At 61.9% G+C, this 98,437-nt stretch carries 85 protein-coding genes and 1 pseudogene; 48 read left to right on the plus strand and 38 right to left on the minus strand.

The genetic code is table 11. The features are described from left to right. The first annotated feature begins 530 nt into the window (after positions 1-530). Both ACILSO_RS28440 and ACILSO_RS28445 read left to right on the plus strand, forming a co-directional pair. Positions 531-689, plus strand: a complete 159-nt coding sequence (locus ACILSO_RS28440) for a DUF3309 domain-containing protein (protein ID WP_395740878.1) — start codon at positions 531-533, stop codon at positions 687-689. A 44-nt stretch (positions 690-733) separates the two neighbouring features. Next, positions 734-1,798 (plus strand): DNA topoisomerase IB, encoded by a 1,065-nt coding sequence (locus ACILSO_RS28445; protein WP_395740879.1) that lies wholly within the window; start codon positions 734-736, stop codon positions 1,796-1,798. Positions 1,799-1,870: 72 nt separating this feature from the next. On the opposite strand, the gene ACILSO_RS28450 is transcribed toward ACILSO_RS28445, so the two are convergent. Next, complete coding sequence (locus ACILSO_RS28450; protein WP_395740880.1) at positions 1,871-3,031, minus strand: putative zinc-binding metallopeptidase; 1,161 nt, start codon at positions 3,029-3,031, stop codon at positions 1,871-1,873. A gap of 167 nt (positions 3,032-3,198) precedes the next feature. Beyond that, positions 3,199-3,582: a hypothetical protein gene (locus ACILSO_RS28455; protein ID WP_395740881.1), complete on the minus strand. Its 384-nt coding sequence runs from the start codon at positions 3,580-3,582 to the stop codon at positions 3,199-3,201. A 153-nt stretch (positions 3,583-3,735) separates the two neighbouring features. On the opposite strand from ACILSO_RS28455, the gene ACILSO_RS28460 reads away from it, so the two are divergent. The 3 genes from ACILSO_RS28460 to ACILSO_RS28470 all read left to right on the plus strand — a co-directional run bounded on the left by ACILSO_RS28460 (position 3,736) and on the right by ACILSO_RS28470 (position 5,423). Next, the gene (locus ACILSO_RS28460; RefSeq protein WP_395740882.1) at positions 3,736-4,686 is read left to right on the plus strand and encodes a YihY/virulence factor BrkB family protein; all 951 of its coding nucleotides are present in this window, start codon (positions 3,736-3,738) and stop codon (positions 4,684-4,686) included. 141 nt (positions 4,687-4,827) lie between these two features. Then, complete coding sequence (locus tag ACILSO_RS28465) at positions 4,828-5,046, plus strand: CsbD family protein (RefSeq protein ID WP_395740962.1); 219 nt, start codon at positions 4,828-4,830, stop codon at positions 5,044-5,046. A gap of 173 nt (positions 5,047-5,219) precedes the next feature. Further along, a complete protein-coding gene (locus tag ACILSO_RS28470; RefSeq protein WP_395740883.1) occupies positions 5,220-5,423 on the plus strand; it encodes a CsbD family protein in 204 nt (67 codons plus the stop codon). A gap of 29 nt (positions 5,424-5,452) precedes the next feature. Here the strand turns inward: ACILSO_RS28470 and ACILSO_RS28475 are convergent, their stop codons facing one another. Continuing rightward, a complete protein-coding gene (locus ACILSO_RS28475) occupies positions 5,453-5,893 on the minus strand; it encodes a CBS domain-containing protein (protein ID WP_395740884.1) in 441 nt (146 codons plus the stop codon). 222 nt (positions 5,894-6,115) lie between these two features. Between ACILSO_RS28475 and ACILSO_RS28480 the strand changes: the two genes are divergently transcribed. After that, a complete protein-coding gene (locus ACILSO_RS28480; RefSeq protein WP_395740885.1) occupies positions 6,116-6,322 on the plus strand; it encodes a CsbD family protein in 207 nt (68 codons plus the stop codon). Here the strand turns inward: ACILSO_RS28480 and ACILSO_RS28485 are convergent, their stop codons facing one another. Then, complete coding sequence (locus ACILSO_RS28485) at positions 6,323-6,448, minus strand: hypothetical protein (protein ID WP_395740886.1); 126 nt, start codon at positions 6,446-6,448, stop codon at positions 6,323-6,325. Between the two features lie 166 nt (positions 6,449-6,614). On the opposite strand from ACILSO_RS28485, the gene ACILSO_RS28490 reads away from it, so the two are divergent. The 3 genes from ACILSO_RS28490 to ACILSO_RS28500 all read left to right on the plus strand — a co-directional run bounded on the left by ACILSO_RS28490 (position 6,615) and on the right by ACILSO_RS28500 (position 9,613). Then, positions 6,615-7,094 (plus strand): DUF892 family protein, encoded by a 480-nt coding sequence (locus ACILSO_RS28490; RefSeq protein WP_395740887.1) that lies wholly within the window; start codon positions 6,615-6,617, stop codon positions 7,092-7,094. A 96-nt stretch (positions 7,095-7,190) separates the two neighbouring features. Further along, complete coding sequence (locus tag ACILSO_RS28495; RefSeq protein ID WP_395740888.1) at positions 7,191-7,655, plus strand: hypothetical protein; 465 nt, start codon at positions 7,191-7,193, stop codon at positions 7,653-7,655. Between the two features lie 131 nt (positions 7,656-7,786). Beyond that, positions 7,787-9,613, plus strand: a complete 1,827-nt coding sequence (locus ACILSO_RS28500; RefSeq protein WP_395740889.1) for a glycoside hydrolase family 15 protein — start codon at positions 7,787-7,789, stop codon at positions 9,611-9,613. 1,100 nt (positions 9,614-10,713) lie between these two features. Here ACILSO_RS28500 and ACILSO_RS28505 read toward each other — a convergent pair. Both ACILSO_RS28505 and ACILSO_RS28510 read right to left on the minus strand, forming a co-directional pair. Continuing rightward, the gene (locus ACILSO_RS28505) at positions 10,714-12,030 is read right to left on the minus strand and encodes an Nramp family divalent metal transporter (protein WP_395740890.1); all 1,317 of its coding nucleotides are present in this window, start codon (positions 12,028-12,030) and stop codon (positions 10,714-10,716) included. A gap of 233 nt (positions 12,031-12,263) precedes the next feature. Then, positions 12,264-12,911 (minus strand): sigma-70 family RNA polymerase sigma factor, encoded by a 648-nt coding sequence (locus tag ACILSO_RS28510; protein ID WP_395740891.1) that lies wholly within the window; start codon positions 12,909-12,911, stop codon positions 12,264-12,266. A gap of 264 nt (positions 12,912-13,175) precedes the next feature. Between ACILSO_RS28510 and ACILSO_RS28515 the strand changes: the two genes are divergently transcribed. Then, the gene (locus ACILSO_RS28515) at positions 13,176-14,054 is read left to right on the plus strand and encodes an SDR family oxidoreductase (protein WP_395740892.1); all 879 of its coding nucleotides are present in this window, start codon (positions 13,176-13,178) and stop codon (positions 14,052-14,054) included. Positions 14,055-14,235: 181 nt separating this feature from the next. Here ACILSO_RS28515 and ACILSO_RS28520 read toward each other — a convergent pair whose 3' ends face one another. After that, the gene (locus ACILSO_RS28520; RefSeq protein WP_395740893.1) at positions 14,236-14,922 is read right to left on the minus strand and encodes a hypothetical protein; all 687 of its coding nucleotides are present in this window, start codon (positions 14,920-14,922) and stop codon (positions 14,236-14,238) included. 380 nt (positions 14,923-15,302) lie between these two features. Further along, on the minus strand, positions 15,303-15,644 hold the full coding sequence (locus ACILSO_RS28525) for a hypothetical protein (protein ID WP_395740894.1): 342 nt from the start codon (positions 15,642-15,644) through the stop codon (positions 15,303-15,305). 251 nt (positions 15,645-15,895) lie between these two features. Between ACILSO_RS28525 and ACILSO_RS28530 the strand changes: the two genes are divergently transcribed. Next, a complete protein-coding gene (locus ACILSO_RS28530) occupies positions 15,896-17,416 on the plus strand; it encodes a hypothetical protein (RefSeq protein WP_395740895.1) in 1,521 nt (506 codons plus the stop codon). A gap of 476 nt (positions 17,417-17,892) precedes the next feature. Here ACILSO_RS28530 and ACILSO_RS28535 read toward each other — a convergent pair whose 3' ends face one another. The 7 genes from ACILSO_RS28535 to ACILSO_RS28565 all read right to left on the minus strand — a co-directional run bounded on the left by ACILSO_RS28535 (position 17,893) and on the right by ACILSO_RS28565 (position 24,425). Beyond that, on the minus strand, positions 17,893-19,551 hold the full coding sequence (locus ACILSO_RS28535; RefSeq protein WP_395740896.1) for an ABC1 kinase family protein: 1,659 nt from the start codon (positions 19,549-19,551) through the stop codon (positions 17,893-17,895). A gap of 186 nt (positions 19,552-19,737) precedes the next feature. Next, positions 19,738-20,979 (minus strand): phosphatidylserine/phosphatidylglycerophosphate/cardiolipin synthase family protein, encoded by a 1,242-nt coding sequence (locus tag ACILSO_RS28540; protein ID WP_395740897.1) that lies wholly within the window; start codon positions 20,977-20,979, stop codon positions 19,738-19,740. An 8-nt stretch (positions 20,980-20,987) separates the two neighbouring features. Further along, positions 20,988-22,811 carry an AI-2E family transporter gene (locus ACILSO_RS28545; RefSeq protein WP_395740898.1) on the minus strand — a complete coding sequence of 608 codons (1,824 nt, stop codon included), beginning with the start codon at positions 22,809-22,811 and terminating at the stop codon, positions 20,988-20,990. Positions 22,812-22,929: 118 nt separating this feature from the next. Continuing rightward, positions 22,930-23,139 carry a DUF3185 domain-containing protein gene (locus tag ACILSO_RS28550; RefSeq protein WP_395740899.1) on the minus strand — a complete coding sequence of 70 codons (210 nt, stop codon included), beginning with the start codon at positions 23,137-23,139 and terminating at the stop codon, positions 22,930-22,932. A 158-nt stretch (positions 23,140-23,297) separates the two neighbouring features. Continuing rightward, positions 23,298-23,441, minus strand: a complete 144-nt coding sequence (locus ACILSO_RS28555; RefSeq protein ID WP_395740900.1) for an entericidin A/B family lipoprotein — start codon at positions 23,439-23,441, stop codon at positions 23,298-23,300. A gap of 61 nt (positions 23,442-23,502) precedes the next feature. Beyond that, a complete protein-coding gene (locus tag ACILSO_RS28560) occupies positions 23,503-23,805 on the minus strand; it encodes a hypothetical protein (RefSeq protein WP_395740901.1) in 303 nt (100 codons plus the stop codon). A gap of 272 nt (positions 23,806-24,077) precedes the next feature. Then, positions 24,078-24,425 carry a hypothetical protein gene (locus ACILSO_RS28565; protein WP_395740902.1) on the minus strand — a complete coding sequence of 116 codons (348 nt, stop codon included), beginning with the start codon at positions 24,423-24,425 and terminating at the stop codon, positions 24,078-24,080. Positions 24,426-24,604: 179 nt separating this feature from the next. On the opposite strand from ACILSO_RS28565, the gene ACILSO_RS28570 reads away from it, so the two are divergent. Beyond that, on the plus strand, positions 24,605-24,772 hold the full coding sequence (locus tag ACILSO_RS28570) for a DUF1328 domain-containing protein (protein ID WP_395740903.1): 168 nt from the start codon (positions 24,605-24,607) through the stop codon (positions 24,770-24,772). Between the two features lie 150 nt (positions 24,773-24,922). On the opposite strand, the gene ACILSO_RS28575 is transcribed toward ACILSO_RS28570, so the two are convergent. Both ACILSO_RS28575 and ACILSO_RS28580 read right to left on the minus strand, forming a co-directional pair. Next, positions 24,923-26,425, minus strand: coding sequence for a phenylacetate--CoA ligase family protein (locus tag ACILSO_RS28575; protein WP_395740904.1), 1,503 nt, complete (start codon positions 26,423-26,425; stop codon positions 24,923-24,925). A gap of 108 nt (positions 26,426-26,533) precedes the next feature. Next, the gene (locus ACILSO_RS28580; RefSeq protein ID WP_395740905.1) at positions 26,534-26,914 is read right to left on the minus strand and encodes a peptidase inhibitor family I36 protein; all 381 of its coding nucleotides are present in this window, start codon (positions 26,912-26,914) and stop codon (positions 26,534-26,536) included. Between the two features lie 143 nt (positions 26,915-27,057). Here ACILSO_RS28580 and ACILSO_RS28585 point away from each other — a divergent pair, with 143 nt between their 5' ends. From ACILSO_RS28585 to ACILSO_RS28595, 3 genes are read left to right on the plus strand one after another with little or no spacing between them, the layout of a single operon-like run. Then, on the plus strand, positions 27,058-27,513 hold the full coding sequence (locus tag ACILSO_RS28585) for a DUF6496 domain-containing protein (protein WP_395740906.1): 456 nt from the start codon (positions 27,058-27,060) through the stop codon (positions 27,511-27,513). A 22-nt stretch (positions 27,514-27,535) separates the two neighbouring features. Then, complete coding sequence (locus ACILSO_RS28590) at positions 27,536-27,826, plus strand: hypothetical protein (RefSeq protein WP_395740907.1); 291 nt, start codon at positions 27,536-27,538, stop codon at positions 27,824-27,826. Next, on the plus strand, positions 27,823-28,185 hold the full coding sequence (locus ACILSO_RS28595) for a hypothetical protein (protein ID WP_395740908.1): 363 nt from the start codon (positions 27,823-27,825) through the stop codon (positions 28,183-28,185). Before ACILSO_RS28590 ends, ACILSO_RS28595 begins: the two co-directional genes overlap by 4 nt. 269 nt (positions 28,186-28,454) lie before the next feature. On the opposite strand, the gene ACILSO_RS28600 is transcribed toward ACILSO_RS28595, so the two are convergent. Next, positions 28,455-28,685 (minus strand): glycine zipper 2TM domain-containing protein, encoded by a 231-nt coding sequence (locus ACILSO_RS28600; protein ID WP_395740909.1) that lies wholly within the window; start codon positions 28,683-28,685, stop codon positions 28,455-28,457. A gap of 200 nt (positions 28,686-28,885) precedes the next feature. Here ACILSO_RS28600 and ACILSO_RS28605 point away from each other — a divergent pair, with 200 nt between their 5' ends. The 5 genes from ACILSO_RS28605 (at position 28,886) to ACILSO_RS28625 (ending at position 33,792) form a co-directional block, all read left to right on the plus strand. Continuing rightward, positions 28,886-29,179 carry a hypothetical protein gene (locus ACILSO_RS28605; protein ID WP_395740910.1) on the plus strand — a complete coding sequence of 98 codons (294 nt, stop codon included), beginning with the start codon at positions 28,886-28,888 and terminating at the stop codon, positions 29,177-29,179. A gap of 92 nt (positions 29,180-29,271) precedes the next feature. Next, positions 29,272-30,564, plus strand: coding sequence for an amidase (locus tag ACILSO_RS28610; RefSeq protein WP_395740911.1), 1,293 nt, complete (start codon positions 29,272-29,274; stop codon positions 30,562-30,564). 7 nt (positions 30,565-30,571) lie between these two features. Then, complete coding sequence (locus tag ACILSO_RS28615; RefSeq protein ID WP_395740912.1) at positions 30,572-31,345, plus strand: tetratricopeptide repeat protein; 774 nt, start codon at positions 30,572-30,574, stop codon at positions 31,343-31,345. Positions 31,346-31,581: 236 nt separating this feature from the next. Then, positions 31,582-31,947, plus strand: a complete 366-nt coding sequence (locus ACILSO_RS28620) for a four-helix bundle copper-binding protein (RefSeq protein ID WP_395740913.1) — start codon at positions 31,582-31,584, stop codon at positions 31,945-31,947. A gap of 1,353 nt (positions 31,948-33,300) precedes the next feature. After that, positions 33,301-33,792 carry a cupredoxin domain-containing protein gene (locus tag ACILSO_RS28625; RefSeq protein ID WP_395740914.1) on the plus strand — a complete coding sequence of 164 codons (492 nt, stop codon included), beginning with the start codon at positions 33,301-33,303 and terminating at the stop codon, positions 33,790-33,792. A gap of 652 nt (positions 33,793-34,444) precedes the next feature. Here ACILSO_RS28625 and ACILSO_RS28630 read toward each other — a convergent pair. From ACILSO_RS28630 to asnB, 6 genes are all read right to left on the minus strand, one after another. After that, a complete protein-coding gene (locus ACILSO_RS28630) occupies positions 34,445-36,742 on the minus strand; it encodes an ATP-binding protein (RefSeq protein ID WP_395740915.1) in 2,298 nt (765 codons plus the stop codon). After that, positions 36,739-37,776 carry a SpoIIE family protein phosphatase gene (locus tag ACILSO_RS28635; protein ID WP_395740916.1) on the minus strand — a complete coding sequence of 346 codons (1,038 nt, stop codon included), beginning with the start codon at positions 37,774-37,776 and terminating at the stop codon, positions 36,739-36,741. Before ACILSO_RS28635 ends, ACILSO_RS28630 begins: the two co-directional genes overlap by 4 nt. Further along, positions 37,767-38,171, minus strand: a complete 405-nt coding sequence (locus ACILSO_RS28640) for an anti-sigma regulatory factor (RefSeq protein WP_395740917.1) — start codon at positions 38,169-38,171, stop codon at positions 37,767-37,769. Before ACILSO_RS28640 ends, ACILSO_RS28635 begins: the two co-directional genes overlap by 10 nt. 20 nt (positions 38,172-38,191) lie before the next feature. Further along, complete coding sequence (locus tag ACILSO_RS28645; RefSeq protein ID WP_395740918.1) at positions 38,192-38,545, minus strand: STAS domain-containing protein; 354 nt, start codon at positions 38,543-38,545, stop codon at positions 38,192-38,194. Between the two features lie 69 nt (positions 38,546-38,614). Beyond that, the gene (locus tag ACILSO_RS28650; protein WP_395740919.1) at positions 38,615-39,478 is read right to left on the minus strand and encodes an STAS domain-containing protein; all 864 of its coding nucleotides are present in this window, start codon (positions 39,476-39,478) and stop codon (positions 38,615-38,617) included. A gap of 283 nt (positions 39,479-39,761) precedes the next feature. Continuing rightward, complete coding sequence (gene asnB / locus ACILSO_RS28655; protein ID WP_395740920.1) at positions 39,762-41,741, minus strand: asparagine synthase (glutamine-hydrolyzing); 1,980 nt, start codon at positions 41,739-41,741, stop codon at positions 39,762-39,764. Positions 41,742-42,000: 259 nt separating this feature from the next. Between asnB and ACILSO_RS28660 the strand changes: the two genes are divergently transcribed. From ACILSO_RS28660 to ACILSO_RS28690, 7 genes are all read left to right on the plus strand, one after another. Continuing rightward, positions 42,001-49,722 (plus strand): SDR family NAD(P)-dependent oxidoreductase, encoded by a 7,722-nt coding sequence (locus ACILSO_RS28660; protein ID WP_395740921.1) that lies wholly within the window; start codon positions 42,001-42,003, stop codon positions 49,720-49,722. Further along, the gene (locus ACILSO_RS28665; RefSeq protein WP_395740922.1) at positions 49,689-51,047 is read left to right on the plus strand and encodes a condensation domain-containing protein; all 1,359 of its coding nucleotides are present in this window, start codon (positions 49,689-49,691) and stop codon (positions 51,045-51,047) included. The genes ACILSO_RS28660 and ACILSO_RS28665 overlap by 34 nt, the downstream gene beginning before the upstream one ends. Beyond that, a complete protein-coding gene (locus ACILSO_RS28670) occupies positions 51,047-52,012 on the plus strand; it encodes a fatty acid desaturase family protein (RefSeq protein WP_395740923.1) in 966 nt (321 codons plus the stop codon). Before ACILSO_RS28665 ends, ACILSO_RS28670 begins: the two co-directional genes overlap by 1 nt. 18 nt (positions 52,013-52,030) lie before the next feature. Further along, positions 52,031-52,747, plus strand: coding sequence for an ABC transporter ATP-binding protein (locus ACILSO_RS28675; RefSeq protein ID WP_395740924.1), 717 nt, complete (start codon positions 52,031-52,033; stop codon positions 52,745-52,747). A gap of 12 nt (positions 52,748-52,759) precedes the next feature. After that, a complete protein-coding gene (locus tag ACILSO_RS28680; protein WP_395740925.1) occupies positions 52,760-53,875 on the plus strand; it encodes an ABC transporter permease in 1,116 nt (371 codons plus the stop codon). A 39-nt stretch (positions 53,876-53,914) separates the two neighbouring features. Continuing rightward, positions 53,915-54,673 (plus strand): outer membrane lipoprotein-sorting protein, encoded by a 759-nt coding sequence (locus tag ACILSO_RS28685; protein WP_395740926.1) that lies wholly within the window; start codon positions 53,915-53,917, stop codon positions 54,671-54,673. Positions 54,674-54,747: 74 nt separating this feature from the next. Further along, the gene (locus ACILSO_RS28690) at positions 54,748-55,047 is read left to right on the plus strand and encodes a hypothetical protein (RefSeq protein WP_395740927.1); all 300 of its coding nucleotides are present in this window, start codon (positions 54,748-54,750) and stop codon (positions 55,045-55,047) included. Positions 55,048-55,143: 96 nt separating this feature from the next. Here ACILSO_RS28690 and ACILSO_RS28695 read toward each other — a convergent pair whose 3' ends face one another. The 4 genes from ACILSO_RS28695 to ACILSO_RS28710 are packed head-to-tail and all read right to left on the minus strand — an operon-like array spanning position 55,144 to position 58,448. Then, entirely contained in the window at positions 55,144-55,908 is a 765-nt protein-coding gene (locus ACILSO_RS28695; RefSeq protein WP_395740928.1) for an ABC transporter ATP-binding protein, read from the minus strand. Beyond that, positions 55,893-56,567, minus strand: a complete 675-nt coding sequence (gene modB, locus ACILSO_RS28700) for a molybdate ABC transporter permease subunit (protein WP_395740929.1) — start codon at positions 56,565-56,567, stop codon at positions 55,893-55,895. Before modB ends, ACILSO_RS28695 begins: the two co-directional genes overlap by 16 nt. Before the next feature lies 1 nt (position 56,568). Further along, complete coding sequence (gene modA / locus ACILSO_RS28705) at positions 56,569-57,369, minus strand: molybdate ABC transporter substrate-binding protein (protein ID WP_395740930.1); 801 nt, start codon at positions 57,367-57,369, stop codon at positions 56,569-56,571. Between the two features lie 17 nt (positions 57,370-57,386). Continuing rightward, positions 57,387-58,448, minus strand: coding sequence for a substrate-binding domain-containing protein (locus tag ACILSO_RS28710; protein WP_395740931.1), 1,062 nt, complete (start codon positions 58,446-58,448; stop codon positions 57,387-57,389). Positions 58,449-58,485: 37 nt separating this feature from the next. Between ACILSO_RS28710 and ACILSO_RS28715 the strand changes: the two genes are divergently transcribed. From ACILSO_RS28715 to ACILSO_RS28730, 4 genes are all read left to right on the plus strand, one after another. Continuing rightward, entirely contained in the window at positions 58,486-59,847 is a 1,362-nt protein-coding gene (locus ACILSO_RS28715) for an alginate export family protein (RefSeq protein WP_395740932.1), read from the plus strand. Positions 59,848-60,051: 204 nt separating this feature from the next. After that, the gene (locus tag ACILSO_RS28720) at positions 60,052-60,546 is read left to right on the plus strand and encodes a hypothetical protein (RefSeq protein ID WP_395740933.1); all 495 of its coding nucleotides are present in this window, start codon (positions 60,052-60,054) and stop codon (positions 60,544-60,546) included. Between the two features lie 108 nt (positions 60,547-60,654). Continuing rightward, positions 60,655-60,906: a hypothetical protein gene (locus tag ACILSO_RS28725; RefSeq protein WP_395740934.1), complete on the plus strand. Its 252-nt coding sequence runs from the start codon at positions 60,655-60,657 to the stop codon at positions 60,904-60,906. Continuing rightward, on the plus strand, positions 60,903-61,934 hold the full coding sequence (locus ACILSO_RS28730; protein WP_395740935.1) for a YihY/virulence factor BrkB family protein: 1,032 nt from the start codon (positions 60,903-60,905) through the stop codon (positions 61,932-61,934). The genes ACILSO_RS28725 and ACILSO_RS28730 overlap by 4 nt, the downstream gene beginning before the upstream one ends. 633 nt (positions 61,935-62,567) lie before the next feature. Here ACILSO_RS28730 and ACILSO_RS28735 read toward each other — a convergent pair. Continuing rightward, entirely contained in the window at positions 62,568-63,092 is a 525-nt protein-coding gene (locus tag ACILSO_RS28735; RefSeq protein WP_395740936.1) for a DUF4142 domain-containing protein, read from the minus strand. A 536-nt stretch (positions 63,093-63,628) separates the two neighbouring features. Between ACILSO_RS28735 and ACILSO_RS28740 the strand changes: the two genes are divergently transcribed. Then, positions 63,629-65,731: a hypothetical protein gene (locus ACILSO_RS28740; protein ID WP_395740937.1), complete on the plus strand. Its 2,103-nt coding sequence runs from the start codon at positions 63,629-63,631 to the stop codon at positions 65,729-65,731. 37 nt (positions 65,732-65,768) lie between these two features. Here ACILSO_RS28740 and ACILSO_RS28745 read toward each other — a convergent pair whose 3' ends face one another. The 5 genes from ACILSO_RS28745 to glgX form a co-directional block, all read right to left on the minus strand. Beyond that, positions 65,769-66,491, minus strand: coding sequence for a response regulator (locus ACILSO_RS28745; protein WP_395740938.1), 723 nt, complete (start codon positions 66,489-66,491; stop codon positions 65,769-65,771). Positions 66,492-67,266: 775 nt separating this feature from the next. Beyond that, positions 67,267-67,509 carry a hypothetical protein gene (locus ACILSO_RS28750; RefSeq protein ID WP_395740939.1) on the minus strand — a complete coding sequence of 81 codons (243 nt, stop codon included), beginning with the start codon at positions 67,507-67,509 and terminating at the stop codon, positions 67,267-67,269. 35 nt (positions 67,510-67,544) lie between these two features. After that, positions 67,545-67,889 (minus strand): DUF2934 domain-containing protein, encoded by a 345-nt coding sequence (locus tag ACILSO_RS28755; RefSeq protein WP_395740940.1) that lies wholly within the window; start codon positions 67,887-67,889, stop codon positions 67,545-67,547. Positions 67,890-68,137: 248 nt separating this feature from the next. Beyond that, positions 68,138-68,644: a ferritin-like domain-containing protein gene (locus ACILSO_RS28760; RefSeq protein WP_395740941.1), complete on the minus strand. Its 507-nt coding sequence runs from the start codon at positions 68,642-68,644 to the stop codon at positions 68,138-68,140. Positions 68,645-68,918: 274 nt separating this feature from the next. Beyond that, positions 68,919-71,051, minus strand: coding sequence for a glycogen debranching protein GlgX (gene glgX, locus ACILSO_RS28765; RefSeq protein WP_395740942.1), 2,133 nt, complete (start codon positions 71,049-71,051; stop codon positions 68,919-68,921). 237 nt (positions 71,052-71,288) lie between these two features. On the opposite strand from glgX, the gene ACILSO_RS28770 reads away from it, so the two are divergent. The 5 genes from ACILSO_RS28770 (at position 71,289) to treY (ending at position 78,069) form a co-directional block, all read left to right on the plus strand. Then, positions 71,289-71,918, plus strand: a complete 630-nt coding sequence (locus ACILSO_RS28770) for an SOS response-associated peptidase (protein ID WP_395740943.1) — start codon at positions 71,289-71,291, stop codon at positions 71,916-71,918. Between the two features lie 194 nt (positions 71,919-72,112). Beyond that, entirely contained in the window at positions 72,113-73,705 is a 1,593-nt protein-coding gene (locus tag ACILSO_RS28775; protein ID WP_395740944.1) for a response regulator, read from the plus strand. A 5-nt stretch (positions 73,706-73,710) separates the two neighbouring features. Next, positions 73,711-74,022, plus strand: coding sequence for a hypothetical protein (locus tag ACILSO_RS28780; RefSeq protein ID WP_395740945.1), 312 nt, complete (start codon positions 73,711-73,713; stop codon positions 74,020-74,022). Between the two features lie 48 nt (positions 74,023-74,070). Further along, positions 74,071-74,526, plus strand: coding sequence for a universal stress protein (locus ACILSO_RS28785; protein ID WP_395740946.1), 456 nt, complete (start codon positions 74,071-74,073; stop codon positions 74,524-74,526). A 759-nt stretch (positions 74,527-75,285) separates the two neighbouring features. Next, entirely contained in the window at positions 75,286-78,069 is a 2,784-nt protein-coding gene (treY, locus tag ACILSO_RS28790) for a malto-oligosyltrehalose synthase (RefSeq protein WP_395740947.1), read from the plus strand. 428 nt (positions 78,070-78,497) lie between these two features. Here treY and ACILSO_RS28795 read toward each other — a convergent pair whose 3' ends face one another. From ACILSO_RS28795 to ACILSO_RS28810, 4 genes are all read right to left on the minus strand, one after another. After that, positions 78,498-80,576 carry an amylo-alpha-1,6-glucosidase gene (locus tag ACILSO_RS28795; protein ID WP_395740948.1) on the minus strand — a complete coding sequence of 693 codons (2,079 nt, stop codon included), beginning with the start codon at positions 80,574-80,576 and terminating at the stop codon, positions 78,498-78,500. Further along, positions 80,573-82,465, minus strand: a complete 1,893-nt coding sequence (treZ, locus tag ACILSO_RS28800) for a malto-oligosyltrehalose trehalohydrolase (RefSeq protein WP_395740949.1) — start codon at positions 82,463-82,465, stop codon at positions 80,573-80,575. Before treZ ends, ACILSO_RS28795 begins: the two co-directional genes overlap by 4 nt. A gap of 108 nt (positions 82,466-82,573) precedes the next feature. Further along, positions 82,574-82,903: a YqjD family protein gene (locus ACILSO_RS28805; protein WP_395740950.1), complete on the minus strand. Its 330-nt coding sequence runs from the start codon at positions 82,901-82,903 to the stop codon at positions 82,574-82,576. Between the two features lie 169 nt (positions 82,904-83,072). After that, positions 83,073-84,173, minus strand: coding sequence for a response regulator (locus ACILSO_RS28810; protein ID WP_395740951.1), 1,101 nt, complete (start codon positions 84,171-84,173; stop codon positions 83,073-83,075). Positions 84,174-84,374: 201 nt separating this feature from the next. On the opposite strand from ACILSO_RS28810, the gene ACILSO_RS28815 reads away from it, so the two are divergent. From ACILSO_RS28815 to ACILSO_RS28865, 11 genes and pseudogenes are all read left to right on the plus strand, one after another. Beyond that, complete coding sequence (locus tag ACILSO_RS28815; RefSeq protein WP_395740952.1) at positions 84,375-84,914, plus strand: RrF2 family transcriptional regulator; 540 nt, start codon at positions 84,375-84,377, stop codon at positions 84,912-84,914. A gap of 372 nt (positions 84,915-85,286) precedes the next feature. Continuing rightward, positions 85,287-85,475, plus strand: coding sequence for a YezD family protein (locus tag ACILSO_RS28820; protein WP_395740953.1), 189 nt, complete (start codon positions 85,287-85,289; stop codon positions 85,473-85,475). Between the two features lie 50 nt (positions 85,476-85,525). Next, entirely contained in the window at positions 85,526-86,488 is a 963-nt protein-coding gene (gene cysK, locus ACILSO_RS28825; RefSeq protein ID WP_395740954.1) for a cysteine synthase A, read from the plus strand. Between the two features lie 6 nt (positions 86,489-86,494). Then, positions 86,495-87,271, plus strand: a complete 777-nt coding sequence (locus tag ACILSO_RS28830) for a succinylglutamate desuccinylase/aspartoacylase family protein (protein ID WP_395740955.1) — start codon at positions 86,495-86,497, stop codon at positions 87,269-87,271. Between the two features lie 70 nt (positions 87,272-87,341). Further along, positions 87,342-88,310, plus strand: coding sequence for a CNNM domain-containing protein (locus ACILSO_RS28835; protein ID WP_395740956.1), 969 nt, complete (start codon positions 87,342-87,344; stop codon positions 88,308-88,310). A gap of 402 nt (positions 88,311-88,712) precedes the next feature. Further along, complete coding sequence (locus tag ACILSO_RS28840) at positions 88,713-92,939, plus strand: beta strand repeat-containing protein (RefSeq protein WP_395740957.1); 4,227 nt, start codon at positions 88,713-88,715, stop codon at positions 92,937-92,939. A gap of 105 nt (positions 92,940-93,044) precedes the next feature. Then, positions 93,045-94,496, plus strand: coding sequence for an alginate export family protein (locus ACILSO_RS28845; RefSeq protein ID WP_395740958.1), 1,452 nt, complete (start codon positions 93,045-93,047; stop codon positions 94,494-94,496). Positions 94,497-94,551: 55 nt separating this feature from the next. Beyond that, complete coding sequence (locus ACILSO_RS28850) at positions 94,552-95,541, plus strand: sulfate ABC transporter substrate-binding protein (protein WP_395740959.1); 990 nt, start codon at positions 94,552-94,554, stop codon at positions 95,539-95,541. A gap of 101 nt (positions 95,542-95,642) precedes the next feature. Next, complete coding sequence (gene cysT, locus ACILSO_RS28855; RefSeq protein ID WP_395740960.1) at positions 95,643-96,467, plus strand: sulfate ABC transporter permease subunit CysT; 825 nt, start codon at positions 95,643-95,645, stop codon at positions 96,465-96,467. Between the two features lie 170 nt (positions 96,468-96,637). Beyond that, the gene (gene cysW / locus ACILSO_RS28860; protein ID WP_395740961.1) at positions 96,638-97,498 is read left to right on the plus strand and encodes a sulfate ABC transporter permease subunit CysW; all 861 of its coding nucleotides are present in this window, start codon (positions 96,638-96,640) and stop codon (positions 97,496-97,498) included. Then, positions 97,495-98,211: pseudogene (locus tag ACILSO_RS28865) on the plus strand (sulfate/molybdate ABC transporter ATP-binding protein); the annotation flags it as partial. The gene cysW and the pseudogene ACILSO_RS28865, both read left to right, overlap by 4 nt. Positions 98,212-98,437: the final 226 nt, after the last annotated feature.

Raw genomic sequence — 98,437 nt, forward strand, 5'->3', positions numbered from 1 at the left:
GCGCAATCTCATCGCGGCTGCCTTCGCCTTTGTCATAAGAACTCAGGATGCGTTCACGCAAATCAAGGGAGAGTGTGGCCATGTGCCTTCATAGCATGTCATCGCCACAATGGCTATATAATTATTTAAAATGCTCTAGAAGACCTCCGACTCCGTCAGTCGATCGCTCACTCATCAATCGAGCATCCAAATCACAGTACGACAGACACTCTTGTCTGTCGCTCAACGCTCCCCCATCCCCCAGACCCACACTCTATCTCCACCGCCCTCCGTGAGACTCGCCCAATCAACAAACACTCCATCCGCCTCCAGCAACCCACCGCCGTATGGTAGTACCGGCTTCAGCCGGAATCCGGTCACCCAGGATCCAGCCATCCCCTTGTGGCAACCTACTCCCACGCACACCACCCGTGCGCCCACAGCCAGCCGTCTTGCGTCCGCAAAAAAACGCATCATCACCGGACAAAAGCTGCTCATCACCTTGAAAAATAAAGCCCCTCTACAACCGCCCGCCAACCTTCCGGCGATGTATGGGCATGAACACTCTACTGCTCATCATCCTGGTACTTCTCATCATCGGCGCACTTCCTGCATGGCCTTACAGCTCCGGCTGGGGTTATGGTCCCAGTGGCGGCCTCGGCACCATCCTTGTCATCCTCGTCGTCCTTGCCCTCATGGGGCGGATATGATCGGGAGATGGCACTGATACCAATGCCCTGCTGAAGCGCGTGCCATGAAAAAAGCCATCGCCGCTCCAGCCCTTGCCGCAGCCCCCCTCACGTCAGCGCGTCAGGCGGGGCTGCGCTATGTACTCGATGACCAGCCGGGCATCACCCGCCGTCGCAAAGGCGGTGGTTTCGTCTACAAACTGCCAAAAGGGCAGCCGCTGCGCAATGCGCAGACCCTTCGCCGAATTCGCAGCCTCGTCATCCCTCCGGCGTGGACGGACGTCTGGATCTGCCCCCTCTCAAACGGCCACATCCAGGCCACCGGTCGTGACGCACGCCGCCGCAAGCAATACCGCTACCATCCCCGCTGGATGGCCGTTCGCGACGCCTCCAAATACGAGCGCATGCTCGCCTTCGGCGCCGTGCTTCCCCGCATACGTCGTCGCGTCGCCGCAGATCTGCGCAGCCACGGTCTCACCCGCCAGAAGGTCATGGCCACCATCGTGCGCCTGCTTGAGACGACCCTCATCCGCGTGGGAAATGACGAGTACGCCCAGCAAAACGGCAGCTACGGCCTCACTACCCTGCAAAACAATCACGCCAGGGTCAAAGGCTCCCAGATCACCTTTTCCTTCAAAGGAAAGAGCGGCATGTTTCACGAGATCGGCCTGCGCGATCCCCGCCTCGCCAGGCTCGTTCGCCGCTGCCAGGAACTACCAGGACAGCATCTCTTCGGTTATCTCGATGACAACGGCGCGGTCCATCAGGTCACTTCCGACGACGTAAACGCCTACCTCCGCGAGATTGCCGGAGAAGAATTCTCCGCCAAAGACTTTCGCACCTGGGCCGGCACCGTCCTCGCAGCCACCGCCTTGCGCGAACTCGCCACCTTCGCTTCTGCGACAGAGGCCCGGCGCAACATCACCCAGGCCGTCAAAGCCGTGGCCAAAATGCTTGGCAATACCGCCGCCGTCTGCCGCCGCTGTTACATCCATCCCGTCATTCTGGATCTCTACGCCGCAGGACAGACCATTCCCCCCCGTCGCCTCCCCCCGGCACCTCATCCCCCCGCCCGGCTCAGCGCAGACGAAATCGCCGTCATGTCCCTGCTTCGTTCAAAAAAGCCTTGAGTGATGCGATCCGCAGCACGCGCCCCTCTCTAGCGTCCGTGCTGCTTGCCTCTGCAGGCGCGAGTTTGCCCCCTACGCCGCCGCGGCTTCCTGCCTCTGCGACTTGCCGGCCTGCACTGGCAGCGGCGGAGGTTGGGCAGGCAGGGGCGGTGGCTGCGCCCGCACTGTGTTTTTCTCCGCGGCCCGTTGCTCGACGGGCAGGCGCCAGGTTTCAGCGTGAGTATGGACCATCTTGTTCACAAACAGAATCTTCTGCGCCGTTTGCAGGGAAAAGACAAAAGGATACATCGTGGCATGCCCCAGGCTCGCCGCCAGTTCGTTCATCGCCGGCGAGAGCTTGGCCCAGTCATTCAGCGTGGTCAGAAAGCTCGCGTCCATCTTCGGCGCATCCGCCAGCACTTCTTCCGGGCGGAACGGAGTGAAGGGGATGGGCACGCTCTTGCTCACCCAGCCAAACGCCTTGGCCGTCTCCGTCCCGTCCACAATGTGCAGATACTGCGCCCACGTTTCCGCCCAGTCCTCCCACGGGTGGGAGGTGGCATAGCCCGTGATGTGCGTCGTCGCCCACGTCGTCCCCGGCCCGTTCGCGTAGTATTTGGAAAGCGCCGCGCTGTAGTCCTCACGCTCGTCGCCAAACAAGGTCCGGAACTCCGCCAGCAGCACGTCGTCCTCGCCGCGGTGCTTGAAAAAGCGGTCCCAGTAGTAGTGTCCCAGCTCATGCCGGAAATGTCCCACCAGCGTGCGATACGGCTCGCCCAGCTGATGCCGCTGCCGCTCGCGGTACAAATCGTCCGCCTCATTCAGATTCAGCGTGATCATCCCGTCGTCATGCCCTGTCATCACGCAGAGGTTCGGTATCGGCGTCAGAAAATCAAAGCTCAGCCCCTCCGGGTTTTGCAGCTTGTTCTCCGGCGTCAGGCCCAGCCGCGCCAGGGTGTAAATCGCCCGGCGCTTGGCCGTCTCCATCTTTTGCCATGCCTCCTGGTTCCCTGCTACTTTGAGATCCGGCACCATGTGGTTGAGCGTGCACGAGGCGCAGTACTCCGGCCCGTTGGCTGGCACCAGCCAGTTGCACACGCCAAACTCCCGCCAGTTGCGGCACTGCGCCATGTCATCCGCCAGCGGCTTCATGGCATTGGCCGCCACGTCATAGCCCACCGTGCTGCCGCACTTCAGGCACTGGTTGTTTTCAAAAAAGAGCGTGTTGCCGCAGGTGCAGCTGAAATGAATCATGGAGAAAAAAGGTGAAAGGGTTCGCAGGGGCATCGAAGTCCGCCGCCCCTCCGGACTTGTCCTCTTTCTTCCGTCCATTCCCCACGCTTCCCCATTTTCGCAGTGTCCTCATGTCGAGCATCAGGCCGCTCCCCGGTCATGCCTTCAGCACCACTCTTGCCTCCGCATCACTGGTGCAGTCGCCTCTCCAGCTCTGCAGTCACCCGAATGTCATGATCCGCCTCCTCCAGCCCGTTCCCGATCAGCTGCTCGGCAATGTTATCCACCTCTTCGTCCGATGACGCCGTGTTCACCAGATGTCCCGTTTGCAGCGGTGGCTCATCCCACGCCGTCAGCGAGTTGACCTTCGAGTCATATCTCGGCGTATTCAGCGTCGTCCCACCTCCCGCCAGCTCCGCCGCCGCTTGCGCCAGATCGCCATCAGATATTTTCTCGCGCCCGTCGCTCAGGGCCAGTTCGGCGGCGCGTTGTTCCACTTCCACCTGGCTGCCCTGCCCGAGGCAGGGCGCCGCAGCCCGCAGCCGCGTGGGTAAGATTGTCTCTGCGCTCATGATCCGTCCTCCTTTAATCGAGTTCGCAGCAAACCCGCTCTCAGATGCCCCCATTTCCTGTCCGCGTCCCCCTGATCTCCCGATCAGCCTTTTTCCTGTCCGCGTTCCGACGCCCGCTCACCGATTCATCGTGTGAAGAAATCACTCCGATAAATGAAAGCCTTCATCGCCCTGCTCAAACAATCGTTTGCTTCGTGGAATGCGCACAACGCCCCCAAGATGGCCGCCGCGCTCGCCTATTACGCCACGTTTTCCATGGCGCCCCTGCTAGTCCTGATCGTCGGCATCGCAGGCTGGGTCGTGGAACAGGATGATGCGCGCACCGCCATCATCGCGCAGCTCTCCACCCTCATGGGGAAGGAGGGCGGCACAATCGCAGAAGCCATCCTCACCCAGTCGGCAAAGCAGGCGGCCGGCATCTGGGCCACCATCATCGGCTTCGTCGTCCTGCTCGTTGGCGCCTCCGGCGTATTTGCGGAGCTTCAGCAGTCTCTGAACGCCATCTGGGAGGTTCCCCCGCGCGAGTTCCCCTGGCGCGCTCTCATTCGTGGCCGCCTCCTTTCCTTCGCCATGGTCTTCGCTCTCGGATTTCTCATGCTCATTTCCCTCGTCCTTTCCGCGGGCATCGCCGCCATGAGCGCCCGCATGGAACTTTGGGCTCCTGGCTTCGGCATGATCTGGGAGAGTGCCAATTCCCTCGTTTCATTCCTCGTCATCACACTCCTCTTCGCTGCCATCTACCGTTACCTCCCGGACGTGCGCATCGCCTGGTATGATGTGTGGACCGGGGCCGCGCTCACCGCGCTGCTCTTCGTGCTGGGAAAATATCTCCTCGGCATCTACATCGGTCATACCGCCTTTGCCTCAGCCTACGGTGCGGTCGGCTCTCTCGTCATCATCCTCGCCTGGATCTTCTACTCCTCCCTCATCTTTTTCTTTGGCGCCGAGTTCACCTGCGCCTTTGCCCGCAGGCACGGCAGCCACTGCTCGCGCCCCGCTCTTCATTCCACATCCGGGCAGCCCTCTCCTTCCAGAGACGGAGCTTCACCCGATTCCCCCCGCACCGCATTCTTAGACGCCCGCACGCATGCTCACGTGCGATGAACAGTTGAAACAGGGAAAACATCCTCCCTCCTCATCATGAAAACATCCTTCAAAACCCTCCTCATCGTTCCCATCCTTTCTCTCGGCCTCGGACTCGTCTCATGCGACAAAAACAAGGCGCGTCAGGAAAACAGCGAGAAAATGGAAAAGGCCCGCGAAGCCGCCACCGACTCCCCCGGCACTCTCAAGGTCAAGGGCAACTGGAATGAAATGAAAGGCAAGCTGAAGCAAAAATTTGCCAACCTCACCGACGACGACGTCCTCTATGAAAAAGGCAAGGAAGACGAACTCTACGGCCGCCTGCAGAAGCGTCTCGGCAAGACCCGTGCGGAGGTGGACAGCATCCTGAACGATCTCTAGACCCTCCATCCTTCCTCTGCCACGGGCAGGGAGCCTCACCGGTTCCCTGCCCTTTTTCATGCCTCGAAATGGCACCATATCCATTCAGCCACATCCGCCCGCGCCTGCACATTCGATTTCCTGCCCGATACGCGCTGCCGCAGCAGCCTCAATCCCCCCAACCACCGACCACTATGAACGCCATGACCGCGCAGGGAGACTGGAACATCCTCAAGGGAAAACTCAAGCAGACCTGGGCGCGCATCACCCACAACACCTTGAAAAAGGTCGAGGGCAAGACCGATGAACTTATCGGCCGCATTCAGAAGCGAACTGGGGCTTCACGCCAGGTCATTGAAAAAGCCATGCGCGAGTGCGATGCCGAGCACCTCGTCTGATCGAGCGGCCGCCACACTCAGCGGCGCACTCAGTCGTCTCCGTCATTCTTCTCGACGGTCTGCATTCTGGCCTTGATCTGCTGGCGGCTGAGAATGCCGATGATCCGCATCTCGCGGTCCACCACGGGCAGATGGTCCACCCCGCGTTCATTCATCATTCGTTCGGCAGCACCGAGGTCCTCGTCCTCGTAGCAGAAGGCCACGCTTTGACTCATGATCTGGCCCACCTTCCATGCCTTCGGGTCATGCCCCATGCCGCCCATCTTCCAGTCAGGGTTCTCCTGCGTGACCATGCCCACCAGCTTGCTGTCTTCTGCCACCGGCCATTTGCTCGCCTCATGCTGGCGCATGCACTCTCCGGCTGTTTCCACGCTGTCCTCCGGGTGCAGTGCATCCGCTTCGTTTTCGGTGATTTCCTTCAGCGGAGTCTCCTCGGCCGGTTTCGCATTGCGTTTCTTTTTGTCTTCCATGTTCAGGCTTGTTGAAATTCATCCATGCATCGCAGAAAAAGCCCGGAAGGCCGTATCGCATTCCACTTCGCCCATCCCATCTGCTGCCTTCTTCAGCCATCATGAGGGTGTCTCCCTTACATCCACATCCGTCTGCGGGAGCGATGCCACATACGGAAGGAATCATTCGCTGTCATTTCATGACCACGCAGTTCCACCGAAAAACACAACCCCCATACCATTATGAACACAACCACCATGAAAGGCGACTGGAACATCATCAAAGGCCGGCTCAAACAAAAGTGGGCCAAGCTCACCGACGACGACCTCGCCAATGTTGACGGCAAGACCGACGAACTCATCGGCCGCATCCAGAAGCGCACTGGAGAAACCCGCGATGCTGTGGAAAAAGCCCTTCGCGAAAGCGAAAAAGAAGACTGCAACTGCTAGTCACGTCTCTTGATTCATCGCTGGCGCGATGATCTGGCGGCATCCCCGCCGCCACGTCATCCGCCAGCTCTCCCGCAAGTCTTCTTCCTGCACCATCTCCCGCCCGCGAATGTTGAGCTGGCGCATGAGGAAGAACCACTCTCGTCGCGGTTGCCGGCCACATTCGGCACCTCCTCCGGTAAAGGACACGCTGCCCTGCGTGATCGCAGGTGTTTCCGCATCCAAATGCCATGTTCCAGCCGTGTCCTCCACTCCGCCATTTTTCACCTCGCACAAAGCTCGCCACCCAATCATGAAAACACCCGACCAGTTTCTCGCTTGGCTGCGTGAAGCCCACGCCATGGAAAAAACCATGGAGCAGGCCCTCACACGGCAGATCAACAATCCGGAAGCCCCAGAAAGTCTCCGCGAAAAAGCGCAGGCCCATTGCATCGAAACCCAGCGTCACGCAGACGCCATGGTCGCTTGTCTGAAAAGCCTCGGCGCAGACACCACCACCGTGGACGACTCCCTCACCAGCGGGCTGGAGCTCCTGCGCGGCGCAGGCGCGTCCTTTGCCAGCGAGGACCGCATCAAGGCCCTCCTCACCATCTATGCCGCCGAGCACTTCGAGATCGCTCACTACACCGCCATGCGCACCGCCGCTCTGCGTCTCGGCATGAATGAGATCGTCCTCACCTTTGACCAGATCATCCTCGAAGAAACGCGCATGGTGCAGTGGCTGGAGCTCCATCTTCCGCAGATCATTCATGCCTACCTCGAGAAGCCCTGAGCTTCCCCGCACCTCCCGAGCCCCCCGCAAGGACACTCCCTGAGGCCCCCGCATTTGCCACGCACGATTACTCAGTGGGACAACCCCCATATCACCATGAAAATCAAAGCTCTTATTCCCACCCTCGCACTGGTGCTCTTTGCAGGCATGGCATCCGCCCAGAGCGATCCCTCCGTCGGCGGTTCCTTCGGCACGGCCTACAAGGAAAACAGTGGCACGGTCGCCCAGCGCCAGCCGCTCAGCACCACCGATTCCACCACCTCCACGCCCGCGCACACCAGTTTCTGGGGCAGGCTGATGGGTAAAAAATCCAGCGCCATGCAGGCCGACTCCACCACCCCGGTCCGCAGTCACAACTGGTTCCACCGCCAGACCACGCCAAACAACAAACCTGCCTCCACGCATCGCTGGTTAGGCATGAAACACTCCAGCAGCAGCAGCATGCAGGGCACCGCCCCCATGAGCAGCCGCTCCAAAATGATGAACAACAACACCGCGGCCACCAAGCCCCGAGGCTGGCATATCCCCTTCTTCAGCAGCAGACAGCCCGCTCATTCCTGAGCCCCTTCTGCCACAGCAATAGCAAACCCAAACCCCCGCGCGATCGATGGATCGCGCGGGCTTTTTTTTGCCCGTATTCCCCACCCATCGCCGCGTGAGATGCGGATGCGTACCACCGCCTGCTTCTCTCCATGCGAACTTGCAGAGCCATGCAGATCGAAGACTATGGTTTTCTCAGCGATACCGAGACCGCCGCTCTCGTCAGCCGTGACGGCTCCATCGACTGGCTCTGCATGCCGCGCTTCGACTCCGGCGCCTTTTTTGCCAGACTGCTCGGCACGGAGGAGAACGGCTATTGGAAAATCGCACCCACCGGCGAGATTCTCAAATCCACCCGCCGTTACCGCGGAGACACCCTCATCCTTGAAACGGAATTCGAAACCGCCACCGGCTGCGTTCGTCTCACAGACTGCATGCCGCTGCGGGATGAATTTCCCGACATCGTCCGCACCGTCGTCGGCGTACGCGGCACCGTGGAGATGGAAACCACCCTCGTGCTCCGTTTTGACTACGGCCGCCTCGTCCCCTGGGTGCAGCGTCTGGACGGTGGCATCACCGCCATGGCCGGCCCGGACGCAGTCATTGTTCGCAGCGATGTCCCTCTCCATGGCGAAGATCTCTCCACCGTCGCTCGTTTCACCGTGAAAGAAGGCGAATCAAAGGCCTTTGTTCTCACCTGGTATCCCTCTCATAAATCCCCGCCTGCAGCGGAAAATTCCGCCGAAAGCCTGCGCCGCACCGAAGAGTTCTGGAGCGAGTGGTCCTCCCACGCACGCCCCGGCCCGGAATGGCGGGACGCTGTGCTGCGCTCACTCCTCGTTCTCAAAGGTCTCACCTACGCCCCCACCGGCGGCATCATCGCAGCCGCCACCACCTCCCTTCCTGAGCAACCCGGCGGCACCCGCAACTGGGACTACCGCTACTGCTGGCTGCGAGACGCCACCTTCACCCTCTACTCGCTGCTGGATGCCGGCTACACGGAAGAAGCCCGCGCCTGGCGCGCATGGCTCCTCCGCGCCGTCGCCGGCAGCCCTTCCCAGATCCAGACTCTCTACGGCGCCGCAGGGGAGAGATGCCCCGTGGAATACGAGCTTCCCTATCTGGCAGGATATGCTGGTTCACAGCCCGTCCGGGTGGGAAATGCTGCCTCCTTGCAGTTTCAGCTCGATGTCTATGGCGAAGTCCTGGACGTCATGCACCAGGCCCGCCGCCTCGGCATGGAGCTCGATCCCGCCGCCTGGCAGCTCGAACGCCTGCTCGTAAAATTCGTCGCCGGACACTGGCAGGAGCCGGACATGGGCATCTGGGAAGTCCGCGGCCCGCCCCGCCATTTCACTCATTCCAAAGTCCTCGCCTGGGTCGCCATGGACCGCGCCGTACAGGCCTGCGAAAAATTCGGCCTCCCGGGAGATGCCGGTGAATGGCGCCGCGTCCGCGACCGCATCCATGCAGAGATCTGCTCCCGTGCCTTCAATCAAAAAATCGGCTTCTTCGTCCAGTCTTTCGACAGCAGCAGGCTCGACGCCAGCCTGCTCATGCTCCCCCTCGTCGGCTTTCTTCCCGCCACCGATCCCCGCGTCCAGTCCACCATCACCGCTATTGAAAAGCACCTCATGGCAGACGGCTTCATCCTCCGCTATCATACCGACACCGAAGTGGATGGCCTCCCCCAGGGGGAGGGAGCCTTCCTGCCGTGCTCATTCTGGTTTGTGGACTGCCTCAATCTCAGCGGCCGCTATGAAGAAGCCCGCGAAATGTTTGAGCGCCTCCTCACCCTCCGCAACGATCTCGGCCTCCTCTCCGAAGAGTACGATCCCCGCACCCGCCGCCTCCTCGGCAACTTCCCTCAGGCCTTCTCCCACGTCGCCCTCCTCAACTCCGCCTCCAATCTCAGCAAGCACCACGGCCCCGCCAAAGACCGCTCCACCTGCACCAAAAACCATTCCTCCTCCGGTTAAAGCCACCACCCCGCCCCGCCGATCCCCTCTATACCATCTGTTGGTATCTCATAATTGGCAGACTCCATCCGTAACCACGCCGAATCAGGATCGCTCCATATCGAACATAAATAATGGCGCCAGCCAGCCAAGGCTCGATCCCTCGCTCCCGCAAACAGCCAAGATCTGAGCCCGTGGTAAAGCGACCCTCGGCGAGCGAAAACCACCAGTTTCGGCCTTGATAAATTCCACCTCGAGGGCGCATGCCGACGGCATGCAAGAGAGGTGGCATCCATCAAAGTGCCTGCGTAATTGATGCCCCAGACAGATGAAAACGAATCTGTTCAACGAGGACACAAAGATAAAAGCCGCAGCTCAGACGCAGACGCGCCAGCGTCTTGGAGTGCTCCAGTCCTCTGGAGCTTTGCGCGGACCACGAGACTTCCGAAAGCGCCGGAGGTCCGGCGCATTGACTCGCTCTGCTCGCCCTTCGGGCAACCTTCGCTTGTCCACCTCCGCTCCAGTTCCAAAACGCTCCGCGCTCGGGGCTGCGGTGCTGCTCACGACGCCGTCCCTGCAGATCTGTTTTCAACAGATCGTGGTATTAGGCAGTATCGTTCCAATTCAAAGTCCCTCATGCGTTCAGGGCAAGAGCGCCATGGTTGCGAGCATGAATCAGAGGCAGAGCGGTCCCCCCAATTTGCCTTTCAGAGAGAATAAGGGCGGCGCACCTTTTTGCATCGCCCTCGGCGCCATAGCCCTCATCTATTGAGACTTGCGCAATAGACTGACACCTTCGAAAAAACCATCCAACTCAACTAACCCTGCTTTCGGTGTCCGCGTTTTCGAAGAAAGATCACCTCTGCCTTGAAGGCCAACGGCCTTCCGTAATTCAGCCCAGGGATGCCGAGCGATAGCGAGTGCTTCCCTGGGTCCGCCAGCCCCCCCCGGAAAGCAAACCCACCGCTTCCTTCCCCCACCGCGCGCACCAGCAGCGCCCTCCCGCCCCTCCGCCACAGACCCGCGTACCGCTGCTCCATCGCCCTCCGCCCCCCCCCAGCGTCCACACCCATACCATCCGCGCCCCAGCATCCAGCATCCAGCATCCAGCATCCTTCACCCTACTCCCCCCACGTCCAAAACAGCCCCACCGTCGCCGCAGCCATCAGCGCCGTCGCCAGCCATCCCGTCACGAGCAGATAACGTGACAGCGTAAACTGCCCCATCACCTTGCGGTTCATCGTCATCAGCATCATCACCACCATCAGCGGCACCGCCGTCACCCCGTTGATCACCGCCGTCCAGATCAGCGCCTTGATCGGGTCCATCGGCGTGAAGTTCAGCGCCAGCCCCAGCAGAGTCGCGATCGCGATCACCGCGTAAAATCCCTTCGCCTCCTTTGCTTTCCGCTCCAGACCGATCGGCCACCGCAGGGCTTCCCCCACCGCGTACGCCGCGGATCCCGCCAGCACCGGCAGCGCCAGCATCCCCGTGCCCACGATTCCCACCGCAAACAAGAAAAACGCCAGCGGCCCCGCCACCGGGCGCAGCGCCTCCGCCGCCTGCGCCGCCGTTTCGATCTCCGTCTTCCCGTTCTGGTGCAGCGTCGCCGCCGTCGTCAGAATGATGAAAAAGGCCACGATATTAGAAAATGCCATGCCCAAATACGTGTCCCACACGATCCTCTTCGTCTCCTTCGGCGCCTGCTCCGGCGCCTGCTTCAGCGGCTTCACCTCCTTCTTGCTGTTCACCTCCTCCACCTCCCCCGCCGCCTGCCAGAAAAACAGATACGGGCTGATCGTCGTCCCCAGCACTGCGATGAACATCGTCAGGCTTTTGCCATCCATCGCCAGGTTCGGCACAAACGTCCCCGCCATCGCCTCCCCCCAGTCGATCTTCACCATGAAAACCGTCGCCACATACGCAAACAGCGACAGGCACAGCCACCGCAGGATCTTCGCATAGCGGCTGTAGGGAATCCGTATCTGCAGCACCACAGACACCCCCGCCAGCACCACCACGTACAGCAGCGCCGGCCCGCCGATCAGCAGCTTCACCGCCGCACCCATCGCGCTCAGGTCCGCCGCCAGATTGATCGTGTTGGCCACCAGCAGCAAAAACACCATCGGGTGCAGCAGCCACACCGAATAATGCCGCCGGATGTTTCCCGCGATCCCCTGCCCCGTCACACGCCCGATCCTTGCGCTGATCTCCTGGATGCTCGTCATCAGCGGATAGACAAACAGCATCGTCCACAGCATCCCATAGCCATACTGCGCGCCCGCCTGCGAATACGTGGCGATCCCGCTCGGATCATCATCCGAAGCCCCCGTGACCAGCCCCGGCCCCAGCATTTTCAGAAATCGCCTCGGTGGCGGCTCATCACGCGGCGTGCCCGGTTTGCGGATGATCTGTGCCAGGTTCTTTTTGCGTCTCATGTCCTGTCCATCGCGACTCGCGTTCAGCGCGGTTCCCTGTTCGTAAAACTTGTTACAGAGTTCCCTTCTCCATCCCGCATCCGGTTATAAAAAGAGGGGGCGTGCAGTCTTTTCAGACCCACGCCCCCGGTCAGCAATCTCGCTCTCGGTGCGGTTGAACGAATTCGCTGACAATGGTTTCTTCGCCTGTCCTCATCCCGCTGGATGCATGGCCCGGCATTTTTTTATCAACATCAGGCCGCCTGCAGCGTGTGGATGGCGCTCCTGGTGCGGAAAGTCTGGCGCAGCTTCTTCAGGCCCAGTTCCATGCGTGTCTTCACCGTGCCCAGCGGCGTGTGCGTGGCCTCGGCCACCTCCCGCTGGCTCATTCCCTGCAGAAACGCCAGCACGATCACCTCCTGCTGCGCTTCCGGCAGCAGCGTCAGATGTTCGCCGATCACCCGTCCGAGGTCCGCCTGCTCGCAGTCGCTGGCAGAGTCATGCGTAAAGGTGGCGTTCACCTGAAGGGAGTTTTCCATGCGGTCCTTCGCACGGCTGTAAGCCATCGAGCGGCGCAGGTGGTCGATCGCCCGGCGCTTGCCCAGGGTCATCAGCCATGCCAGCGGCCGGCCCTTGGCGGGTGAATAGTGGTCCGCCTGGCGCCACAGCTCCAGGAAGCAGTCCTGCAGCACGTCTTCGGCAGCCGCATCGTCATTGACGGTCCGCATGATGGCGCTCTTCAGCAGACGGCGGTAGCGGTTCATCAGCGTTTCCAGCGCCACCGCATTCTGCTGCTGGATGGCGGCCATGAGTTCTTCGTCCGGTGGCTGCTGCGCATCAGTCTCGGTGCTGGTGGTCGCTGCCATGGACAGGGATGAGGAGGAGGTGGTGTGAGTTTTCATGATGGGAAACTCATACAAAAACCCGACATCCTCACAACCCGACCACGCCCTGTACGCCCCCTCAGAGTATGCCTGATGCCCCCTTTCAGGGGGTGCAGGTTTCCTGCACCCACCAGTCAGACCACGCAGGGCCACCCGCCGCCTTTTACGAAGGAAAAGCACCCTGACTCCCCTTTCAGCACCCCGCCCGACTCACTCTTCACGTCCGCGGCGGCTCAAGGGTCCGAACATTGCAGTTGCTCCCCCTTCCATCCACCTGACACCATGAAAACCCTTGCCGATCCTCGCGATCTCTATCCCAGGCCTCCCTATGCCAGCAGCACCCAGCCCTCGCCCGGCAGCGAGAAGGACATGCTCCCCGTCGCGGATCATGGAGAGACCAGCTACGTCGGCAGCGATCTCTTGAAAGGCCGCCGCGCTTTGATCACCGGCGCAGACAGCGGCATCGGTCGCGCTGTCGCCATCGCATTCGCACGTGAAGGCGCAGACGTCGCCATCTCCTACCTCTCCGAACATGACGATGCCCACGTCACCGCCCAGCTCGTGAAGGACGCCGGCCGCAAGGCCGTGCTCCTGCCGGGAGACCTCAACTCCAAGGAAGCCTGCGATGAAATGTCCGCCGCCGCCCTGCGTGGTCTCGGCGGCGTCGACATCCTCGTCAACAACGCCGCCTTCCAGCGCACCCACCAGTCCCTCGCAGAAGTCGAAGACGCAGAATGGATGCGCACCTATGAAGTCAATGTCTTCGCCATGGTGCGTCTCTGCCGGTCACTCCTGCCTCAGATGGTCCCCGGCTCCTCCATCATCAACACCGCCTCCATCCAGGCCTTCGATCCCAGCCCCAATCTCCTCGCATACGCATCCACCAAGGCCGCCATCGTCAGCTTCACCCGCTCCATGGCCCATCTGGCCATTCAGCAGGGTGTGAGGGTCAATGCCGTGGCCCCAGGTCCAGTGTGGACCCCGCTCATCCCTTCCACCATGACCCGCGAAAAAGTGAAAATGTTTGGCGCACACACCGCCTTCGGCCGCGCCGCCCAGCCAGCTGAGATATCCCCCATCTTCGTCTTCCTCGCAGGCCCTCACGCCACCTACGTCACCGGAGAAGTCTACGGCGCCACCGGCGGCCAGATGCCCCTGTAAATCCCGCCCTCCGCATCCCCCAGCCTCGAAGCAAGCCAACTCCCGTATTGTAGTACCGGCTTTAGCCGGCTCCGGAGGACCTCCGCAAGACCCCAGCCTTACAGCAATCCCCCCAAACCCGGCAGGCCGCCCAGCCCGCCGGCGCATCGCCAAGCCGGCCGGGCAGGATCCCGCACCACGCTCACCGTTTCACTGTGCGTGTCTCCTCCGTCGTCGTGGTCGTCGTCGTCCGCGTCTTCACACCCGTCGGCACGCCCGATCCATTTGGCCCCAGCACCTCGATCTTCGTGGCTACCATGGCATTGCCTGCTCTGGCATAAAATACCCTCACAGGATCGCCCGGAGCCAGCACCTTGACGGCCTTGCCACGCATGTCCACCACCTTGGTGGCGGTGTCCTGGATGTAGCGCACCGGCGCGGCTGGTGCATCCGGCATTTGAATCACCAGCGCATCCGGTCCTATCTCCGTCAGCACCCCATCAGAAAAGAGCGTTCCGCTTACCACGACCTTCGTCGCCAGCAGGGCGCTCCCCACCTGGGTATAATACACCGTGATCGGCGTCTGCGTCGTCAGGCTGCTTGGAGCGATCGCCTGCCCGCTCTTGTCCATGAATTCGGTGTCCGAGTTCAGCAGATACACGGTCTGGCTGCCCAGGTCATTGACCAAGGTCAGGTTGCCGCTGTCCATCGCGCTGATGTTTCCCGTCGCATGCGGGTCCACGCGCACGGTCACCACGGATTCAGTGGCTTCAGCACGCACCGGCGGCACCACCGGCGGAGGAACGGTTTGCGCCAGGCAGGAGAAGGTCAGCGCACACAGCGGCGCAGCTACGGTGAAGAGGTGGGATGTAGGGTGTTTGAGTTTCATAAAAAGCAGCCGGGGGTTTTGAACGGCCTTCTATAAATTCGTTCCCCACATCGCCCTCGGTCCCATCAAACCACCTGTTTGTCCCGCTCCTGCAGCGCTCCTTTTTCCCACCTCCGTCATCTCGCCCTCCTCACATCCGCGCCTTCACACTTCATCTCCGAAGCTGTAAAAAAAAAGTGGGCGTGCGGCCCGTTAGAACCCACGCCCTTGATCACTGCGATTGCTCTCGTACTTGTCTTGAAGTCGGGGTCAAATCAGTGGTCAGATTTCTTTCGCCAATGCTCGTGCCGGCGGATGCCTGGCTCTTGGTGCTCTTCGCATTTCATCGGCGGTCGGACAGTTCCCTGCTGATGTCTCAGTCAGGGCCTCGCTTTATGGTTTTAATCTTGGTCAACCACCACGCGGCTCACCACGCGGGCATTGCCATCCATGTCGTAATAGACATGCACTGGAGTTCCCACTTTCACGCGGGTCGGCACCTCGGTGGCGGAGATCACCTGTCCGTTTTTCGTTTCATACACCACCTTGTTGCCGTAGCGGTAGGTCACAGGTCCCGTGGTTTCCTTCACCACAAAGGTCGTGTCCGGCGTGTATTGGGAGATGACGCCGCTTCCATACGTCACTTCTCTCGTCGTCGTGGTCGTTGTGGTCGTGGCCTGCTGGGCGTTTACCGCGGCTGCGCTCAGAAAGGCGCAGGCAAGAATCAGGTTCGTTGTTTTCATAGAGTTGGTGTTGGTTTGTGTTTAGGTTCTCACATGCCATCAAAGGCTGGTGGCTGCTTGGGGGGATTTCGCATCGCCTTGCAGTCGCAGACGGGATCAAATCCCTGCCTGATGCCCGCATCGGAGCTTTGGAGTTCAGAGAACACCATGAGCCTCCCCCCTTCCATCCTGCCAAAATCGTCTCCCTGACCCTGCTGGCAGTCTTGACCCCGAGGGCTGCCTGACCACGCCTTTGCGTATTTCCACGTACCATGAAACCTTCACATCTATCCCTCCTATGCATCGCACTCTTCTCTCTGGCAGGAGCTGCGACCGCTCAAAACACCGTCCCCCGACCCAGAGAAGTAGCTCCTTCCACAAACGACTCGGGTGTGGTGCCTGATGGCATAGTCTACTATCGTGGACACAGCTACTTGATCGTCAACGGCCGCGCCGCCCAGATCAATCAGGCACTCGTTCCCGACGGCCAGGTCCTTACTGAAGACGGCGGTCTCATTCCGCAGCCACCGCAGTACGTCATTGCCTCCACCAATCCCGGACCGGTGAAGGATGGCATCATTTTTTCTCGCGGCCAGGCCTACCTCGTCCGCAAAGGACTCGCCACCCGCATCAATCAGGCCCTCATCCCCGACGGCCAGGTGCTCACACGGGACGGCAGACTTCTCCCTCTTCCTTCCGACTTCAGCGGCTTCGTCCTTGAGCGCACCTCCTCGGGCGCCACCCCGCAGTCACCATCCACCGAAGCCGGCCAGCAGTCCCTTCCAGCGCAGTCAGGCGTGCCAGCCACGGCACCCGGCGGCTTTCGCGGCTCTTCAAGCATGCCCGCAGGCACCACTCCCACCGCACGCCCTGCCGGAACAGGCACAGCCGTGAACATCACCGGCCAGATACCGGCCGGCGCCCGCGCCGCCGTCAATAGTGGCGTAAGCAGCGGCGGTGGCGGAGACACCACCGTTGTCAGCACAGATGGAGTCATTATCGCCTCACCTGGCGGCCGTCGCTTCGCAGCAAACGGCACCCTCCTTCCCGCCGGCGGCGCCGCAGTCAGCGCAAACGGCGGCGCCACCAATACAAATGACAGCACCCTCGTCACTCAGGCAGGTGTCCGCGTCAATCCCACCGGTCCCGCAGCCCTGATGGACTCCAACGGCGGCGTTCGGGTCAATGCCACCGGTGCCGCGCTTAATCCTACTGCAGCCACCACCGGCGGCGCTGTCCAAAACGGCACCACCTCAGGAACAGTCGGCACCAACCTCAACGGCACCGTTAACACCCAAACCGGCACAACCACCAACGGCACAACCGCAGCCCCAACTACCAATGGTACCACCAGTGGCACAACCGTAGCCCCAACCACCAACGGCACCACCAGTGGCACAACCGTAGCTCGAACCACCAACGGTACCACTAGCGGCACAACCGTAGCCCCAACCACCAATGGTGTCACCAGCGGCACAACCGTGGCTCCGACCACCAACGGCACCACAACCGCCAACACGGCCGGCGGCGTCCCCGCGACGACCGCCGGCGGAACCTCCGCCAACACCGCAGGCGGAGCCCCGGCCACCACCGCAGGCGGTGTCCCCGCAAACAACGCGGGCGGTGTCCCCGCAAACAACGCTGGGGGCGCATCAGCCACCACCGGCGGCGGACCCACCACGACCACTGGGAGCTCCGCTGGTAGTGCCACCGGCGGCAGCACTTCAGGCGGAGCCACAAGCGGCGGCACCTCGGGCGGAGCCACCTCAGGCGGCGCCGGACCAGGCCGTTAAAAAGGAAACCCGCTCGTCCCAACAGATTTCCCCAGAAGGCGGCTGCCCCCAGCCGCCTTTTTCATGCCCCTCTTCTCCGATAAGAAACACTGTCCCCCGAAGGCATGCCTCCACAACGTTCGTCGGCCGTGTTTAGCGAATGGCTATCTCCACAGCCCCAACTCCCCCTTCGCCGAACAGTACGACAGACACTCTTGTCTGTCGATCAGCGCTCCCTCATCCCCCCAGGCCCACAGCCCATCAAGACCTGCCTAATGGACTGAGATTCTCGCATTAAAGGCCCACGTCCTTCCGCATTTTCGCCCAAGCTCAGCCAGCTTGTCCTCCCCAGCTCAAAGAGCAAAGCATGAGCGCTTTCTTCGCACACCGCGTTCCCAGCAGCGTCCCCACACCATTCGCACCGCCGCAACACGCAAAGCACGCGACGAACAACCCACACCCCTCCACCCGCAACATCCCAAGCGCCACTCGCTCCCCTACCGCTGCGTGCGATCGCTTCTCACAATCTGCCACGCCAGCGTCAGCCCGCCTCCCGCAGCCAGGAAAAAGAACAGCATCGCCACCCCCGGATAACCAAAGATCCGAAACGACGTTTCCACCCGCATCAGCAGCGCCGCACCCACAATCAACGACGCCAGTATCAGCCCCAGCGTGATCCGGTTGGCGATCTTCTGCAGCGTCGTGATCACCAGATTTTCGTTAAAAGTCTCCACCTTCACCTTCAGCCTGTTCGTCGCCACGAGGTCCATCAGCATGTTCATCCGCGCCGGCAGACGCTCCAGAAACTCCTTCGCCTCCATCATCAGCCCAAACAGATTCCCCGAGGAAAAACTCTTCAGCGCCTGCTCATGCAGAATCTTCGCCGCATTGCGCCGCACCGACTCATTCGGGTCAAACTTCGGCGAAAGCGTGCGCCCCACCAGGTCCAGGTTCAGCAGCGTTTTCCCCAGCAGCGTAAACTCCGGCGGCACACGCAGGTGGCAGTCCCCCGCGACCCTCTGCACCTCCAGCACCACACGCCCCACCTGCAGATCGTTCAGGTTCGCCGTGCGCTGCTGGCTCACAATGTCGGCGATCTTCCGTTTGAAAGTCAGCGCATCATAGTCCTCGTCCGGCTGCCCCATTTTTTCCGCCACCGCCGCCGCCTGGTCCCCGTTCCCCTCGCTGATGCCCAGCAGCAGCTTCAGCAGCAGGTCCTGCATGTTTCTCCCCACCCGCCCCACCATGCCCAGGTCCAGCAGCGCGATGCGATGGTCCTCCGTCAGAAAAATATTCCCCGGATGTGGATCCGCATGAAACACCCCCACTACCAGAATCTGGTGCAAATAAGCCTGAAATAATTCCTCCGCCAGCGCATCTCCGTCGATCTCCACGCGGATCAGCGGGCTGTACTTCGTGATCTTCTGCCCCGTCACATGCTCCATCGTCAGCACCCGCCCCGAGGAGTAGTCCTCCACCGGCGCAGGCACCAGGATCTTTTTGAAAGCGCCCAGATGCTCCCGCATCAGCTGCAGGTTCATCGCCTCCAGCCGGTAGTCCAGCTCCCGCAGCAGAGACTTCCTCAGCTCCTCCACGATCTGCACCAGCCCATAGCGGCGCCCCATTTCCGTATGCTGCTCCAGAAAGGCCGCCAGCTCCGTCATCGCATCCAGGTCCTCCGCCACGTTCTGCCGCGCATCCGGCCGCTGCACTTTCACCACCACCTGCTGCCCGCTGCGCAGCACCGCACGGTGCACCTGTCCCAGCGATGCCGCCGCGATCGGCACTTCATCAAACTCCGCAAATGCCTTCGAAATCCTAGCCCCCACCTCCATCGCCACGATTGCCTGCACCTGGTCAAATGAAAACGGCTCCACATGGTCCTGCAGCCGCGACAGCGCGTCCATGTATCCCTGCGGCACCATGTCAGACCGCGTGGACAGCAGCTGCGCCAGCTTGATGTACGTCGGCCCCAGCTTCTCCACATCGTTTGCCAGCTCACGCGCCTCCATCGGCATCGGCGGCGGCGGCGCAAAAGGCAGCGGATCATCGATCACCGGCGCGTTCTTCACCAGGTCTCCATGACCGTACTTGTAAAACAGCATCAGCAGGTCGCGATAGCGCTTCAAATTGGCAGGCTTGAGGGAGAGGCTCATGGGTAGATAGGGATTATGGATGACGTTCCCATCATGCTATCGGATCAGCGCGCCGTTTCGGCTTGGCAATCTCATGCCATCAATCATCGAGCCAGGGCCTGCTGGACCGCAGACCATCGCCTCAAGCCAGAAGCAGACCGTCACTGCCCAGAGACAGGCCTCTTTTTCACACACCGCACCGCAGTCTCAGCCCGCCACCTCGCTTCGTCTGCGCACATCCCTGGTTTTTCCTCCGCCACGCTGCGACGCGCTTTCCCTCTTCTGCACAAAAAGCTGCGCCAGCCCCAGGTCCAGCCGCGTGAAAATCAGGCGCGCCACTTTTTGCTTCAGCTTCTGCCACCAGCTCGCCGCCTTCTTCCACGAGAGCGGGTGCACCCTCACGCTCTGCTTGAGGTCTCTCTCAAAGGTCATCCGCGCCTGCTGCGCCAGCTCCGCGCTGCGTATCCTCAGCATGATTTCAAAATTGATGCCCAGGCTGCGCGGATCCAGATTGGACGACCCGATGTACACAATGTCATCCACCACCAGCACCTTCGCGTGCAGCACCTGCGGCTGGTATTCATGGATCTCCGCGCCACGCCGCTGAAAGCGCGAGTACAGCGCCCGCGCAGCCACCTGGAGCAGCGGCACATCGCTCTTGCCCGGCAGTACCATTCGGAAATGCCGCGCCACCTTCGCCGCGTGCAGCAGCATTCGCTTAAACTTCCCCACCGGCAGAAAATACGCCATCGTGATGAAGACCTCCCTCGCATGCCTCAGGTCCCCCTTCAGCGCCCGCTGCAGCACTCCCTGGTTCAGCCCCGGTCGCGTCAGCAGCAGAGACACCTCCTCCCCTTCCCGCATCCACCCGCTGCGGCTCTTCCTCCGCACCCGCCAGATCTGATTTCCTGCGATCTCCTCCTGCGCTTCAAAGGCCTCGATCAGATGTCTCACCACCGGCCCCCGCACCGAGACGCCTCCATCCCGCCACCCCGTGTTCACGCCGTCGCCGTCATACTCCGGAGCGATGTTGCACCCGCCCATGAAGGCCTCTTCGTCATCCACCACCAGCAGCTTTCGGTGATCTCGGAACGACCAGAACTTCCAGCGCACCGGGTTAAACCACACCAACTTCCCGCCCAGCTTCGTCATCTCGGCAAAATAATTCCTCGGCAGCCCCCAGCAGCCCACGTCATCCAGCATCACGGTCACTTTCACCCCACGCCTCGCCGCCTCCGTCAGCGCATCTCGAAACTTCTCTCCCACGCCAGCCGCGCGAAAAATAAAGCGCTCCAGCAGAATCCGGCTCCTTGCCGACTCAATAGCCGCCAGCTCCGCCTCCAGAAACTTCTCCCCCGTGTCATGCCAGCCAAAGACGTGCCCGTCCGGCGTGCTAATTTTCGGCTGTGTCTCAGCGTCCATGGCCATCGAAACGAACGGCTTCGGCATTTCTCATCTTACTCCACCAGTCGCGCCAGTATCTCCCGCGCCTCTTTGAGGGAATACGCCACCCAGGTGGCTCCAGCCTCACGCAGCGGCTTCGGATCTCCTGCGTCCTGTCCCGGCAGAGTCCAGTGGCATACCAAAATCTTCATCTCAGGGAGCCTGCTGCGCAGCCTCCGGCACAGCGTTTTCGCATCCAGCTGCGCCCGCAGCGGCAGCGCGCTGATGCACACCACCGCCGGCTTCTTCGCCTCCACTTCGTTCACAAGTTCACCGATCAGCCGCGGCTCCGCCACCACCTCCATCGCCAGTCCCTCCGGCAGCACCAGCGCCAGCATTTCCAGCGCCTGCGCATCCGGCTCCCCATGCAGCGCACGTCCGTAAATGTTCACCACAGGTGCACCGCCGCTCTTCACTGGCTCGGCCTGCGGCTGCTCCTCCTTTTCCTCTTCAGCCTCCTCTTTTAGCAGCACCGCGGCGCTGCGCATCCCCACGTAGATCTCCTCCGCCTCCTCCACATCCAGCTTGCCCAGCACCTCCTCGCGCCTTGTCAGCGCCAGCGCGGGCAGGGTTATCCCCTCCAGCGTGCCCTCCAGCCCGTCCTTCTTCAGAGACTGCTCCAGCAGGTCCTGCGCCGCGTCTTCATTCCCCGCCAGCTGGTACTGATAGTAGCTCAGGTGAGGCTGCGGCAGCGGATTCTCCCCCATCAGGATGTCCACCCACTCAAACGACGGCGCATGCTTGCAGAACACCACAAAGCACACCGTCAGCGGCGTCGCCAGCACCAGCCCCACCCCGCCCCAGATCCACGTCCAGAAGGCGATCGCCAGCAGCAGCGCAAAATCCGAAATCCCCACGCTGTGCCCGTACAGCAGCGGCTCCACCAGCATGTTCGTCAGCAGTTCCAGCGTCACGATGAATGCGATCACCACCAGCGTCTGCGACCACCCGTCAGACATCGCCAGGCTCAGCCCCACCAGCAGCGCAGCCACCATCCACGCCCCCACATAAGGAATGAAGCGGGAGATCGCCGCCAGCACTCCCCACAACAGCACATACGGCAGCCCGATCACATGCAGCCCCAGGCTTAGCACCATTCCATACGTCGCATTCACAGAGCCCTGCATCAGCAGGTAGCGGCTGATCCTGTTCCCGGACTCATCCATCGCCTTCGTCGTCAGCGTCAGCCTGCTATATCCTACCAGCCTCGCCACCCGCTGGCCGATGTCGTTCAGCCGCAGCAGCATGAACACCACAAACAAGATCACCACCGTCGCCATCCCCAGCGCCTCCGCCAGAGTGGACACCGCCATGTTCAAAATCTTCACCATCAGTGACTCCCCGCTCGCCGCCGGCGCGGGTGCTGGCGCTGGAGGAGGAGCAGGCGCGCTGGGAGGTGTGGCCGGCGCGTCTTGCAGGGGCACCGCTTCTTCAGCAGGTGTCGCATCCCTGTTCCCGCCCCCGCTCATGTCTCCCACCATCTGGCGCAGCCGCTGAATCTCACGATTGTTCCCCAGCTTCTTAAACGAATCCACATGCCGCTGGATGTTCTGCTGATGGTTCGGCAGGTCTTTCGCCAGGCTCGCCAGTTCCCCGCCCAGCAGCCATCCCACCATCGCCAGCGTGGAAAAGCATATGACCGTCACCACCCCCACGCTCGGCCCCCGCGGCAGCCCCCACCGGCACAGCCGCTTCACCATCGGATTCAGCAGAAACGTAAACAAGCTCGCCAGCGCCAGCGGGACCAGAACCTCCCGCCCCAGATACAGTGTGGCGATCACCAGCAGCGCGCTCAAAAATCTCAAAAAATGCGTCAGCGTGCGGTTGAAGGTATCCATGGCGTTGGTCGGTCAGTAAGTAGGCTGGCCGGCATGTCACAGCATGCCGGCCAGTATGAATCTTCGTCTGCGCCTTCGCCGGATGAGTTGCTTTCCATCGGCAGGCGCGTCCATCCTTCTATCGCTTTTTGGAAGTCACCAGCATCACAATGCCGCCGATCAGCGCAATCCCTCCCAGCACGGGCGGCAGCGGCACCGTATGTGTCTTTTCCGCAGTCACCTGGATCGGGCCCAGATCCACCGCTTTCTCCTTCGTCGTGTACGTAAATCCTTGATACGTCAGCGCTACGATGCCCAGCGCGATCAGAATAATGGCAAGTCCTTTCATAATTTTGCAGATGTGTGTTGAGATGGTAATTCGTGTGATGCCCCCTTCAGCCGGGGAGCTCGGGAGAGGTGGTCTCGCCCCAAAGAAAAGAGCGTTGTGAAAAGCCCTCTCAGGCTTTCTCAGCAACGCTCTCCTTGATCAAAGACCGTCGTACTTTATTAGCGGCTGGCGCGCTCGATGTGGCCGCCGACGTGTTCGACGTCCTGGCCAAAGCCACGGACTGTGCGGCAGCTCGTGCCAGCAAGAGCCCAGACGACCGACGCCAGAACAAAAAAGACCGTGCGTGTGGAGGATGTTTTCATAGGTGTGTAGTAGTGTGTTGTTGGGTTGGGAAATCACCGGCATCATGCCGGCACTGCGCCGTTATTTCTTCTCGGCGTCGATCTTGGCCTTGGCGGCTGCGGCATCGGCCTCCGCCTTCTTCTTCTCTGCGTCCAGCTGCGCCTGGTCGGCAGCCTGCTTGGCTTCAATGTTGGCCTTTTCGACCTTGGCATCGATGTCCGCCTGCTTCTTCGCTTCCTTGGCGGCAGCGTCCACCGCATCCTTCTGGTGGTCGATCGCTGTCTTGGTCGCATCCGTCTGCGCGTCGACGGCTTGTTTCTGCTTGTTGCAGCTGACGTTCATCAGTGAACCAGCGGTGAGAATGACGATGAGGATGTGTTTCATAGGTTGCTTGGTTGGTTGAAAGTTTATCGAAGGTCATCCCCGGATCGGATGGGTTTTTCTACAACTCTTTATTCTCCCTCCCATTCAGGCATTCCCCTACCATCAGGGCATTCCCTCATGCTATCTTCTGGTAGGCCTCTTCTTTGCATCCCATTCAGCCAGCCTCCGCCCGACGGTATTCGAGAGCCATCCGTTTAAGTCCTGTGCTGCACTCGCAGCCCCACCGCATAATCGAAAGAAAAGGCACGCTGCATTTTCCACAAACTCTCTATTCACTTGATCACCTTCGAAAGCGCCTTCGTCACCGCCAGCGGCACAGTCAGACTCTTCTTCTCGGCAGGAATCACATGGTTGATCACTTCCTCGATCCATTGCCTTGATGCCTTCACCACACCAATCTCCACCTGTGTCGGTCCCGCCACCTTGTAGGGCATCGTCATCTCGATCGGCGTCTCCTCGCCATGCAGTTCCAGCACCACAAAGATCTCCTCAGTGGTGCTGTCCAGCTTCAGTTCCTCGATCCTTCCGAACCGCTTGAGGCCATAATGGTTCGCGACCCACTTTGCCACCCCCTCCAGGGCCGCATCCTTCATTCGGTTGGCAAAAGCTTTGAAAGGCATGTCATGAATTCGTTTCCCCTCCTCATGTCTGGCCGCATGCCTTTCCATCATTCCTAAAATGTCTTCGTCACCACCGCATACCCGCCACTCCGCGCCTGCTCCGCTGATTTTCCGCAAGGTCATACGCTCATCCCCGCCTCCGGCTGCGATCTCAAGTACAACAAACAAAAGGAGTCATTATGTTATCTTGGGCAGTTACCTTCCTCATCATCGCACTCATCGCGGGCATCCTCGGCTTCGGCGGCATCGCCGGCACTGCCTCGGGCATCGCGCAGGTGCTCTTCACGCTCTTCCTCATCCTCTTCCTCATCTCCCTGGTGATGGGTCGGCGCGTGCCAAGGGTCTGAGTCCCTCGCTTCGGACGGGCGTGGCGAAAGCCCGCCCGTCCATCGAAGCATTAAGATAAATATGCCACAACGAAGGCAGCTGGAGAAAAATCGTTGTTAGGTTGGAGGCAAGGGTGGCTGGCATAAACTCCAGCCACATTTTTTATACCCTCACACCGTTGCCGCAGCTTGCGCGAAATCTTCCGCCACATCGCGCAGGCCCCCATCCAGATCTTCCGGTATCCCCACACGGCTGATCATGCGCCGAAACTTCGCAGTGTGCGCATCCGTCATCAGGCGCGGCACGCTCTCCATCCGGATGTCCAGTTCGTCCCGCAATCCCACCAGCGCCAGGCGCTCTTCAAGTTTCTTCCGCGCCGCCATCAGGTCTGGCACTGCCCCCGGGATCGCCTCGAGCCGCACCACGATGCTGTTCCTCTCCACCTGCTCCGCCTGCCACTCCCGCACCTCCCGCCGGTAGTCAAACGCATGCTGAAAGGGATACGCCGTCAGTGGTCGAAAGCCCGTGCCTGTGCGCACCCAGAAAAAATCTGCCGCGCGTCCCACGATCTTTTCGATCCTCGGCATGCGGTTCCCGCACTCGCACGGTTCCTTGGCCATCACCAGCCGGTCACCGATCTCATAACGGATGAACGGCTGCACCGTGTTGGCCAGATTCGTCAGCAGCACCTTGTGGCCCAGCTCTCCCGGCGGCACCGGGTTGTAATGTTCGTCCACCACCTCCAGGATCGCCCAGTCCGCATTCACATGCGCACCCGGGCCGGACTGGCAACCGTTTGTCAAAAACATGCACTCGCCCGCCGCATAGTTGTCCATCACCGGCACGCGAAAGGCCTCGCCGATCCTCCTTCGCGCGGGCACCGTCAGCGTTTCACTCCACGTCACCACCTGCCTCAGTTTGGGCAGCCGGAGTTGATCGATCTTTAGAGACAGCAGATCCAGCGTCGTCGGTGTCGAGCTCAGCACATTCGGACTGAAGTCATTGATCTTGCTCACAAGGTCCGGATCCGTTGCCGGCACAAACAAAAATTTCATGAACGCATGCATGTACTGCGGCAGGCGCTTCCACACCCACGCAGACGGGAAAAATCCCTGCTGATTGATCACCACCGCCAGCCGCGTAGGCTCGCACAGAATGCACAGCGCATCGATCAAGCCCATGAATCCCCCGCGGTGCCCATGGTGCCCCCGCGTCATTTGAAAGGCAAACAGCAGGTCCAGCACCCGCTGATTTTGCACAATCAGTGTCGGCTGCCCCTGGCTTCCTGACGTGTGCGAGACGCTGTATTTCCCAAGAAACGGCACAGGCACATTCCGGCTGTCCTCAATGAACTCCTCCACTCCGGCACGTGAGATCGCGGGATCCGTCACCACCTGGTCAAAGTGTGCCATCATCTCCGCCTTCGTCGTCACCGGAAACTCCGCCAGCTCCGCCTTCCTCACATCCAGATGCCGGAACTTTTCCCGGTAGTAGGCGGACCGCACGCTCACCGTCTGCAGCAGATCCCGCAGCCGCTTTTGCTGGGCAAGAAGAACCTTCCTCGGGTCGGCGCGCGTCGCCCGGAATTGCGCCCCCGTCCAGTAGGAGCGCTCGATGCATCGCAATAGATTTCCACCGTGCGAGCTTTGCGGCGGAGGCAGCGTGTCTTTCATGGCTTGGGCAGATTGCGTTGCGCCGCGCACATGTCAGAGCATGGGCGCGGCGCTCAAGTTTGGGCGATGCGACATCTGTTAGCGCAGACGTCGTTCGATTGGAAGCTTTCAATAAGGCGGACGGTCGAAGATCTTGATCGACTCTGCCTGATCATTCATGTCGCCCAGGTTTCCAGTCGTCGTGTTCGGACCGATCACCATGCTCTTGTCACGGAAATCTTTGTCTTTATACAGCACGATCCAGCATCCCGGACCTGTCTGCACACTGCCGATCGTGTTGTCCCAGTCACGGCCCTGCAGCATTTTCAGGCTCGAGTACGAAGACGGTCCCGTCAGCTGCAGCACACCGCCGCGGAAGCCAGGATGTTCATAGACGTTCGCGTAGCAGTTCGGATTGTAATACGCCGGGGAGGTGTTTGGCAGATGACCGGCGCAGCTCGTGAGCGCCAGACCGATGGTGGCAATGAGGGCAAAAGATGGGAGTTTCATTGGGGTAGTGGGGTTAGGTTTCCTTCACCCTCCAATCGGCTGACTCCTTCCCCGTGGATGGGAAAATCCTTCCCCGCACGCCTTCTCCTTCACTCGCGCAGAATTCATCCGTCCGCTCCTCTCTCGAACTGCGAAACACAGGCATGCCACGGAAACGCGCCATCGACCGAGCACATCGCGACCAGCGGGAAGGAAAATCCGCCTCCACTCAGGCCGGTGAGTTCGTGCGCGAAGAGATCGAGCTCATCCGCAAAGGCGCCCATGGCGTGCGCAATACCCGTCAGGCCATCGCCATCGGTCTTTCCAAAGCCCGTCGCGCAGGTGTGCCGCTGCCACCTCCTAAATCCGGCCGCGTCTCCGAAAAAACACGCCGCAAGGCCGTGCTCGATTCCGCCAAAGGCCGCTCTCCCCGCACCAAGCCCGTCTCACGCAAGCGCTCCCGCGCCACGCTCGAGGCCCTCCGCCGCGAAAGCACCGCGCCCGTGTCAAAAGACGCACTCGCAGAACAAACCCGCGCCGCCGCCCGCCGCCGCGCACCGGCGGAGAAAGCCGCTGCCGCCCGGAAGGCCGTCCGCACCCGCTCCGCACGCTCTCATTGATACCACATTCCACCATAAACCCATGAATACAGAAGCCACCATCAAACCCGCCGAAGACTTTGTTCATCGCCTCGTCAACGACGCCGAGAACATCGCACGCAATGATCCCGCCAAGGCCATGGCCGCCGCGCTGGGCATCGGCATGTTTCTTCACATCGTCCCCACCCGTTTCCTCGTCGCCAGTGTCACAGCCGTCACCCTCACGGTGCTGCGCCCCGCCCTGCTCACCCTCGGCGTGGTGAAAGCTTTTGAACTCTGCTCCGCCAATCCCGAGACCCCCGCTCCAGTCAATCCTCAAATCTCCGTCCTATGAACGATCCCTCCACCGTCCCTCCCACCGATGAAGAAACGCCCGCCTCACAAGGCACGCGCATCCTCAGCAACATGGAATCCTTGATCCGGCGCCACCCCGTCGCCGCCGCCCTGACCACCCTCGGTTTCGGCTGCGCCGTCGGCATAGTCGCCCGCGATCTTCTCACCCCGCAGCCCACACCCAGGGACCGCGCGATGCAGCTCCTGGAGGAAATCCAGAGCCGTCTCACCGAATTCGCCGAACCGGCCTACGACCGCGCCAGCCACCTCGCGGACGACGGCGTCAGCGCTGTCAAACGCGGCCTCCACGCCGTCAGCCACTCCAGCCTCGCCAGCCGCCTCAGCAATCTCTTCTCGTAGCCTCCACCTCCGCTGCCAGAAACCCCAAATCCAAAAACGGCGCTGATCCTTCAGCGCCGTTTTTTTGTCTCTTCGTGTCATTCCAATAACACCGACCCATCCCCGCATTGTAGTACCGGCTTTAGCCGGCTCCGGAACCATCCTTCCCGCGCACCACCCTCCCATCACCAAAAATCCCCCCCCGCCACAGCAAAGCAATTCCCTCCTCAAGAGACGGCTCCAAACCGTCCCTTCCCCTTGCCTTCCCGTGCACATACCACAAAGCACCATCAATGGTAATACCGGTAGTGCCTGCGGTCACGTGCTCCGCCGATCATGTTCCCGGCCAGTGCCCCCAGGCCCGCGCCCACGGCCACCCCACCCAGGTCTCGGCCGATCAATCCTCCCGCCACCCCGCCGCCTACGGCGCCGATGACAGTGCCCCGCCGTGCAGCCGGTCCGTTGCTGCAGGAGGAAAAGGTGAGTGAAGTACACATCAGAGTGATCACGAGCGTTTTCATGGAGTTGGGTTTGGGTTGAAGGTTTGCGTGCTTGTTATGCGGATGTTCCGCATAAGGCACATCGCCCCTTCGCCATCGGGCGGCTGTATGGTGCCACCCTCAGGCCCCGTCTCTCTCCAGACCGTCCCGTTGTGTGCAAACGATGCAGCCGCCCGTGCTCCCAGCGCCGAATCTAAGGCACATTTCAAATCATCCCCCTCATGAAAACATCGCTGCTTCCGCTCATTCTTGCCGCCTTCGCCCTGTGCTTTTCCTCCTGCGTGGGTCCTGTTTATCCCGTCGGTGGTGTCGGCGTCGGCGTGGGTCCGGGCTACTACTCCACATTGCCCCCGGCCTACCGCGGCCCCTACTACCATCACAACAACCGCTACTACTACGGCGGTCGTTACGAGCCCGGCCGCTTCCTTTACAATGGCCACCCCTACACCGGACGTTATTACCATGGCGGTCACTACCTCTACGGCGGCCGCCACTACGGACACATCCATCCTTGATCGTTCGTCCTGCTGCAGCCGGCGCTGAGAGCTTCCAGCTTCCTTCACCTCATCACTCCGCCTGAGCATCGCACCTCCCTTTCTCTCCTTCGATGAAAATGCACCCTCGCTTCACCCTTCCCTGGTTTCTTTCATGCACCCTGCTCGCACTCTTCATCACTGGCTGCGCCGTGGAGGCTCGGCGTGAAAGGCACGCCCGGCAGCATGCCTTCATCAATTACCGTCCCCTCCTCACCCAGGACACCGGCCGCCTCCGTCTCGCCGTCAAAGACAACATCGACGTCAAAGGCTACGTCACTACCGCAGGCTCCGCCTTTCTCGCGCGCACCAGCCGCCCCGCCGAGCGCGATGCCCCCTTGCTCGCGCTCGCGCGTGCCCGCAATGTCGCCATCGTCGGCAAGACCAACCTCACCGAATTCGCCGTCACCGTCTCCGGTGCAAACACCCACTTCGGCACACCACGCAATCGCTTTGATGGCAGGCACGAAGTCATTCCTGGCGGCTCCTCCAGCGGTTCCGCCGTGGCGGTCAAAACGGGCATGGCAGACGTCGCTTTCGGCACAGACACCGCCGGCTCCATCCGCGTGCCCGCTGCCTGCTGCGGCGTCTATGGCCTGAAGACGACGTTCGGCCTCGTCCCCATCCAGGGCGTGTTCCCCATCTCCCCCAGAAACCTCGATACCGTCGGGCCTCTCGCGAGAGACATCCCCCATCTCGTCAAAGGCATGGACCTCCTTCAGCGCGGCTTCGCCTCACGCTATTCCCGCGCCGTCGCCGCAAAGCCCTCCGCACGCCAGATTAAAATCGGCCGCCTCTACCTCGATGGCACGGACCCCGCCATCGACAAAGCCATCGATGCCACCCTCGCCGCCAAAAGATTCCAGGTCGTGCAGCTTCCCGAGTCCTTCAAGAAACAGTGGGAGCAGGCCCAGAAAGACGGCAAGGTCATCGCCGCGGCCGATGCCTGGCTCAGCGACCGCCAGTACAGCGGCCAGAAGGGCGTCAGCGTCCTCACCAAGGCCGTCTTCGCTCTCGGCGAGGTCGAGTACCACACCAGTTACGCCGCAGCTCTCGCACGCCGTGCCCAGTGGCAGCGCACCCTGCGCGATGTCTTGAAGCGCGTGGACTTCATCGCCGTTCCCACCCTGCAAAGCCTCCCGCCCAAATTCCCCTTCTGGGGTTCCAGCGTCGTCTTCGAGCTGCGCGTCTTCAGCATCCAAAACACCGTCGGTGTCAACTACGCGGGCAATCCCGCCCTCGCCGTTCCCATCAACCTCCCCGCCTACAAGAAAACCGTTCCTGTGACCAGCCTTCAGCTCGTCGGCCGTCCTTTGGGCGAAGCCGAACTCCTCAATGCAGGCCGCATCTTGGAATCCAACTCATGACCACGCCATGCATCTCCCCGCCTTCCTCCGCTTACTCTGTGTTGCCATCACGCTCCTGGCCCCGCTCTGCACAGCCTCCGCCCAGACTGCGGATCAGCTCATCGCCAAGGGAGATGTGTATGACGCCACCTTCGAGGCCAACCGCGCCCTGAACTATTATCTGCAGGCCGAAAAACTCGACCCCGAAAACGTCCCCCTCCTTCTTCGCATCGCGCGTCAGTATCGTTATCTCCTCTCCTCCGCCAGATCGAACGAAGAAAAGCTCCGCTACGGCAACACCTCCCTCGGCTACGGCCTCCGCGCCGCCAAGCTCGCGCCTTCCAATTCCGAAGCCCAGCTCTCCCCCGCCATCACCTATGGCAAGATGCTTCCGTTTCAAAGCAGCAAGATTCAGGTGGAGGTCACCCCGCTCATCAAAGCCGCCGCCGACAAGGCCATCCGGCTCGATCCCAAAAACGACACCGCCTGGCACGTCCTCGGCCGCTGGCATCAGGTCCTCGCCAATGTCGGCGCACTCAAGCGCGCCCTCGGCGGAATCATTTACGGCAAGCTCCCCGTCACCACCAACGAAGCCGCCGTCAAATGCTTCGTGCAGGCCATCGCCATCAATCCCCGCCGCCTGCGCCATTACATCGAGCTCGGCCACACCTACGCCCAGATGGGCAATACCACCGAAGCCCGCCGCTACCTCGAAAAAGGCCTCGCCATGCCCGACAAAGAACATGACGACCCCGAGGTCAAAGCCAAAGGCCGCGACACCCTCTCCAAGCTCCCTCCTTAAAGCTGCCATCCCGCGAAGCCCCTCACCTACCACCGATTCGCTTCGCCCACTCCCCTGCTCGCCTCCTTCGACTGCTTCTCCCTGCTCGGCTCAGCGTTCGTCATCCTCATTCGTCATTCCTCCCGCCCCCATCCCATCCGAAGCAACGCTGCCCTGACAACCGTCAACCACCCTCAACTCCGCATCCGGACTCCGAAATCATAAATCATAAATCATAAATCTCCCCCTCCACCGCCATGATCAATCAAACCGCAGACATTGCCATGGAGCAGTGCATCAAGCACTGCCTCGACTGCCATCACCTCTGCCTGGAGACAGCCATGCACCACTGCCTTCAAACCGGCGGCAAGCACACCGACCCCGTCCACTTCCGCCTCATGCTCAACTGCGCGGAAATGTGCCAGACCAGCGCCAACTTCATGCTCAGCAGCTCAGACCTCCATCATCTCACCTGCGGCGTTTGCGCCGAGATCTGCACCCGCTGCGCAGACAGCTGCGCCGAGATCGGCGAGATGGACGCCTGCGTCCAGGCCTGCCGCACCTGCGCCGAATCCTGCCGCCGCATGTCAGCCCTGAATGCCATCACCCAGGCCGTCGTCTGAACCCGTTGTCCCACGCACGCAGCCACCGAATCCACTCGCCAAGAACCCTGGCGAATTGAAGAAAGCCAAAGATAAAAACAAGTCCTCAGCCGGTCACAGCCTCGCCCCCCAAAGGAAGCAGATCATCAGCAAGTCATAGCGTTGACTCCCGTAGCAACCAGATTCATCAGCCCGGTCAGAGCATTAGCTCCCGAAGGCATTAGAGCCACCAGCCCGGTCACAGCATTAGCTCCCGGAGGGAGCAGAGAAATTAGCCGGTGGTGAAGGGAGCGAAGCGACCGGGAACCACCGGAAAGACGCAAACCTTGCGCTCAAGATCAAGACCGCATGCCGGAGGTATGCGAGAGCCATCCTCCAACACCTCAGACCCACTAGCGGTTATCCTGCCGCCAATCACTTCGACTTCGCACACGAACAACCTAGCTGACATCTTGTTATCCCAGACTCGAACCGCATTGCCGCTCAGCGGTTCCAACACTTGGTTGACGAACTACGTACGCTTCCCAGGAGCTTTGGAGAAATCCACAGCGATAATATCAGCTCTCCACCAAGGAATCATCAAAATAGTCCAAGGCGGCCAATGATAGCTTATTGAGACTTGCGCAATAGACTGACACCTCTGCCTTGAAGGCCAACGGCCTTCCGCACCATAGCCCAGGGTTGCCGAGCCTTGGCGAGGCTACCCTGGGTCAGCCCGCACCATCTGGGAAGCAAACCCAGCGCCTTCTTTTCACACCGCGACCTCCAGCAGCGCCTGCTTCGCCATTCCGCCACGCAGTCGCTGCGTCACCGCATCACCCCCCTCACACAAACACCGACCGTGTCAGCTTATTGCGCAAGCCTCAACAAATCCCGCATGAAAGTTCATTCGAACTCACAACACCTTGGGCGAATAATTGAAAACAGGTCGGTAAAAAATGAAAGGGTTTGACATGTCAGCTCGCAGGCCCGCAATGCCCAGCGCCGTGGGCCAAAGGCCCGCAGGACTCAGCCCAGGGCGCAAGCCCTGGGTTTAAGGCACGCGGTCATCCCCCTCAAGGTCGCGCTCTGAAGGAGCGCGGGAAAGCCTGCGCAAGGACCTGCACCGGAAGGCCCCGTTTTGAATAGAGCGCAGTATAGCGCATCTTCACCGCCTTCTCGAAAGCCTTCGCCACGACCTCAACCGCAGCTTCAACATCAGCCGCGGAACATTAAAGAATCGCTCAAGATCCCGCAACCTTCATCACTTCATCATTCCAGTTCCCCATCGCTCCCCCCTGTCCAACTGCCCACACACCTCCCTAGCCTCTCCTCAGGCCACTGCCCGATGCCCCGCATGCACGCAGCCGTTTCTTTACTTCCGATCTACGGGTCATGAAACACACCACACTTATCCTTCTCGCTTTCGCCACAGCCATCTCCTTCTCTGCCGCGGAAGATAAAACCCCAGCCACCACCACCGGCGAAAAACCCAAGAGCCTCCTCAAAAAGACCGAGGACGCCACCGCCGCCGCCGGCCACGCCCTTGTCAACGGCACCAAAAAAGCCGGCCGCGCCATCAAAGACGCCGTCACCCCTGACTCCGACGCGCAGAAAGTCGAGGTCACCATCAATGACAGCGATATCTCCGTCCCCAAAAAGCTCGGTGCAGGCAAGACCGCCTTCATGGTGAAAAACACCGGCAAAGAAAAGCACAACTTCCACATCATGGGCAAAGGCGTGGACGAAAAATTCTACATGGACATCGCTGCCAATGACACCAAGGTCATGCACGTCCAGTTGAAACCCGGCACCTACCAGGTCACCTGCCCCAACAAGGAAAAGCAGGGCGGTGACTCGATGAAGCACACCCTGACCGTCGAATAAGCGTCAGGCCCGGTTTGCTCCGGCCAATGCGCTTCGGTTCAGTGCCCGCACGGGAGGTCATGGCAGGTCGCCATGACCTCCCTTTTTGTTTCCCCATACCACAACCCACCACGTTCTAGCCGTCTCACCACCCAGTCCCGCAGCCCTGCCAAACTATCCCCTCTCGAAACCTCCCAGCCTCCAGCCCCGCAAAACAAAACCATCAAAGCCCAGGCCTCCGAATCCTCAACACCCCGCCCCAACTTATACCACGATCCGTTGAAAACAGGTCTGCAGGGACGGCGTGGTGAGCAACAGCGCAGCCGCGAGCGCGGAGCGTTTTGGAACCGGAGCGTAGCGGAGGTAGACAACCGAAGGTTGCCCGAAGGGCGAACAGAGCCGCGTGTCCTCCGTAGCTCGAAGAGCGAAGGAGGAAGTCTACGCGAGGCGACCCAGGGTCTTCCCGCAACATCCGGAAAGCAAACCCATAACTTCCTTCCCCCACCGCGCTCACCAGCAGCGTCCTCCCGCCACTCCGCCGCATATCCGCGCACCGCACGCTCCACGGCGCCCGTTCACTCTCCACACCCATTCCATTCGCGTCACTCCATCGCGCACTCATCAATAGAGGTCCCGCATACCTTTCCTCGCACATACCACAAATAAAAAAGCTTCAGCGAGCACGCTCCGCCTTCATCAGGCCCCGCACCGCCTCCGTCAGCACCTGAAAATCCACCGGCTTGGTCAGGTGCGTCGCAAAACCCGCCTCCTTGGTCTGCGTCATGTCAGACTCCATTCCATACCCGCTCAGCGCGATCGCTGGCACGTCGCTGAACTGCCGGATCTCCTTCAGCAGATCCACCCCTGAGCCGTCCGGCAGTCCCAGGTCACTGATGATCACATCATACGTGCCCTCCTTCGCCAGCGTCACCGCCTCCGCGCAGCTGCTCGCCATGGTCACCTCATAGCCGCGCCGCAGCAGCAGCCGGTTCAGGCTCCACAAAGTGTCCGCGTGATCGTCGATCAGCAGCACCCGTCCCGTCGTCAGCGGCTGCTGCATCGAGCCTGCCGCACCTGCACCGGCACCCGCGTCCTCCACCTCCGTTGCAGCCGCCAGCGGCACGCGCACCAGAAGAGTGGAGCCCTGATCACGGCCGGGGCTTTGCGCCTCCACCGTGCCGCCGTGTTTGAGCACAAATGTCTTCACGATCGCCAGTCCCAGCCCCAGGCCCCCAAAGCTCGTCAAACCCTGCACGCTTCCCTGCTCAAACGCGCTGAAAATGCTCCCCAGCATCTCCGCCTCGATCCCCCGTCCGTTGTCCTTCATCGTGATCAGCAGCGTGTCCTCATTCTCCACGCTCGTCGTCACCTCGATGCTGCCTCCCGGCGGCGTGAATTTGATCGCGTTTTTCAAAATGTTCCACAGCACCTGCTGCAGCCGCGCAGGATCTCCCTCCACCACGCTTCTCTTCGCGTTCAGGTTCACCCGCAGCCGGTGGCCGCGCTGCTCCACATCCGCCCGGCAGATCTCGATCACATTTCGCACCATCGCATGCATGTCCACCGGCTCCGTGGCAAAGCTCAGGTTCCCTTTGATGATCCGGTGGAAGTCCAGCAAATCGTCGATCAGCCGCGTCTCCAGCTGGATGTTTCGCAGCACCACCGCGATGTCCTCCCGGAACACCTCCGGCAGCGCCGGGTTTTCATGCAGCCCGGAGATGATGCTCAGCACCGGGTTCAGCGGCGTCCGCAGCTCATGGCTGATCATCGCCAGAAACTTGTCCTTCGCCTCGCTCGCCGCCTTCACGCTGTCAAACAGCCGCGCATTGTCGATCGCTATCGTCGCCTGCGCGGAGATGCTCACCACGATGCGCTCGCTCCTCTCCGTAAAGATGCCCGGCTCCTCGCTGCCGAAAATCAGCACGCCCAGCATCTTCCCGTCCGCGTCCTTCAGCTCCACCGCCAGGCAGCTCCGCAGCGCATAGCGCGGCGCCAGCGCCTCGGCAAACTGCGTCATGCAGTTCCTTCCCTCCTCCAGCGCAAAGTCCGGGATGTGCACCATCCCCTTCTCCCCCAGGCCCTCGCCAAAAAAATCCGCCGCCTGCGTTTCAGGCAGCTGTTCCAGCACTTCCGCGCGCCGCCCTGCGTTCGCATACCGCTCCCATCGTGTCGTCTCCGTGCCGCACAGGTAGCAGGTGCTGATCTCCGCGCTGGTCAGTTCCGTCGTCGCGGTGATCAGTGCGTGCATCACCGCCGGCAGGTCCATCTTCGAGGCCAGCAGCAGCCCCACGCGGTGCAGCGTGTCCAGCTCATCATACAGCGCCAGCACGCCCGCGTTCGTCTCCTCCAGCTCCTTGTTCATCCGCGTCAGGTCATCCTGCCGGTGGCTGATCTCCTCCATCACCGCCAGCAGTTCCTTGTTCTGCTGCTGCACCTCGGACATCACGCTCGCCGGCTTCGCCTCCTCTTCCGGCACCATCGTGGCCGCCAGCGCCCGCAGTTCCTGCGGCGTTTTGCGCGGCAGGTTGGGCGCCAGGTTCTTGCGCAGCGTCACCCGGCTTCCCGTGGCGGAGGTGTCTATCTCCACCTCGTCCATCAGCCGCCGTGCTCCCAGGATGCCCAGCCCCAGCCCCGTCGCACTCTTGTAGTTCCCGCTCAGCACCACTCCCAGATTTCCGATGCCCGGCCCCTGGTCCTGCACGTCGATCACCAGCGTCTGCCGCCGCAGGTTGTGCCTCAGTCTGCCGCTCGTGTCCGTTTCCACGGAAAACACCGCCTTGCCTCCTCCCGCATACTGGTACGCATTCCTCACGATCTCCGAGACCGAGGTCGCTATCCGTACCTGCGTCTGCGTGTCAAATCCCAGCGTCGAAGCCAGATGCCGCGCCTGCTGCCGGCACGTCACGATGTCCGGCTCCGTCCGGATCGGCACGGTCGTCAGCAGGATGGTTTCCATGTCTTCGGTGTTCATGGCGTTGTGAATCCCAGAGTGGCCACCGTCGCATCATCCGTCGTCCGCGCATGATCTCGAAACAAAATCCCGCTCACAAGGCTCGGGTGCCGGTGAGACACGCCCGCATACCGGTCCAGCCGCCAGTGGTTTTTGATGCCGTCACTCGTCATCACCAGCAGCGCTCCCGGCTCCCACGCGTAGCTGAATTCCTGAATGCGCGAGCGCACCGCCCCCAGCGTCCCGTTCATGGACACCAGGTGCGTGCTCTCCGCCCTTCCCGGCGGTAAAATGTATCCCGCGATGTTTCCCACCCCCGCGTAGCGCACCCTGCCCTGCGCCGCGTCCACATCCGCCACGGCCACCGCCGCGCCGCGTGTCGCCTTCAGCGCGTCATGGATCTTCTCCAGCAGCATCGTCAGCTCCTCCTGCGGTTCCTTCATGAAGACCTGCACCGCTGCCTGGGAGGCTTCCGCCGCACTCGGCCCATGGCCCAGTCCGTCCGCCACCAGCACCCGCACGCGCCCGTTTCCCAGGTCCACCTGCGCTGCCGAGTCCCCGCAGATGTCCTCTCCTTTCACCGGCACATTCACCAGGCCAAACAGATGCTTCGCCCGCTGCGGCACCGGATGGCACGTCACAATGCACAGCAGCGCCGTGCCCACCCCAGGCTGGGAGTGCACTTCAAAAAATTCCGAGGCCCGCTTCACCACCCCGAGCCCGATGCCCGCCGTCCCTGCCGTGGAGTAGCCATCCCTCAGGCATTCGTTGAAATTCGCGTTCCCCGGCCCGCGGTCCAGGCTCAGCACCTCCACCGCCTCCGTCCCGCGCCCCTCCGCCAGCCGCAAGACCAGGCAGCCTCCGTGCGTGGTATGAAGCACCAGGTTCCCCGCCAGTTCCGTGATCGCCAGCGCCAGCTGCCCCTGCAGCTCCTTGCTGCATCCGGCCTGCTCCGCCCAGATCACCGACTGCCGGCGCGCTTCGCCCGCCTGGGATCTCTCGACCACGGAAAAATACGCGGAACGCCGCATCGTTGCCGGATAGATCAGCGCCATTTGGTGGTGGTGATTCGCGTACCCTCTCCCACGACAGAGTGGATGTCAAAGTCGCTCACCAGGCGCTTCGCTCCGCCCAGTCCCAGGCCCATGCCTTTCCCGCTCGTAAAGCCGTCCCTCAGAGCCTGCTCCACGTCCGGTATGCCCGGCCCGCGGTCTTCAAACACCACCCGCAGCCCCGTGCGCACGCCCTCCTGCAGCTGCTCCAGCCGCACCTCCCCGCCTCCGCCATAGATGAGAAGATTGCGCGCCAGCTCGCTCGCCGCCGTCACCATCTTCGTCTGCTCCACCAGGGAAAACTTCAGCTCCACCGCCCACTTGCGCACGTTTTGCCGCACGTAGACGATGTCGTTCTCCGTCGTCACTGGCTGCACTTCGCTTTTTAAAATGGGCATGGCTGGTCGGTGGGCTGGGTTCAGTCTCGTTGCAGCAGTTCCATGCCTTTGGCCACATTCAGCGCGGTCAGAATGCCCGGCAGCGACAGCCCCAGCTCCACCAGCGTTATCGCCACCGCCGGCTGCATGCCCACCACCACCGTCTTCGCATCCAGCACCCGGGACATCGAGGAGATGTTCCCCAGCACGCGGCCGATAAATGAGTCCACCATCTCCAGGCTTGAAATGTCGATCAGCACTCCCCGTGCTCCCGTTTCGCTGATCTTCGTCGTCAGGTCATCCTGCAGCTGCAGCGCCAGACGGTCATGCATGTCCACCTGGATCGTCACCAGCAAAAAGTTGCTCATGTGCAAAATAGGAATGCGGTCCTGCATCGGCGGTTCTCCTTGTTTGAGTGAGTGGGATTAAAATTTCAAAATCTGCGGCGTGCTTCTCCCGTCGTTTCAGGCCTTTGCTCCGCCCTCCTTCACCACCCGGTGCCCCGTGCGCAGCAGCGCCGACTTCAGCGCCTCCGCCATCGTCGCCTTCGTTGTCACCGCGCTCAGGTCGATCGCCAGGTGCACCATCGTCTGCGCGATCTGCGGCCGGATGCCGCTGATGATGCAGTCCGCACCCATCAGCCGCGCCGCCGCCACCGTCTTCAGCAGGTGCTGCGCCACCAGCGTGTCCACCGTCGGCACCCCCGTGATGTCGATGATCGCTATCTCCGATCCCGTCTCCACGATCCTCTGCAGCAGCGACTCCATCACCACGCTCGTGCGTGCGCTGTCCAGCGTGCCGATCAGCGGCAGCGCCACAATGCCGTCCCACATCTTCACCACCGGCGTGGAGAGCTCCAGCAGCTCCTCCTGTTGCCGCCGGATCACCTCTTCACGCGAGGCCTGGTACACCTCCGTGGTATAAAGTCCCAGCTTGTCCAGCAACGATGAAATGCCCATCGACTCGTCGATCACCGCCTCCGGCTCGCCTTTCAGGTTTGTACGCACTTGCAGCAGCAGCGGTTCCTTCAGCGAGAAGATGAACGTTGCCGTCTCCGAAGGCGAAAAGCCCATCCGCTCACGCTGCCGCGTCAGGTCCCCCAGCAGTTCCAGCGTCGGCGCCCAGGCCGCCGTCTTGATGTCAGCAGACTCTCCGCTCTGCACACTGCGCTGCAGCTGGTCCAGAAAACTCTCCGACTGCTTGCGCAACTCTCCGTCTTTGATCAGGTCCGCCCGCGCTCCGCTGCTCGCCAGCTGCTGCCTGAGCCACTCCTCCAGGATCTGGGGCTTGGATTTCTTCAGGAGTTCAGGAAGGCGTGTGGTGCTCATAATCAAAAAGGTGAAGTGAAACGAACGGTTTCCCCCAGTAAAAAGAGATCGGCACTCTTTGTAAAGAATGCTTTTGTATGTCACTCCTCACCCTGATGCCGGCAAAACCCCTTTGCCCTTTCACATTCAGCCTCCGACATCCTCAAAAATGAGGACGCCAGTACCCTAAAATCATCCAGCCCTGCGCAAGATCTTGCGTGAAGCCGCAAATGCTTCAGTCCGCACACCTGTCTATCACATTTCTCCACCAGTCTCTTCTTTGGTGGTTTCCCTGATGCCACGTTCAGGCTGCCATCAGCAGCGCATCCGGCCTCACCACCTCAGTCGGCAGTTCTGCAAGCGCTCCCTCGATAAACGTATGATGCCACAACTGCGTGGCCACCACCGCCGCCAGCCCCATCTCTACGGAAAGCCGCGGCACCGAACCCGGCCGCATTTCACGGAAGGCCTTGCGCCAGTGCCACACGGCATCCGCATCAAAGTAGCCCGTGCGCCGCAGCGACTCCTCGCTCAGCAGCTCCCGCACAAACTGCGGCTCCGGATCCAGGTGAAAGCTGTCCAGCGGCGCGCGGAAGATCACCTTGCGCCGGTTGTAAATCTCCGGCGGCAGCCAGCGCTCCGCCAGCAGCCGCAGCAGGTGCTTGTCGCGGAAGCCCTTCAGCTTCCAGCGCGGGTCCAGCCTGGAGGTGAAGTTGAAGACCTCCTCATCCAGGAAAGGATAGCGCACCTCCACGGAGGAGTTCATCGCCACTCGGTCCCCCTTCGCCTGCAGCAGATGCCCTGCCAGCGTCACCCGCGCCCCCACCCACAGGCTGCGGTTGATGGGAGACCACTTCTTGGCGCGCTCCACATTCATCCCCAGCTCAGACCACGGCCGCGCATCTCCCACCGCCTGCTGCATCTTGTTGGAGTAAAAGCGCAGCTTGGACAGGCCCAGCACGCCATAGGAGTCGATCCACGCATTCGGCCCGCCCACGGTGTCCTCCACCCGCTGCCGAAACTCCGCCGGATACTGCGGCACCTTGTTCAGCCGCAGGTACGCGCGTCGTGCCATGTCGCTCAGCCTCACGCCCGGCAGCGCGTCCATGAGGCCAAAAATCTTCGCCACCTTGTACCACGGGTAGCCCGCCAGCCACTCGTCAGCGCCCTCCCCCGTCAGCACCACCTTCTGCCCGCAGGAGTGAACCTTCCGCGCCAGCATCATCAGCGCCGCGCAGGAGGTGTCTATCACCGGCGCCTCCGCCGCATGGATCAGCTCCGGGTAGCTTGCCAGCGCATCGTCTGCGCGAAATTCCTGCACGATCGGCGGCTTCGTGCCGATGTGTTTCGCGGACACATTCGCCGCGCTCAGTTCATCCAGCGCGGGATCGTCCACGCGGATCGTGTACGTGTTGATCGCCGGTCCCTTCAGCTTCGTGGCCATGGCCACGATCATGCTGGAGTCCAGTCCGCCCGAAAGATAAGCCCCCACCGGCACATCCGCGCGCAGGCGCTTTTCCACCGCCTGCAGCATCAGGCGCTCAAATTCGTCCACCAGCTTCGTCGCATCGCGCTCCGGGTTCTCCTGGCCCGCGTCCGGAAAATCCATCTCCCAGTACGGCCGCACCCGGATCTCCGCATCACGCCCCGGTGTCACCTGCAGAAAGTTCCCCGGCGGCAGCATCTGGATGCCCTCAAAGCACGTCACCGGCCCCGGCATGGCTGCAAAGGTGAAGATGTGGTCGATCCCCCGCAGGTCCGGCTTCGCCTTCACCATACCAGAAGCTAACAGTCCTTTGATCTCGGAGGCAAACAGCAGCCAGTCCCCCTGCCGCGTCCAGTACAGCGGGCTGATGCCAAAACGGTCCCGCCCCAGGTTCAGCTGCCGCCGCTTCATGTCATAAACGGCGATCGCAAACTGACCGCGCAGTTTCTCCCACATGCCCTCCGCGTGGTCCTCCCACATGTGCGGGATGATCTCCGTGTCGCAGTGCGTGTGCAGCTGATGCCCGCGCGCCGCCAGCTTCACCCGCTGCTCCTGATGGTCAAACAGCTCCCCGTTGAAAACCACGTGCGCGCTCTGGTCTTCATTCGTCATCGGCTGCTGCCCGTCCGCCAGGCCCACAATGCTCAGCCTTCGCGATGCCATGGCCACTCCTGGCCGGATGAAAAAGCCTTCTTCATCAGGGCCACGATGATGCAGCGCACGCGACATGCGCTGAATGACGCCTTCCGGTACGGGCCGCTGCCCTTTGAGATCCAATGCTCCTGCGATGCCACACATGCCCTCATTACGGATTCCACCTCGCGCGCGGCCTCAAGAAATCTTCCGTCCTGACCTGCAGACCCGGTTTTCTCCTGAATTGCCTGTTAAGGTTATCAGAGAAACCACCACCCCCTTATGGAAATAGATGAACATCAGGGCGCCTGATGGCCGCATGAGGCAAAAACCTCACTTTTTTTGCCCAATCGTCAGTCCGTGAAGGCCAAGCCCCTGGGCAGTTCCGAATAGGCCGCTGAGCACAGCTTAACACACTTAATATATGGATACATCCCCAAACGAAGGAATCGCAATCATCGGCATGGGCTGCCGTTTTCCCGGCGGCGCAAATGATGCGGAGTCATTTTGGAAAATTCTCATCGATGGCCGCGATGCCGTGTCTGATGTGCCTGCCGACCGCTGGAACGTCGAGCGCTTCTACGACGCCGAGTCCGGCATCCTGGGGAAGTCCATCGCCAAGCGCGGCGGCTTTGTGGATGGCATTGACCAGTTCGATCCTCAGTTCTTCGGCATCTCCCCGCGCGAGGCCCCGTATGTGGATCCTCAGCAGCGTCTTCTCCTTGAGACCGCCTGGGAGGCCATTGAAGACGCAGGCCTCGTTTTGAATCTGGAGAAGGGCACCGACATCGGCGTCTTCGTCGGCATTTCGCACAATGACTACCAGGGCCTGCAGCACACCTCCACGGACCGCTCCGGCATCAGCCCCCACACGCCCACCGGCACCGCCCACAGCATCGCCGCCAACCGCATCTCCTACTGCCTCAATCTCCACGGCCCCAGCATCGCCGTGGACACCGCCTGCTCCTCCGCGCTCACCGCTGTGCACATGGCCTGCGAGCACATCCTCTCCGGCCGCTGCAAAACAGCCATGGCCGGTGGTGTCACCGTCATGATCAATCCGGACGGCTTCATCGGCTTCTCCCAGGCCGGCATGCTGTCTCCTGATGGGAAATGCCAGGCCTTTGACGCCGGAGCCAATGGCTTCGTCCGCGGTGAAGGCGCCGGCATGGTCCTCCTCAAGCGCCTTTCGGACGCGATCGCAGACGGCGATCCCATCCAGGGCGTCATCATCGGCACCGCCGTCAATCAGGACGGCCACACCAACGGCATCTCCCTGCCCAGCGGCGAGGCCCAGGCCCGCCTTGTGTGCGATGCCTGCGACAACGCCCAGATCGATCCCTGGGACATCGGCTACGTCGAGGCCCACGGCACCGGCACCGCAGTCGGAGATCCCATCGAGGCCATCGCCCTTGCGGATGCGCTCTGTGCCGACCGCACCGAGGAAAACGCCCTCGTCATCGGCTCCTGCAAAACGAACCTCGGCCACCTCGAGACGGCCGCAGGCATCGCCGGACTCATGAAAGGCGCCCTCGTGCTCAAGCACGGCCAGGTGCCCCCGAGCATTCACTACAAGACTCCCAGCCCGCACATTGACTTTGAGGGCTTGAAGCTCCGCGTGCCCACCGCCACCGAACCTCTCGCCGGTAAAACCGGTGAGCGCATGGTCGGTGTGAACTCCTTCGGCTTCGGCGGCGCCAATGCGCACGTCATTCTCAAGGAGCCGCCGCCACCGCCGCAGCGCGCCATCCTGAGCGCCGCCACGGACCGCTCCTGGCCGCTCGTGCTCTCCGCCCGTTCGGAAGCCTCCCTGCGTGCCAATGCCTGGCGTCTCAGCACCTGGCTGGACGACCATTCCAATCTCAATGGCAGTTCACCGCTGCTGCCGGACCTCACCTACATGCTCGGTGCCCGGCGCAATCACCACTCCTACCGCCTCACGCTCAATGCGCGCACCATGGCGGAGGCCATCCAGGAGCTGCATGCCTTCTCCTCCGGCCAGGCCGGGCCGAAGATCCGCACCGCCTTCACTCCGCGCCCGGAGCATCCGCCGCGCGTCGTGTACGTCATGAGCGGCCAGGGGCCGCAGTGGTGGGGCATGGGCCGCGAGCTCATGCAGCACGAGCCCGTCTTCCGTCAGATGATCGAGGCCTGTGACGCCGCCATGAAGCCCTGGGCGCGTTTCTCGCTCCTTGCCGAGCTCGCCCGCTCGGAAGCGGAATCCCAGATGGAGCGCACCGAGATCTCGCAGGCCGCCATCTTCGCCATGCAGATGGGTCTTGCCGCGCTCTGGCAGTCCTGGGGCGTCAAGCCCTCCGCCGTCATCGGCCACAGCGTGGGAGAAGTCGCCGCCGCTTGCGTGGCCGGCATCCTCACACTCAAGGAGGCCGCCAAGGTCATCGTCTTCCGCGGTCGTTTCATGGACGACTGCGCCTCGCAGGACGGCACCATGCTCGCCGTCGGCATGGCTCCGGATGAAGCCCGTGCCGCCATTGCGCGCCATGGCCGCTCCGTCAGCATCGCCGCCTTCAATGGCCCGCGTTCGCTCACGCTTTCCGGTCCGCGCGTGGAATTGCAGGCCATTGCTTCCGAACTCGAGTCGCAGGGCGTCTTCGCCCGCTTCCTCAAGGTCAGCCATCCTTTCCATCATGCCTTCATGCAGCCGGCGGCAGATTCGCTCAAGGCCGTGCTTGGAGACCTGCAGCCCCAGCCTGCCACCATTCCTTTCTTCAGCACCGTCACCGGCACGCAGTTGAAGGGAGAGCTCTGCACCGCAGACCACTGGTCTCATGGCGTGCGCCAGCCGGTGGAGTTTGCCGCCGCGGTCTCCGCCGTGGCCGCCTTCGGCGCGGATGTCTGGCTGGAGCTCGGCGCTCATCCCGCCCTCGTGCGCTCCATTCAGGAGTGCCTTGCCGACCAGCCTGCAAAACAGTCCGTCGTCGCCTCCGTGCGCCGTGAGCGCGAGCACGACTCGATCCTGGACACCGCCATGGATCTCCACCTCGCCGGCGTCGCGCTCGAGTTCACCGGCATGACGATCTCCCGCCGCATCCTCACCCTGCCCACCTACGCCTGGGACAAGAGCCGCTGGTGGCATGAAGCCCCCGAACTCCGCGAAGGCCGCCTCGCCTCCGGCGGGCGTGGTCTGCTGGATGTGCGCACCGTCCGCGCCAATCCCACCTGGATCACACGCCTCGACAACCGCCACATGGCCTTCCTCAAGGACCATCGTGTGGAAAACATGGTCATCTTCCCTGCCGCAGGCTTTGTGGAGATGATCATGGAGGCGGGCGTCCAGCTTTTCGAAGGCAGGCCCTTCGCCGTGGAGGATTTTGAAATCCGCAAGCCGCTCATCGTGCCGGATCCCCCCTCAGGTCTCCTGATGGAACTGTCCTATGACCCCAACGAGCGCAGCTTTGTCATCCAGAGCCGTTTTGACAATGCCGCCTCCTGGTCCGTCCACGTCGTCGGCTTCATGCGCAGCGAGCGCACCGAGTCCGCCTTCGCTGCCACAACATGCCACGCCGTGCCAGGATCTGCTCTGCCAAAGGTGGAAGTCTCCTCCTTCTACGAACACATGAGCGACATGGGCCTGCGCTACGGCCAGGAATTCCGCCCCATCCGCGAGCTGAATGCCGGCGGGGGCACCTCCACCGGCCGCGTTTCCCTCTCCGAGGCCATCGCCAGTCGTTCGCCCGACTACCCGCTGCACCCCGTGCTTTTTGACGGCGCGCTGCAGGTCTTCTCCGCCGGTGCCGCCACCGTGGAGGGCCGCACTGCAGGCATGCGCCTGCCCGTGCGCTTCGCCCGCATTCTCTTCCTCCGCTCCCCCGGCGCCTCCACCTTCGTGCGTGGCGGTGTCAAGGTGGCCAATGACGAGCTCGTGGAAGGAGACATCGAACTCTACGACGACTCCGGCAGGCCCTGCGTCCGCATCGATGGCTTCCGCGCCATCAGCGTGGAAGGCGCACGCCGCGCCAGCAAGACCGGCAAAGGCCGCGATCTGGTCTACAGCGTGGCATGGGAGCGCACCCCGGCGCAGACCAAGCCCTCGCCGCTGGCCCCCGTGCCGCTCAGCCGCCTCCATGCCGCAGCCCAGCGCGCGCTCGATGCCGCCCTGGACATGCGCGGCCGCGAAAACCTGCAAAACGCCAGCGCCGCCGTGGATGAACTCACCGCCGCCCACGTGGCCGCCGCCCTGCGCGACATGGGTGCGGACGATGTCTTCACTGCGAAGTCCCTCGGCGTCGCCGAACCCATGCGCCCGGCCTTTCACCAGCTTCTCGCGGACTTGGTTCAGCGTGATCTTGTGACGAGAAAGGACGACGGCTACCTGCCCACTCCCGCCTTCATCGCCGCCGCCGACTCCAGCGAGAAGCTGTTCCGCACCACCCTGGACGAGCACCCCGGTCATCTGCCGGACGTGCTGCTCAGCGAAGTCGCCAGCGCCGAGCTCGGCCCCATTCTCCGCGGGGAGAAGGATGCCGTGCAGGTGCTCTTCACCGGTGCCAATTCGGATCTGCTGGACCAGTTCTACGGAGACGGCCTCTTCTCCAGCACCTGGCTGGCCGCCATCGCCAGCGCTGTGACCGAAGCCGCACGCCAGCTTCCGGAAGGACGCGGTCTGCGCATTTTGGAAATCGGGGCCGGCACCGGCGGTCTCGCCGCGCAGCTTCTTCCGCTGCTGGAGCGCCAGGCACACACCTACGTCTTCAGCGATGTCTCCGCCGGCTTCTTCCCTCATGCCAAGCAGAAGCTCGCCGCCTTCCCCGAAGTCGAGTACAAGATCTTCGACCTCGAAAAATCCGGCGCGGAGCAGGATCTCGAACCCGGCTCGTTTGACCTCATCCTCGGTTCCAATGTCGTGCACGCCGTGAGCGATGTGCGCAGCGCCCTGCGGAATGTTCACGAACTGCTCAGCCCCGGCGGCAGCCTCCTGTTTGTGGAGGTGGCCACGCCGCACCTGTGGCTGAACGCCGTCTTCGGCCTCACCAGCGGCTGGTGGCGCTTCACGGACCGCGACCTGCGTCCGCACCATCCTCTGCTCCTGCGTCCGCAGTGGGAAAGCCTGCTGCAGGAGGCGGGCTTCAGCGAGACGGCCTCCCTCCCCGGCCTGCTGCGCAAAGGCGGCGGTGAAAGCCTTATCGGCATCCTCGCCCGCAAGGAATGGATCGCACCCAAGATCTCCGAGCCGCTGGCGCTCGATGCTCCCGCGGAAAAATCCTGGCTCGTCTTCGCCGACCGCTCCGGTCTGGGCGATCAGCTTGCCGGAGAATTGGAGAAACAAGGCGCACGCTGCCGCATCGCGTATCGCGGCAGCTCCTTTGACACGGACTCCACCGATGTCTTCATGGTCCGCGCCGAAGCACCGGAAGACTGGAAGCGCCTGCTGGAGGAATGCAGCGAGCAGCCTCCTGAGCGCTTCGTCTACCTCTGGAGCCTCGACGATACCGAGCCCGGCACGGATGAAGGCGCCGCCATGCTCGGCACGGACGGCCTCTTCCACCTGGCCAAGGCCCTGGAGGAATGGAACCCCGCGGTGAAACGCCACATTGATCTGGTGACACGCGCCGCCCAGGCCGTCGGCTCCCAGACCGAGTCTGTCACCGTGGCGCAGTCCGCCGTCATCGGCCTCATGCGCGTGGTGGCCAATGAGCACCCGCAGTTCATCTGCCGCAGCATCGATCTGCCGGATGCGGAGACCATGGCAGACCTTGGCATGATCTGGCATGAACTGCTGCAGAAAGACCCGGAACGCGAAGTCGCCTTCCGCGGAGACGGCCGCTACGTGCGCCGCGTCAGCCGCGGGCTCTCCTCCCGTGAGGAACTGCTCTCCCCGGACGTGCCGCTGCGCATCGAGTCCCGCGAGCGCGGCCTGCTGGACTCCCTGCGCCTCAGCCCCTTCAAGCTCCCCGCCTGCGGCGATGGCGAGGTCTTGATCGAGGTCAAGGCCGCCGGCATGAACTTCCGCGACGTGCTCAAGGCCCTCGCGCTCTATCCTGCCGAAACGGCGGACGCGCGCATCTTTGGCGATGAAGTGGCCGGCATCGTCCGCGCCGTAGGTCGCGACGTCACTCATGTGAAGCCCGGAGACTCGGTGTTCGGTCTGGCCGTGTTTGGCCTGGCCACCCATTCCCTGGCTCGCGGTGGCGATGTGCGGGTCATGCCCGCCGGTCTGTCCTATGAAGCCGCCGCCACTCTGCCCGTGGTCTTCATGACCTCCTGGCACGCGCTGCACACCGTCGCGCACCTCAGCGAAGGAGAGCGCATCCTGGTGCATGCAGGCGCTGGCGGCGTCGGCATGGCCGCCATCCAGATCGCCCATCATCTCGGCGCGGAGGTCATCGCCTCCGCCGGCAGCCCCGGCAAACGGGCGCTGCTCAAGACCCTCGGCGTGCGCCACGTCATCGACTCACGGCGCGCGGACTTCACCGAGGCCGTCATGGAGATCACCGGTGGCAAAGGCGTGGACGTGGTGCTGAACTCCCTCGCCGCGGAGGCCATTCCCATGGGCCTCGCCTGCCTGGCGCAGTTCGGCCGCTTCATCGAGATTGGCAAACGGGACATCTACCAGAACTCCCGCATCCCTCTCTGGCCGCTGCGCAAGAACGCCTCCTTCCATGTGGTGGCCATGGACGCCATCTTCAGCGGAGATGAAGCAGGCACGAGCAAGATCTTGAAGACCGTGGCAACGCTGGTCGATCAAGGCGCGCTTCACGCCCTGCCCTTCCGCTCCTTCCCAGCCTGCCGCATTGATGCCGCCTTCCGCCTCATGGCTCAGGGCAGGCACACCGGCAAGGTCATCGTCTCCTTCCCCACCCCCTTCGTGCCCCGCCGTGGCGAGCCGCTGGTGTCTGGCTTCGAAGTGAAGACGGACGGTGCCTACCTGATCACCGGCGCCTTTGGTGGCTTCGGCAAAGTCCTGGCCACCTGGCTGGCCGACTGCGGCGCACGCCATCTCGTGCTCACCAGCCGCAAAGGCGCCAGCACGCCCGAGGCTGCCGCCTTTGTGAAGGACCTGGAGGCACGTGGAGTGGAAGTCCAGGTGGTGGCGGCCGATGTCGGCTCCGCCGCGGATGTGAAACGCCTCTTCAAGGACATCAAGGAGTCCGGACAGAAGCTGCATGGCGTCTTCCATCTGGCGATGGTGATCGATGACGCGCCCATGGCATCACTCAACCGCGAGCGCATGCACAGCGTCATGGCGCCAAAGGCCTACGGGGCCTGGCTGCTGCATGAGGCCACGGCCGAGCTGCCGCTGGACTGCTTCGTCATGTTCTCCTCGGTCTCCAGCATCTTTGGCAATCCGGCGCAGGCCAACTACGCCGCCGCCAATGCCTTCCAGGACGCGCTGGCGCATCATCGTCAGGCCCTCGGCCTGCCTGCGCTGGTCGTGAACTGGGGCGCCCTGGGTGGCGAAGGCTACGTGGCGCGCAATGAACGCGTCGCCGAGTTCCTCGCCCGTCAGGGCACCACGGCGCTCTCTCCCCGCGAAGTCGTCGGCCTGCTGGAGACCTTCCTCGCGGCCGGTGTCACGCAGGCGATGGCGCTGCGCGTGGACTGGGCCAAGTGGCGGCAGTCCTTCCGCAGCAGCCAGGAAAGCCCGCTCCTGGAGCGCGTCTTTGCCGCAGGGGTGGAAGGCACCGAAACCACCGGTGGCAAGAGCGACTGGCGCCGCAAAATCGAGTCCGCCGCTCCCGAGGAGCGCACCGGCATCGTCGGCCAGGCCGTGCGGGATGTGGTCGGAGGTGTCTTGAGGGTGAAACCCGAAACGCTGCGCGATGACCAGCCGCTGACGGATCTGGGCCTCGACTCGCTGATGGCCGTGGAGATCGAAAACTCGATCGAAAGCGCCATCGGCGTGGCCCTGCCGCCCGCGAGCCTCATGCGGGCGCGAACCATCGGCCAGATCGTCACCTTGATCGCCGAGCACGTGGGAGGCACCGCCGCAGCACCGGCGGCACCGGCACCTGTGCCGCAGGCGGAACCCGCCTCGGCGGAGGAAGTGGACCTGGAGGCTCTCTCTGATGAAGAGATCGACCGCCTCCTGGAAGACGAGTCCGCCCATGAAGACCTCGCAGCAAACTGGAACACCGACACTGAAATCATCCCATGTCACAAGTCCAAGATACTCGAACGCGCCTGAAGCAATGGCTGGAGAGCGGGGAGGCCCGCCTCCAGCCGCTGACACTCCCCCAGCGTGAGCTGTGGGAGGCGGCACCGGTGCCCGCTGGCGATCCCTCCAACCACATCTGCGCCTTCATCAATGTCCGCGGCCCCATCTCCCAGCAGGGGTGCGAGGCGGCGGTGCAGAAGGTGGCGGACCGCCAGGAGGCGTTTCGGATCTCCTTTCTGCCCGGCAAGGAGCAGCCGGTGCAGTTGATCCGCCGCAGCAGCCGGCAGGTGCTGCACTTTCAGGAACTGACGGACAAGCAGCAGCATCCGGAAGCACTGGAGGAACTGGCGCAGCCGGTCTTCCGCACACCGTTTGACATGGTGGGCGGGCCGCTCGTCCGCTCCGTGGTCTTCCGCCGCTCGGCGGAGGATCATGTGCTGGTCGTGGCCATCCACCACGCCATCGCCGATGGCTGGACCCTGGGCGTCTTTGTGCAGGACCTGTTTGCAGCGTATCTGCTCGGGCTGAAGGGCGGCACGGCGCTGCCGCCGGTGCCCCTGTCCTATGCGGACTGGGGCGCGCAGGAGCGTGCCTTCTGGCAGCCCGCCCTTCTGGCAGAACGTGGTATGTTTTGGAAAAAGGCGCTGGAGGGAATCACGCCGCTGTGGCAGTCCCCCGCCGGACTCACGGACGCTTCACGCACGCGGCTGCGCTGGGTTTCCTCCGTGCCTGCCCCGCTCGTGCGCACCGTGCGGGAGATCGCCAGGCGCAACGGCGCCACGCTCTTCAGCACCATGCTGGCGGCGTTTCAGGTGACACTGTCCAAATGGACCGGCAAGGAGGACATCCTGGTGGGAACTCCGGTGGCAAACCGTGGCAAGCCCGCCGTGCGCGAGTCCATGGGCTACTGCGCCGGCATCGTGCCGCTGCGCGGGCGCATCGATCCCGACCGCACCTTTGCCGAACGCGTGCGCACGGTGCATGAGAGCACGGTGGACGCCTTTGCCAATGCCATGCCCTTTGCGGAGCTGGTGAAGGCGCTCGGAGTTCCGGTGACTCCGGGCTGCAATCCGGTGTTTCAGGTGCGTTTTGCGCTGCAAAACCACCCGGTGCCGGATATTTCCGTGAACGGCATGTCCCTGCAGCTGCGCATGCGCTCCACGGGCACCTGCCGCTTTGACGTGGCCTGCGAGCTCACCGAGGAGGGCGAATCTCTGGAGGTGGTGTGGCTCTACCGGCCCGACCTCTTCACCGCGGAGGACATCCAGGCCCTGCACCGCCTGTATCTTGGCCTGCTCATGAGCGTGTGCAACACGCCTGAGATTCTGACCGCAGCCCTCATGACCACCCTGTGATGAGCACCCTGCCCAAGAGCGCCAGCCAGATGGAACCGCACGAGCCGCACTGGATCAGCCGTTCGGCCTTCCAGATCGTGGTCATCCTGTTTTTCATGACGGAGGGCGTGATGATATGGCTGCTGCAGCGTCATGCCTCTCCATGGCTCCTGATTCCATGCGTGCTGGTGGCCGCGCACCTGATGCATGGCGCGGCGGTGGGTTTTCATGAGGCGACTCATGGCCTGCTGCGCAAGAACCGGAAGCTGAACGAATTTGACGGCGTGCTGCTGGGAACCATGAGCTTTTTGAGCTTCAGCCTGTACCGTGCCGCGCACCAGCTGCACCATATGCACCTGGCTTCCGAACGTGACGAGGAGCTGTGGCCGTTTGTGCATCCGGACGTGCCGCGGTGGAAGCGCATTCTGGCGGCGGTGGTGGAGCTGACGTTTGGGCTGGGCTTCCTGCCGTTTTTGTTCATGCGCATCTTCCTGCGCAAAGGCTCGCCCATTCGCAGCAAGAAGGTGCGTCTGCGCATCTGGAAGGAGCTGGCGCTGATCGTGGTGGTGTGGACGGCAATTTTGAGCGCCACGGCGCATTGGGACGCATGGCGCTACCTTTTGTGGCTCTATGCCGCGCCGGCGTGGCTGGCGGCCAACCTGCAAAGCTGGCGCAAATACATCGAGCACGTGGGCCTCGAAGGCAGCACGGTGAACGGTTCCACGCGCAGCATCGTGGCACGCGGCTGGGCGGGCAGGCTCGTCTCCTTCACCCTGCTGCATGAGCCGTTTCACGGGCTGCACCATCTGCATGCGGGACTCCCGCATGCCCACCTGCCGCCGCTGGCGGCGGACCTGGAGCCGAAGGCGGAGGGAGAGCGCCCCCCCTTCCCCAGCTACTCACACGCCCTGGTGCACCTGGCTCGCAGCCTCGCGGATCCGCGTGTGGGTGCGCAATGGCGCCGCGCGCAGCATGCAGGCTCCTGATTTTTCCACTCCTTTCCCATGAATGCCTCCACAAGCCTCTCCAAACCTGCAGCCCGCAGAGACTGCGTCTTTGCAGCGGCCGGACTGAAGAAGGAATATGATGAAGGTCAGGTGCAGGCGCTGCGTGGTGTGGATTTCCAGATCATGCAGGGGGAGTTTGTCGCCATCATCGGGCCGAGCGGCTGCGGCAAGTCCACGCTGCTGCAGATGCTGGGGGCGCTGGACCTGCCAAGCTCTGGTAGTTTGTATTATCGGGACGAGTCGGTGCCGGATCTCAAGGATCCCTCAGGTTACCGGGCGCAACAGATTGCGTTTATTTTCCAGGCTTTTCATCTGCTGCCCACCTTCACGGCTCTGGAGAACGTGCAGATGCCGATGCTGGAGGCGAAGTGGAGCCGGGAGGAGCGGGTGGACCGGGCGCGGCAGCTGCTGAAGTCGGTGGGAATGGAGCACCGGATGGGCCACTTTCCCTCCAAGCTTTCCGGCGGGGAAAGGCAGCGGGTGGCAATCGCGCGCAGCCTGGCGAACCGTGCGCCCGTGCTGCTGGCCGACGAGCCGACGGGGAACCTGGACAGCGAGAACGCGCAGCTGATTCTGGAACTGCTGGTGCGGCTGCACCAGGAGCAGAGCATGACGGTGGTAATGGTGACCCACGACCTGGAAATCGCGCAGAAAGCATCGCGGATTATTGCGATGAAAGACGGCAGAATTGTGTCGGATTCCGCAAAAAATTAAGACAAGTTAACCATGAGTTTTTTAACCATCATCATGCGCGGATTGTGGCGGAGGCCGGTCCGGACGGGACTGACCTTGATCGGCATTGCCATCGGCATCGCGGCGGTGGTGGCGCTGGTGGGGATCTCGCGAGGGTTTGAAAAGAGCTGGGGTGCGGGCGCGAAGGAGCGGGGCATCGACATTGTGGTGAGCACGCTGAGCAGCGGGCTGACGCCGAAGCCTTTCAGCAGCGAGGTGCGGGACCGCATCGCGAAGATGCCGGAGGTGGCAATGACGTGCTCGGTGTTTGTGGACCTGACGAGTGTGGAGAGCGCGTCGATGATGATGGTGTCCGCACGGGAATGGGGCGGCTTTTCATGGAACAATCTCAAACTGCTTTCCGGACGCATGCCAAAGGATGCGATGGAGCCCGCTGTCGTTCTTGGCCAGACGGCAGCGGAGTCTTTGAAGAAGAAGATCGGGGATCCGCTGCAACTTGAGACGAAGGAGCTCACGGTGGTGGGGATCTTTGACGGCGGGGCGCTGGTGGAAAATGGCTCGGTGGTGCTTTCGCTTCCGCTGTTTCAGGAGATCACGGGAAACGAGGGGAAGCTGAACATCCTGGATGTGCGGGCGGCGCAGAGGCTGGATGAGGCGGGAATGCGGGCGCTGTGCGAGAAGATCAACGCGACCGCGCCGGAGGCGAAGGCGGTGATCGCAAGCGAGCACATCAAGGACAGCGAGGCTTCGAAGTTTATCCGCGCGATGAGCTGGGGGACTTCCCTGCTGGCGGTGGTGGTGGGAGTGCTGGGGGTGATGAACACAATGCTGATGACGACGTTTGAGCGGAAGCAGGAGATGTGCATTCTGCTGGCCATCGGATGGAAGCGGGGGCGCATCCGGCGGATGATTTTATGGGAATCTGCGCTGCTGGGATTTCTGGGTGGCGTGGTGGGCGTGGTGATCGGCGTGGCGGGTGCGAAGATGACGGAGCAGATGCCGTCTGTGCACGGTCTGCTGGAGCCGGACCTGAGCCTGCAGCTGGTGGTGACGTCCGTGGCCATCTCGATCGTGGTGGGCGTGGTGAGCGGGCTGTACCCGGCGTGGCGGAGCTCGCGGCTGACGCCGAGCCTGGCGCTGCAGGGGTGATCTCATTTTTTAAAACAACACACTTCTTATCAATTTTTTATGAAAACGATTCTCTTACTTTTGGCGGGCGCTCTTGTGGTATGTGATACCAGAGCGCAGGAGGGCGCCGGGGAGCTGGCGGCGCGGATGAATGCGTTGCAGCAGGACGGGAGCTCGGTGATCCGGCTGAAGATGGATCTGCCACAGGGGACGCTGCAGGTGCAGATCAAGCAGCGGCGGACCGCAGGAGTGACGGAGGCGGTGTACCAGGTGCTGTGGCCGAAGGAACGCGCGGGGGAGGCGGTGCTGCTGAAGAAGAGCGGGAAGCAGGGTGCTAGCGGGGCGGTGTTTGCGCCGCCGGACACGCTGCGGACGCTGGATGCGGCGCAGATGAAGGGCACGGTGTTTGGCAGCGACCTGGCGTATGCGGATGTGGTGGAGAATTTCTTTGCGTGGGAGAACCAGGCGATCGTGGGAACGGAAAATGTGGGGAGGACGAGCTGCCAGATTCTGGAGTCGAAACCGGGCAAGGGTGACCGCTCGATCTACTCGTCTGTGAAGACGTGGGTGGATACCCGGAGGCTTGTGCCGATGAAGGTGGAGAAGTATGTGAGCGGGGGGCAGCTGGCGCGAAGGATCGACACGACGCGGGTGGTGACGCAGGACGGGCGTGCGCTGCCGGCAAACCTGACGGTGCACGATGTGCTGAAGGGAACGGCAACGGAGCTGGACGGGTCCAACATCAAGCGTGGCATGTCCTTTGAGGAGGGCACGTTTTCGCCGGCGGGGCTGAAGAGCGGAATGGCTAAGCCCGAATGAGGACCGACGCGCGAATGATGAAATGACCGGGTGATGGTGCTGAGAACGGTGAACAATTTATTACGCCACTTGTTATGGTCCACTTCATTCAACTGGTGCTGCCTTTGTGTCCGAACGATCAGCAGCCCACGCCGGACAAAACGCTGCATGCGATTGTCAAGGCGGAACTGACCCGGCACTTTGGGCGATGCGATGCGCATACACGCACGCCTGCGGACGGCCGCTGGACGGAGGGCGGGCAAGGGAGGCATCAGGATCTGGTGATCTATGAGGTGATGTCGAGATTGATCGATGATCAGTGGTGGGAATGGTACCAGGAGGTGCTGGAGAAGAGATTTCGGAGAGTGCAGGTGATTGTGAGAACGCTGCCGTAGCAGTAGCTGATGGGTGGTGGACGCCCTGACTTTTGCAACGCGAAACTGACACGCAAATATAGACATGATGAACCCGACAAGTCTCGGGCAGCAATCTCAAATCAAGACAGTTGCTGAGGCCGGATTCTCCTGCCGCTGTAGTCCCAGGGCCCGTGCCACCTCAGCGTTTGCAGGTTTGGCAAAGACATCCGCCGCACTTCCTGACTGCTGCACCTGACCGCCATGCATGACGACGAGCTGATCACCCAGCAATCTCGCTTCGGCGCGGTCATGGGTGACGAGGATCACGGGCAGATCCAGGCTGCGAAGCTGCTGGCACAGGTCGTCACGCAAATCCTCACGCAAGGCCGTGTCCAGGGCTGAAAGCGGTTCGTCAAGCAGGAGCAAACGCGGACGACGTACGATGGCGCGGGCCAGGGCCACACGCTGCTGCTGGCCACCGGAAAGCTCACGCGGCAGCATTTTTCCGAGACCGGCGATGTCGTAGCGCAGCATGATCTCCTCCACCCGCGAATGGCGCTCACTCTTCGGCAGTGCGGCGAGGGCATAGCCGATATTTGCGGCCACGTCGAGGTGCGGAAACAACGCGTAGTCTTGAAACACAAACCCGATGCCGCGCTGCTGCGGTGTGAGACACACTCCGGCCTTCGCATCGAGCCACGTTTCGTCGCCAAATCGAATCTCACCCTTCTCGGGGCGCTCCAGACCAGCGAGACAGCGAAGCACCGTGGTCTTTCCGCATCCCGAGGGCCCGAAGAGCACGGTCACGCTGTGCGCATCGCATCGCAGGCTGGCGCTGCCGTGAATAACCGCGCCGCCTGGATAATGCTTGATGAAATCGGCGGTCAGCGTCCCGGCCATGGGTGGAGAATTCGACGTTGAAGAGCGTAGGTGAGCGAAAGCACGGCAAACGAGAAGAGCAGCATGGCCAGCGCGGTTTGATTCGCGGCGGCATAGTTCAGAGCCTCCACTTCATCATAGATGGAAACGGAGATCGTGCGCGTCACGCCTGGCAGATTGCCGCCGACCATGAGCACCACGCCAAACTCCCCCATCGTGTGCGCAAAACTCAGCACCACGCCCGCCAGCACCCCCGGCCACGCCAGCGGCAGCACCACGCGGCGGAAGGTGCCCAAGCGTCCAACACCCAGGCACCACGACGCCTCGACCATCCGACGGTCCACCGTCGCAAAGGCGCTCAAGAACGGCTGAACGGCAAACGGCAGGCTGTAGAGCACCGATGCGATGAGCAGCCCCTGAAATGAAAACGGCAGGCGCTGACCGAATACGCTCTCATAGAAACGTCCCACCGGACTGTGCGGGCCGATGGCCATCAGCACATAGAAGCCGAGCACCGTCGGTGGCAGCACCAGCGGCAGCGCCACGACGGCCTCCAGCAAAAAACGCCAGCGCCAGCGCGTGTTCACCAGCCACCACGCCAGCGGCAGGCCGAGCGCGCTGAGAATGCAGGTCGTGCAGGCAGAGAGCCGCAGACTCAGGGTGACAGCCTGCCAGTCCATGTCACTTCGCAGGCAGCTTGAATCCGTGACGCTGCAAAACCTTGCCGCCCGCCTCGCCGAGCACGAAATCGCGGAACGTGCGGGCCGCATCAGCGTTCGGCGTGCGTTTCAGGATGACCATGCCCTGCTCGATGGCAGGAAACGCATCTGCAGGCACCTCCCACCAGCGGCCTTTGTCCTTCATCTTGTCAGACACCGCATGCGAGAGCGCCAGGAAACCGATGTCCGCCGCGCCGCTCTCCGTAAATTGCGCCGTCTGCGAGATGTTCTCCCCCAGCACGAGCTTCGGCTCTGCCTGCTCATAGACCTTGAGCGATTTCATTGCCGCGACCGCCGCCACGCCATACGGAGCCAGCTTTGGATTCGCGATGGCGATCTTCTTCACCGCAGGATCGTTCAGGGCAGCGATGCCAAGCTTCTCCACATCGAGTGGCGAGGACTTCGGCACCCATAGGACGAGTCCGCCGATGGCATACGGCGACACCTTTCCATCCAGCGCCAGTCCTGCTTTCGCCAGTTTGTCCGCGTACTCCATGTCAGCGGCAAGGAACACATCAAAGGGGGCTTCATTCTGGATCTGCGCGACGAACTTGCCCGAGGAGCCATACGTCGCCTTCACCGTCACCTCGGGATGCGCCGAGCTGAACTCCTTCAGAACATCCTCCATCGCAAACTGCACGCTGGATGCCACCGCGATGGTCAGCGTGCTGGTTTCCGTCTTGCCTGCGGGGGACGAGGCAGGGCGGCACGCACTGAAAATGCAGGCGCAGGTGAGGAGCAAAGCGGCGTGGCGTCGTTTCATCAGAGCTGGGTTGGAAATCAAACCGAGAGCATTTCGCCCGTGTGGCTCGCGTCATAGCCCGGCAGTTCGTCGATCAGACGGCGATGCGCCCGGCTGCGCAGCAGACGAATGAGCGCCTGCACTCGCGGATCACGCTCCATCGCGGCGGGAAAGCACAGATCGAGCGATTCATTGCGCACGGGAAGAAACCGCAGCCCTGCATCCTCGGCGCACAGGCGCACACAGACGCCCGCCTCCGCCCACCCGCCGCGCACGGCTTCCACGACGGCCTGATGACTCAGCATCACCCGCTTTGATTCACGCGGCTTCTCCAGCAGATTGTCCAAGCACTCGCGTGCCGCAGATCCAGGCTCGCGCATCGCCCACTGGCGCACCTGCCTGGCGCACACCGACACGCTGCGTGTGTGATCATCGGCCGGCAGCACGATGCCTTCCTGCCAGTCCGCGCTGCGCAGCAGGCGATAACCGCCGCCGAGATTCGTACGCACCGTCTCCGCATTGCGCTCCGGTTGTTCCACCGTCGAACGATGCAGCGCCGCGACATGCACCACACCACGCTTCAAAAGCTCCAGCGCCGCACCACCACCACGCGGGAATGCCAGCAGACGGAACCCCGATGCCGCCGCGTATTCCGCCGCCAGCAGTCCCGCCGCCGGGTCACATCCGGCCAGCACGAGCGTTTGCGCCGCATCCCAGTCGCCGCGCTCATGCAGCACCTTGTCACGACAGATGCCGTCATGCGACCATGCGCTGCCCTGCAGCGTCTCCACGGGGTACAGCCACTTCTTCCCGCCCACCTCCGCCTCCCAGTAGCGATTCGTGTCAAAACGCGGCTCCCAGGCCCACGCGGAGCCTTCGCCATGCTTCGCCCCGCCTGAGCCAAACAATTCCTCCACGCTGCACTCCAGCGCCTTCGCCACCGCCAGCGCCGCCGTGACTGAAGGCGTCAGCCGCCCCGCCTCAATGGCGCTCACCGAACTGCGTGGGATGCCCGAGGCTTCCGCCAGCTCATCCTGCGACCAGCCGCGGGCTTTCCGGCGTTCCGCCACAGGATGCGTCTGTGAAATTGTTTTTGACATGATCCTGTCTTTTTATGACAGGATGCTAGTGATGTCAATGCCTCCCTCCCTTCGTGCCTTCCTGGCATCCCTCTCGCTGCTGCTATTTGCTTTCGCAGCCCCGGCAGCCGAAACCGCCTTCAAGCCCGTCATCACGCGCAGCACGGCGGCCAATCGCATCGCGGAGAAGCCTGAGTATGCGCATGCGTTCAGCAATGACGTGGACTGGCTGGAGGTCGGCTTTGAATCACGCACGCGTTATGAGGTGCGCGGCAATGACTACACTTCAGCCCTGCTCTCTGATGACGCGCTCGTCACTCGCAACCTGCTCTACCTCGGCGTGAAGAAGGCGCTCGATCCGCTGCGCCTCGTGTTCGAGTTGCAGGACTCGCGCCGCTTCTTCAGCGATTTATCCGCCAATTCGAATGTGTCCGACACTCTGGAACCGTTGCAGGCTTATGCGCAGCTGTATTTCGAAAACGCAGCCGGCGACGCACCTCTGAGCCTCAGCTTTGGCCGCATGGCCTTCGACTGGGCCGACCGCCGCCTCATCTCACGCAATCGCAACCGCAACACGATCAGCGCCTTCGATGGCATCCGCCTGCGCATCGGCAGTGAAAATGCGCCGTGGGAGATCGATGCCATCGCCGTGCGTCCCGTGACGCGCAGCATACAGAATCTCGACCAGTCCACCGATGACCTCATGCTCTACGGCCTCGCCGCTTACTGGCGTGGCTGGTCGCCGCATGTCGTGCTGGAGCCCTACTGGCTCTGGCTGGATCAACGCGAGGCCGGCACCATGGCCCAGCGGAGAAATCTGCACACGCTCGGCCTGCATGCTTTCGGCCAGTGGGGCAAGGCGAACGCGTGGGACTACGATCTGAGCCTCGCCGGACAATGGGGATATTCAGGCGGACTCGCACAACGCGCCTACGCAGGCCATGCCGAGGCCGGTTACACCTGGAGCACCGCATGGAAGCCACGTCTCGGCCTCTGGCTCAACTACGCCTCCGGCGACAGCAGCGCCACCGACAAGAGCAACCAGCGCTTCGACCCGCTATATGGCGCGACGTATTCGTTCTACGGCTTCAGCAGCTACTTCAGCTGGCAGAACATCATCAATCCCGCGCTGCGCCTCAGCTTCCAGCCTGTGAAGACGCTCAAGTGCGAGATCATCCATCGCGGCATCTGGCTCGCCTCCTCGACCGACTCGTGGGTGAAAGCCGGACGCCGTGATGCCACCGGCAGCAGCGGCAGCTACGTCGGCCAGGAGCTCGATCTGCGCTTCGTCTGGCAGCTCAGTTCATTCTTCGACATCGACTTCGCCTACGCGCACTTCTTCCCCGGCACCTTCGTCAAAAACACTGGCGCAGCACCTCCCGGGAACTTCATGCAGGTCGCGGGAACGCTGAGGTTTTGACGTGAGACAGGCTGCTGTGGCTGGCTCGGCGAAGAGAGCGCTGCGTGCTTGTTCGGTTTTTTTGATGGCCTGGAAAGCGAGAGTGTTCGCGGATGCGCCTGCCGGCCCCAGGTTTTTATCCTGCTGGTGGATGAGGGGGGCATAAGAGGGGCGATGCGGGAGGGGAGTACACGGCCAGGAGGGGGGCGGGAGACGATTTGATGGATGATGAAACCGAAACTTACTTTCTCACATCGGGCGGATCTGATTGATCTGGCATCGTTTGATGACACCAAGGCGGTGGAGCCGTGCTGCATGCATTTGATTGACCATGGCATCGACACGGAGGTCTATGATGAAAGCGACCTGCAGTCGTTCGTGTTTTTTAACAAGCCGCGGGCGAATGTGAAGCTGCAGGTGAAGGAGGAGGACTATGCGGAGGCGGTGGAGCATCTGATCGAATTTGAGCAGCAGCACCCGGAGATGGCGTCGTCGATCTATTCGTGCCCTGAATGCGGATCGTTTGCGGTGGAGTATCCGCAGTTTTCGCGGAAATTCATGACTCCGCTGCTGCTGGAATGGATGAGCCACCTGGGGCTGTTCAAGAAGCAGTGCTACTGCCGCAAGTGCCACGCGATGTGGCTGCCGACCCAGCGGCATGAGATCAATCCACGCCATCTGCGGGCGCACGCGGACATCCTGGTGCCGCCTCCGGCATGATGGCGGATTTTGGCGTGGCTGCCATGGGCGTCGAGTCAATGGCGGTCGCAGGTGATTCGAGCGACGAAATGAACCAAGACGAGAAGCAACCTTCAACCTGATCTAGCAATGAAACTTCGCGTGACCCCCAACTACCGCCGCAGCACCGAGATGGAGGCTGAGGCCATGATCAATGAAGGCGGAGCGATCCGCCAGCCCAGCATGCGGGAAGCGGACCGGGCGCTGGCCCATCTGCGTGCGCCGGGTGTGCGGCCGTTCTGGGTGAAGTATCTGCCGAGCCCGGTGACGGTGTTCTTTGCAAGCTTTGCCACGAGCCTGGTGGTGGCGCTGCTGATCAACCGGCCGCATGAGAAGGCATGACGGGAGGAAAGACCAGCGGGAATGAAGCGACGGCGACGGATGCTGCGTCCGCGTGGGTGGAACGATGGCTGGAGCGGAAGGGGCGGCTGAAGTGGCCGCTGCGGATTTCGGAGGCGTTTTTTGTGAAGCACCGGCTTCTGGGCTGGCTGCGACGGGTGTGGCGGATGTTCTGGGCGGCGGGAATGAAGTTTTTGGCGATCGACGGGGACCAGCAGGCCGCGGCGTTTGCGTATTACGCGTTTTTCGCGCTGTTTCCGCTGATCCTGCTGTTTGTGACGGTGGGCTCGCAGATCTGGGACCATGACACGGTGGTGAGGTATCTGATCGAGAACCTGGGGCAGTACACGCCGTTTAACAGTGCGGACCGGAGCAAGGTGGATGCGGCGATCCATGGGATCGTGGATGTGCGCGGGGGTGTGAGCGCGCTGGCGATGGTGGGGCTGACGTGGAGCGCCTCGCGGTTTTTTCATACGATGGTGCGGGGTGTGAACCGGGCGTGGGACACGATCGAGTACCCGTGGTGGCAGCTGCCGCTGCACAGCCTGATGATGCTGCTGCTGGTGGCGAGCGCGCTGTTTCTGGGGGTGCTGGTGCCGCTGGTGGTGGGCTACGTGCGCCGCACGGTGGTGCTGCAGGACGCGACGGTGGGAGTGACGTTTGAGGTGATCCTGCTGCTGGTGCCGACGCTGCTGCTGTTTTACGGGCTGAGCATGCTGTACAAGTTTTCGCCGAGGCGGCGGACGGTGTTTCGGGAGGTGGCGTTTCCGGCGTTTCTGACGACGATCCTGCTGCAGGTGTGCCGGCAGCTGTTTGAACGGTATGTGTATGAACTGAGCAACTTTAACACGGTGTACGGGGCGTTTGCGGTGGTGGTGGTGCTGCTGATGTGGATCTACCTTTCAGGGGTGATCATTATTTACGGGGGATGTTTGTGCGCGGCGCAGGCGCGAGTGTTTGGGGGCGGGAGGCGGTATGCGATGGCGCATGTGCGTGCGGGGGGCGGGGCGCGCGGGGAGAGGCGGAGGTGAGATGGGAGATGGGTGGGGACACCGGGAGGGATGGAGTATGGGGGGACGCGTGGCTGCGGCGGTGGGGCGTGAAGACGCTGCTGGTGAACGCGGTGTGGAAAGAAGGCGATGGGTTTGCTTCCATGGGTGCGCTTGCAAAACCCAGGGGAGCACTCGCTATCGCTCGGCACCCCTGGGCTCAAGTACGGAAAGCCGTTGGCCTTCGATGCGGGATCGCCAGGCTGTTGGGCAGGTGTTCCTAGGCTGGGGGGCTGGGAGATGAGGGAGCGTTGATCGACAGACAGGTGTGTCTTTCGTACTTTCTGCTGGCTGGGCTGTTGGAGTCGTGATTTGGGATGAGGTGAGACTGCTGATGCTGAATGCTGGTGCCGCACGTGCTGGCTGGGGTGGAGCTGACGGGACGCGAGCGGGTGGTTGGGGCGGCCCCTCACCCGGCCTCTCCCCAGAGGGAGGGTTGTGTTTTTTTGGAGGGGTTTCGATGGGGAGAGGAGGGATTAGGATGTTCCCTCTCCTGGGATGGCTTAATGGCAGGATGTGGTGGTTTGTGCTGTGCGGGAGAAAAAAGAAAACCCGTCCGGGGGTCGGACGGGTTTTCGGGGGTTTTAAAGTGAGAGTGAGATGTCGGCGGGGAGATTATTTGCCGGCGAGCTCTTTGACCTTGTCGAGGTGGGCGCGGAGGGTGGGGAGGGTCTTGGTGGCCCAGGCCTTCACATCGGCGTCTTCGGCGTTTTTCTCGGCGTCTTCGAAGTTGGAGATGCAGTCTTTGTGGTCTTTTTCAAGCTGCTTGAGGAAGGCCTTGTCGAAGTCTTTGCCGCTGACCTTTTCGAGGTCTTCGAAGGCTTTGGCGGCCTTGGGGGTGATGACGGCGGAAAGCTGCACTTTCTTGGACTCGGCGAGGGCGGTGAGCTCGGCGTTGGCCTTGGTATGATCGGTGACGAGCATGGTGGCGAGGTCCTTGACGTCGGTGCGTTCGGCCTTCTGGGTGCCGAGGGTGGCGATCTTGACTTCAGCCATGCCATCGGCGCCGGCCATCTTGACGAATTTTTCATCGGAGGCCTTGAGGGCGGAGGTGGAGTCAGCGGCGCTGACGAGGGATGTCAGGTTTCCGACTGCGGCGAAGGCGAGCAGAAGGGCGAAGGTGAAGGGGTTTGATTTCATGGTAGGTGTATGGGTTGTTTTTTGGTGGAGGGGTTCGTGTGATTGATTGATGAACGAACTCCTCTCCGACTTGCATCGGCGTGAGTGATGCGGGTGGATGTGCGCATGGCACGAGGGGGGAATGGCGTGCGTAAGTGAAGAGAAGTCGGTTTCACTGGGGAAAAGTGATGAAAATGAGAGCGCTACCAAGAGATGCCTGAGGGGTGCCTGATGGGGCGATCAGGGATAGAGTGGATGGTGCGAGCGCGGCCTTTTCGAAGGGTTTTCCTTTTTTGATGAGCGGTGGACGGAGAGGGTATGTCTTCTTCACGCGCCCCTGCACGTGTTGGCGAGGTGGGACTTGAAGGAATTTGTGGGACGAGGGAGGGCCGGAGCAAGGAGCGCGGAATGACTGACAAGAGACAACTACTTATAAGCATCTGTAACCGCGTTATTCGTGCGATCATTCCAATGACTCGGTCCCACATGCTCTGCGGAAGTATTTCCTTTCGATCTCTATGAAGACGCGGCTGTTTCCTCGACTTGCCAGTGGCGCCATGCGTTACCTGCTTGGCGTTGGCGGCATGGCCGTGGTGCTCGGATGCCCGATGTGTCTTGCAAGCATCGAGCCGGGACAGATAACGGCGATACAGGAGAAAGAGAAAAAGTCTGAAATCCCGGTGGAACCTCCTGGGTTTCGCTACGGGGTGCTGCGCGCGTGGGTGGCCCAGGGGGGTGGAGCGGAGCACGGGTCTCAGATCCGGAGCGAACGAATGGGCGTGGGGGACGTGCTGGTGGTGGAGGTGAAGAACTTCAACGGCTGGCTGATCGACCGTGTGGACAATCTGCATGCGGTGGACGCGCAGTTCATGAAAGGGGCGAGCGGTGCGCTGCAGGCCATCATCCGCAACGGGCGGCTGAAGCTGGCGCTGGACGCGCGCCAGGTGGCGAACGCGGCGCAGCAAGGGAAGCTGGATGAAGCACAGATTGAGGAGTTCATCGACGGGGGTGTGCTGACGGCGGAAGACGAGACGAAGATTCACGAGCTGAGGAAGGAGCCTCCAGCGCAGGGTCTCGCGCGCCACCCGCTGAGCGGGAAGCGCCCGGAGCTGGCGGCGGAAGATGTGGTGGAGGAAGTACTGAAGCTGCCGAGCTTTCAGGGGCTGGGGAGCAGCCTGCAAGGCGAGGCGAAGACGACGCCGGAGAAGACGGCGGTGCTGATCCAGGAGGCGCCAAAAGTTTTCAACGAGCTGATGCGGAAAAAAGCGTCTGAACTGAAGCTGCTGATCAATGACCTGGTGCTGACCGGTGCGACACCCACAAACGCGGAGGTGGAGGTGACGAACCGACGCGCAGGTAAAACTGCCAACGATGACTACTTATGGTACTTCTTTTCCTTGGAGGAGAACGAGTTCAACACGGATGTCTGGCAGCAGCTGAGAAAGCGCATCCTGCTGGAGGAGAGCATCAAGCTGACCCTGAACTGCCCCTTTGACGGACGGCCGTACCCGCTGGAGACGGCGATCGAGTATGTACCTCAGGGCGGCAAGATCCAAGAAGGCCATTATGAAATGCGGCTGGTGATCATCAGCCCGGGAAAACTGAGAACAGCGGTGCTGATCATGATTGTGTGCCTGGGGATCTTTTACATGGGTGCGGGGCGGACGGACCTGATCCGGGACACGCTGGGAAATCTGCGTCCGGACGGCATCCTGCCCTACAGCCTGGCACGTGCTCAGATGGCGTTCTGGTTTATCCTGGTAGTGGGTTCGTTTCTGTTTCTGTACATTTCATTGAGCAAGATTCCCAAACTGAATGACACGTGCCTGTGGCTCATCGGCATCGGCGCGGGAACGGCGCTCGGGGCGGCGGTGATCACGGAGGACCGCAGCAGGACAGGAGGCGGGAGCCAGGCATGGCCGCGGGCGCGGAATGAGGGGGAGAAACGCCACGAGTTCATCGCGCGACTGAGGGCGGAGGTGGTCAGACTGCGGAAAGTGAGGGATGCGGACAAGACCAGCCTGGAGAACGAGATCATGGCCCTGGAAGAGCTGATCAGCACCACGAAACAGGAGCTGAATCAGGCGAAGGACCACGAGCGGCCGAGGCTGGTCCAAGCGATGGCGGATGTGGAGGGAAAGATCCGAGCCAAGGAGGTGAAGCTGGCAACGGCCGCCGAGGGCGAGAGAAAGGCCATTGAGGATCAAATTGACGCCGAAAAGAGGGAGCGCTCCGAGATGGTGAAAGAGCTGGCGGCTGCCGACGAAAAGATCGAGGGGCTGCGTTCTGCTCTGAGCCGCTTGAAGGCAGAAGCCACGCGGCTGAGCACGAGTCTGGCGCTGGCGCGAATCGGAACGAGTCCGGAGAGTCTGGCGGAGCTGGAAAGATTGGAGGCGCAGCTGGCCAAATGCGGGCTGCAGAGCAGGAACGCGGTGATGAGGGTTCTGGATGACTGGATGACGGAGGATGACCATTACAGCTTTCACCGCTACCAGATGCTGATCTGGACGCTGGTGCTGGGGGTGGTTTTCATCCTGAATGTGAGCGTGACGCGCGCGCTGCCGGTTTTTGATGCGACGCTGCTGGCCCTGCTGGGGATTTCCAATGGCACCTACCTGGGCTTCAGACTGCCAGCGGTGATGAAGAAGCAGTGCGCCTGAGGGGGTGGAAAGAGGCGCGGGGTGGCGCGCCGGAGTATCAGAGATTGGCTTCGCGATTGACCCATTCGACGGCGGCGCGGACGAGCTCCGGGGCGGTCTTGAGGTGGAGCTTCTCTTTGATGTGGGCGCGGTGGGTTTCGACGGTTTTGACGCTGAGGAAGAGGCTGCGGGCGATCTCGCGGGTGCCGCGGCCTTCGCCGACAGCACGGAAGATTTCGAGTTCGCGGTCGCTGAGCTGCTCGACGGAGGAGGTGCCGGGCTCGGCGATGCGGCCGGTGAGAAAGGTATTGAGAAGGCGGCCGCCGATGGCTTCGGAGAGGTAGAGGCCGCCGCCGAGGACGCGACGGATGGCCTCGATGACTTTGTCCGAGGAGGCGGCTTTCATGACGTAACCCCGTGCGCCGGCACGGAGGGCGCGCTCGGCATAGGTGGACTCCTCATGCATGGAGATCATGAGGGCGGGAAGCTGAGGATGCACGGCACGGATGGACTTCATGAGCTCGATGCCGTTGGTGCCCTGAATGGAGATGTCCAGGGTGACGATGTCGGGGCGGAGTTCGTCGACGGCGCTGAGGGCCTGGGCGGCGGAGCAGATCTCTCCGCAGACTTCGAGATCGGGCTCGTGATTGATGAGCTGGATGATGCCGTTGCGGAAAATGGGGTGGTCATCCACGATGAGGACCCGGCGTTTTTTCGGCGCGGCTGCGGGTGCCGGCGAGGCGGGTTTTTGGGCAGAGGCTTTGGAAGATGCTTTCGCCATGATAGGCAGAGTGGAGGCTAAAAGCAGACAGGATGCAAGGTGGCAATGCTCAATTTGGGCGGGGATATTTTGCCGGGGTGCGGGGCGGCTGGGCTGCGGGGGACGGGTGCTGGTGTGGAGACGCAAATGGGCGGGAGCGGAGGGTTTGAGATTGGGGGTATGTTTGGGGGGTGTTGTCGCGAAGGACGCTTCACGATGGCTAAAGCCGGTGCGACAATACGGCGCTGGCTTGCTTGGAAGGTGGGGTGTTTACGAAGGCTCTCCCGCGCTCCTTCAGAGCGCGACCTTGAGAGGGATGGTCACGCACCTAAACCCAGGGCTTGCGCCTTGGGCTGAGTCCGGCGGGCCTTTGGGCATACCGCGAGAACTTGCGGGTCCTTGGCAGAGAGCAAGGTGCTTGCGCGTCTTCGGCCTAGCGGAGGTCTTTTGTGGGCCGGTCAGATGGTCACGGTCGCTGTTATTTCACCTAACCGTTTTCAACTGCTCGTGGTTCGAGCTCGGGTCATCTGCCGATTTCTTGAAGAGGGCGACTGTGGCGGCGGTCCCCTTCCCTGGCTGCAGGGAGGGGAGCTGGAAAGGGGAAGGCCGGTCTGAGCGGGGCTTTTGCTGGCGATGCGTGACCTTCAACGGAGTGGCATTGGGTGCCTGGAGATGTGCCGGGAAGAAGGGCACTCCGTTGAGGGCGGTTGTTCGCAGCGATGTTGTGGGGGTGCAGCCAAAAAAGATTGGTTGCAGGGCAGCTGGCAGGGTGCGCGAGAAACGCGCGGATGAGGGGTCAGGCCATGACTGCGGTGAGACCGATGGCGCTTTCACGCGGGCCGGACCAGTCGAGACGATGACCGACGATGCATGGCGGGAGGTCGTTGGCCTGGTAGAGGGATTTGAGCCCGCAGAGGACGCCGAGGCTGACGCGGCCGTCCGCGAGAGACTGGGAGTTTAGCAGGCATTGGGCGCACATTGCGGTGCCTTTCCAAGGGCAGGCCCAGGAGCAGGGTTTAAGCGCATGGCTGGTGGACATGGTGGTGGTTGGGGGGGTGGGTGGTGGAGGAGGGGCTAAGCGATGAAAGCGGCGGGTTCGTTGCGGGTGATTTCCTTTTCTGCCTGGGACCAGTTGTGCTCGTGGGTGCCGTCCGGGCAGCCCTGCTGCTGCCAGATGTGGTAGGCGCGCGCGGCGATCTGATCCTGCAATGAAGGAACGAGGGAGTCGGTGGCGATGGAGTTGGAAGCGATGGAACTGGTGCCGTTGGAGTGGGCACCGTTGGAGTGGGCACCGTTGGAGCTGGCACCGTTGGAGGTCTGCGCGGGGGTGCTGTTCAGGGGGGGCGCAACGGCTGGTTTTTTGCTGCTGGCGGGGGCCTTTTTGGCGGGCGCGGTTTTGGTTGGGGATTGTGTTTTCATGGGGGATAACAGGGGGTGATTGTGCGCGTCTTATTCAATCTCAGCAATCAGGAGGGGTCCTGCTTGTGAGGTCAGGCAAACCCTGATGGCGATGCCATGGTAAAAGATGCATCTCGATAGGGGCATTTGAAGTAGCGGGCTGCGGGGCGATGCGCGGAGGCAGTGTTTTTAAAAGAAAAAAAGGGCGTGAGAGCGGTGATGCTCTCACGCCCCGTGGGGGGCTTCAGGTTTGGGGGGAAAGGATTTATTTACTCGACGTCGACGAGCTCGGCGGCTTCCACGTTGATGGTGGTTTCGGCGAGTTCGGTGAGCTTTTCGTCGGTGGCGCGCTCTTCATCGAGGGTCTCGGTGAGGATGCGGACGGTGTCGCCGTAGCCGAGGCACTCGGCGAGGGCGCGGGCGGTGCCGTAACCGGCGATCTCGTAATGCTCGACACGCTGGGCCGCGCCAATGAGGGCGGCATCGCGGACGACGTCTTCGGCGTCTTCGCTGATGAGTTCGCTGCCTTCCTCGATGAGGCCTTCCATGGCTTTGCAGCGATGGCCGGTGAGCTTGCAGCCGAGGATTTCGGCGATTTCTTCGAGGCGGGTGACGTGGTTTTTGGTCTCCTCGAGGTGCTCTTCAAAGCCGGCGCGAAGGTCTTCGTTGGTGGCGGCTGCGGCCATCTTGGGAAGGGCTTTGACGAGCTGATTTTCGGCGCTGTAGAGGTCTTTGAGTTCGTGAACGAGGAGGTCCTGGAGCGTTTCAAGTTTCATGGTGTGGCGGGTGGTTTGTGTGAGCGCGAAGGTTTCGACTCGTGGGAGGGGGATGGCTGTCAGGGCGGTGGATGATTCGGCGGATGAGGGGCCTTAGGGGGTGAGCCTGAGAGGTGCTGGATGACGGGAGCGCAGGGTGATGGCGCTGGGTTTATCGGGGGCGCGATTGTTTGAGGATCGTGGAGGACGTTCGAAAGCGCCGGAGGGCCGGCGCACTCCAGGAAGCTGGCGCGATTTTTTTTGCTCCTGTGCCTTTTGTTTTCGGCGGCAGCGGTCAGGCGATGCGGCGGAGGAGTAGGAAGGAGCGCTCGGTGAGGGTGAGCTTGGTTTCGGCAGGATGCTCGGTGGGAGTGTCGAGGAAGCCGGTCTCGAGGTTGGTGTCGAGGATGAGGGACCAGCGGCTGGCGATGTGGTTGGGGAGGACGAAGTCCACGGGCAAGTGGGAGGCATTGAGGAGCATGAGGAAGGTGTCGTCATGCATGGGTGCGCCGTGCCAGTCGCGGACGTCGTGGGAGTCTCCCCAGAGGAGGACGCCCAGGGTTTTGACGAAGTGGGTGCCCCACTCTTCGTCGCTCATTTCCTGGCCGGCGGGATTGAGCCACATGATGTCTTTGACGCCTGCGCCGCGGACTTTGCGACCGTAGAAAAACTTGGGGCGGCGGAAGGTGGGATGCTCGCGACGGAGGGCGATGAGGCGGCGGGTGAAGTCGGTGAGGGACATCTCTTCGTGAGTGCGGTCCCATTTGAACCAGCTGATCTCATTGTCCTGGCAGTAGGCGTTGTTGTTGCCGTTCTGGGTGCGGCCGTATTCATCGCCACCGCAGAGCATGGGAACGCCCTGGGAGAGCATGAGGGTGGCGAGCATGTTGCGAAGCTGACGGCGGCGGAGGGCATTGACGGAGGGGTCGTCCGTGGGGCCTTCGGCGCCGCAGTTCCAGGAGTGGTTGTTGTTGTCGCCGTCGTTGTTGTTTTCGCCGTTGGCTTCGTTGTGCTTGTCGTTGTAGCTGACGAGGTCGTAAAGGGTGAAGCCGTCGTGAGCGGTGATGAAATTGATGCTGGAGTAAGGGCGGCGGCCGTCGTCCTGGTAGAGATCGCTGGAGCCGGTGAGGCGCGCGGCGAGTTCGCCGACCTGGGAGTCATCGCCTTTCCAATAGGCGCGGACGCAGTCGCGGTATTTGCCGTTCCATTCGGCCCAGCCGACGGGGAAGTTGCCGACCTGGTAGCCGCCTTCGCCGACGTCCCAGGGCTCGGCGATGAGCTTGACGCGCTGGAGCACGGGGTCCTGGTGGATGATGTCGAAGAAGCCGCCGAGCTTGTCCACTTCATGAAGGCCGCGCGCGAGGGTGGAGGCGAGGTCAAAGCGGAAGCCGTCCACATGGCACTCGGTGGTGAAGTAGCGCAGGGAGTCCATGACGAGCTGGAGGACATTGGGGTGGCGCATGTTGAGCGTGTTGCCCGTGCCGGTGTAGTCCATGTAGTGGCGCGGCGAGTCTGCGACGAGACGGTAGTAGCTGGCGTTGTCGATGCCTTTGAAGGAAAGGGTGGGACCGAGGTGATTGCCTTCGGCGGTGTGATTGTACACGACGTCGAGGATGACCTCGATGCCGGCGGCGTGGAGGTTTTTCACCATCTGCTTGAACTCGGTGACCTGCTGGCCTGCGGCGCCGGAGGAGGAATAGCGGCTGTCTGGCGCGAAGTAACCGATGGTGGAGTAGCCCCAGTAGTTGGTGAGGCCGCGGCCTTCGAGGAAGCTGTCGTTCACAAAATGGTGAACGGGCTGGAGCTCGATGGCGGTGACGCCGAGGCGGCGGAAGTAGGCGATGGCGGCGCGGGAGCCGAGGCCGGCGTAGGTGCCGCGCTGCTTCGCCGGGAGGACGGACCAGAGCTTTGAGAAGCCTTTGACGTGGACTTCGTAAATGACGGTTTCGGCCATGGGGCGGTCGATGCGGCGGTCTCCGGACCAGTCGAACTTGTCGTCGATGACGACGCAGCGGGGCATGAGGGAGGCGTTGTCGCGCTTGTCCATTTCGAAGTCTTCATTGCCGCCGATGCGGTAGCCGAACATCTCATCCTTCCATTTGAAGCCGCCGGTGAGGGCCTTGGCATAGGGATCGAGCAGGAGCTTGTTGCGATTGAAGCGATGGCCTTCCTCAGGCTTCCAGGGGCCGTGGACGCGGTAGGCGTAGAGCGCGCCGGGGCGCACATCATTGAGGTAGCCATGGAATACGTGGTCGGTCTTTTCGCGCAGCTGCTTGCGCATGATCTCGCGCTGAGGGTCCTGGGGATCGAAGAGGCAGAGCTCCACCTTCTGCGCGTGTGCGCTGAAGAGTGCGAAGTTTGTGCCGACGCCGTCCCAAGTGGCGCCGAGGGGATAGGGGTGGCCTTGTCTGACACGGAAGGAATTCATGTGCCACGAATTCGCAGATCGGGAGAAGGGCGGATGTACCTATCAGGGATGCAGGCCGATGAAAAAAGGGCGGCGTGGCGGTGAAAAGCGCCCGTGGATGGCGGAGCGGCGCGGAATCGCATACGGGCGCATGGGCGGACTGGTGAGAGTGAGATTTATATTTTCACCAGGAGATACAAATTGTGAAGGGAAAGAGGGCCGCGGGTGTCAAAGCATTCGAAACTACCATGACATGCCATGAACACACGTTACACGATTTCCGCAGGAAGTGTGGCGAAGACGGCGCGGAGGCTGCTGCTGAAGCAGCCGGAGCTGCCCGAGAGCCTGCACCATGCGCCGCTGCAGGCGGGGCCGGTGATCCGGGTGCAGGAGGGAGAGACGGGCCAGATCGAGATGATGCGCTGGGGGATCACGCTGAGATGGCTGCCCAGGCCGCTGATCACCGCCAGGTCCGAAACGATCGCGCAGAAGCCGAGCTGCCGAACCACGTATGAAACCTCCCGCTGCCTGGTAATCGCGGATTCCTTTTATGACCGGCATGGCGGAGAGAAGGCGCATGAGGTGACGGAATTTCGACTGCCGTATGACGAGCCGATGGTGTTTGCGGGCATCTGGGCGAGCCTGCCGCAGAAAAAGGGCGGCAGCACGGAGGGCTATGCGATCCTGACGACGCGGGCCAATGAGATGGTGCGCGAGGGGCAGGAGCGGATGCCGGTGATCCTGCGGCCGGCGGACTGGCACCGCTGGCTGGCGCCGGAGTCCAATCCGAAGGAGCTGGGATACCTGCTGCAGCCGTGGACGGGTACGCTGACCGCCCGCCGGACACGATTGGCGGGCTCCCTGGGAGCGGGCGAGGGCGGCGCGTAAAAGAGGAGGCGGGGGGAAAACTGAAGACGGCGGGGATTTCCTTCCGGCGCAGACTTCAGGGAGGCCCCCGGCGGGGGCGTCAGATGGAAAAAGGCAGGCCACAAGCACAAAGCCGGGAGTGCGACGAGGCACGAATCAAAAGGTTGAGGAGCGCTGCTGGAGACCCACTTCACGACGCCGAACCAACCCACTCCATGCAGGAAAGAACTTTACTGATACTCGATGGCAATGCGGAAGACCGGTCCAATGTGATCGGGCACCTGCGCTGCGATTCAAACTTTGCCTACAACGTGCTGGAGGCAGCCACCATCCGTGAAGCACTGGAAGTGCTGAAGAGCCGGCAGCCGGACTGCGTGGTGCTGTACCAGCAGCTGGCGGACGGCAACGGCCTGGACTTTCTCCGAGCCGTGGCGGACGCCCAGGGGAAGCTCCCCTTCCCTGCGATCGTGCTGACCGCAGGAGGCGGACAGGAGACGGCCGTGGCGCTGATGAAAGCGGGCGCGCTGGACTGCCTGGTGAAGACCAACGCCACTGCGGACGCGATACGGCTGGCGGTGAACAATGCCATCTACCAGATGCGGGTGGAGCGGCGGATGGAAGAGCAGCAGCAGGAGCTGAAGCGGCTGTATGCGGAGTCCAGCGTGCACAATGAAGAACTGCGCGCGGCGAATTCTGCCAAGGATGATTTCCTGGCGATGCTGAGCCACGAGCTGCGCACGCCGCTGACGCCGGTGCTCTCCCTGGTTTCCTCCACGCGGGGTGACAGCACGCTGACGCCGGCGCTGCGGGAAATCTTTTCGGTGATCCAGCGAAACGTGGAGCTGGAGGCGCGCCTGATTGACGATCTGCTGGACCTGACGCAGATCTCCAGCGGAAGGCTCAAGATTGAAAAGAACCCGGTGGACATCCACCGCTGCATCGAGGCGGCGCTGGAAATCTGCCAGGAGGGATTTGAGGAAAAACGGATTCAACTGAAGAGCAGGCTGGAGGCGGCGAACCCAATGGTGATGGGAGAATCCGCGCGGCTGAACCAGGTGTTCTGGAATCTGCTGAAGAATGCGATCAAGTTTAGCAAACCGCACGGTCATGTGAGCATCACGACGGTGAACGACCATGACAGCATCGTGATCGAGATCAGCGATGACGGGCTGGGCATTGATCCGGAGCGGCTGCCGGGAGTGTTTGGCACCTTCCACCCGATCAAACCACATCCCACAGCGACGGGAATAGGACTGGGGCTGGCGATCACACGCGCGGTGGTGGAGGGGCATGCGGGGACGATCCAAGCGGAGAGCCAGGGGCAGAACAAGGGAGCGCTGTTCCGCATCCGCATTCCATCCTCGAAAAACAAGCCTGCGGAGGCAGATACGGCGCGGACCACGCCGGGCGAAAACGTGCGTGGCAAGAGCATCCTGGTGGTGGAAGACCATGAGGACACCCGGCGCGCCCTGGCGCGGGTGCTGCAGCGGAAGGGATTTCAAGTGAGGGCTGCGGGCAGCGTGGCTGCGGCGTATGAGCAGTTTTCGATTGCCTCGCCAGATCTCATGATCTGCGACATCGGGCTCGCTGACGGAACGGGATGGGAGCTGATGAACAAGCTGCACCAGCGTGGGCCGGTGCGGGCGATCGCGGTGAGCGGCTACGGCATGGAACATGACGTGAAGAGGAGCCGTGACGCCGGATTTTTGGAGCATCTGACGAAGCCGATCAACATCGCCAACCTGGAAACGATGATCGTTGAGACGCTCTCCAAGGAAGAGGCGACGACAACGCATGGAACATCCTAAAAGACATGAAAACGATCAGCCTGCACGAGCTTGAAGAATGGCAGGAGCGCGACCGGCGCTATGCGCTGCTGGATGTGCTGCCGGACAAGGCAGCGGACGAGACACGGCTGACGGAATCGCGTTGCCTGGACTTCGTGGAAAAAGTGAAGTGCCTGGGCGTGGGGACCAACGAGGCGATCGTGCTGTATGAAACGGACACGGCCCGCATCGAGTCGGAGGCGGCAAGCCGGGCGCTGATGGATGCGGGATTTCATGAAGTCTATTGTTTCACCGGACCGCGCGCGCGATATTATGCCACACAGCACGGGCCGCCGTGATACAAGATGTCTGTGACCGTACCCACAAATCTAAACGAAAGGATTTCAATGAAAACGATTGTCGCGCTGGTGGATTTTTCAGATGCTGCTTCCAAGGTGCTGAACTACACGCAGATGCTGGCTGCTGCGATGGGGAGCCGCGTGGTGCTGCTGCATGTGACGCCGCTGGAGATTCCCGTGGCCACGTATGGCGCGGAGGTGCCGCCGATCCCGGTGGAGCCTTCGCTGGAAACGCTGCGAGCGCATGAGGAGCGTCTGGAGGAGCTGCTGATGGGACTGAAGAAAGCGGGCGTGAACGCCACGGCGCATCAGGCCAAGGGGCCGCTGGCGGAGACGGTGGTGAACGAGGCGGAGGCTCTGCAGGCGGATTTGATTGTGATGGGGACGCACCATCACAGTGCGCTGTATCATTTCTTCATTGGGACGATGACTGCGGATGTGCTGAAAGCAGCGACGATGCCGGTGCTGGTGGTGCCGTGTGATGGGGATGCGGCGAGGGTTTGAAATGGGAGTGATGGAGCATGCGGAGGCTGTGGCTGCAGCGGAGTGGCGTGGAGACGCTGCTGGTGGAGGCGGCGTGCGAAGAGGGCGATGGGTTTGCTTCTCCGGATTGGGCGATGATACCCAGGGTCGCCTCGCTTTGGCTCGGCTGACCCCGGGCTCAAATACGCAGCTCCGTTGGAGCTGGTGTTTAGCGGAGCGGTGAGGCGAAAGGTGGCATCAGGTCAAAGGTCAGTGTGGTTTGCGATGTTGTGCTGGGCGGAAGGAATTATTGGGGGCTTTGATGGATGCGAACGACCGATAGGAGGAGGTCGCGATTGACCGATGGTTGCATTCATCACCGGTGCTTTGGATTCGTCTGTTTGCCTTTCGGCGATCTTCGACGCCGTAAGCTGCCTGAGCGAATTCTCTCTCCAAACCCTAGGTGCGAGGTGAAGGGGGTGGATGTGGGCGATGGCTGATCCGGCCGGTGAAGGCGAGGCGGGGTGGGCGGCCCCTCACCCGACCTCTCCCCAGAGGGGGCGCTGGTGTTTTTTGAGGGGTTTCGATGGGGAGAGGAGGAATGCTTTTTGGCGATGGCGGGAGGGTGGGTAGTGGCGCGCTTTTGGATGGGCTAATGGCGGGATTTTTGGAAAGGCGATGGCGGGGCTTTGGAGAGACGATGGTGATATCTTGGAGTGGGGCGGTGGGAGATGTTGGGGAAGTGAAGTTGGGGGTGGTGGGATGCGGCCGGATGGAGGGCGGGGGGCGAATCATGGGGACATGAGCGTGATCCCGACTGCGACTTACCGGCTGCAATTTCAACGTTGTTTTACTTTTGCCCAGGCACGGGAGGTGGTGCCGTACCTGGCCCGGCTGGGGATCAGCCACGTGTATGCCTCGCCGTTTTTTCGTGCCGCGCCGGGGAGCACGCATGGGTATGATGTGTATGACCACAATGAACTGAACCCGGAGATAGGCACACGGGAGGAGTTTGAGGCGCTGTGCGCGGAACTGAAGGCGCATGGGCTGGGAATGATCGTGGATTTTGTGCCGAACCACATGGGCATCGAGCATGCGATGAATCCGTGGTGGCGTGATGTGCTGGAGAACGGGCCGGCCTCGATGTATGCGCGGTTTTTTGACATCGACTGGCAGCCGCTGAAGAGCGAACTGGTGAACAAGGTGCTGCTGCCGGTGCTGGGGGAGCAGTATGGGAGATCCCTGGAGAGCGGAGGGTTTCGTCTGGCGTATGCGGAGGGTGATTTTACCGTGAGGCATGGCGACTATAACCTGCCGCTGGCGCCGAAGACGCTGCGGCCGCTGCTGAGGGAGGTGGTGGAAACACTGAAGCCTGCGCCTGCGGAACTGGAGAGCATTCTGACGGCGATCGAACACCTGCCGCCGCGCACGGAGACGGCTCCGGAAAAGATAGCGGAGCGGGTGCGAGAGCGGGGTGTCATCCGCGAAAGGCTGAAGCGCCTGACGACGGAAATGCCGGAGGTGGAGGAGGCGATCCAAAGTGTGGTGGCGGCGTGGAATGACGCGGGGGATGCGCGGCACTTTGACCGGCTGGACGAACTGCTGAGCGAGCAGTCGTACCGGCTGAGCTCGTGGCGGGTGGCGGCGGAGGAGATCAACTACCGGCGGTTCTTTGATGTGAACACACTGGCGGCGATCCGCATGGAGCTGCCTGAGGTGTTTGAGACGACGCACCGGCTGCTGTTTGAACTGATCGATGCCGGACACCTGACCGGGGTGCGGATCGACCACATCGACGGACTGGCGTATCCGCGTGAGTACCTGATGCGGCTGAGAGAGCGCGGGGGGGAGGATTTGTACCTGCTGGTGGAGAAGATCCTGGGACCGGAAGAGAAGCTGCGGGCGGACTGGCCCGTGCAGGGCACGACGGGCTATGAATTTGCCAACCAGCTGGTGCAGGTGCTGGTGCCGGCGCAGAATGCGGAGGACCTGACTGCGGCGTATGAACGCCAGGCGGGGGCGCACCTGGACTACCCGGAGATCGTGTACCGGAGCAAGAAGCTGGTGATGGAGTCTTCCATGGCAAGCGAGGTGAACGTGCTGGGGATGATGCTGAACCGCATCTCTGAAAGCAACCGGTGGTACCGGGACTTTACAGTGAATGCGCTGACGATGGCGGTGCGGGAGGTGATCGCGTGCTTCCCGGTTTACCGGACCTATCTGGACCCGGCGCAGGCGGAGGCGGATGAGACGGACCGGCGGATCATCGGCCGGGCGCTGGCGCTGGCACGCAGGCGAAATCATGCGCTGGAGAGGTCTGTGTTTGAATTCCTACGGGAGGTGCTGCTGCCGCCGAAGGAGAATGCGCACCCGGTGGATGAGGAGCTGCGGAGGCAGTTTGTGCTGAAATTTCAGCAGAGCACGGGACCCATCACGGCCAAGGGGGTGGAGGACACGGCGTTTTATGTGTTTAACCGGCTGGTGGCGCTGAACGAGGTGGGCGGAGATCCGCTGACGTGCGGCGCGACGGTGGAGAGCTTTCACAAGCAGAATGCGCAGCGGCAGGCGGCCCTGCCGCACTGCATGCTGGCCACCTCCACGCATGACACCAAGCGCAGCGAAGACACGCGCGCACGGCTGGCGGCGCTGGCGGACATGCCTGAGGAATGGAGCCACGCGGTACGGCGCTGGCAGCTGATGAACCGGAAACACCGGCGGCTGATCGATGGTGAGGTGGCGCCGGATGCGAATGAGGAATACCTGCTGTACCAAACGCTGCTGGGAGCCTGGCCGCTGGAAGGGCTGAATGAAGGGAACCGTGCGGAATTCATCCAACGAATGCAGGACTACATGCTGAAGGCGGGACACGAGGCGAAGGTGAACAGCAGCTGGCTGGAACCGCATGAGGCCTGGGATAATGCGCTGCGGGATTTTGTGGCGGCGATTCTGGCACCCGGAGGACGCAACCACTTTCCGCAGAGCCTGACGCTGGTGGCGAAGGATGTGGCGCAGCTGGGGGCGATCAACTCCCTGACGCAGACGGTTCTGAAGCTGACCTGCCCGGGCGTGCCGGATTTTTACCAAGGGTGCGAGCTGTGGGACTTCAGCCTGGTGGATCCGGACAACCGGCGTGCGGTGGATTTCCCTCTACGCGAGCAGCGCCTGGAGGGTCTGGGACGAGCGACACCGCAGGTGCTGATGGAGCACTGGAGGGATGGCAGGATCAAGATGTTTGCGATCCACCAGCTGCTGCAGCTGCGGCGTGAACGAGCGGCGCTGTTTGCGGAAGGGAGCTACACGGGCCTGACGGTGCAGGGCGAATGGGCGGACAAGGTGATCGCCTTTGAACGGCGCAGGGGCGAGGAGTCGATGGTGGTGATGGTGCCGCGGCATACGGCGGCGCTGGGCTTCCCGCCGGTGGGTGAGGTGTGGGGTGACACGGCGGTGGTGATGCCGGAACCAGGATATGGCAGGAAATACCGGGATGTGTTTACGGGAACGGAGTGGGAGGGCGCGACGGTTTTGGTGAAGGAGGTGATGAGGGTGGTGCCGTTTGTGGTGGGGGTGAGTGGTGCTGGATGCTAGATCCTGGATGTGGAGCATGAGTGTACGGCTGGCGCTGTGGCGGGCTAATGTCCTCGCAGTCGTGCGGTCTTATTTGGGAGCGGCGGAACTCTCGGTGGTTAGGTAAGCAAGGAAGTGTCTGTTTCAGAGATATTTGCGAGAGCGATGCGTCCGGAACCGGCTAAAGCCGGTACTACAATACGGCGCTGGGTTGCTCCAGAGTGGGAGACGATCCTGGACGGGCAACCTGTTACGCAAGCATCCATAAACTCCAGATGGCCGCTGGCCTGAGAGGCGAGGGTGGCAGCCTATGAGGCAAGCATCCATAAAAAAGGATGGCTGCTCGTTATTCGCACAGCGCGACGCGCGCGGAGGTTTGTCGTGATGCTCGGGTTCGGCCTCGGCGTTTGTCGAGTCTCTGGGCGGAGCGAGATAAGCACTTTACCTGGCTACTGCGCAGCGGACTCAGCGGGGGCGGGAGTTGGCGGGGGCTCGGTTTTGATCCAGCAGCGGAGGACTTCGGCGACGCTCCAGGCCTGGGCGATGCAGGCGCGCTGGGTATACGGGGCTTCGGCATCGAAGACTTCGCTGATGGAGCCGACGCAGCCTTCATCGAGGTGCTGAATGAGGCCGCTGAGGAAGGAGCGGGCACCGGCGCGATCTTCGGGATGCACTTTGAGCCAGGCATCGATGAACGGGCCAATGAGCCATGCCCAGACGGTACCCTGATGGTAGGCGGCATCGCGTGCGCGGAGATCGCCGAAGTAGCGGGACTTGTAGTCGGGATGATCGCGAGAGAGGGAACGAAGGCCGACGGGCGTGAGGAGGTCTGCGCGCACTTTTTCCACGACGGCTGGCCAGTGGGCTTCATCGAGCACGGGATGGCGGAGAGAGATGCTGAAGATTTGATTTGGACGGACGGCGGGGTCGTCGCCATGCTCGCCGTCCACGACATCGAGGAGGCAGTTGCGGTCTTGAGACCAGAAACGGCGATTGAAGGAATCGCGGGCCTTTTGAGCGTGGGCATCGAAGGAGCGCGCGGCGTCCTCCCCCTGCTCGGTGCGGAGCCAGTCGGCGAGGAGGCGGAGAGCGTTGTACCAGAGGGCGTTGATCTCGACGGCCTTGCCACGGCGCGGAGTGACGACCCAGCCGTCCACTTTGGCATCCATCCACGTGAGCTGGTAGCCTTCGGCACCCTGACGCAGGAGGCCGTCGGTGTGATCGACTCCAATGCCGAAGCGTGTGCCGCGGAGGTGATGCTCGACGATATCGACCAGCTTTGGCAGGAGAAGCTGGAGGGTGGCGCGGTCCTGGGTGGTCTCCAGGTAGCGGTCCAACGCGTGGAAGAACCAGAGGGTGGCGTCCGCGGTGTGATAGACGCCTTCGCGCTCGCCATCGGGGAAGTAGTTTGGAATGAGACCGTCGCGAATGTAGTGGGCGAAGGTTTTGAGGATCCAGCCTGCCTCATGATGGCGGCCGGTGGTAAGGGTGAGACCTTCGAGGCTGATCATGGTATCGCGGCCCCAGTCGGTGAACCAGTGATAACCGGCGATGACGGTGCGGACTTCATCGCCACCGGCCTTGGCACGGGCGGTGTCTTCGACACGGCCTGCGGGCGTGATGATGAACTGATCCGCCGCAAGCACGAGCTCCGAGGCGGTGGGAGACTGGGCGTGCGGACCGGCGACGGAAACCAGGCGCTGGCGGCGTGTGATGTCGGCCGCGAGTGCGGAGGCGGGATCGATGGCGAGGATGGAAGGCCAGTCTTCGGTGGAGGCAACGAGGGTGACGGGGCGGTCCGGGCGGAGATCCAGCGTGAAGGCGCCGGGAGTCCAAAGCATGCCGCGGGAGTGATAGCCGCGATCCGCCTCGGTCTGGTAACCGATCTCGCGGACCTGGCCACCTTCATAGCGGAAGCAGGCTTTTTCATCGCTGACATAAAGGCGCAGCGCATAGGGAAGGCCGGCGGTGGCGATCTCGTAGCGGCGGTCGTGGATGAGGAGAGAATAACCGGCGGCAAAGGGTTCCGCGACATCGTGCTCGTAACGGCGGAAGTGGACCGAAGGGCAGAGCTCGAGGCGGGCGGACTCCTGACCGGAGAGAAGGCGGTAGGTGATCTGAACGGTGTTCTGGCCGTGGATGAGAAGGAGGCGCTTTTCAATGGTGTAGCCCCAGGCTTCAAAGACCCAGACGGGAAGGCCATGCTCAAGGCGGAACTCCTTCACATAATGCTCCTGGGTGCCATTTTCCCCTGCGGTGCGCGATTCTTCGCCACCGATGAGAACGGAGCGGCCTTCGCTGAGGCGGAGGTGCTCGGCGAGGTGGTTGAGCATGACGACGCGGCCAAACGGGGCGGGCAGCGCGGCGACGAGCAAGCCGTGGTAACGTCTGGACACCATGCCGCAGATGGTGCCGGAGCCGTAGCCGCCAAGGCCATTGGTGACAAGCCACTCGCGGCGGAGGATTTCACGGGCGTTGTCAGCCTGGGCCTGGGCGACATCGATGCGGCGATTGATTTCAGCATTCATGGTGCGGAGATGGGGGTGAGAAGTGCGGCGGATTCAGCGGGGAGGTTCCAGTTGTCATCCGAATCGATGGGAGGGGTGCCGCCGCCGCCATAGCGGGGATCCTCGCTGGACCAGGCGGTCTGCCAGACGCAGCCAAGCGGGGGTGCGAGCAGAGGCTCCGGAGCGGGATCGAGATGAAGGTGCGGGCCTAGATTGACGAGCAGCAGGCGGTCGTTTTGATCGTGACCGAAGAAGCGGAGGACGAAAGCCGCGGCGCTGAGCACGGCGCCGTCAAAGGTGCCGCGCTGTGCATTGCCGAGGAGGGGGTCCTCCCGGCGCAGCGTGAGGAGATCGCGATGGAGCAGGAGCACTTCGCTGTTCTTCTCCCGGTCCGCGAAGTCGAGCTTGCAGCGGCGGAAGGTGGCTTCGCTCTCGGGATTGGGAATGAGCTTGGCGATATCCTCCGAGGCGATGCTGGGAAACTGGGCGAGGAATTCCTCGCGGCCTTTCGCAACGAGGATGGCGAGGTCCGGCCGGTGATCTGCAAAGTAGAGGAAGGGAGAGGAGGAGGCAAACTCCTGCCCCTGAAACAGCATGGGGGTATTGGGCCCGAGAAGCAGAAGTGCGGTGAGGGCGCGCAGCTTTGCCGCACTGGTGAGGGTGTGGGCGCGGCGGCCCCAGAGGGAATTGGCGATCTGATCGTGATTCTGCAGGAAGTTCACGAAGTTTCCGGGTGCCAGATCAAAGCAGGGTGTGCCACGACGTGCTTTCTGCCATTTGTAGCGCTGCCCCTGGAAAAGGAAGCCCCACTTGGCCGAGGAGACAAACTCCTGCGAGGAGCCGTGGTAGTCGGTGTAGTAGGCTTCGTTGCGCCCGGTCATGGCCACGATGGCGGTGTGGTGGAAGTCGTCATTCCAAAGCGAGTCCAGGCCATAGCCTCCCTGGGAGCGAGGACGGATGAGCTGCGCGTGCTGGCACTCGTTTTCACCGACGATGTAAACGCCGCGTCCGCGTGCTGCGGAGTGAACACGGCGGGTGATGGCGGCGAGGATGTGCTCCTTGGAAGCGTCGTAAAGGTTCTGGGTGGCGTCCAGACGGAGGCCATCGAGGTGGAACTCCTCGATCCAGTAGGCGGCGTTTGAGAGAAAGAGCTCCCTTACGGGCGCGCAGTCCGGACCGTCGAAGTTCGGAGGCTCGCCCCAGTCCGTGGTATAACGTGATGTGAAATATGAGGGCGAGAACTCCTTCAGGAAATTGCCGTCCGGGCCGAGGTGATTGTAAACGACATCGAGAATGACGCCGAGTTCAAGCTCATGGGCGCGATCCACAAAGCGCCGGAAGTCGTCCGGAGTTCCGTAGAGGCGGGTGGGTGCGAAGAGGTTCACGCCATCGTAGCCCCAGCCGAAGCGGCCGGGGAAATCCGCCACGGGCATGACCTCCAGAAGAGTGACACCCAGCTCCGCGAGGTGGGGCAGCTGCGCCATGGCCGCGGACCAGGTGCCCTCCTGGGTGAAGGAGCCGACGTGCATCTCATAGATGACCTGCGACTCGCGCGTGACACCGCACCACGCACCATCGAGCCACGCATAGCGTGAAGGATCGACAATCTGCGAGGCACCGTGGGGGCCGCGAGGCTGAAAGCGGGAGGCGGGGTCGGGAAAGGATCCGCCATCCAGCCGGAAGCGATAGTGCATGCCCGGATGAGCCGAGGGGCAGAAGCCGGACCAGTAGCCCCCCGCTTCCGCCTTGAGGGGGATCTCCGTGGCGTCTGCCAGATCGTCCCATTGCGCGAGCTGCACGGTCACTGACTTTGATGCGGGCGCCCAGGTGCGAAAATGAACGCCACCCGCGGACTGGACTTCGGCCCCAACGGGCAGACGGCGCTGAAAATGATCCGACACATCACTCATGATCTGGCTGCGGGAATAAAAGGGTTGGAAGCAGAAAAAGCAGCGGCAGGGACGTCGAAGAACAACGTCCATGCCGAGAGCGTGACAGGGAGAAATGAAGCGCGCAGATCAGCGCTTCGAAGAGAAGAGGCTGGAGAGCGCGATGCCGACGACGAGGGCGATGCCGACAGACTTCAATGGATGGGTGATGACCCAGCGCGCAGTCTGATCATACTGAGCGGTGGCGTAGCGCTCCGCCTGGGTGACCTGGCGGGAAAGACGGTCCCGAGTCTCATGCAATGCGTCATTGGCGTACTCCCGCGCGCGGCGTGCCGCTTCGATGGTGGGCTCGACGACCTGCTGGCGTGCCACTTTAAGAGTGTCATCTGCAAGGGTGCGGACGTCTTTTTTGAGGGTTTCCGCGGTGACGGGCGCTGGAGAGAAGAAGGAGGTTCTCATAGTCGTGTTGAAGAGAGGGATTTGTAAATAGGGTTACGACCATGATATCGCGGGCCACATGAAGTGCGGACTTGTCAAAGACAGCGTGGAGCGCACGACAGTGACATGTCCTGAGCTGAAACATCCCCTGCCCTTTCCTTCGTTTTTCTGCACAAGAACGCGCTGCGCCTCAGGAAGGCGAATGCGCGAGCGGCCAGGTGATGATGAACTCCGCGCCTGAGCCGGAGTTCTCCGCAAGGGTGATGGTACCGGACATGGCATCCACCAGACGTTTGACGATGAAAAGGCCGAGGCCGGTGGAGGATTCGTGGCCGGTGGGCTGGGCGCTGAGCCTGCCATAGCGGCGAAAGAGGCGGACGCGGTCATCCGCGGTGAAACCCGGACCGTTGTCGCACACATGGCACCTCACGACTCCCGCTGCGGGTGGATGCAGGGTGACGACGACCTCGCTGCCAGGAGAGGAAAATTTGATGGCATTGGACACGAGGTTTTCCAGGACCTGGGAGGTGCCTTCGCGATCGCCTGTGATATGAACCTGGAATTTGGGAATATGAGCGGTGAGCGTGATCCTTTTGACCTGTGCGGCCGTTTGATGCCGGGAGACGACGCGTGCCAGGACATCGCCAAGATTGACGGGGACGTGCTTGATCTGCAGATGCTCGGCGCGCTGATTGGCGAGGAACTCCTGCATGAAGGCCAGCATACGCTCGGTGGCGTCCATGATATTGTCCACAAGCGGGGAGCAGGTGGGTGGAAGCTCGGAGTTTTTCGTCTGCAGGAGACCGGCGCTGAGCTTCATGCCGGCGAGGCTGTTTTTCAGGTCATGCGCGAGGATGCCGAGGATCTCGTCCTTGTCCTCGGCGAGGGCGCGGAGCCTGTCTCGGGCGTGTTTCAGCGCGAGCTGGGTGCGCACGCGCGAAACGAGCTCGGCACGGTTGAAAGGCTTGGTGACGTAGTCCACACCGCCGGTTTCGAGTGCCTGGACGATGCTGTTTTTATCGTCGTCAGCGGAAAGGAAGATCACCGGGATGTCCGCCCAGCGGGGATGGGACTTCAGGCGGAGACAGACGGTGAGACCGTCGATCTCCGGCATCATGACATCGAGCAGGATGAGATCCGGGGAGTGCTGTGCCAGCTGCAAGAATGCCTCCTCCGCATTGGAGGCAAGGAGGACTTCGTAGTGCATGAGGGAGAGCACATTGCCAACAACGCGGAGATTTTCCTCCTGGTCGTCCACGATGAGAATGGTTTCACGACGCGGCGTGTTCATGTGATCATGCATTCTGAAGAGGGATGATTTACGCTCTTTTCCATTCGGGAGAAAGACGGCCACAGATGCGAATACACAAGCGTCAAATAGACAGGCTTTCCCTGATTTCTCGGTGCGGGCGGGGGCTGCGCCGGGGCGTGGGAGACGGGAATAATCCTACTTGCCGGATGGGGTTTGGCAGGCGATAGCTGACCACGAGATATGCGACTGACCAAACGAGGCGAATATGCGTTACGAACCCTGATCCGGCTGGGGATAGCCGAACGCCAGAACGAGGGCGTGATCTCGGTTTCGACGCTGGCGGAGCAGGAGCACCTGCCGTTTAAATTTCTGGAGGCGATCCTGTTTGAACTTCGCACGGCGGGCTATGTGGAAAGCATGCGCGGAAAATATGGCGGCACGCGCCTGGCGAAGCCAATGAAAGCGATCAAGATGGGCGAGATCGTGCGCCTGATCGACGGAAAGCTGGCGCCGATCGGCTGTGCGAGCGAGACGGAGTATGAAAAGTGCTCCTGCCCGGACGAGACGCACTGCGGGCTGCGGATGCTCATGATCGACGTGCGGAATGCGATCGCGAACATTTTGGACAAGTACACGCTGGAAAACGTGGTGGAGGTGACGCTGCGCAAGCAGCTGCAGTGCGCCACCGGCAAGAAACCGGCGAAGAAGAAGGCGGGAAGTCCGAAGCATGCGGATCCGGCAGACGGATTTTTGGCGGTGCTGCTGGATTCGAAGGAATAAAGTTGGGCGGTATGCGGGGTGAGAGTTTTGAACGGCGGATATCTTACGGAAGCGGTGTGTGAGTGCGGCCCCTCACCCCGGCCCTCTCCCCGGAGAAGGGAAAAGGGTTTTGCGGTTTTCAGGGGCGGGGAGAGGGGGAGGATTTTTCGGCGCTGTGGGGTGAGTGGAGATGTTTGCGTTTTTGCGGGCCGGAAGCCGTGTGCTGAAACGGGCTGAGGGCGCGGGAGATAAATGAACGAAGCGCACAAAATCTTTTATTCCTACTTGCGTAGTGTATATTTGGTCATATTACATATCGCGTAATCTCCACGCGACTGGCTGATTCAACAGTCACGTCACAAAACGAAACCTCCTCTTCCCCCACAGCAACCGATGGCCCAGCAAAACACTGAAACTGAAGCCGAGCCTTGGATCGACATTGTGAAACTGAAAGTGGCCGCGCTGAGATTTGGCTCCGTGCAGATCATCGTGCACGAGGGGCGGGTGACGCAGGTGGAAAGCACAGAAAAGACGCGCCTCACCGGCGAGCTTCTGGTGACACCGCAGGCGCGGAAGGCCTGAGCTGATTTTATTTTTCCGAGACAACCGAAATATTCAACCTGAAACCCATCATGTCCTACCATCAAAGCATTGTTGACAGCATTGGCCGCACTCCCTTGATCAAGCTGAACCGGATCGCCGCGGGAGTGAATGCGACGATCGCCCTGAAGGGAGAATTCAAAGAGCCGCTGGGAAGCGTGAAAGACCGCATCGGTCGCGCGATGATCGAAGACGCGGAGGCCGCGGGCATCCTGAAACCGGGCACGACAATCATCGAGCCAACCTCCGGGAACACGGGGATAGCGCTGGCGTTTGTGGCGGCAGCGAAGGGCTACCGCCTGATCCTGACCATGCCTGAAACCATGAGCCTGGAGCGCCGCACCCTGCTGGCGCTGCTGGGAGCGGAGGTGGTGCTGACTCCGGGAACGAAAGGCATGAAAGGAGCGATCGAAAAAGCGAACGAACTGCATGCCAACACAGCGAACTCATGGATACCGCAGCAGTTTGACAATCCCAGCAACCCGGCGGCGCACCGCCGCACGACCGCGGAGGAAATCTGGGCGGACACAGAGGGGAAGATCGACCTCTTTGTGGCCGCGGTGGGCACAGGCGGAACGCTCACGGGCGTGAGCGAGGTGATCAAAGCACGCAGGGAAGGATTCCGCGCCATCGCAGTGGAGCCGGCGTCGTCCCCGGTGATCACGCAGACACGAGCCGGGCAGCCGCTGGTGCCGGGCCCGCACAAGATTCAGGGGACGGGCGCGGGATTCGTGCCGAAGAACCTGAACCTGGAGATCGTGGACGAAGTGATCACGGTGAGCAATGAAGACGCCATCCGCACCGCGCAGCGGCTGGCACTGGAGGAAGGGCTGCTGGTGGGGATTTCCACAGGTGCCAATGTGTGGGCGGCGCTGCAGGTGGCGGCGCGGCCGGAAAATGCCGGCAGGCTGATCGTGACGGTGGGGTGCAGCACGGGTGAACGCTACCTCTCCACCGCACTCGCAGAAGAAGCACGCAACAAAGCAGGAAACTAACATCTTATGTCCGCCATCCCCACAACCCTGACCTATTCGGGAGACAGCATCCCGCGCCCGATCACACGCCGCCGCCATTTTGAGCTGCGGGAAGACACGGCCGAAATCGAGCGCGGCACCTTCATCCCCAAGATCATCTCAAAGCCTGAGAAGCCGGGCTATGGATTCAAATTCGCCATCTTTGCGGGCATTCACGGCGATGAAGAGGCAGGCACACTGGCAGCCTTTGAGCTGATGCGCTGGGCCTCGGAGCAGCCGGCGGAACTGCATGACTATGAGCTGCACATTTATCCGGTGTGCAATCCCACGGGCCGCAGGTCCAACACGCGCCACTCCAGCAACGGGCTGGATTTGAACCGGCAGTTTTGGAGCGAGTCCGACGAGCCGGAGGTGCAGTACCTGGAAAGCGAACTGCGCCGGGAGAGGTACGACGGCATCATCTCCCTGCACTCGGACAGCGAGAGCGAGGGGCTGTATGGATTTGCGGGTGGGTCCTTTCTCAGCGAGCACCTGCTGCAGCCTGCCCTGGAAGAGGCGTCCGAGATCCTGCCGCGCAATGATGCTCAGGTGATCGACGGATTTCTTGCGGAGCGCGGGATCATCCGCGAAGGCTACCTGGGCATGCTGACGGCGCCGGCGGAGCAGTTTCCGAAGCCGCTGGAGATTGTCTTTGAAACACCGGCGCTGGCACCGCTGCCGCACCAGGTGGCTGCGACCGTGCGTGGTGTGAAGACGATTCTGAAGCGCTACCGCGAGCTGCAGTCCTATGCGCCGAATCTCTGAAGAAGGCCAGTGCTGCCATGCATGAACAGGCGGCAGCACGGCAGGGGCCCGGCCTGAGGCCCGCTGCGACATGACTCTCTTTCTCATTCTCATTTCCGCCACGGTGCTGGCGATCTCCTTCGTCTGCTCCATGAGCGAGGCGGTGCTGCTGACGCTGAACCCGCTGGACCTCAAGGTGCAGGAAAAACGCGGGGTGAAAAACGCGGCGCACTGGCTGGCGATGAAGGGACAGATTGAAAGGCCGATCTCAGCGATCCTCTTTTTCAACACACTGGCCAACACCGGACTGGCGACGCTGGCGGGTGCGGTCTTCAGCGCGATCTACGGCGCGGAGTGGCTGTGGCTGTTTTCCATCGTCATCAGCGTGGCGGTGCTGTTTGGCGGAGAGATGGCACCGAAGATTTTTGGCGTGCATCATGCGAGCCGGCTGGCGCCGAAGATCGTGGTGCCGCTGAGGGCGATGCTGTGGGTGTGCCATCCGCTGGTCCTGGTGATGGAGAAGTTCTGCGAGAGGCTGAAGCGCGGAGCGGGCGACAGGCGCAGCCAGAGCGACCAGATCATGGACATCATCACGCTGGTGCAGTCCGCGCGGGCGGAGCAGCTGCTGCACAACCGAGAGGAGATCATCATGATCCATGCGGCGACGCTGAGCGCGCGGCGGGTAAAGACGGCAATGGTGCCGCACGCTGCTGTGAAGATCTTTGACCAGCGCAAGACGCTGGCGCAAAACGTGGTGGACCTGGGGCCGAAGCTGCACCGGAGCTATCCCGTGAGCCCGGACGGCAGCGCCATCAACATCTGCGGCTATGTGCGGGTGCGGGAGCTGTTTGTGCAGAACCTGCAAACGCCGCAGGCGGAGTGGACAAAACTCATCCGGCCGGTGCTGCACATCGACAGCCGGGCCTCGCTGACACAGCTGCTGACGCTGTACCTGGAGCAGCATGAGATCGCCGCCCTGGTGGATGACACTGCGGGCGAGATGTGCGGGTGGATCACGATGGATGACGTGATGAAGGTGCTGATGGGCGCGAGGGTGTGAGCGCGAACCGATGGTGGCGGAGAATCCAACCAACGAAGGTTCTTCCCCACTAATGGTGAAACGGGAAAGCCCTGGTGCCCCGAGGGCAGAAGACTGAAAATGCCGAGGTGTCGATTTGCGGCTTTTGAGGTTTCTGATTTCCAGGAGGGAACGCACTGGCAGCTGCCGATGCGGGCTGAATTTCACCTTTGGAGCAAAAATGTGCAATATCCTATTTGACGGATATGATTTACAGCGCTCTTAATTCCTATCTTTTTGATATGTATATTCTTTCGGGACTCACGGATGCCTGAAGGAGAAGGCTGATCCGCCACAGTGGAAGGCCGCCGGATGAACTGACACGACTGCACCGAGTGACCGCCATGAGACGGAGCGAGGGGCCTTCCTCCCCCTGCCCTTGCCATGCTACCGCCATCTCTGCGCCCCCTCCTGCTGCTTTCCTTCATTTCCATGCCCGCGCACGCGGCCACACTGACCTGGCTGGGCGACGTGAATGCGAGCTGGGGAGGAGGCAGCAGCGGGGTGAACACAAACTGGACGAGCAATGCGCTGAGCGTGAATGGCGACAGCCTGGTGTTTGACCTGACGACGGCGGGAGTGGCAAATCTTTCGAGTACGAATGATCTGAGCGCGCTGACGCTCGGTGGCACGAATGCACTGACCTTTGCGAATGATGGCGGGACGAACACGGGATTTTCGCTGACGGGAAATTCGATCACGCTGGGAGGGAACATCACCTCCACGGGCACCACCGGCACGCATACGCACACGCTGAGCCTGGGGCTGATCCTGAGCGGAACGCGCACGCTGACGGCGGCCTCGACGACGACCTTTGTGATCGATGGAATCATCAGCGAGAGCGGCGGTTCTTTTGGCTTCATCAAGTCGGGCACGGGGACGGCGGTGCTGTCCGCGACCAACAGCTTTACGGGGGCGGTGTCTGTGAGCCAGGGGACGCTGAGCGTGAGCAGCATCGCGGACAGCGGCGTGAGCAGCGCGCTGGGTGCGGGTGGTGTGATCAATCTTGGCAGTGGCACGACGGCGGCGGGCACCCTGCTCTATACGGGCGCGGCGGCCTCGACGAACCGGACGGTGAATCTGGCGGCAACCACGACAGGTGCGGCCACGATCAACAGCAGCGGCACGGGTGCGGTGGTCTTCACCGGCAGCTTCACGAATGCAGGCACCGGTGCAAAGGTGCTGACACTGGGAGGCAGCAGCGTGGACAGCAATGAGATCCGCAGCGTGCTGGGCAATGGCAGCGGCACGCTTTCCGTGACGAAGGCGAACGGAGGAACCTGGCTGCTTTCCGCCGTGAACACGTTCACGGGCAATGTTTCGATCAGCCAGGGCATCCTGGTGGCAAACAGCGTGGCCGATGGTGGAGTGAGCAGCGCGCTGGGTGCCGGCAGTGTGATCAACTTTGGCAGTGGTGGGCAAACAGGCACGCTGAGCTACACGGGGGCTGCTGCGTCGATGAACCGCACGATCAACCTCAGTTCGACCGGCACGGGCAGCGCGACGCTCGACGCGAGCGGCACGGGAGCGCTGGTGCTGACGGGGAATGTGACCAATGCGGCGACCTCCGGCACGAAGGTGCTGACGCTGAACGGCAGCACCGCCGGCAATGACTTTCAGGGGATCATTTCGGACGGAGGTCTGGGAGGCGTGGTGGCGGTGACGAAGGGGGACACTGGCACGTGGATTCTCTCCGGCATGAACACCTTCACGGGCTCGGTTTCGGTGCTGCGCGCGACGCTTTCTGTCAACAGCGTGGCAGACAGCGGCGTGCCAAGCGCCCTGGGCGCGGGAACGACGATCAACCTGGGCAGCGGAGCGCAGGCGGGTACGCTGAACTACACCGGGGCCGGAGGAACGAGCAATCGCACGCTTGTGCTGGCCTCGACTGGAGCGGGAGGCGGCACCCTCACGAACAGCGGCAGCGGAGCGCTGGTGTTTACGGGCGGTTTTACGAATGCCGGCACTGGGGCGAAGACCTTGACGCTGAATGGGAGCAACACGGGTGCAAACGAGCTTCAGGCAGCGCTGACGGACAGCAACGGCGGAGCGCTGGCGCTCGTGAAGTCCGGGGCGGGAGCATGGAGTCTTTCCGGCACGAGCAGCTTCACCGGTGCGCTCTCTGTGAACCAGGGAACGCTGACGGTGACCTCCCTCGCGGACGGTGGAACCAGCAGTGCGGCCGGAGCAGGAAGCACGATCAACCTGGGAATCACGGCACAGACGGGAACGGTGAACTACACGGGAGGCGGGGCCGCGACAAACCGCGCGCTCGTGCTGGCAGCCACCGGGACGGGCGGAGGCACGGTGACCAGCAACGGGACCGGTGCGCTGGTATTTACGGGTGTGGTGACCAACACGAACACAGGCACGAGGACGCTGACGCTGGGCGGCAGCAACACCGCTGCGAACGAACTCAGGAGCGTGGTGGCGGATGGCGGCGGAACGCTGGCACTGGCCAAGGTGGACGCAGGCACCTGGAGTCTCTCCGGCTTAAACACCTACTCCGGTGGCACAACACTGAGCGCGGGGACGCTGGTGCTCAACAGCGCGGCGGCAGCGGGCACGGGAGCGCTGACGCTCAACGGTGGCGCGCTGGACAATGGCAGCGGGGCCGCACTGACGCTGAGCACGAACAACGCGGTGGCGTGGAACGGCAGTGTGACGTTCAACGGATCTAACAGCCTGAACCTGGGCACGGGCGTGGTGACGATTGGCAATGCGAACCGTGACTTCACGCTGAACGGCAGCAGTACGCTGACGACGGGTGAGGTGCAGTGGAACTCGACCGCGGGGACGCGCATCCTGACGGTGAACCAGGGAACCGGCAGTGGTGCGACTCTGGTGCTGGGGGGATTTCAACTCAACATCAACGCAGACACCGCGGCGAGAAACCGCACCATCACCGGCACGGGCAATGTGACGATCAGCGGCGCGGTGGTAAACGGGAACGGCTTTGCGAATGGCATCATTTATACCGGAAGCGGCACGCTCACGCTGGCCGCGACGAACGGTTACACGGGGGCGACGATCGTGAGCGGCGGTACGGTGGCGCTGAGCGGCGGCGGCAGCGTGGCCACATCATCGAGCCTCACGATCAACGCAGGCACGGTGGACGTGGGCGGGACAAACGCGGGTGTGAACGGCGGAGTGACTCTGGGCGCAGCGACGACGACGGTGGGCGGACAGACGATGCACCTAGTGAGCAGCATGGGCGGCGGCAGTTTCACCCCCGGCGGCAATGTGACCTACAATGCAGGAAGCGCTGGTTTTGAAAACGGGCAGGCAACGATCTCGGCGGGGCTGGTGCTCACGGCAGACCGCACTTTCACGGTGAATGACAGCCCGAATGCGGCGGTGGACGTGCTGGTGAGCGGCGTGATCAGCGGAAGCTTCGCTCTCGTCAAGGCCAACGATGGCACCCTGCGCCTTGGCGGCACCAACACCTACACCGGGCAAACGCAGCTTAACAACGGGGTCACTGAAATTTATGCCCTGGGAAACATCGGCGTGACAGGCTCCCTCGGCACCGGAAACAAGGACATTACAGCCGGAATCATCCGCTTTGGCAGCGCGGCGAACACCGGCACGCTGGACTATCTCGGCGGCGGCGACAGCAGCAACCGGCGCATTCAGATCGGGAGCGGCACCGGTGCCGCAGCGACAGGCGGAGCGACGATCCTCAACAGCGGAACCGGAGCGCTGGTATTTACTGCCAGCGCCTTTAACAGCGCCGTCACCTTGAGCGCTGCAGGCGCCAGCACGGCGCGTGTGCTCACGCTGGGAGGCAGCAATACGAATGCGAACACGATCCAAGGAGCGATCATCAACAACACCGGAGCGGGGACAAGCGGCACGAGCGCGGTGGCGGTGGTGAAGCAGGATGCAGGGCTGTGGATTCTCGCGGGCAGCAGCACCTACAGCGGAGGCACGACGGTGAGTGGCGGCACGCTGGTGCTCAACAACAGCACGGGATCCGCCACAGGGAGTGGCAGCGTGAGCATCGGCACAGGCGCGAGCCTGGGTGGCAGTGGTGCGCTGAGCACGAGCGGAACGGTGACGCTGCAGAGTGGTGGCACGCTCTTTGCAGGACAGGCGGGTGTGATTGATGCGCAGATGCTCATGCTGCGGGCAGATGCGGGATACTCGTTGAGCGGAGAAATCGTGCTCGACATCACGGGCGGCGGCGTGAGCGGCGTGCTGAATGCGCACGCCGGCAACAATGACATGATCGACTTCAATGGCGGGGCGATCACGCTGACGGGCGCGACGCTGACGATTCATACCAGTCTGCCTGCCACCAGCGGAGTGTGGGCGGCGGGAACGACGTGGAAGCTTTTTGACTGGGCCGGCGTGAGCACACGTTTTGACAATCTGCCTGACACGCTGCAGCAGGGAAATGTGAGCGGGCTGCCGGATCTCAGCGGCCTCGGTCTGGACTGGGACTGGAGCCATTTGTATTCCGATGGAACGCTGTCTGTGAGCGTGCTGGCGGCATCGCCCGAACCAACGCGCACGCTGCTGCTGCTGCCCGGATTCGCAGGCATGCTGATGCTGCGGCGGAGAGCGCGCCAGGATGCGACCATACTTCCTGCGGATAAAAACTTTTAATTCCTACTTGCCGTATATATTTTCGTCAGATATTGATCGAGCACACGGCCGCCGGCCTGCTCATCCTGACACAGCGCCACAAACACAAACCCGAACACGTCAGACATGAAATCAAGCCCCATCCCACGGACGCAGGACCGCCTGCCAAAAGCATTGAAAACCGGACTCCTGCTGCTGCTTGCCGCCAGTGCGGCCACCGGAGCCGAGCCGAAGAAAATCACACGCGGCACCTACTACCAAAACCCGCTGAGCTTTGGCACCACGCGCGACACGGATCCGCCGAAGTATGCACGCAATGTCAGCGAGCTCGGAGTGGACTCCCTTCTGAACACGAAGTGGCTGGACATCGGCGTGGACTACCGCTTCCGCTATGAGTACCGCGACAATGACCTCCGGCGCGTGAACGCCTCTCTGGACCAGCCGCTGCTGCACCGCACGAGGGCCTACATTGGCATCAAGGACATCCTCGATCCTTTCCGTTTTGCCTTTGAGATGCAGGACTCCCGCCGCGAAAACAGCCAGTATGCACGCGACAACCGCGATGTGAATGAGTTCGCGATCACCCGCCTGTATGGCGAGCTGTATTTCAAGAACCTGCTGGGGCGCGATCCCATCGGCAACAACCGTCCGCTGAGCGTGCGCTACGGGATTCACAACTTCGAATTCCTGGACCGCCGGCTTCTCGCCAACAATGAGTGGCGCAACACGGCAAACACCTTCAAGGGATTCGTGGGCAGCCTGGGCCAGGAGAGCAATGACTGGCAGGTGGATCTGGTGGCGGTGCAGGCGCTGAACCGGCAGAAGTATGCCTGGGACAGCCCGGTGCCAAAGCAGTGGGTGTATGGAGTGATCGGCCACTGGAGAGGCTGGTCTGACCTGGTGACGCTGGAGCCCTACTACCTGGCGATGAACCAGTCTCCCCTGCCCGGCATCGCGACCTATCAGGTGCACTCGCCCGGCCTGCGTGCCTACGGTGTGGTGGGCAGCACGGGGCTGGACTATGACTTCAGCTTTACCTATCAGACGGGCAGAAACGGCACGCGCAGCCTCCAGGCGTATGCAGGCACCTTTGAAGTGGGCTACACCTGGGCCTCCCAGCCGTGGAAACCGCGCCTGAGCCTCTTCTACGGATTCGCGAGCGGCGACCACAATCCCAATGACAACAAGGACAACCGCTTCCAGCGCTTTTACGGCTTCAGCCGTGCGTGGTCGGCGAATGATTACATCACCTATCAAAACATCACCACGCCCACCGTGCGGCTGGAGCTGAAGCCACGGCACAATCTGCGCCTGGACATGAACTGGAGCGCCTACTGGCTGGACAGTGCGACGGACGTGTATTCCGTGGGCAACGTGATCCAGGTGCAGGACAAGAGCGGTGCGAGTGGAAACTTCCTGGGCAACGAATACGACATCCGCGCACGCTACACCTGGGATGCCAAGACGGAGATCACCGTCGGCTACTCCTATTTCCAATCCGGCGGCTTCGTGAAATCCCAGCTGCACCGGGACCACACAAACTTCGCCTATTTCCAGCTCAGCCGCCGCTTCTTCTGATTTCCATTTCGGCTCATTTGCAACTTACTACCACAACCTAATATCTCATTATATCATGAAAACATACCTCCCACTCCTCTCCACCATGCTGCTCGGCTTCACGGCTCATGCGGCGGATTTTGAACTGCTGAACGTTTCCTACGATCCCACGCGGGAGCTGTATTCGGAGTTCAACAAGGCCTTCGTCAAGCATTACAAGGAAACCACCGGCAAGAAGGTCAGCATCGATCAGTCGCACGGCGGCTCGGGAAAGCAGGCGCGGGCGGTGATCGATGGCCTGGAGGCTGATGTGGTGACACTGGCGCTGGCGGGAGACATTGATGTGATCGGGCAGCAGGCCGGGCTGATCGCGAAGGACTGGCAGAAGCGCCTTCCCAACGGCAGCGCTCCGTATACGAGCACGATCGTGTTTGTGGTGCGCAAGGACAACCCGAAGAACATCCAGGACTGGGATGATCTGGTGAAGGAGGGTGTCAATGTGATCACTCCGAATCCGAAGACCTCCGGCGGTGCGAGGTGGAATTACCTGGCGGCGTGGGCGTATGCGCTGAAGAAGACGGGCAGCGAAGCAAAGGCGAAGGATTTCATCGCCGCGCTGTACAAGAACGTACCGGTGCTGGACACGGGTGCGCGTGCTGCCACGACGACCTTTGCGCAACGTGGCATCGGCGATGTGTTTCTCTCCTGGGAAAACGAAGCGTGGCTGATCCAGCGCGAGTTCCCCGGCCAGACGAAGATCATCGTGCCGAGCCTCAGCATCCTGGCCGAGCCGACGGTGGCCGTGGTGGACAAGAACGCTGAGAAGAAGGGCACAGCCGAAGTGGCGAAGGCTTATCTTGAATATCTCTACACGCCCGAAGCGCAGGACATCATCGGCAAAAACTACTACCGCCCTCGTGATGCGGCGGCAGCGGCGAAGTACAGCGCGCGCTTTCCGAAGCTGACGCTGGTGACCATCGACGGTGATTTTGGCGGCTGGAACAAGGCGCAGAAGAAGCACTTCGACGACGGCGGCATCTTTGACCAGATCTACCAGAAGAAGTGACCTGATGGCACCCGCTGCCGGCTCTTCGGAATGCGCCTCTTCTCATGGGTGCACATTCCTGCTGACTCTCCTCACGCAAGCAACCTCGATCCTCCACGCTCTTGTCCCGACCACGCCACATCCTGCCTGGGTTCAAGCTGTCACTCGGCTTTACCATCACGTATTTGAGCCTGATCGTGCTCTTTCCGCTGTCCATGCTGGTGTGGAAGGCCACGAGCGGTGGATGGGAGCATGTGCTGGACACGCTGACGCAGGCGCGGGTGATTGCCTCGCTGAAGCTGAGCTTTGGCACCGCCTTCGCAGCGGCGCTGGTGAATGCGGTTTTTGGGCTGATCACGGCGTGGGCGCTGGAGCGCTATTCCTTTCCAGGAAGGCGGCTGCTGGATGCGATGGTGGACCTGCCCTTTGCGCTGCCGACGGCGGTGGCGGGGATCGCGCTGGTGACGCTGTATGCGCCGAACGGCTGGATCGGCGCCTGGCTGGGGCAGCATGACATCAAGGCTGCGTATGCACCGCTGGGCATCACGATCGCGCTGACGTTTGTGGGCTTTCCGTTTGTGGTGCGCACGCTGCAACCGGTGATCGCGGATCTGTCGATGGATGTGGAAGAGGCGGCGGCCTGCCTGGGTGCGAACCGCTGGCAGACAATGACGCGGGTGGTCTTCCCTGCCCTGCTGCCATCGACGCTGGCGGGCATGACACTGGCGTTTGGACGTGCGGTAGGAGAATACGGCAGCGTGGTTTTCATTTCGGGCAATCTGCCGTTCAAGACGGAGATCGCGCCGCTGCTGATCACGATGCGGCTGGAGGAGTATGACTACTCCGGAGCGGCGACGATCGGCGTGGTGATGCTGGCGGCGTCGTTCACGATTTTGGTGATCTCGAATGTGCTCACGGAGTGGAGCCGGAAGAGGACGGGGAGGTAGGAGAATGAGGAATGTCGAATGCAGAATGACGAATGAGACCAGAGCACCTACAGCACCCTTTTTGTTTTTTGATCCCGATGGAGGCCGCGTGGGCGGATTGATCGAGGACGAGTTCGAGTAGGAGGACGAGGACGATTTAGAGACGACGCAGACCCTTTTTATTTTTTTACATGGCAGCAATCATTGAAAACACTCCAGCCCGAGGTACACGGCCGCGCAAGGCGACGTCGGATTCGCTTGTCTCGCGCACGCTCATTATTGGCACAGCGGTGGGATTCATGGGGCTGATGTTTGTGCTGCCGCTGGTCATCATTTTTCAGGAGGCTTTCCGCAAAGGGTGGGAGGGGTTTGTGGAGGCGTTTGATGACAAGGCGACGATGCATGCGATCTGGCTGACGCTGAAGGTGGCGGCGATCACGGTGCCGCTGAACGCACTGTTTGGCCTGGCGGCGGCGTGGTGCCTTTCGCGTTTCCAGTTTCGCGGCAGGCGGTTTCTCGGCTCGCTGATCGAGCTTCCGCTGTGGGTTTCGCCTGTGATCGCGGGGATGGTTTACGTGCTGCTGTTTGGCGCGCAGGGTTTGTTTGGACCGGCGCTGAAGGAGCATGGGATCAAAATCATCTTTGCGCTGCCGGGCATTGTGCTGAGTACGATTTTTGTGACGTTCACCTTCGTGGCGCGGGTGCTGGCTCCGCAGATGGAGGCGCAGGGGCAGTCTGAAGAAGAGGCGGCGATGACGCTGGGCGCGAACGGATTTCAGATGTTCTGGCGCGTGACGCTGCCGAAGATCAAATGGGGGCTGCTGTATGGCATCATTTTGTGCAATGCGCGGAGCATGGGCGAGTTTGGCGCGGTGTCCGTGGTGAGCGGCCACATCCGCAACAAGACGAACACGGTGCCGCTGCACATTGAAGTTCTTTACAACGAATACCAGTTCGTGCCCGCCTTTGCCGTCGCCTCCGTGCTGGCACTGCTGGCGCTGGTGACGCTGATTTTGAAAACTCTGACGACCACACAACGAGGAGCAGCATGAGCATCCACATCAACGACATTTCAAAAACCTTTGGCAGTTTCCAAGCGCTGAAAAACGTCGATCTCGAAGTGAAGACAGGAGAGCTCGTGGCCCTGCTGGGGCCGAGCGGCAGCGGCAAGACGACACTGCTTCGCATCATCGCGGGCCTTGAATTTGCGGACGCTGGCGAGGGCAGCATCCAGTTTCATGGCGCGGATGTGACGAATCGCAGCGCGTATGAGCGCAAGGCGGGCTTTGTGTTTCAGAACTACGCGCTCTTCAATCACATGACGGTGGCGGAGAACATCGCGTTTGGCCTGCGTGTGATGCCGCGTGCCACGCGGCCGGACGCCGAGGAGATCGACAAGTCCGTGAAGGAGCTGCTGCGGAGGATCGCGCTGGAGGGGTATGGCGCGCGCTATCCGTCCCAGCTCAGCGGCGGGCAGAAGCAGCGTGTGGCGCTGGCGCGTGCGCTGGCGGTGGGGCCGCAGGTGCTCCTACTGGATGAGCCGTTTGGAGCGCTGGACGCGAAGGTGCGGAAGACGCTGCGCAAATGGCTGCGGCAGTTTCATGAGGAGACCAAGGTGACCACCTTGTTTGTGACGCATGACCAGGACGAAGCCTTTGAACTGGCGGACCGCGTGGTGGTGCTGCACGAGGGGGACATTCAGCAGATCGGCTCGCCGCAGCAGCTGAGGGAGCATCCGAAGAATGAGTTTGTGGCGGACTTTTTGGATTGTGTGATGATTTGAGGTTCGCGAAGGCCGTTTGCGGTTTCCGGTTAGGAGACTGTCTTTGGCTCGAAGGTAATGAGCTTCGGCGGCGGCGGGCTGGGGACACAGGCTGTGTGAAAACTATTTCACCGGTTTGACCGGGGGCGTTCATGCGCAACAAGATGGGCATGAGCCACCTTCGAGGAACTGATCGCAGCGAACTGCAGATGCTGCCGCCATGCCTGGA

This window comes from Prosthecobacter sp., from assembly GCF_044226605.1.
Taxonomy (GTDB): domain Bacteria; phylum Verrucomicrobiota; class Verrucomicrobiia; order Verrucomicrobiales; family Verrucomicrobiaceae; genus Prosthecobacter.

Excerpts from the sequence above, each read along its gene's own strand:
- ACILSO_RS28835 (WP_395740956.1), top strand. The coding sequence starts at position 87,342 with ATGACTCTCTTTCTCATTCTCATTTCCGCCACGGTGCTGGCGATCTCC.
- ACILSO_RS28560 (WP_395740901.1), bottom strand. The coding sequence starts at position 23,805 with ATGAAACACATCCTCATCGTCATTCTCACCGCTGGTTCACTGATGAAC.
- ACILSO_RS28505 (WP_395740890.1), bottom strand. The coding sequence starts at position 12,030 with ATGAGACGCAAAAAGAACCTGGCACAGATCATCCGCAAACCGGGCACG.
- ACILSO_RS28520 (WP_395740893.1), bottom strand. The coding sequence starts at position 14,922 with ATGAAACTCAAACACCCTACATCCCACCTCTTCACCGTAGCTGCGCCG.
- ACILSO_RS28720 (WP_395740933.1), top strand. The coding sequence starts at position 60,052 with ATGATGAAACCGAAACTTACTTTCTCACATCGGGCGGATCTGATTGAT.
- ACILSO_RS28600 (WP_395740909.1), bottom strand. The coding sequence starts at position 28,685 with ATGAAAACGCTCGTGATCACTCTGATGTGTACTTCACTCACCTTTTCC.
- ACILSO_RS28725 (WP_395740934.1), top strand. The coding sequence starts at position 60,655 with ATGAAACTTCGCGTGACCCCCAACTACCGCCGCAGCACCGAGATGGAG.
- cysW (WP_395740961.1), top strand. The coding sequence starts at position 96,638 with ATGGCAGCAATCATTGAAAACACTCCAGCCCGAGGTACACGGCCGCGC.
- ACILSO_RS28585 (WP_395740906.1), top strand. The coding sequence starts at position 27,058 with ATGCCACGGAAACGCGCCATCGACCGAGCACATCGCGACCAGCGGGAA.
- ACILSO_RS28500 (WP_395740889.1), top strand. The coding sequence starts at position 7,787 with ATGCGAACTTGCAGAGCCATGCAGATCGAAGACTATGGTTTTCTCAGC.
- ACILSO_RS28845 (WP_395740958.1), top strand. The coding sequence starts at position 93,045 with ATGAAATCAAGCCCCATCCCACGGACGCAGGACCGCCTGCCAAAAGCA.
- ACILSO_RS28450 (WP_395740880.1), bottom strand. The coding sequence starts at position 3,031 with ATGATTCATTTCAGCTGCACCTGCGGCAACACGCTCTTTTTTGAAAAC.
- ACILSO_RS28445 (WP_395740879.1), top strand. The coding sequence starts at position 734 with ATGAAAAAAGCCATCGCCGCTCCAGCCCTTGCCGCAGCCCCCCTCACG.
- ACILSO_RS28525 (WP_395740894.1), bottom strand. The coding sequence starts at position 15,644 with ATGAAAACAACGAACCTGATTCTTGCCTGCGCCTTTCTGAGCGCAGCC.
- ACILSO_RS28465 (WP_395740962.1), top strand. The coding sequence starts at position 4,828 with ATGGAAAAGGCCCGCGAAGCCGCCACCGACTCCCCCGGCACTCTCAAG.
- ACILSO_RS28540 (WP_395740897.1), bottom strand. The coding sequence starts at position 20,979 with ATGCCGAAGCCGTTCGTTTCGATGGCCATGGACGCTGAGACACAGCCG.
- ACILSO_RS28605 (WP_395740910.1), top strand. The coding sequence starts at position 28,886 with ATGAAAACATCGCTGCTTCCGCTCATTCTTGCCGCCTTCGCCCTGTGC.
- treY (WP_395740947.1), top strand. The coding sequence starts at position 75,286 with ATGAGCGTGATCCCGACTGCGACTTACCGGCTGCAATTTCAACGTTGT.
- ACILSO_RS28575 (WP_395740904.1), bottom strand. The coding sequence starts at position 26,425 with ATGAAAGACACGCTGCCTCCGCCGCAAAGCTCGCACGGTGGAAATCTA.
- ACILSO_RS28665 (WP_395740922.1), top strand. The coding sequence starts at position 49,689 with ATGTCACAAGTCCAAGATACTCGAACGCGCCTGAAGCAATGGCTGGAG.
- ACILSO_RS28595 (WP_395740908.1), top strand. The coding sequence starts at position 27,823 with ATGAACGATCCCTCCACCGTCCCTCCCACCGATGAAGAAACGCCCGCC.
- ACILSO_RS28810 (WP_395740951.1), bottom strand. The coding sequence starts at position 84,173 with ATGAACACGCCGCGTCGTGAAACCATTCTCATCGTGGACGACCAGGAG.
- ACILSO_RS28625 (WP_395740914.1), top strand. The coding sequence starts at position 33,301 with ATGAAACACACCACACTTATCCTTCTCGCTTTCGCCACAGCCATCTCC.
- ACILSO_RS28550 (WP_395740899.1), bottom strand. The coding sequence starts at position 23,139 with ATGAAAGGACTTGCCATTATTCTGATCGCGCTGGGCATCGTAGCGCTG.
- ACILSO_RS28840 (WP_395740957.1), top strand. The coding sequence starts at position 88,713 with ATGCTACCGCCATCTCTGCGCCCCCTCCTGCTGCTTTCCTTCATTTCC.
- ACILSO_RS28490 (WP_395740887.1), top strand. The coding sequence starts at position 6,615 with ATGAAAACACCCGACCAGTTTCTCGCTTGGCTGCGTGAAGCCCACGCC.
- ACILSO_RS28635 (WP_395740916.1), bottom strand. The coding sequence starts at position 37,776 with ATGGCGCTGATCTATCCGGCAACGATGCGGCGTTCCGCGTATTTTTCC.
- ACILSO_RS28785 (WP_395740946.1), top strand. The coding sequence starts at position 74,071 with ATGAAAACGATTGTCGCGCTGGTGGATTTTTCAGATGCTGCTTCCAAG.
- ACILSO_RS28630 (WP_395740915.1), bottom strand. The coding sequence starts at position 36,742 with ATGAACACCGAAGACATGGAAACCATCCTGCTGACGACCGTGCCGATC.
- ACILSO_RS28820 (WP_395740953.1), top strand. The coding sequence starts at position 85,287 with ATGGCCCAGCAAAACACTGAAACTGAAGCCGAGCCTTGGATCGACATT.
- ACILSO_RS28715 (WP_395740932.1), top strand. The coding sequence starts at position 58,486 with ATGCCTCCCTCCCTTCGTGCCTTCCTGGCATCCCTCTCGCTGCTGCTA.
- ACILSO_RS28530 (WP_395740895.1), top strand. The coding sequence starts at position 15,896 with ATGAAACCTTCACATCTATCCCTCCTATGCATCGCACTCTTCTCTCTG.
- ACILSO_RS28830 (WP_395740955.1), top strand. The coding sequence starts at position 86,495 with ATGTCCGCCATCCCCACAACCCTGACCTATTCGGGAGACAGCATCCCG.
- ACILSO_RS28755 (WP_395740940.1), bottom strand. The coding sequence starts at position 67,889 with ATGAAAACACAATCCCCAACCAAAACCGCGCCCGCCAAAAAGGCCCCC.
- ACILSO_RS28660 (WP_395740921.1), top strand. The coding sequence starts at position 42,001 with ATGGATACATCCCCAAACGAAGGAATCGCAATCATCGGCATGGGCTGC.
- ACILSO_RS28515 (WP_395740892.1), top strand. The coding sequence starts at position 13,176 with ATGAAAACCCTTGCCGATCCTCGCGATCTCTATCCCAGGCCTCCCTAT.
- ACILSO_RS28850 (WP_395740959.1), top strand. The coding sequence starts at position 94,552 with ATGAAAACATACCTCCCACTCCTCTCCACCATGCTGCTCGGCTTCACG.
- modB (WP_395740929.1), bottom strand. The coding sequence starts at position 56,567 with ATGGACTGGCAGGCTGTCACCCTGAGTCTGCGGCTCTCTGCCTGCACG.
- cysK (WP_395740954.1), top strand. The coding sequence starts at position 85,526 with ATGTCCTACCATCAAAGCATTGTTGACAGCATTGGCCGCACTCCCTTG.
- ACILSO_RS28770 (WP_395740943.1), top strand. The coding sequence starts at position 71,289 with ATGAACACACGTTACACGATTTCCGCAGGAAGTGTGGCGAAGACGGCG.
- ACILSO_RS28580 (WP_395740905.1), bottom strand. The coding sequence starts at position 26,914 with ATGAAACTCCCATCTTTTGCCCTCATTGCCACCATCGGTCTGGCGCTC.
- ACILSO_RS28670 (WP_395740923.1), top strand. The coding sequence starts at position 51,047 with ATGAGCACCCTGCCCAAGAGCGCCAGCCAGATGGAACCGCACGAGCCG.
- asnB (WP_395740920.1), bottom strand. The coding sequence starts at position 41,741 with ATGTGTGGCATCGCAGGAGCATTGGATCTCAAAGGGCAGCGGCCCGTA.
- modA (WP_395740930.1), bottom strand. The coding sequence starts at position 57,369 with ATGAAACGACGCCACGCCGCTTTGCTCCTCACCTGCGCCTGCATTTTC.
- ACILSO_RS28485 (WP_395740886.1), bottom strand. The coding sequence starts at position 6,448 with ATGCGCCAGCTCAACATTCGCGGGCGGGAGATGGTGCAGGAAGAAGAC.
- ACILSO_RS28455 (WP_395740881.1), bottom strand. The coding sequence starts at position 3,582 with ATGAGCGCAGAGACAATCTTACCCACGCGGCTGCGGGCTGCGGCGCCC.
- ACILSO_RS28750 (WP_395740939.1), bottom strand. The coding sequence starts at position 67,509 with ATGTCCACCAGCCATGCGCTTAAACCCTGCTCCTGGGCCTGCCCTTGG.
- ACILSO_RS28470 (WP_395740883.1), top strand. The coding sequence starts at position 5,220 with ATGAACGCCATGACCGCGCAGGGAGACTGGAACATCCTCAAGGGAAAA.
- ACILSO_RS28570 (WP_395740903.1), top strand. The coding sequence starts at position 24,605 with ATGTTATCTTGGGCAGTTACCTTCCTCATCATCGCACTCATCGCGGGC.
- ACILSO_RS28590 (WP_395740907.1), top strand. The coding sequence starts at position 27,536 with ATGAATACAGAAGCCACCATCAAACCCGCCGAAGACTTTGTTCATCGC.
- ACILSO_RS28495 (WP_395740888.1), top strand. The coding sequence starts at position 7,191 with ATGAAAATCAAAGCTCTTATTCCCACCCTCGCACTGGTGCTCTTTGCA.
- ACILSO_RS28675 (WP_395740924.1), top strand. The coding sequence starts at position 52,031 with ATGAATGCCTCCACAAGCCTCTCCAAACCTGCAGCCCGCAGAGACTGC.
- ACILSO_RS28795 (WP_395740948.1), bottom strand. The coding sequence starts at position 80,576 with ATGAATGCTGAAATCAATCGCCGCATCGATGTCGCCCAGGCCCAGGCT.
- ACILSO_RS28545 (WP_395740898.1), bottom strand. The coding sequence starts at position 22,811 with ATGGATACCTTCAACCGCACGCTGACGCATTTTTTGAGATTTTTGAGC.
- ACILSO_RS28695 (WP_395740928.1), bottom strand. The coding sequence starts at position 55,908 with ATGGCCGGGACGCTGACCGCCGATTTCATCAAGCATTATCCAGGCGGC.
- ACILSO_RS28535 (WP_395740896.1), bottom strand. The coding sequence starts at position 19,551 with ATGAGCCTCTCCCTCAAGCCTGCCAATTTGAAGCGCTATCGCGACCTG.
- ACILSO_RS28745 (WP_395740938.1), bottom strand. The coding sequence starts at position 66,491 with ATGGCGAAAGCATCTTCCAAAGCCTCTGCCCAAAAACCCGCCTCGCCG.
- ACILSO_RS28730 (WP_395740935.1), top strand. The coding sequence starts at position 60,903 with ATGACGGGAGGAAAGACCAGCGGGAATGAAGCGACGGCGACGGATGCT.
- ACILSO_RS28555 (WP_395740900.1), bottom strand. The coding sequence starts at position 23,441 with ATGAAAACATCCTCCACACGCACGGTCTTTTTTGTTCTGGCGTCGGTC.
- ACILSO_RS28480 (WP_395740885.1), top strand. The coding sequence starts at position 6,116 with ATGAACACAACCACCATGAAAGGCGACTGGAACATCATCAAAGGCCGG.
- ACILSO_RS28735 (WP_395740936.1), bottom strand. The coding sequence starts at position 63,092 with ATGAAATCAAACCCCTTCACCTTCGCCCTTCTGCTCGCCTTCGCCGCA.
- ACILSO_RS28460 (WP_395740882.1), top strand. The coding sequence starts at position 3,736 with ATGAAAGCCTTCATCGCCCTGCTCAAACAATCGTTTGCTTCGTGGAAT.
- ACILSO_RS28710 (WP_395740931.1), bottom strand. The coding sequence starts at position 58,448 with ATGTCAAAAACAATTTCACAGACGCATCCTGTGGCGGAACGCCGGAAA.
- ACILSO_RS28610 (WP_395740911.1), top strand. The coding sequence starts at position 29,272 with ATGAAAATGCACCCTCGCTTCACCCTTCCCTGGTTTCTTTCATGCACC.
- ACILSO_RS28650 (WP_395740919.1), bottom strand. The coding sequence starts at position 39,478 with ATGAGCACCACACGCCTTCCTGAACTCCTGAAGAAATCCAAGCCCCAG.
- ACILSO_RS28815 (WP_395740952.1), top strand. The coding sequence starts at position 84,375 with ATGCGACTGACCAAACGAGGCGAATATGCGTTACGAACCCTGATCCGG.
- ACILSO_RS28780 (WP_395740945.1), top strand. The coding sequence starts at position 73,711 with ATGAAAACGATCAGCCTGCACGAGCTTGAAGAATGGCAGGAGCGCGAC.
- ACILSO_RS28475 (WP_395740884.1), bottom strand. The coding sequence starts at position 5,893 with ATGGAAGACAAAAAGAAACGCAATGCGAAACCGGCCGAGGAGACTCCG.
- ACILSO_RS28740 (WP_395740937.1), top strand. The coding sequence starts at position 63,629 with ATGCGTTACCTGCTTGGCGTTGGCGGCATGGCCGTGGTGCTCGGATGC.
- treZ (WP_395740949.1), bottom strand. The coding sequence starts at position 82,465 with ATGAGTGATGTGTCGGATCATTTTCAGCGCCGTCTGCCCGTTGGGGCC.
- ACILSO_RS28620 (WP_395740913.1), top strand. The coding sequence starts at position 31,582 with ATGATCAATCAAACCGCAGACATTGCCATGGAGCAGTGCATCAAGCAC.
- glgX (WP_395740942.1), bottom strand. The coding sequence starts at position 71,051 with ATGAATTCCTTCCGTGTCAGACAAGGCCACCCCTATCCCCTCGGCGCC.
- ACILSO_RS28645 (WP_395740918.1), bottom strand. The coding sequence starts at position 38,545 with ATGCAGGACCGCATTCCTATTTTGCACATGAGCAACTTTTTGCTGGTG.
- ACILSO_RS28775 (WP_395740944.1), top strand. The coding sequence starts at position 72,113 with ATGCAGGAAAGAACTTTACTGATACTCGATGGCAATGCGGAAGACCGG.
- ACILSO_RS28565 (WP_395740902.1), bottom strand. The coding sequence starts at position 24,425 with ATGCCTTTCAAAGCTTTTGCCAACCGAATGAAGGATGCGGCCCTGGAG.
- ACILSO_RS28440 (WP_395740878.1), top strand. The coding sequence starts at position 531 with ATGGGCATGAACACTCTACTGCTCATCATCCTGGTACTTCTCATCATC.
- ACILSO_RS28615 (WP_395740912.1), top strand. The coding sequence starts at position 30,572 with ATGCATCTCCCCGCCTTCCTCCGCTTACTCTGTGTTGCCATCACGCTC.
- ACILSO_RS28760 (WP_395740941.1), bottom strand. The coding sequence starts at position 68,644 with ATGAAACTTGAAACGCTCCAGGACCTCCTCGTTCACGAACTCAAAGAC.
- ACILSO_RS28640 (WP_395740917.1), bottom strand. The coding sequence starts at position 38,171 with ATGCCCATTTTAAAAAGCGAAGTGCAGCCAGTGACGACGGAGAACGAC.
- ACILSO_RS28805 (WP_395740950.1), bottom strand. The coding sequence starts at position 82,903 with ATGAGAACCTCCTTCTTCTCTCCAGCGCCCGTCACCGCGGAAACCCTC.
- ACILSO_RS28510 (WP_395740891.1), bottom strand. The coding sequence starts at position 12,911 with ATGAAAACTCACACCACCTCCTCCTCATCCCTGTCCATGGCAGCGACC.
- ACILSO_RS28685 (WP_395740926.1), top strand. The coding sequence starts at position 53,915 with ATGAAAACGATTCTCTTACTTTTGGCGGGCGCTCTTGTGGTATGTGAT.
- ACILSO_RS28680 (WP_395740925.1), top strand. The coding sequence starts at position 52,760 with ATGAGTTTTTTAACCATCATCATGCGCGGATTGTGGCGGAGGCCGGTC.
- ACILSO_RS28690 (WP_395740927.1), top strand. The coding sequence starts at position 54,748 with ATGGTCCACTTCATTCAACTGGTGCTGCCTTTGTGTCCGAACGATCAG.